The organism is Pseudodesulfovibrio halophilus DSM 5663 (assembly GCF_059568665.1).
Genome location: NZ_JCANTV010000010.1, coordinates 348,057 through 438,642, shown reverse-complemented (window position 1 = coordinate 438,642; position 90,586 = coordinate 348,057). Strand labels below are relative to the sequence as shown.

The following is a 90,586-nucleotide window of genomic DNA, read 5'->3' as shown; positions in this document are numbered from 1 at the left end:
AGGGCAGGGGGGACCCCCTGCCCTCTGGGCAACCTCAAAAAACCGGTCGGAAATCTCTACACTTAACTGGCCCTAAGATGGGGGGACTTTACAAACACGACACATGTGGAAAACGCTGCGGACTGGTACCTGCAAATCTACACCAAGCCTTTCGAAAACAGTCCCGGCAGCAGTTGGTACGGCTACCGCGTCACTTCCGAGCCCTACTTCTCCATGAACCTCACAGAAACCGCCGGCACTTGGACGCAATGGATAACAGGAGACGCTGGCACGACCAACTCCCTGCGCTTCTTCGATTCCGCGTCCGGATACTTCGGTGGCTACACCGACCCTCTCTGGGCGGATTTTCTCGCCCTCGCAGCCGAGGACGGGGATGGACTCGCCCGCGACAGCCAACTTTTGGCAGATCAGGAGATCCTCTACGTCACGGTTGCCACCGGAAGCCTCTGGGCAGACGGTTTCGAGGGCCTGCTCGACGGCCTGAGTTTCAACATGACCAATCAGGAAACCTTCGGCATCAACTTTGAGGCCGCGCCGGTTCCGGAGCCTTCCAGCATCCTGCTGCTCCTCGCGGGCGGAGGCGCCATGGCGCTTTTCTTCAGAAGACGAATCAACTAACACAATCATGCACAAAGGGGATGCCGAGAGCGGCATCCCCTTTGCTTTTATGCAGGCAGAAAAAAGGGGCGCATCCAAACAATTGGATGCGCCTGAAAAATTGGCGGCGGGGGTAGGATTCGAACCCACGGGCCTCGTGAAAGGCCAACGGTTTTCAAGACCGCCTCCATAAGCCGGACTCGGACACCCCGCCGCTGCAAGGCTCGATATCTTATGCACTTCCATAATTCTGTCAAGCACCCACAAGATGCATTGACATGAAAGTGATTCTTCCCGTATTGAGAAGCATATTCAGCAATTATCAAACCTGCAGAATCGAATGAAAACGCCGCAAGAAGCCTTCACGCAGTACCTCAGTGACGAGAACCTCAAGATGACCCCACAGCGCGGGCTCATCCTCGAGTGCATTCTGGAGCAGACGCAGCACCTTTCCCCCGAGGAAATCTACGACATGGTGCGCAAGCGAGACGGCTCCGTCGGACAAGCGACCGTCTATCGTACGCTCAAACTGCTCGCCGAGGCTGGCATCATCGAGTCTCTGGACTTTGCTGACGGCGTGGCCCGGTATGAAGTGGCCTGGGGCAAAGAGCATCACGACCACCTCATCTGCGAATCCTGCGGCAAGAACATCGAGATCATGGACCCGGTCATCGAAAAACGGCAGGAAGCCATTGCCGAAGAGTACGGGTTCAAGCTCTCTCACCACAAGATGTATCTCTACGGCCTCTGCTCCGACTGCCGGAGAAACCGCTAACCCCTATTTTCCTCGTATTTCCGAAAGCAGGCGCGACAGCGGTGCCACCTCTTCCTTGATGGTGCGCCACGAATAGCCGGACCCCTCTCCGGGGTTCTTCTCAGCCATGGCGGTGAACTGGACTCCCAGCCCGACACTGCCACCCTTTCCCCTGAAACGACTCCGAATCGTGCCAAGCACCGTGAAATAGACAAACTTCTTCGTCTTGGGCTGACGGATGCTGATACGCAGCACCAACGTATAGCCTTCCTTGAGAGGGGGCAGTTCGCCCTGTTTGGGGTTCTCCACAAAGAGCCGTATGCCGCCCGGGGAAATATTGCCTACGCGCAACTGCATCTTGTGCGGGTTGCGCGCACTCTGCGTCAGCGTCTGAATGTCGGGACGGTGCTGCCAGAAGTTCGAGCGCTTCCTGCCGTCCCACGCCTTGATGCGGAACATTTCCTGCCGCGTCACCCGTTGTCGCGTATGCCGCCTGCGGATGGTGAACCGATAACGCACCGGCGACAGCAGCACCAGCTTTCGCAATGTTCCGGCCTTGCGCCCGGCGTAGGCTATATGGCTGACGAATGAGTTGTACTTCTCACCCTTGTAGGAGAACGGCTTGCAAAAACAGATGACCTGATGCCCTTTCAGGTTGCGGGCCGAAGGACGCACCTGAACCAGATCCATCTTCATTCTGCCGGAAAAGACCGTGGCGATACGCGCATGGCACAGCAGACCGCCAACGCCGTTGGAGTCGAGAAAATGCACCTCCAGCATGACGCCCTTTCCGGTGAGGTACTTTTCAATCTCGTTGTGCCGCGGCCCGTGAGCGAGGCGGGAAACGAACGCCATGAGCAGGTAATGCAGATAGTTGCGGTATCGCCACGCAGCAGCGACCAGCACCACCGGCACCACGTATTTGAGGATGGTGAAGAAGACCTCGAACAGGTCATACCGTCCCGAACCGTGCGCAAACGTCTGCTGAACGTCTCGCAGGTAGTCGAGCTGCATCACGGGATCAAACATGGCACTCCTCGCGATGAAAGTCCTGAGGTCTTTTCACGTTACGCTATCTGCACCACTTCGTCACTGCGGACGGGACAGGCCCTCCATGGCGAACTCAACGGGAGCCGCGGGCCTTTTCCACGGCTTGCGCCAGTTCCTCTGCGGCCTTCTGCGGTGAAGGGGCCGAACACAGGGCGGATACGACCGCCACCCCGTCAGCACCGGCGCGAACCGCGTCTCCGGCATTGTGAGCACCGAGAGCACCAATCCCCACAAGAGGATGCCGAGAGCTGGAGCGAACCTTTTTCAGGCCACCCAGCCCCCAGGGCCTGCCGGTGTCGGTTTTCGTGCCCGTGGCGAACACCGGACTCACGCCGAGGTAGTCCACGTCCAGCTTCTCAGCCTCCCACACCTGATCCATAGTCTCCACGGAGAGGCCGATGATCGCATCCGGACCGAGGATTCTCCGCGCCAGCTCATACGGCATGTCGCTCTGCCCTATGTGCACGCCGTCTGCACCGCAGGCCAACGCCACATCTATACGATCATTGATCAGGAGCGGTACTTCACGGGCTGCCAACTCGGTCTTCAGGGCGCATGCCAGCTCGACGAATTCACGAGTACCCGCGTCCTTCTCCCGAAGCTGCACCACACCGGCGCCGCCGGAAACAGCCTGAAGCACGACATCCATCAATTCTCTGCCGTGACACAGGCTGCGGTCGGTGACCAGATAAACACCGTAATCGACCCGGCGCATCAATCCTCGCTCACTTCCATTTCCGCTTCCAGAGTGGAGATGCCGAGGTTGTAGAGTTCATCATAAATGTGCAGCTGCAGGGTTCCGGGGCCATCAGCGCAGTTTGCGGCGCGATTGCCGCAGACGGCCATGACGGTCATTGCGGAAACAGCCGCGTCGAAAGGAGAGTCGGCCACGGCGCAGAAAGCTCCGCAGAGAGCGGTACAGGTACATCCAAGGCCCGTGACGCGAGGCATGAGCGGAGAGCCGCCGCCAATGCGCACCAGACGTTCGCCGTCCGTGACGATGTCTGTCTCGCCGCTGACCACAACAGTGCAACCGTGCGCTCTGGCGAGGTCCCGAGCCGCCTCCTCGGCGGATTCTGCGCCCTGAGTGCTGTCCACGCCCTTTGCCGATCCGGACTGTCCGGCAAGGGTCATGATCTCTGATGCATTACCGCGTATAATCGCAGGGCGGTATTCTTCCAGCATGCCGACGGGAAGCTCGGTCCGAAGTTTGGTGGCTCCGGCGCCGACGGGGTCAAGAACAACAGGGACCCCGTTTGCGTTGGCTGCAGCCCATGCCACGGGCATGGCCTCGGCATAGGTCCGGGCGACGGTGCCCAGATTGATGACCAGCGCGCCGCTGAAAGCCATGAGTTCCTCAACTTCCTCAACCGCGTGGGTCATGATCGGCGAGGCGCCGATGGCCAGCAGTGCGTTGGCCGTGGAATTGGTTACGACATAGTTGGTGATGCTCGTGACCAACGGTGCGGATTCACGAAGTTTTTCCAGATTCTCGCAGATTGTGCTCTTGTTCATTTTGATTTGACCCGTAGTACTTTTGCAATTGAATTCAGAATGATCGTTTACCCCGATTGCCTCCGCAAGGCAACTGGTGCCCGGCTATCACCCGGAGTTCACTACAAGCTACATAGATTTTTACAGCATCCCCGACAGATATCATTGATAAGCGACAAAAAATCACCTAAAGGACAGTCGTTTTTTCGAACCATATAAAGGAAACAGCATGCCCCGCGCACGAAAAACGATCTTTCTCCTCGCACTATTGCTGTCGGCGATGGCGACTGTCAACCACACGGCTCGTGCGCAGAACCACTACCACGCCATTCTTCCTACCTTTGAGGACGGCCGTCACATACTCATGCACGACATCGTGCAGCAGGCATTCGACGCTGCCGGAGAGAGTATCGTCATCACTGCTGCGCCTGAGACACCGCCCAAACGCATGGAGTTGATGCTGGAACAGGGAAAGCTGACAGGCGCATTCCTCCTTCGCACCGCTGAACGGGACCGCAGATTCATTCCGATTCCCGTTGGCGTGGTGGACGGCATGATGGGCCGAAGGCTCCTGCTCGTGCCCAAGAGCCGTCCCGACATGTTTTCAGGTGTGAAGAGCCTGAAGGATTTCAGAAAACTCGGCGCTGTGGCAGGGCTTGGCAAGGGATGGTTCGACTGCGACATATGGTCCCACAATCGGCTCGCAGCATACGAAGTGGCGGACACACGCCTGCTGTATCGGCTTGTGGACGACACATCGCGAAACGTGGATTACTATCCGCGCGGATTGCCGGAAATTCGAAAGGAACTGGAGACACACCGGCAACATGTGACACTCGACCCACACCTCATTCTGGAATACGACCGGGAATTGATACTTTACCTGAGTCCGAGCCATGCCGACAAGCGAGAGGTATTTCACCGCTGCCTTTCCCGCGCGAAGAAAACCGGACAACTCAGGGCTGTCCTTCAGGATCATCTTGGTGAGACCTTTGATCTGATCAAACCGGAAAAGAGGACAGTCATCCGGCTTGAAACGCCTTCTTGAACGCTGCCCCTTCCTCTATCTTCGAGGTACGGCTCCAGCCATGACCACAGAACAGTACCTCAAAAGGATCCGGCCCAGCACGCGGACAGGCGAAAAAAATGAACGCTATCCGAGCCGTCGGAATTGCACCCTGAGTCGCATCACAGACCTGGAAAGACCAAAAAAGGGACCACGCTTTCACGTAGTCCCTTGAAATATGTGGCGGAGAAGGGGGGATTTGAACCCCCGAACGAGTTACCCCGTTACACGCTTAGCAGGCGTGCGCCTTCAGCCAACTCGGCCACTTCTCCGCGTATGGACGCCTCAATGCGTCGAGGCACAAGCATCTACACTTTCCTCCCTTGAGGTGTCAAGGAAAGTGAAGATTTTTATACTACTTTCTTTCCTTTTTTTCCTTGTGGCGGCGACGCAGGGTGGTCTCGGTATCCTTTTCCTGCTTGCGGGTCTTGGCTCCGTAGCGCAGGCCCTTGCCCGGTCCCCGCTTGCCTATGGACGTCATGCCGCGGCGCTTGTCGCCGTCCTTCTTCTCGTGACTGGACCGACAGTACACGCGAACCGGCGCGTGCTTGATGCCGAACAGCTTGCGAAGCTGATTTTCAAGGTACCGCATGTACGATTCCTTGACGATGGTGTGATCGTTGACGAAGAAGACAAAGGTGGGAATCTCTTCGTCCGCCTGCGTGATGTAGTAGAATTTGGGGCGCCGGCGCTTGACCACGGGCGGCTGATGCTGCTGAATGACCGACTCAAGCGCCCTGTTCAGGGCACCGGTGCCGACGCGAACGGCGCACTCGGCCTTCATGCTCTCGGCGAGCGGAAGAATCTTGCCCACGCCAACCTTCTTGAGCGTGGAGGTCATGAACACCGGAACGTGCGGCACGATGCGCAGCTCCTTGCGGAAAAGGTCCATGACATACGTACTCTGCGAACGCTCGATGAGGTCAACCTTGTTCACGGCGACCATGAACGGCACCTTCTCGCGCACGAGAAATTCGATCAGCCGCTTGTCCTGCCGCGAGACGCGGTCGGTACCGTCAATGACCAGCACCGTCACATCGGAACGGCGGGAGTTCTTGAGGGCCCGCAGCACGCTCACATGCTCCAGCTGCTCCGTGATGTTGGTGCGGCGCCGTACTCCGGCCGTGTCGACAAAGGTATACCGCTTGCCCCCCTGCTCGAATGTCACGTCGATGCTGTCGCGCGTCGTCCCGGCCACGTCGCTGACTATGAGCCGCTTTTCGCCGATGATGGCGTTCACCATGGAGGACTTGCCGGCGTTTGGCCTGCCGAGCATGGTGATGCGCACGCCGCGCTCGACGTCGTCTTCCTCCTCATCGGGCAGGCCGAGGTCGAGCACCATTTCCGCAACGCGCTCGCGGGCTTCATTGAGTTTGTACCCGTGGGCGGCCGAAACCGGCAGCATATCCAGACCGAGAGAATAGAAGTCGGCGCACATGGCAGCTTCGACCTCCGATCCGTCGACCTTGTTGATCAGCAGCAGAACAGGCTTGCCGCTCTTGCGGACAAACTCGGCGGCCTGCTCGTCAAGCGGCGTCATGCCCTCCTTGCCGTCCACCACCAGCACGATGGCGTTGGCTTCGAGGATGGCTTCGCGCGCCTGCTCGAAGATCTCGTCCTCGAAATCCTTGGACAGCTCGGGAGTAGCCTCGGATTCCAGCACCATGCCGCCAGTGTCCACGAGACCGAAGCGGACGCCTTTGATCTGGCATTCCTCGAATATGCGGTCGCGCGTAACGCCGGGGAGGTCGTGCGTGATGGCCACCGACCTGCGCAGCAGGCGGTTGAAAAGCGTGCTTTTTCCTACATTAGGCCGTCCGACCAGTGCAACTGTTGCTAGCATGAGAATCCTCGCTTCCCCTGACAGGCGGATGAATACGGCCGTCGGGCCGTTGGGGAGCCTGTGAAATATTGTCTGACGAGGCCGCCGGCCCCGAAATTCGCACCATGTGCGGCGCGCTGTGTAGCTTACTTGCTTTGTCTTGTCGAGTCCAATACATCCGCTCACCCTGTTTCGAACCGATGCAAATGGGCAAACCGCCTTGACTTGCCCGCTGAAACAGGCAGTCTTAAAAGAAAACCCAGCAAGCCGAGGCGATCATGCAATACACCAACGCCCTGATTCACGAAAAGAGCCCCTACCTTCTTCAGCACGCGCACAACCCGGTCGATTGGCTCCCGTGGGGTGATGACGCCTTCGAACGCGCAAGGCGCGAGGACAAGCCGGTTCTGGTCTCCATCGGCTACTCCACCTGCCACTGGTGCCACGTCATGGAGCGGGAGAGCTTCGAGGACGAGGACATCGCCAAACTGCTCAATGACGCCTTCATCTGCGTGAAGGTGGACCGTGAGGAACGCCCGGATGTGGATTCGGTCTACATGACCGTCTGCAACCTTTTGACCGGCTCCGGCGGCTGGCCGCTGAACGTGGTGCTCACTCCGGACAGAAAACCTTTCTTCGCCGCCACGTATATCCCCCCTACCGCACGGGGCGGCAGGCTCGGACTGGACGGACTCGTTCCACGCATAACCGACGCATGGAAAAACGACCGCGAGAAGGTCATGGACGTCTCGGAGAACATCACAGAGAACCTCGTTTCCATCAGCACTCCGGCGCCGTCCTCCGACGGACTCCCTGACGGCCGCCGCCTTGCCCGGTTGGTGCACGGTTCTCTGAGAAACGGGTTCGACAATCAGTACGGCGGGTTCGGGTCAGCGCCCAAGTTCCCTTCTCCGCACAACCTTCTCTTTCTCATGCGCCACGGCCGCATGACAGGCTCGGAGGACCCCTCGTCCATGGCGTTCGAGACACTCGCGGCCATGCGTCGCGGCGGCGTCTGGGACCATGTGGGGTTCGGCTTCCACCGCTACTCCACGGACCGCATGTGGCTGCTCCCACATTTCGAGAAGATGCTCTATGATCAGGCCATGCTCTCACTGGCGTATCTGGAGGCCTATCAGATCAGCGGCAACGAGGAGTTTGCGGAAACGGCAAGGCAAATATTCACCTATGTCATGCGGGACCTGCGCGACCCTTCCGGCGGATTCCACACGGCAGAGGACGCGGACAGCGAAGGCGAGGAAGGCCTCTTTCATACGTGGACGTTCAAGGAAATCGAGGGGATTCTCTCCGACGAGGAAACCGATGCGTTCTGCAAGCACTACAACATCCTGCCGGAAGGAAACTTCCGCGACGAGGCCACCGGAGAGCTGACCGGCAGAAACATTCCCCACGAGAGCGATTCCTCGCCTGTGCCAAGCGAGCTGTTGGAGACTGCGCGCAAGAAGCTCTTCACCGAACGGGAGAAACGCATCAGACCGCACCTTGACGACAAGATCCTCACGGACATGAACGGACTCATGATCGCGGCTCTTGCTCGCGGTGGCAGGGTTCTGGGACAGCCGGAATATACGGCTGCGGCAAAGGAAGCCGCCGATTTCGTGCTCAAAACGCTTTCCGACGGCAACGGCGCACTTCGGCACGGCTATCGCGAGGGCGTCATGAATGCGCCCGGCACCCTCGATGACCACGCCTACATGCTGTGGGGGCTTCTGGAACTTCATGATGCCACGTTCGACAATCGCATGCTCGAACAGGCACTGCTGGTGGCCCGAACGATGATCGACTCCTTCGAGGACGAGGAGCGCGGCGGATTCCATCTGAGTTCCAAGGACTCGGAAACCGTCCTCGTGCGACAGAAGGACAGCTATGACGGTGCGCTCCCCTGCGGCAACTCCGTGGCCGTACACACGCTTTACCGCCTGAGCAGGATGCTGCGGATGCAGGCGCTCAGGGACGCCGCCACACGCTGCGCCACCGCTTTCTCTGGCGTTCTGGAGCAACAGCCTCAGGCTCTCGTCCATATGGTCGGCGCACTGGAGATGATGCAACATGCCGAGACCGACGTCGTCGTGGCTGGCAGGACCGGTTCCGAGGCTACGCGGGAACTTCTGGAGTCCCTCGCCCCGGTGCGTCCCATGTCCACCACAGTGATCTTCGTGCCGGTCGATACGCCGGACCGTCCAACCGCACTCCCTGACCCGATTCCCTACAAGCTGGAACTGGAGGGAATGGGCGCAGACGCCGCAGCATGGGTCTGCATCGACAAATCCTGCCGACGCCCGGTCACATCGCCTGAAGAGCTGCGGGGGCAACTTTCTAAATCGGTGGATTGACGATGAATGAATGAGAAAAAGCGGCATTCTGTAGGAAATTCACAATTTACATTTTACGTTTAGCCTTCTCAGTCTTGGGGGCCTTTTTTGTTCAGTTTTGTTAGGCACAAACTTACTTCTGCGCATTGTACGTTATAGACTTTACTAAAAAGGAGAGGTTGTGAGTGATCAATTAACCAAGAAAGATCGAGCCCTTTTAAATAGCTACGCTAGGGAGTGTTTCAGAGATACAGCGGACGGCGATTACATCGCAGCCCGAACTCTTTATCGCACTAAATGTATTGAACAATTCTTTTGGTATGCCCAACAGTCGTTGGAAAAATATATGAAAGGGATACTTCTATTCAATAAAATTGAATACAAAGATGGGCATGACCTTAGTAAGTTGTATAAGAACATACTTGCCATAAGAATCCAGAGGAAATGTTTTGAATTTCCGGATTGGATCAAAGATTTGATAGACTACTTCAACAGCAATGGAGAAATTGCGGTTCGATACCGGCAAAAGCCACTAAATTGTGGGTTTAAAGGTTCTGACCTCGAAGCACTCGATGCAACAGTTTTCTGGATTAGGCGTTACTGTAAAGCCATAAACGAGGAAAGGTCCAATAAATTGGGCATAGAAAGTAAAAAATCATAAAGGCTGAATTGAAACAATTAAGCCTCAAAAGTATTGATAAGGATTGGACCCAAGGTTTGATCGTGGGAGGGTACCTTGAGAAGGTAATGCGATTGAAAGGAGATAGAAAAAGCCCGCAACGAGAAAACCTTATTTGGAAGAATCTACATTTTGGAAATGGCAAAGTTCGGTCAACTCAAGCAACCTTGCCACATTATGGCATGTCCACTATCCCCCCATTATACAGAAGACCAGAGTCCATAAAGCTGTTAAAAAAGTATATAATGATCCCTAAAGACGTTTGCAGAATTTGTGGTCTCCTTGAAGCAGAAGAAAACCAAAAAAAGAAAAGATAAACTCTTCAACGTGACTTAAAGAAGTTACATTAACACCTTGCCACATTGACTTTTTTCTTAAATCGTGTCATACAATAGTCACCGAATTCTCTCGGTGACAATCTGCATAATCAACACTTCCTGCTCGAAGCGCAGGCACGCAAAAAATCTTCTGATAACAGTGAAAGGGATGCCGAAACGCTTCACGTCCAGTTTAAAGAGCCGTGGCAGCCAGAAAACAAGAAAGCGTGAAGGTCACCTATTTCTATTTTCATTGATGATTCCCAATCAAAGTACGTAGAAACAAGAAAGCCCCCGGAGGACCGGGGGCTTTCGTTTTAACCGAGGTCGACGATCTGCTTGTCGTCGTCTCTTGAGCTGCCTGCGTTCAGCCTTCGCTCCACATAGTCGAGGATCTTGGCGAAGGTGAAGGTGCAGGTGAGGTAGATAAAGCCTGCGCCGAACAGGAACGGCACGAAGGTGTAGTATTTCGCTCCGAGCACCTTGGAGGTGTACATGAGCTCGCCGAACCCGACCACGGACACCAGCGAGGAGTCCTTCAGCAGCACGATGAGTTCGTTGCAGAGTGGCGGAATCATGCGCCGAAACGCTTGCGGCAGGATGACGGAAATCATGGCCTGCCGGTGTGTCAGGCCGGAACAGCGCGCGGCCTCCATCTGACCGCGATCGATGGACAGGATACCTGCACGGATGATTTCTGCCGTATAAGCACCGGAGTTGATTCCCAGAGCCAGCATCCCGAGCCAGAGCGGATCCTGCGGCAGCCTGACGTCGAAAAGCACCATGAAGAGCTGGGGCAGGCCGAAGAAGAAAAAGTAGATCTGCAACAGCATGGGGGTGCCGCGAATGACCTGAATGTAGATGTCCGCGGCGTAGCGCATGAACACGTTGCGGCTGATGCGGCTGGTCCCGGCCAGGGTGCCGAGCACAAGGCCGAGCGAAAGCGCGCCCAGAGTGATCTTCAGCGTGTTCAGCGCACCTTTGAGAAAAAGATCGTAATGTTCGAATACAAGAGAAAAGTCCACGGTTCCCCCGGGCGCTTGGACGCGAAAAGGCCGGAAGGACGAATCCTTCCGGCCGGAGCGTCATGCGCTAGCTTACTTCATCCATTTTTCGACGAGCTTGGCGTGAGTGCCTTCCTCACGAATCTCGGCGAGAGCGGCGTTGAGAGCCTTGACCATCTCGGGGTTGCCCTTGGGCACGATGATGGCGTTGAGCTCTTCGGTCAGCGGCTCCGGAGCAATCACGAAGCCCTGCTTCTTGGCGTATTCTTCCGCAACCGGGATGTCGGCGACGACGGCGTCCACAGCTTCGGTCTTGAGCATCATGAAGGCGACGGACCAGGTTTCCGGCTCCACCACTTCGGCGCCGTCGACCTTGCGGGCGGCTTCCACGCAGGTGGTGCCGAGCTGAGCGGCTACGCGCTTTCCGGCGAGGTCCTTGCCGGCCTTGATGTCGGCGCCCTTGCGGGTCACGATGACCTGACCGGAGCGGTAGTACGGATCAGTGAAGTCAACGCTGCGCTTGCGGTCTTCGGTGATTCCGAAGCCGGAGCAGCCGAGGTCGACCTGGCCCATGGTAACAGCGGAAATGATGGTGTCGAAGCCCATGGTTCTCCACTCGATCTCGATGCCCATCTTGTCGCCGATGGCTTCCATGAGGTCGATGTCGAACCCGACGCGCTTGTCGCCGTCCATGTTTTCGTACGGCGGGTAGTCGGGGCTGTTGCCGACGGTGACCACACCGGCTTCCTTCACGCGCTCCAGCATGCCTTCGGCGTTGGCGGCCGCGACGCCGAGCACCATGACCATGGCCATGACGGCCACCAGCAGTTTGAACATTCTTTTCATGCCTCTCCTCCTTGGTTGAATACTAACCGTTTCCGACCAAAAGCCGAACAAAGTCCGACCCTTGCACTATTCTTCACTCAGGCCAGCCATAAGCGGCCCGATCCTTCCCGGAGTCTTTTCGTCGCCCGTGGGCAACATACCCAGAATTCGGCCTCTATATATGACCGCAACCCTGTCGGCAAGCTGTAATGCTTCGTTCAGGTCACCCGTCACAAGCAGAACCCCTGCCATTTCGCGAACTTCCAGCAACCTTTTCCAGACTTCTTCCGTGGCGGAAACATCAAGCCCCTGCGAAGGCTGCTCCGCCACGATCAATACCGGCTCGCGAAAGAGTTCGCGCGCAAGGACGGTCTTCTGGAGGTTGCCGCCGGAAAGCTGCCAGGCCAGCGCGGTGATCTTCGGCGGCCGGATGTCGAACTTCTTGATGAGGTCCTTGGCCTTGCTGGCGGCCTTCTTCTTGTCCAGCCACGGGCCGAAGGCGAAGCCTTTTCGCGTGGTCAGGAGCAGGTTGTCCACGAGGTTCTGGTTCTTCAGCGTTGCAAGGCCGAGGCGATCTTCGGGGATATAGGAAAGCGAACGCTTCCACGTGGACTCAGCAAAGAACTTGCGCCACGGCTTGCGGTTGATGAAAATGGTGTCGCGGGGAGGTTTTCGCAGGCCGCAGATCGCCTCGATGAGTGCTTTCTGGCCGTTGCCCGCCACACCCACGATGGCCAGCACCTCGCCCTGACGAATGTTGAAATTCACGTCCTCCAGCCCCATGCCGGTGAGGTTGCGCACGTCGAGCACCTCTTCCCCGGGTTCCATGGGTTCACGGTCAATCTCCAGAAGCACTTCCTTACCCACCATGCGGCGGGCCAGATCGGCCTTGGACTCGATGGAGGCAGGGTCGACCACGCCTTCGATGCGGCCGCGACGCAGAATGGCGATCTCGTCCGCCAGCGCGATGACCTCTTCGAGCTTGTGACTGATGAAGACGATGGACTTGCCCTGATCCGCCATCTTCCAGAGCGCCTCGAAAAGGCGGACGGTCTCCTCCGGGGTGAGGACGGCGGTGGGTTCGTCGAAAATGAGAATGCGCGACTCTCGGTACAGGAGCTTGAGAATCTCGACCCGCTGCTTCTCGCCCATGGAGAGATCGCAGATGCGCGCTGCGGGGTTGATGTCCAGCCCGTACTGCTCCGCTATGTCGCGGACGCGCTCCACCATCTCCCTTGGATTCACGAAGAATTTTCCTTCCTGCCCGAGCAGGACGTTCTCCGCAACGGTCATGGATTCAACGAGCATGAAGTGCTGATAGACCATGCCGATCCCGGCATCCAGCGCGTCCTTGGACGAGGAGAAGGAAACGGGCTCTCCGTCGATCTCGATGTATCCCTCGTCAGGCTTGTAGCGGCCCGCGAGCATGCTCATCATGGTGGATTTGCCGGCGCCGTTCTCGCCCAGAAGGGCCTTGATGCGTCCGGCGTGAATGTCGAGATTGATGCTGTCGTTGGCGACCACCTTGCCGAAACGCTTGGTGAGGTTCACCAGCCGCACGGCGGGAGTTTCGCCGAGTTCGGAAAACGGCTTGCGGTCGCGGGACGGATACTTGCTTTCCACGGCCTAGCCCTCGGGTTCGATGTTGGTTCCCAGCGCTGCGGGCGCCTCTGCTCCCCTGCCCCGGAAAGCGGAAAGCACAAGCACGATAATGGTCAGCGCGTAGGGAAGCATGAGCAGAAGCGACGACGGCAGGTTGGTGCCGGATGCCTGAAGCCGGAGCTGAAACGCCATGACACCGCCGAAGAGGTAGGCGCCGATGACGGCGCGACCCGGACGCCAGAACGCAAAGATGACGAGCGCAACCGCGATCCAGCCGCGTCCGCCGGAGAGACCGTTGGTCCAAAGATGCGTGTACGCCAGCGAGAGGTAGCCACCGCCAAGCCCGACGAGGAAGCCGCCGGTGCAGACTGCGAAGTAGCGAAGCAGCATGGGCTTGAGTCCGGCGGCCGCCGCGGCCTGCGGATACTCGCCAGTGGCGGTCACGGCCATGCCGAGGCTCGTGCGCCTGAAGAAGAACCAGAAAATGAACGGAACGATGAACGACACGTAGACCAGCGCGTCCTGCTTGAAGAAGATGTCCCCGATATAGGGGATGGAAGACAGCACAGGGAACGCGAACTTGGAGAACCCGGGCGCGGACTGCCCGATGTAGGGCGTGCCGAGGAATTTGGTCAGCCCAAGGCCGAAGATGGTCAGGGCGAGGCCGGAAACGACCTGATTGCCCAAAAAGCTGATGCACACCACGGCGTGCAACAGAGCCATGAAAGCTCCTGCAGCGCCGCCCGCGAAAAAACCGAGCCAAGGGGATCCGGTCATGTAGGTGGTCAGGAACGCGGCGAGCGCGGCTACGCTCAGCATGCCTTCCACGCCCAGATTGAGGATGCCGCCCTTCTCGGTAAACATCTCGCCAAGCGTGGCGTAGAGCACGGGCGTTCCGGACTGCACGGTGGCGGCCAACAGGGGAATGATCAGTTCGGTCATATCTGTCTATGCCTCCTGTGCGGAGTCGGACACCCGCTCCAGACTGTAGCTCAGGAAAAACTGTCCGGCGAGAACGGAGAGCAGGATGACGCCCTCCATGATTTCACCAAAGGCCGCGGGAATCTGCATCTGAAGCTGCATGTTCTCGACCCCGACGCGAAGCGCGGCCAGAAGCAGCGAAGCGAAAGCGATGTTGCGCGGCTCAAGACGCGCGAGCCAGGCAACGACGATGGCGGTGTACCCGTAGCCGACCATGAGGCTCGGCTGAAGCCTGCCGAGGATGGCGGAAGTCTCGATGCACCCGGCCCACCCGGCCAGTCCGCCGGAGACGCACATGACAAAGATGACGAGAAAGCCGTAGGGCATCCCGGCATAGCGGGCAACGCGCGGGCCTTCTCCGCTCGCCTTGAGCTCGAAGCCCATGCGGGTGAAACGCATGAAGGCCCACAGCAGAACGCCGACAATGGCGCAGAAAACGATGCCCCAGTGGTAACGGGTCCCGGCGATTCCGGCGATCACGCCGCCTGCTGAAAATTCCGCTGTCATGGGGAAGCCGAAGCTCGACGGGTCGCGCCACACGCCGAACACGAGATACTCGAGCAGCAGGATGGCGATGTAGTTGAGCATCAGGGTGGAGATAATTTCGTTGACGTGCAGCTTGAGGCGCAGAAAGGCCGGGATGAAGGCCCAGAACGCCCCGAACAGAAAGGCCATGAAGAACATGAGCGGCAGCTGGCCGTACCACGGCATGTCGGGAAAGCTCAGGGCCATCCACGTCGCGCCGATGGCGCCGAGGGCGAACTGCCCTTCGGCCCCGATGTTCCATATCTGCATGCGGAACGCCACGGCTACGCCGAGCGAACACATGAAAATCGGCACCGCCTTCAGGAAGGTCCCCTGAAAGGCGTAGGCGCTTCCGAAAGCGCCGCTCCATAGAATACTGAGGCCTTCCAAAGCGTTCTGACCCTGTCCCTCCAGCAGCAGTGCACTGATAAGGAAGGAAAAGAGCAGGGCGCCCACGAGGATTACCGGGGCGCCCCACTTCCAGGGTTCATCGCGCTTTTTCAGCTTGAGTCCAAGCGTCATAAGCGTACTTGATGGTCGTTATTCGGTGTTGCCGATAACGCCTTCGACGAAGTAGTTCATGCCCAGGAGCTGGCCGTCATCGGCCTTTTCACCCTCGGGGATGACCACTTCGCCCTTCTGGTTTTTGATGGGGCCGGTGAAGACGATGTCCTTGCCGCCTTCGAGTTCGGCTTTCTTTTCTTCAACAAGTTTCTTGACGTCGGCGGGGACCATTTCGCCCATGGGAGCGATGTCCACGACGCCCTTTTCCATGCCCCACCACAGGGACTGGTTGCCTTCCCAGGTGCCTTCCTGAACCTTCTTGACGGTCTCCTTGTAGACGGGAGCCCAGTTCCAGACGGCCGCGGTCAGGTGCGCCTTGGGAGCGAAGGCGGACATGTCGGAGTTGTATCCCACGGAGTACTTGCCGCGTTCCTGTGCGGCTTCCTGCGGGCCGGGCGAGTCCTGATGCTGGGCGATGACGTCGCAACCCACGTCCAGCAGGGAGATGGCGGCGTCCTTTTCGAGCGCCGGGTCGTACCAGGTCTTGGTCCAGACCACCCGGACCTGCGCCTCGGGGTTGGCCTCGCGTACGCCGAGGGTGAAGGCGTTGATGCCGCGGATGACTTCCGGAATGGGGAATGCGGCAACGTAACCGATCTTGTTTCCTTCGGTCATGGAACCGGCGACGAGGCCGGTGAGGTAGCGGGCCTGATACATGCGGCCGAAGTAGTTGCTCATGTTCTCGGCCTTCTTGAAGCCGGAGCAGTGCATGAAGGCGACGTCGGGGAATTCCTTGGCAACGCGCTTGGTCGGGTCCATGTAGCCGAAGCTGGTGGTGAAGACCAGGTCGAAACCGTTGTTGGCCATGTTGCGGATGACGCGCTCGGAGTCGGCGCCTTCCATGACGGACTCGACGAAGGATGTCTTCACGCCCGGCATCTCGGCCACGGCCTTGCGGCCCAGGTCGTGAGCGTAGGAGTAGCCTGCGTCACCCACGGGGGAGACGTAGACGAAACCGACCTTGAGCTGGTCTTCCTTCTCTGCCGAAGCGGCCTTTTCAGCCTTCTCGGCGGGCTTTTCCTCGGCCTTCTGCTCACCGCCGGAGCAGGCGGCAAGAGCCAGCAGCATCACCGCACAGGCGGCAACGGCAAAGAACCTCGCGAAACGTTTCATGGAACCCCTCCATTTGAAATTGTATACTGGCAATAGCCCAGCAACCGGATTTGCGCAATGCATCAACCCGCGCCGCCGGGACTTTCATCCCGCAACTGATTAGTCGAGCGTCACGATGGGCTGTATGAACTGAGGCTGGGAATCCCACGGAAACAGAATCCATGTATCCTGGCTGACTTCCGTGATAAAAGTCTCGACCAGCGGACGCCCTTCGGGCTTTGCGTAGACGGTGGCGAAGTGCGCGTTGGGCACCATGTCCCGGGCGATCTTCGCGGTCTTTCCGGTATCCACCAGATCGTCGATCAGCAGCCACCCTTCCCCGTCGTTCTCGACATTCTTTATGATACTGGCCTCGCCCTGGCTCTGCCAGTCGTAGCTGGCGAGACAGATGGTGTCCACGAGCCTGATATCCAACTCGCGAGCGATGATGGCGGCTGGCACGAGGCCCCCGCGCGTGATGGCGATGATGCCCTTCCAGGGGCCGTGTTCCACGAGACGCCACGACAAGGCTCGGCAATCCCGGTGCAACTGCTCCCATGAAACCGGGAACATCTTCTTGTATCTCTCGCTGTTGGGCACGCTCGTTCTCCCCCGTATGATTATCGGAAAGGGGGGTTATTATTCTTTTTTGCTCCGATTATCAAGAGCGCAGGCGCGCCCCTTGTAGTCAAATATGAAATGCAGGGTTTTGCGCACGGTTTCGGAAAAAAGTTTCTCCGAAAGAACACTGCCGCCGACCCGCTTGGTGATCTCGGTCAGCGTGGGATACGGGTGCACCGCTCCGGCCAGATCGGTCAGTCCCACCTTGCCGTTGAGCGCGGCCACCCACTCCCCGGAAAGCTCCCCTGCATGCGCGCCGCAGATCTGCACGCCGATCGGTCTGTCCTTCCTGTCCAGCAGGAGCTTGAGGCACCCCTCCTCCTCTCCTTCGGCAAGAGCGCGGTCATTGCCCGAGAACCACTCGCGTCGCACCGAGTATTCCACCCCGGCGGCCTTGGCCTGCGCCTCGTTCATGCCGACGGAGGCAAGCTCCGGGTCGGTGTAGGTGCAGTGCGGCAGCCATGTGTAATCCGCCTTGCGCGGCAGCCTGAAGACAGCGTTGGAGATGACGATGCCCCCTTCATATCCGGCAGCGTGGGTGAACTGGTGCCTGCCGGTAACGTCCCCCGCCGCATAGATGTGCTTCACGCCGGTACGCATGCGGTCATCCACCAGAATGCCTTTGCGGTCGACTTCGACCCCGAGCTGCTCCAACCCCATCCCGTCAATGTTCGGCTTGCGTCCGAGGGCTACAAGCAGCCGCTCCGAGCGCACGGAAAATTCGTTTTCTCCCTGAGCATACTCAACCTCGAAGCCATCGTCGCCATGCCGAACTTCTTTCAGGGAAGTCCCAAGCTCGAAGCGCACCCCGTCGCGCTCCATGGATTCCCGAACAAAGGTCGCCATGTCCGGGTCCTCGTTGGTAAGGATTCTGTCACTGCGCTGAATGACGGTGACATGCGACCCGAGCCGGGCAAAGGCCTGGGCCATCTCGCAGGCGATGGGGCCGCCACCGAGCACGGTCAGCGATGCGGGGAGTTCCCGAAGTGAAAAAATATCCTTGTTTGTCCAGTACGGCACTCCGTCCAGCCCCGGGACGGGAGGAGCCGAGGGCGAAGAGCCGGTGGCGATCACCCACTTGTCAGCCGTAACGGGGCCTTTCCCGTATTCGACGGTGTGCTCGTCCCGAAAGCGTGCTTCGCCGTATTCTATCCTTGCACCGAGCGAGCAGAACCGTTCCTCTGAATCATGCTCCTGAATACGGTCTATGACGGAACGGATGCGTTCCGAGACCGAGCGCATGTCCACAGCTTGCGGCGTCACCTCGGGCAGGCCCCAGCGTCGGGCGTTTTTCATTTGATGATAGACCTTGGCTGTCTTGATGAGTGTCTTGCTGGGTACACAGCCGTAGTGAAGACAGTCTCCACCGAGCTTTTCCTCGCGTTCTACAAGCAGGACCTTCACCCCGAGCTGCGCCGCTCCGGAGGCTACGGTGAGACCGGCTGCCCCGCCGCCGATGATGCCGATATCGTAATCGCGTTTCGCCATGTCTAGTCTCCGTTTTGCAGATAATGAAACGCAGCCTGAGCCGCGCCGTGCAGACCTGCGTATGAATCCACGTTCAGACGCACCCGAACGGCCCGCATGTATCCGGTGTAATCATCCCGGCCGAAGAAACTCTCCTGAAATGGAACGGAACGCACCAGCTCAGGGCTATGCGCCGCCACTCCCCCGCACACGACCAGCCCGGCCGTGGCGTTGCATGAAAGCACCCAGTTGCGGCAGGCGCGTCCATAAAACTTGGAAAACGTCTCGGCCACAGGACCGTTCGGGTCCAACCGCTCCCCGGCCTGCTGCGGCGTGACGCTCTCTCCCGTCAAAAATTCGTGCAGCAACGCCAGCCCGCTCCCGCTCACCATGTCGTCCCCGACGCTGGGGCACCGCCCGCCGCGCCGTCTGACAAACTCGGAAAACCAGAGCTCCTCTTCGTCCAACAACGGAAACACCGCATGTCCCGCTTCGGAAAGCATGGGGACCCACTCTTCGCAACACCGCACGACGGCGGCGTGCCCCAGCCCGGTGCCCGCGCCGATGACCGCGAGCGTCCCCTCGGGGTCCGGATCCCCCGCGTGGATACATTCAGCTCCTTCTACCGACGGCGTCATGCAGGCCCTCGCCTGCGCCTCAAAGTCGTTTATCAGGCGGCAGCGCCCCGACCACGCTCCGGCATCTTCTTCGTCGGCATCCCACGGAAGGTTCGGTAGCGCTGCCCTGCCGCCTCGCACGGGACCAGGGACGGCGAACACGGCTGCATCCACCGCATCCGGCCCTGTTGGAAAACCCATGTCCGCGGCCCTGCTCAACAGGTCGGGAAAGGAAGCCGCCTCTTCCACCGGCATCCGCTCCGCCCGGACCAGTTCGAATCTGTCCGAGTCACCGCTGAAGAGGCCGAAGCGGGCGGACGTCCCCCCGACATCGGCAACGAAAACCTTTACGGAAGTAGTATTCTGCATGAAAAACCCGACTAGCATATCCGGGCAAAAAGCGAAACTTCCGATCAATACTGATATGATGCCCCTTCAAGGCAAAAGAAAACGGCCCGCCGGTAAAACGGCGGGCCGCAATGTTCGCTTTATTGCATTGAGCCTGCCCCCGGAAGCTAGACAGCCTCGGCCAGCGGCTCGGCGTTATCCGCTCCCTTGCGGGAGGTGGACTCTTCCGTCTCCGTCTTCTCTGCCTCTGCCGCTTCTTTCTTGCGGCGCTGGATGTACTTTCGAGTGATGCCGCGCAGGACCTCCACGTTGCCGCTGCGCTCTTCGGGCGGCAGGAACGATGCGAGCTTGCGTTCGAGCTTGTAGGGGTTCTGTTCCTTGGCGATGGCCACCACGCCTTCGAGGATGAGCTTCTGGTTGAGCAGTTCATTGCGCGTTGCGTCATTGATCCTGTCAGCCACCGGAGCGAAAAGCAGGTTGCCGATGACCAGCCCGTACAGGGTGGAGATCAGCGCGACGGGGATGTGCGTCAAAATGGCGGCGGTATCATTGAGGCCCATGAGCATTCCCACAAGGCCGATGACGCTCCCCGCGACGCCGAAGGCAGGAGCGAGCCGCGCCATGGTCCGGAACACCCGCTCGCAGCGCTCCTGACGCAGCTTGAAGAAGTGCATCTCCGCACTCAGGCAGTCGCGCATTTCCTCTTCGGAATAGTTGTCCACGAGAAGGATCAGGCCGCTCTTGAGAAACGAGCTTGTGGCCTCGTGCTCCTTCTTTTCCAGCGAGAGCAGGCCGTCAATCTTGCTCTTGACGGAGAGGTCCAGCAGCGTCCTGACGATTTCACCGTGCGTGGCCGAATCTGCGGAATAGGACCGCGCCGCGGCGGAGAACGCCTCCCGCAGACGTGAAAGCGGGTTGCCGAGCAACATCGCCGCCGCCACTCCGGAGCTCACCACCATGAAGGCGGCAAGATTCAGATAGACTGTCGCACTGCCCGAAAGCAGAAAACTTCCGAGGAAGACGAGCAGGCACACGCCGGTAATCAATGCGCTTTTCATGTTCATGATCTCATTCTCCCTATCTCGTCATCATTATGATTTCCACGCGGCGATTCAGGTCCGCGCTCTCTTCAAGATATGTTGGCACGTCCGGAGAGTATGCTCCGCGCCCGGTCACGGCGATTCGTTCGGGGCGCATGCCGTAACGTCCGACCAGCCGATTCGCAACGGACTCCGCCCTTCCGGCGGAGAGGCTGAATCCGCTCGCCCCTTCCAGCTCCGTGGCATCGGCGTAGCCCACGACCATGGCGTTGCCCTGCGTTGTGCGCAAAATGCCGCCGATCTCGTCGAGGTACTCATCCGCCCCGCTCAGAAGCGACTCCCCGCCGGGAGCGAAGAAAATGTCCCCGCGCATGATCACGCGCAGGGAATCCCCTTCGCGCAGCACCGTCACCGCATTGTCGCGGGCCTTGTAAACGATCTCGCCCTGATAGCCTGCGGGACCGTTCACCGAGTTGGACGAATCGGCGAGCCCGCTCAGGTTGCCGATGAGGCCGAGCAGCGGGTCGATGGAGGTGGTATCACGCGCTCGCTCCGCCGTATCGGGGCTGAAGAGGACCTTGAGGTCCGCCTTGTTGCCCGCATAGACGAAGAGCACGGTGAAAAGGACGAACATGACCATCATCAAATCCGCCCAGGACGTGGCCCAGTCCCCGTTTTGCTCCTGCACGGCGGAAGCCTCGAGGGGATCGGCTTTCATGTCGGAGAAATATTCCTGCATCTGTCCTCCGCTGGTTTTCATCTGCTTGCTAGCAATTACTCTGCCAACGACTCAATACTCTGAAATATTGATAAATATTAAGAAACGAAAAAGGACTATCATTTTTCGCGGCGGAATTCCGACGGCCTCGCATTGACTCCGGGACCGTTTCCGGTCATGAAGCGCGCATGGAAAACAATCAGCAGCACCCCGGCCCGTTCAAGGCGAAAAAGACGATCACGCTCGGCTCCGCATCTCCCAGACGACGCGAACTGCTCGAAAATCTGGGCATCGAATTCTCGGTTGCCCCCAGCGAAGCAGACGAACCCCGCCCCGAGACCGGAGAATCCCCTGCCGCCTATGCGGTTCGCATGGCTGAGACCAAGGCGCGAGAGGTGGCCGGACGACATTTGGATTCCATCGTGGTCGGCTCGGACACGGTGGTGGCTCTGGAAGACCAGATAATGGGCAAACCGGCTGACGACGCCGACGCCCTGCGCATGCTCACGGCGCTGTCCGGGCAGACACATCAGGTGGTAACCGGCGTCGCCGTCCTTTTTCCTGACCGGGAGCCGGTGACATTCGCTGCGGAGACGGAAGTCTGCATGCGCGAGTCCTCCCGTGAGGAGCTTCTCTCCTACATCGCCACGGGCGAACCCGCGGACAAGGCCGGAGCATACGCCATTCAGGGCATCGGGACCTTTCTGGTGACCGAGATTTCCGGTTCGTACACCAACGTCGTGGGCTTGCCTTTGGCAGAACTGCTGGAGACGTTGCTGGAGTATGATATCATTCAGTCCGGATAGGCCGACCCCATATTCATCATTGCGCGTGAACCGCTCGCTTCAGCCCGCTCAAGATAGCACAGGGAGAAATGCAGAATGCCAAAAGAGCCCGCCTGTCACTCTCCGGACACCGGGAGTGATTCCCGCACTCGTGATGCTTCCATGAAAAAACCCGGCAATAAGAATAACGATTGGAAATATGAACTTTCAGCCCTCACGGGATTTAGTCTTTCCGGTGTGTTCTTCATCATTTCCAGCCTAAAAAACGGCGACAGCCTCTCCCTGATTGGCAGTGTCGTCTGGGTCGTAGCCTGTCTGTTCTGGATGCTCCCTTACAGAAAACATTTTTCGAAAGAGTCATGCGACCATACAACACTCCAGACGCACCCACTTGAAAGAGGCTCTCCTCCGAAACCACACGTGAGCCGGATGACCATTCGTACAGTTCGCCCCGATGATCTTAATGCCTGCCTTGCCGTCGAACAGGCCTGCTTTCCTCCGGACGAGGCCGCCGACGCAGAAGGGATTCGCACCCGCATCGAACGCTTCCCCCAAGGGTTTCTCGTTGCGGAATGGGACGGAATGATAGTCGGGCAGGTCAACAGCGGCGCCACCCACAAGGAAGACATCACCGATGAAGCATTCAAAAAACTTGTGGGCCACAACGACGATGGAAAAAACGTTGTCATCTTCAGCCTGAGCGTACTGCCGGAATATCAAGGCAGGGGCATCGCCGCCTCTCTCATGCGCGAATTCATCGCCGCGGCAGCCAGACAGTCACGGCAGGCCATCCTGCTGCTGTGCAAGCACGACCTCGTTTCCTTTTATGAGCGGCTCGGCTTTCACAACAGGGGCCTGTCCTCCAGCACGCACGGCGGAGCCCGCTGGCACGAAATGGCGCTGCCGGTCCGGTCAGGTTCCACCGCTTCCGATGCAAGGAACACTTGACGCCGGGCAGACAAATTGTGTTAATCCTCAGGACAATGCGAATTCGGAGCGACCGGTTCAACGAAATACGCCGGTCCCTTCATCGAACCCAAAGGCTGGCAGGACGTTCTCCCGCACAGGAAAGCGGAACACGTCCAGGTTCATATAAACCTCGACAAGGAGCATGACGTGGCAGATCCCAAGGAATATACCCTGTTCAGCGGCGGTGCCAACGGCGCGGAAGCCTTTTTCGGCGAAATGGCGGAACAGTACGGCCTGAACGAGGTCAACTTCACTTTCGACGGGCACTCCCCTGCCCGTACGCGCGGACTGCGCCCGCTCACCCCGGAAGAGCTCGCACGCAAGGACGTCAGCCTGCACTACGTCTCCAATCTGCTGCATCGCAAATTCACCAACGCAAAGCTGATGCGCTCTGTGCTTCAGACCATCATGTATCAGGTGGACAGCAGCCACGAAGTCTTCGTCGTCGGCACCCTGCGCGAGGATGGCACCATCAAGGGCGGCACCGGCTGGGGCGCCGAGTTCGCCAAGATCTGCAACAAACCCCTCTACGCCTTCGGCCAGATTCGCGACGGCTGGTTCAGCTGGAACCATGACAAGGGGGAATGGGATGAATGCGCCGAGCCAGTCATCGGCCACCGCCACTTCTGCGGCACCGGAACCCGCTTCCTCGAAGAAAACGGCCGCAAAGCCATCGAAAATCTCTTCAAACGCACCTTCGGCTAGACAGCCCGAACAGAATCTTCACGCCCCGGTCACGATTCGTCGCGACCGGGGCGTTCTCGTTGGTTGCATCACCAGAAAATTGCGCTATACTTCCCGCGTTCTCTGAACCTAATGAAAAGGAGCTAACAAATGGCCAAGAAAATTCTCATGCTCGTCGGCGATTTCGTCGAAGATTACGAAGTAATGGTCCCCTTTCAAATGCTGACGATGGTCGGCCACGAAGTTCACGCCGTATGCCCCGACAAAAAGTCCGGGGATACCGTGAAGACCTCCATCCACGACTTTGAAGGCGACCAGACCTACACTGAAAAACGCGGCCACAATTTCATGCTCACCTTCGACTTCGACAAAGTGAACCCCGCCGACTACGACGCCCTCGTCATCCCCGGCGGGCGGGCCCCCGAATACCTGCGCCTCAACGAAAAAGTGCTCGAATTCACCCGCCACTTCTTCGAGACCGACAAGCCCGTCGCCTCAGTCTGCCACGGCCAGCAGATTCTCGTGGCAGCAGGCGTCATGAAAGACCGCTCGGGCATGGCATACCCCGCCGTCAAACCGGAAATAGAAGTCGCCGGCGGCTGCTGGATCAGCCAGAACGAGACCTTCAGCGACGCCTACGTTGACGGCAACCTCGTCACCGCCGCCGCATGGCCCGCGCACCCCGAGTGGATTCGCAAATTCCTCGAACTGCTCGGCACCAAGATCGAAGCCTAGACCAATCAGGGGCACCCCGCGGTGCCCCTTTTCATTTCCATGCTTGCCCAACCGTCACCCAACAAGTAAACCCGACCCCATGAAAAACGAACAGATCAAAAACCGTCTCGCACTCTTCATATCCAGCGTCGGCTACAGCGGCTACCTCAAGCCCGCCCCCGGAACCTGGGGATCCCTCGCGGCCATGCTGCTCGCCCCGGTACTCTTCATGCCCCTGAACATCCCCGGAAGGCTGGCCGTGCTGCTTATCATCCTCGGCGTCGGCACATGGGCCGCCACCAGAACAGAACGCATTACCGCCAGCAAAGACCCCGGCAGCATCGTCGTAGACGAATTGCTTGGCCTCTGGGCCACCTATTGCCTGTTCCCCGAACTCACCCCGCTCCTCTACCTTCTGGGCTTCGGATTGTTTCGACTCTTCGACATCCTCAAGCCATGGCCCGTAAAAAACCTCGAAACCGCCTTCGAAGACGGACTTGGCGTCATGATCGACGACGTCGCTGCAGGTTTCTACGCCGCAATCTGTCTGGGATTGTTTTATTACATCTTGCTGTAGAAGGAGTCTTCGGCGTGCCCTTCGGGCGGACCAAAGGGGCGGGCCCCCTTTGGAATCCCTGCGTTGTCAGCGGGGTTGCAGCTACCGGTTCCATGCGGCAGCATAACCTGCGTCCAAGCTGCAACCCCGCTGACGGAATTTATGTTCTGTGCGTCTTGGCTGACGAACTCCGTTAGCAGAGTTTCATCAAACGGAACTCCTCCATAGCACACACTCCCCTTCCAGAACTCCCAATAAAGCACCCTCTCCCGTCAACCAAGCACTGCAGCAATGACCGAGAGAGACATGAAGGCTCATTTGACCGCATAGTTTTTAAAAACAGTTTGTTATCTTTTATGAAATGGTATCATTGCTGTTCAGTTCATCATTAAGACACACTGGATAGACACTTAACGAGCTGGGCGGCAGCTTTGCCTCCGAGTAATACTTAACCCCCGGTAGCTTGAAAGATGTCGGGAATCCGGCGATACTGGACAATAAGCCGTTGCGTATAACTGGGATTCAAATCCTGCCGGGCCCTTGCCCGTGGGGCTGTGAGTAAGCCGGAATCAGAACCGCTTAAAAGTGTTTTTTGAAATGACCAACACATGCACCCGGAGGACTTCTGTTGAGTATGTCCCGGTCATTTTTGGTGAATCCTGACGTCAGGATGTCGTTCACTGGAGGTCATGTTGATAAAAAAAGTGTTGTTCCGGATCGCCCTCCTTGCCATCTGCATTCTGGCGTTGGACGTTTTTCTAGTAGGCCAGCTTTCCAGACGCCATTTGAATGATCAAAGGGTGGAGACCTCGCTACAACTTGCCGCCTTCAGAGCCCAACTGGAAAAAGAAGTCACCAAGAATCTGCTTCTGGTTCAGGGGACGGCAAATTACATCGCCATTGCTCCCGACCTGACGCAGCAGGAGTTCGCCAGATACGCTAAGGGCGTGCTGAGCGGAGACAACCTCTTGATGAATCTCGCAGCTGCGCCCGACTTCGTGATGCGCTTCGTGTATCCGCTTGAAGGCAACCGAAAGATTCTAGGTGTTGACTATCGAAATTTGCCCAACCAATGGGCACAGGCCAGAAAGGCCAAGAGGACCAAGGAAATAGTCATAGCAGGCCCCCTTAAACTGATTCAGGGAGGAACCGGACTCATTGGTCGCGCTCCGGTTTATGTCGAGACTGAAGGAAAAGCAGAGTTTTGGGGTATTGTTTCTGCGGTTATCGATGTTGACAAACTTTTTAAGACTGTGAGCGTCGACACCTCAGGTCTGAATTTCGCGATTCGCGGCGTTGACGGCTTGGGAATGGAAGGTGATATCTTTTTCGGCGACTCACAACTCTTCACACGCAAAGATGCCGTGCGCATGTCCGTCACGTTTCCGTCTGGGAACTGGGTCCTCGCGGCTATTCCGCAAGGTGGCTGGACAAGCACTCCTCCTCTGGCATTTTATGTACACACCCTTATGGGCCTGATGTTGGTCGTCTTCAGTTTTGGCGTGTACCGTTCTGTAAAGCGGGATCACACAATCCAGACTGTTCAGCAGAACCTTAATCAGGCCCAGTACATCGCACACCTCGGCAGCTGGCGACTGGACTTTTTAGAGGAAAAAATATGGTGGTCGGACGAAACCTACCGCATTTTCGGAGTGGACAGGAACTCTCTTGTGCCCACCCTTGATAGCTTCATGGAAATGGTTCATCCGGACGACAGGGAAATGGTGCTCGAAGCGTTTCAATCGTCGACGGACAGGTGCGCCAACTATACCTTGGATCACCGGATTATCCGCCCAGACGGTGAGATTCGCCACGTTCAGGAGCGCGGCGAAACCATTTGCCTTGACGGTGGTGATACGCCGACGCACGCGGTGGGAACTGTTCTTGACGTGACCGAACGCGTACGAGCCGAGGAGGCGCTACGTGCCAGTGAAGAAAAGATGAGAGCGATATCCGAGGCTTCCTACGATGCCATTATTGTTGTGGACGTCAACGATACCATCACATTTTGGAATCCCGCAGCTGAAGAAATGTTCGGCTGGAAAGCAGAGGAGGTCGTCGGCACCCCCCTCCATCCCCTCATTGCTCCGGAGAAATATCATCATCAGATACGTAAAGGCATGGAGGCGTTCGCAAAAACCGGTGAAGGACCAATTGTAGGATCAGTCATGGAAATGCCTGCAATCCGTAAAAACGGAGAGATCTTTCAAGTGGAGCGGTCCGTCACCTCTTTCAAACTGGGAGATTCCTACCTGGCTGTGGGAAGTTTGCGCGACATTACAGAGCGCAAGCGCCTTGAGCAGGAGCTTCGGCATTACGCGGATCGCCTGACGCTGGCTTCAAAGGCTGGGGAAATCGGTGTTTGGGAGTGGAATCTACAAACCAACGCGCTGACCTGGGACGACCAGATGTTCCGGATTTACAGTGTGGAACCCGACGAATTCGACGCTATCTATGAAGCGTGGCAGAGCCGGGTCCACCCCGAAGATATTCAAGATGCAGAGCAGTCCCTGCAACAGGCGACCGAAGACACCGGTTTTTGGGAATCGGAATTTCGCGTGGTCTGGCCCGATGACGAGATTCGATACATCAAGGCGGCGGCGCTGGTACAAAAAGATGCGGACGGCACCCCCAAATTCCTGATTGGGGTCAACTGGGACGTCACCGAGTCCAGAGTGCAGGAAGAGCTATTGCGTCGCATGGCTACCACTGATGACATGACGAAGCTTCATAACCGTCGCTTCTTCATCGAACTGATCGAACGTGAGATGGAACGGAGCATTCGCTATCCCAGGCCTTTCTCACTGATCATGTTCGACGTGGACAAGTTCAAGTCGGTCAACGACACATATGGCCACGACGTGGGGGACATGGTGCTCAAGGTCATCGCTGCAACTGCAAAGGGTGTTTTGCGTGATGTAGACATCATAGGGCGCTTCGGTGGAGAGGAGTTCGCAGTCGGGCTTCCCGAGACCGACCAGGAAGGGGGCATGCTAGCAGCGGAGCGGCTTCGCGCGGATTTGGAGCAAGCATTTGTTGATCTCCCCGACGGCAAGAGAGTGGATTTCACGGTCAGCCTTGGTCTCGCTGTGCTGGATGACAGCTGCACGGATGTGGATGTCCTGCTCAAACGTGCGGATATGGCGCTCTACACAGCGAAAAATAACGGGCGGAACCGCGTGGAGATGTACAGCAAAACCATGGAGTAGTTTTTGCTCGTCAAGGGGCCTGATTTCCCAAAAACTTGTCCTGTTGCGACCATTGAGCGCCAATTATTGCCCTCGAAGCAATGCACCGTAGCCCTCTTTTCCTTCCTTCAAAGCTGTATGATATTCATTCAGCCAAAGGGAAAACGACCTCTGTATAACATCTGCTGTCCAGCAGTAGTGGCCTCGGAACAAGGTACGGACCAAAAGCAGAAAAGCTCGTTCACGGGGCGTTTACTTTCAGGAGCGCATGTCCGGAAAATGACTGCGAAGATTCGCCGTTGACACAAAAAAGCCTCGTGCAGACTGCACGAGGCTTTTCACTTCGGGATGTCGGATCAGCTAATAGGAGATCTTGAATTCGTCGCGGCGGTTTTTGGCCCATGCGGTTTCGTTATGACCGGGGTCGATGGGCCGCTCTTCGCCAAAGCTGACGATGCTGAGTCGTTCGGGTTCCACGCCGAGGATGACGAGGTGTTCGAAGGCTGCGCGTGCACGTTTCTCTCCAAGGGCAAGGTTGTATTCTTCGGTGCCTCGCTCGTCGCAGTAGCCTTCGATGACCATGGTCATGCCCGGGTACTCCTTCATGAGTCTGGCCTTGATGGCGAGCAGGTCACGGGCCTGCTCGGAGAGCTCATAGGAGTCGAAGGCGAAATGAATCATGAACTCCAGTTCCTCGACTGCCTCCTGCTTTTTAGCTTCGCGGATGGCTGCCTGATCATACTGATCCTCTTCAACCATGGGCGGTTCGGGTTCTGGCTGAACGTCGGGGGTATCATCCTCGACTTTTACTTCGGTGGCCCCGGGAGGCACGCTGGAACCGCTTTTGGTGGAGCAACCGGCTCCCACGGTAATTGCGAAACAAAGGATCATCGCCATGATGAGGGTCAGTCTGGTATTCATCTCCACTCCTTGAGCCGGGCCGTATAGACGGCGTGAAACATCCTGATTGGGTATTACTTGAATCATTTACCCTTTACTGAACAAAAATCAACCCCCGGGATAATCCGTTACACTATTGCAACGCGGTATCCCAGGCCGGGGCGAAGGCCGCTCCGGAGCCGGTTTTGATCATTTTCGCCGCATCACCGTGCCTTGTGGTCAGATACAACCGATATTGACCGCTTCTGTTCGAGGCAAAGGCGATGAAGTATCCATCCGGGCCGAAAGCGGGATATTCGTCGCTTCCCGGGCCGAAGCTGACCTGCCGTTCGCGCGACGTTTTCAGATCGTGCACGAAGATGCGGTGTCCGCTTCCCGTGCGTCGGTTGTAGGCGATATAGCGTCCGTCGGGGCTGATGCAGGGGTGTGTGTTGTAGCTGCCGTCAAGCGTGATGCGGCGAATCTTTCCACTTTGCAGGTCCATCATGTAGATGTGCGGATTCCCCGCGCGGCCTGAGGTGAACACCATGTGCCGCCCGGTGCGGTCAAAGCTGGGAGATACGTCGATGAACGAACTCTTGACGAGCGCACGCTGGGGCTTGAAGGCGGAATCGAGCTTGTAGATATCGGCGTGTCCGTGACGGTTGAGGGTCACCGCGAGGCCGCCACCGGGCATGAACTCCGGGCTGATGACGGACTGCCCGAGCTTGTCGGTATACAGCTCGGTCTTGCCGGTTTTTTTCTCATAAACACCGAGATAGTGGCTCTTTTCGCCGATGTGCGTAAAGGCCAGTCTGGAGCCGTCCGGGGACCATGCCGGGCCGAGGTTGAATCCGCCCATGGTGGTGATGCGGGTCAATTCGCGCCCCTGTGGCAGAACGGTGTAAATCTCCTTGCTCTTGCCGAGCTGACGCACGAAGGCCAGCGGAGAGTCGAAAAAGGCCTTCTTGCCGGTGAGGGCGTCCACGAAGGCAGAGCAGAAACGGTCCGCGATGTCCACGATGTTGTCCTGCGTCACCCTCCCGTAGGCCTTGCCCACGATCATGCGGCGGCCAAAGGTGTCGTAGACGCGAACTTCGAGACCGTTGCTTTTCCAGCCGGAAGTCATGACGAGGTCAATCTTGGCAAGCTGCAAGGGGCGGAAATCGATTTCAGTGGATTTCACCCCGGTGCTGGGGTCGCCGCCGAGGAGCTCGTCCATGGCGGTCTCCTCCAGAAACGGGAGGTAGGAAAGGTTGTTTTCGACGGTCTTTTCAAAGGTCCGCGCCATGGGGGGCAGCTCGCCCTGCAGCGGTCTGGGCGGCAGAATGACCATGTTTACCTTGCGCTGTCCGGGACCGAAGATGTCCACGGTAAGCGTTTCCTGAGCTGCTGCCGCGGCGGCAAGGATCAGCGTCAAGGCCAGCGCGGCGCATATGGTGATGAGTCGTTTCATGTCGTCCCTACTGGTTGAGGTCCTGGCTGTTGAAATTGATGACAATGACCTTGTCCTGCTCCCTGCTCGGCGGCTCGACCCGTTCGGTCTCGCGAATGGCCCGCAGGGTGGAGTTGTCGAATTCGATGTTTCCCGAATCCTCAAGGATTTCGGAGGAAACTATGGTTCCGTCATCGCCGATGGTCAGCTCGACGCTGGCGACAAGGTTGGCGTCCCCGGCAAAAGACGGATAGCGCCAGTTTTCCTTGATGGCCGAGGCCACGATCATGGCGTAGACTTCGGCCAGTCCGGACCCGACGCCGCCGGGTGTGCCTTTGTGAGAGTATATCTCACCGCCCTGCTCCTGCCGGAGTGCGGCAAGTTCGTCGTCGAGCTGAGCCGCAACCTGATCATCCTCTGCCTGAACGCCCTGTTTCACATCACTGAGCGCATCGGCAAGAAGTTCGTCGGAAGTCTTTTTTGGCTTCGGCTTCGGCTTGGGCTTGGGCTCCGGTTTTTTCTCCGGTTTGGGTTCCGGCTTGGGCTCGGCCTTCTTTTCAGGTTTCTTGAGCGGTTCGGTTTTCTTTTCCGGCTCAGGCTTTTCCTTCTTCTTGACGACGACCTTCTTTTCCTTGGTCTTCTCGCTGATGGGCTTGGCCTCGGGCTTCGGTTTCGGCTTGGGCGCTGGCTTCACAGGCTCGACCGAGGACTGCATGGGCTGTTTTTCGGCCTGCATAATGGGCTGGGCCGGGGTCGCATCGCTCTTGCTCGGAGATTTTTCGCCGGGCGGCGGCGGAGGTGCGGGCGCTAGCTGCACCAGATCCACCGTGTAGGCAGGACGGTCCAGTTCGAGCTTCTGGTCGGGAACGTCGGCCCAGAAGACTACGACCGCCAGAAGCCCCGCGTGCAGCAGGAAAGAAAGAAGAAAGCCGAAATATCTCATGATATGATCACGCAACCCGGAGGGCTAGCGCTTCGTTCCGTCCTTCTTTTCCTCGGCCACGATGCCGAGCTTGTCGATGCCCGCGGCCTTGATTTCGCCCATCACGTCCACCACCACGCCGTAAGCCACGCTCTTGTCCGCGCGCAGAAAAAGCTGCTTGTTCTGCGAGGCCACGAGGCGCTGAAGGAAATCACCCAGTTCGCCTTCGGGCACTTCGTACTTGTCTAGCATGATGGTCCCGTCGGCCTTGACGCTCAAGACGAGGTGATCCTTGTCCTGCGGCAGATTTCGCACGGAGCGCGTCTGCGGCAGGTCCACCTCCACGCCCTGCGTCATGAGCGGCGCGGTAACCATGAATATGATGAGCAGAACCAGCATCACGTCCACGAAGGGCGTGACGTTGATCTCCGCGAGGTAGCCGTTTCCGGTCTTGAGAGCCATGACGGCCTCCTATTTGCCGGTCCAGGCGATCTCGCGCTCGGCGCGGTTAAGGAAGGCGCCCGCAAAGTCGATCATGCCGGTTTCCACTTCGGAGAGCTTTCCGAGGAAGAAGTTGTAGCCGATGGTGGCGGGGATCGCCACGCCCAGACCGATGGCGGTGGCGATGAGCGCCTCGGAGATGCCGGGGGCCACGGTGGCGAGCGCCGCGGACTGCTGCAACCCGATGGAGTGGAAGGAATGCATGATGCCCCAGACCGTGCCGAACAGCCCGATGAAGGGGGCGGCGTTGGCGCAGGTCGCCAGAAACGGCAGGTTGCGGGTCAGGCGGCGCATCTCGGCGCTGATGCCCTGACGCAACACGCGGCGCAGAGTGTCCTTGACCAACATGCGCTTGCGGTCACGGTCCAGCTCGGCCTTCTCCAGCTTGCGGAATTCCTTGACCGCCATGGAGCTGACCTTTGCCAGCGGCGAGTTCTTGCCGCCGAGGGTCTTGATCCCTGTGGCGAGGTCTTCGGCGACGATGAAGGACTCGTACCCTGCCAGCACTCTGCGGCGGGCCGAGAGAATGCTGAAGGCCTTGTAGAAGATGATGGTCCAGCTCCAAAGGGACATGACGGCGAGCAAGAGCATGACGCCCTTGACCGCCAGCGTTGCGCCCATGACCATTTGCAGCATGTTGTTTTCGCCAAGAATATCCATTCCGTTACCCCGTAGGCGTTTGCGGGCCGAGCCCGCGTCCAGTAAGCGGCGGCTACTTCATCAGCCGCTGCACGATTTCCCAGGAATTGCTTTCCGCCGCTTCGATTTCCTGCGGCGTGAGTCCGGCACCGAGCGCGATCGCACGGCGCATCTCCGGCCCCACGAGGTCGCGCGGGGCATGTGCGTCGTTGTCGATCACCAGCTTGGCCCCGTGACGGCGGGCCAGTTCGGCAACCCGTCCGTTGGTGTAGCTGTGGCCGCCGCGGGTGGTGATTTCGAGATGCACGCCCTTTTCGGCGGCAAGGGCCACTTCCTCCTCGGTGATGAGGCCCGGATGCGCGAGGATGTCCACCCCGGCTTCGATGGCGGCGAGGTTTGTCCCCGGCGCCACGGGTTCCACGATGGTCTCGCCGTGCACCACCACGAGCGAAGCCCCTTCCTCGCGCGCCTTGAGCGTCATGTCGGGGATGAGACTCGGCGGAACGTGGGTGATCTCCACCCCGGCTATGACCGTCATGTCGAAGAAGTGTCCATGCTCCTTGGCGAAACGGCTCACGTTTTCGATGATGGTCTTGTAGTTGCTGAGGTCCGCGTGATCGGTGATGCCCACGGCCTTGTATCCGGCCACCGAAGCCCGGCGAACCAGTTCGGAAGGAATGAGCTCCCCGTCGCTGAACACCGTGTGCATGTGTAGATCGATCATTCCGGCACCTTCCTACATCTTGTATTTGACGTCGTTCTCGTCGAGATTTTCCAGCAGATCCTGCCAGCTGCTCGCCTCGGTGCTCGGCACCACCTTGTCCCGCAGGCCTTCCATGGGAATGCCCGCTTCGTCGAGGACCTCGGGAGCCGCGCTGATGTCGGCCTCGGCGCGGACGGCCAGCGCGACGGCGTCCGACGGGCGACAGTCGATGCGAATGACCTCTTCGCCGCGCCTGACGATCAGCTCGGCGAAAAAGGTTCCTTCGACCATCTTGGTCACCTCGATGCTCTTCAGCTTGCCGCCGAGGGCATCGAGAGAATTGATCAACAGGTCGTGCGTCATGGGACGCGGGAACGGTACCTTGTTCAGCGCCATGGAAATGGACATGGCCTCCATGGCGCCGATCCATATGGGAAGGCCGCGCTCGGATGCCTCGTCCTCGAGGATGATGATGGGCGCCTGTCCCTTTTCATCCAGTGCCAGTCCGAAAATCTTCATTGCTACCATGGCTCACCGGTCCTTTCCCCCGTCAGGGAGTGTTTCTTGGCCTCGACGATCCGCACGGGTACGATCTTACCCGTTAGGCTCTCGCGCCGACTGGTGAAATTGACAACCCGTCCGGCGGCGTCGCGACCGCGCCACGACACCCCGTTACCGTCCTGCTTGCGGCTTTGGCCCTCCACGAGGACCTCGGCAGGCAGGCCTACGAGTTTCTTTAGACTTTGTTTAGTAATAGCATTCTGCAATTCCTGCAACCGTTCCAGCCGGGACTGCGCTTCCGCAGGGTCCACCTTTGGCTCCATGTTCACGGATGCGGTGCCCGGACGGTCGGAATACTTGAAGGAAAAACTGGATTCGAACCCTACACGCTCCACCATTTCAAGGGTACGCTCAAAGTCCTGCGCCGTCTCCCCCGGAAATCCGACGATGAGGTCGGTGGTCAGGCAGATGTCGGGCCGCGCCTGACGCAGGCGATCCACGATGTCCAGATAGCGCTTCATATCGTACTTTCGGCGCATGGCCTTGAGCACCGAATCCGACCCGGCCTGCATGGGCAGATGCAGGGACGGACAGAGGTTGTCCAGTTCGCCGAACGCCTCGATCACCTCGTCCGCGATATCCTTGGGATGCGAGGTGGTGAACCGCAGCCGGTCAACGCCTTCGATTGCCGCCACGCGCCGCAGCAACTCCGCAAAACTGACGCCCGCCCCGCCGGAATCCATGCCGAAGCTGTTTACGTTCTGGCCAAGCAGCGTCAGCTCGCGCACACCGTTGGCGGCAAGGGCGCGACACTCCTCCACCACCGCGTCGGGATGCCGGGACTTCTGCCTGCCACGGGTGTAGGGCACGATACAATAGGCGCAGAAGTTGTCGCAGCCCTGCATGATGTTCACGAAGGCCTGCCGCGTTTCAGGCAGCGTGGCGCTCTCGTCCACCGCCGCATCGCGCTCGGGGTAGATATCCATGAAATCGAGCAGCTTCACCCGCTCTTCCGCGCCCTCGGCAAGCCTCTCCAGCGCGTTGGGCGTATTGGCAATGCCGTCCGTGCCGAAAACGAGCCGCACGAACGGAAACCGATTGAAAAACTCCTGCCCAACCTGCTGGGCAACACATCCCCCCACGGCGGCGAACATGCGCGGATCCCGCTTGGCGTGCCGAGCGATGCGCCCGAGCTCGCTGTAGACCTTCTGCTCGGGTTTATCGCGAACGCTGCACGTATTGAGAATGTATACGGTGGCCTCGTCCTCGGCGGCTTCTTCCCAGCCCCGGGCCTCAAGCGCCCTGGCAAGCCACTGGGAATCATGGACGTTCATCTGGCAACCAAAAGTAATTATATGAAATTTCATGGCGGTGGTCTGATCCTATGCGAACCTTGATAGCGTGGAAAGCGCTCCGGTGGAAACTGGTGTTACTTTACGGTGACGATCACCGGTCACCCGTCCCCTAATCCCTGTCGAGCCATCTGTCCAGAAAGTGCATGACCTTGCGCAAAGCTTCCTCACGACTCAGGGCCGTGTTGTCGAAGGACAGTTCGGCCTCCGGGTCTTCCTCAAAGGGGACATCCACTCCGACGACCTCGCCCAGCCCTTCGAACTCCCTGCCGGTTCGCTGCCTTTCCAGAGCCTTGCGGTACAGGTCGGCCTTGACCTTGCCCTGCGGACGCTCGGATTCCCGCCGCATGGCCTCTTCCACGGAGCAACCCACATGAATTTCGGCGAAACGTGCGATACGTTCACGGGCCCGCCGCCGGAATGAGATGCGATGTGCGGCCGCGTCCATGATGACGTTGCGGCCCCGGACGCACAGGTCGGCAGCTTCGTCGGCGAACATGGCGTAGGCTTGCCGACGCTCCCGCTCGGTATACTCCGGCTCCGGAAAATATTCCTTGCGGCGGGCGTCCATCTCCAGATGCACCACGTCAAGACCGCGTTCGCGCAGCGTTTCAGTCGCGCCGCGTGCCAACGTGCTCTTTCCGCTTCCCGGCAGCCCCGTGAACCATACGGCCCAGCCAGCCATGCATCACTCCATGTAGCGGTTCACATCCGCCCAGTCGAAGGTTTCCTCGTCCAGCACATTCTCCATGAGGCTGAACAGGCCGCGCCGGACCTCGGGGGCATGATCGGGGTACCACTCCGGAGACGCAATGACGAGGGCGCGGAAGACGATGAACGGAGCCATGACGTCGAACACTTCGGTATCGCCCGTTTCAGAGATGTAGGTCTCAAAATAGGTATCGTACAGTTTCCTGAAATCACCTTCCAGCCTGCCATGGCTGCGAAGACTCCAGAGCAGATAGTTGATGGCCATGGTACACAGATCGCCGCCCGGCTCGCCCCACTCGCCTCGGCTGCGGTCCAGCACCCGGAAATCGTTGCCGTTGACGAGCACGTTCCAGGGATGAAAATCCCCGTGCACGGCGCTCAGTCGGTGGTGGTACTCCTTGAGCTTCCAGCGCCAGCGCACGAGCTTTGTTTCCAGTTCTTCGAATCTGCGCCGGGGGAAGGCCGCGTAATCCTCGGGGTATGCCTCGTCGATGAGGCCGAGGATACACTCGTCCGACCCGATGAGGTTCCTGATGCGCCGCCAGTACAGGTCGCGGTCCTGCTTCTTTTCGGAGTGGATTCGGGCCTGCCAGCGGGCAAACTCCGCGGCGAGGTCGAGGTCGCCGTCGGACAGCCCTTCTCTCGCGATGCGGTCGAGGTCGAGGAAGTAGTCATGCCCCTCCAGCTTCTCGTTGACGATGAAGAATTCCTTCAGTCCGCGCACAGGGACAAGCTCTCCGGATTCGTCGATGTAGCCGAGTCCGAGCGGACGGACGTGCCGTTCGAGGCGCTCCGAGGTAAAATACTGGAACATGAGAACCGAGGCACGGTCCCAGAGATACTGGTGGCCGTACTTGTCGCCCTTCATGACGGAGAAGACCGCCTCGCGCTCCTCGCCGTTCAGAGAAAAGCGAACGAGCAGAGGTTTTCCGTAGCCGAAGCCCTTCATCCCCTGCTCGTCCAGATTGCCGAGGTCACCGGCAGCCAGCAGTCTGGCTCCCTGACCGAAGGCCTTTTCGAGATATTGTTCGATCCGGTCCCTGTCGAGTCCGTTCATGTCGTCCTCCTCCAGTTTCGAGGAGAACGCGACGGGCTACATGGGGCCGAAGTTCTCCTCGTATCGTGCGGCGAATTCGTCCGGGGTGAACCGGTGCTCCTGAGTGCCGCTTTGCTCGACGCAGTAGGTGGCTGCAACCGCTCCCATCCTGCAAGCGTCCGCGAGACTGAGATTGTCGGCGATGCCCTTGAGCATGCCAGCGCGGAACGCGTCGCCTGCGCCGGTGGGATCCACCACCGTGCCCGCCTTTGCCGCGGGAACCTGAGTTTCCTTTCCATCCTCTACCACAATGCAGCCGTTCTCGCCCAGTGTGGTGACCAGATTGTTCACGCGGGAAAGAACGTCGTCGCGTTCAAGGCCGGTGGAATTCATGATGAGCTGCAGCTCGTAGTCATTGGTGATCAGGATGTCCGCGCCGGTCAGTGCCTCGGTGAGCTCTTCACCGGTCATGGCCGTGATCTGCTGACCCGGATCGAAGATATAGGGGATGCCGCTGTCGCGGTAGTGTTTGGGATGAGACTTCATGTCCTCCACACAGCCCGGGGAGATGATGCCCACGGCGTCCGCCGGGTTGATGCGCGAAAGATCGTAGGAGCAGGAGTGCTTCATGGCACCGGGGTTGAATCCGGTGATCTGGTTGTCGCTCATGTCCGTGGTTATGTAGGCACCGGCGGTGAACTCGTGGTCGATGGTGCGGATGCCTTCAACGGAAAGCCCCAGCTCGTTCAGACGCTCGTCGTACTGGGAAAAGTCCTTGCCGACCTGACTGAGAATGATGGGCTTTTCACCCAGCAGCGCCAGCGAGTAGGCGATGTTGCCGGCCGTTCCGCCGAATTTCTCCTGCAGCCCGTCCACGAGAAAGCAGACGTTGAGGATGTGAATCTTGTCCGGCAGAATGTGGTCGGAAAACTTGCCGGGGAAGGTCATGATCCGGTCATAGGCCAACGAGCCCGTCAGGTATAAATCCATTGTTCCTCCGTAGATTTTTTGGATGACGGGACACTACCCCCCGATCCGGAGAAGGTCAACGCACCCCGATTTTCAGGCTAGGCGGTCTCTTCCCCGATCCAGCGCAGGAATGCCTGATTGCCCCCGGCCACGGGCACGGCCACCACGCAGGGGACCTCGTCGGGGTGCAGGTCCACCACCTTCTGGCTGAGGCGATGCACCAGTTCGGAGGTAGTCTTGGCGATGACCACGATCTCGTCGTCGGTCTCGACTTTTCCCTTCCAGTGATACATGGACTTCATGCCCGGTATGACGTTGACGCAGGCAGCGAGACGTTCTTCAATGAGCTTTTCGCCGATGCGCTTGGCATCCTCCATGGTCGGAGCGGTGATGTATACGAGAGATTGGGACATTTCGGATACTCCTTGCGTGCTTCGTGTCGATTTATGACGGGGATAATACACGATCCGCCCGCGCATGCAACGGATGCGCACACTTGTCTCACGCGCCCGGCGGTGCTACTTGGAGCTTCCGCACAAGGAGATACCCGTCGTGAAAAAGAAGGAAAAAGCCCTCGAAATCCATACCCGCCTCAAGCGCCGCTACCCCGCCCCGGAGCCGGCGCTCGACTGGACGGACGCCTGGCAGCTTCTCGTTGCCACGGTTCTGGCAGCCCAGTGTACGGACGAACGCGTCAACAAGGTCACTCCGCACCTGTTTGAGCGCTGGCCGGACATCCCGGCCGTGGCGCAGGCCGATGTGGCCGAGCTCGAAGAAGCTGTGCGCTCCACCGGCTTTTTCCGCAACAAGGCCAAGAACCTCAAGGCCGCGGCAACCAGAATCGTCGAGGAATACGGCGGCGAGGTGCCCCGGACCATGGCGGAGCTGACAACGCTGCCAGGCGTTGCGCGCAAGACCGCGAACATCGTGCTCTCCAACGCCTTCGACATTCACGAGGGCGTTGCCGTGGATACACACGTCAAGCGCCTCAGCTACCGGCTCGGCCTCACTACGCACACCGACCCCGTGCGCATCGAAAAAGACCTGATGCAGCTCTACCCCAGCGACCTTTGGGGAGAGATAAACCATTTTCTCGTTTATTTCGGTCGCGAGGTCTGCAACGCCCGCAAGCCGAAATGCCCCATCTGCGAACTCAGCGACATCTGCCCGAAAAAGGGCGTCGAACAGGGAGCCCGATAAATGAACAAGCCCGGTACGTTCACCGTTCACAAAACGGACGGTTCAGCAAGAAGAGGAACGCTCGTCACCGCCCACGGCGAAATTCCCACCCCCATATTCATGCCCGTGGGCACGCAGGGAACGGTCAAGAGCCTGAGCCCCGGCGATCTGGAAGAGATGGACGCCAAGATCATCCTCGGCAACACCTACCACCTCTACCTCAGGCCCGGCGATGACCTGCTTGCCCGCCACGGCGGCCTGCACGGGTTCTCCAGCTGGGACCGCCCCATCCTCACGGACTCCGGCGGCTTTCAGGTCTTCAGCCTCGAAGGCATCCGCAAGCTTTCGGAAAAAGGCGTGGAGTTCCGCTCATACCTTGACGGCTCCAAACACTTTTTCAGCCCGGAGAAGGTCATCGACATCCAGAAGAATATCGGCTCCGACATCATGATGGTGCTGGACGAATGTGTCGGCTTCAAGCACGACCGCGCCTATACCGAGAAGTCGCTGGAGATGACCACCCGCTGGGCCAAGCGCTGCCGCGACCATTACCCCGTCGGCAGCGGCGACCAGCTCATGTTCGGTATCATTCAGGGCGGGTTTCACAAGGACCTGCGCGAACGGAGCCTTGAACAGCTGCGCGACATCCCGTTCGAAGGTTTCGCCATCGGCGGGCTGTCCGTGGGAGAACCCGTTCCCATGATGTACGAGCTGGTGCATCATCTGGCACCGATCATGCCGCAGGACAAACCGCGCTACCTCATGGGCGTGGGCACCCCGCTGGACCTCCTCGAGGGCGTGAGCGCGGGCGTGGACATGTTCGACTGCGTGCTGCCCACCCGCAACGCCAGAAATGGAACTCTCTTCACCTCGCAGGGGAAGATCAATATCAAAAAGGCCACTCACCGCGAAGACGACTCTCCGGTTGATCCGCAGTGCACCTGCTACACATGCCGCAATTTCTCGCGTGCATACCTGCGTCATCTCTACCACGCGCGGGAACTGCTCTCCTACCGCCTGAACACGTACCACAACGTGCACTTCTACCTGAACCTCATGCGCGAGGTGCGCGAGAGCATCGAAGACGGCACCTTCAAACAGCTCAAGGCCCGCTACGAAGCGGCATACGGCAAGTAGGCGGACATGCGGCGCATGGTTGACTGGCTGCTCAGGGCTCTCGGCATCCTCACCCTCGCGTCCGTGGCCGCGGGCGCGGCGGGCTTCCTGCTCATGGGCCACTGGCTCCAGCTCGACGAAAAGCCGCGCCGGGCCGATTACATCGTGCCTCTGGCGGGGGACTATATCCGGCTGATGCAGGCAGCCGAGCTGTACAAGAAAGGATACGCACCGACCATTCTTCTGAGCGATGTGGCGGAATGGCCCAGCACGCGCCTGGACGAGCTCAAGTTCTCCATGGGCTGGCCACGCATGGGGCACCTTGAATTCTGCAGAGTGATCCTGAAAGAAATGGGAATCTCGCCGCAAAACACGGACGTCTTCGGTGACGGCCATATCAGCACGGTGGAAGAAGCCGAGGCCCTTGGCGATTACCTCAACGGAGAGGAAGCCACGCTCCTCGTAGTGACCTCGCCGTATCACGCAAGGCGGGCGCAGATCATCCTGGAAGACGTGCTGCCGAACTGCGAGATCGTCATGACGGTCACGCCGGAAGGGTCATTTCCGGAAAGATGGTGGACGGACCAGCGCTCGGCCCAGAACATCGTCATGGAAGCGACGAAGCTGGTACATTACTGGCTCGGCGGGGCTTTCCGCTCCGAAGAATCCCCTGCTCACTGAGACGCCCGCTGCCCGGCGGGCGCTTCCGGCTCCGTCCCCTCGGCCCGCGACGGACGACGCTCGAAGGCCGGGGCCATCTTTTCCGCGCACTCGGCAAGCGTGACGTTGTGCTCACTCTCGCGCACGACGTTTCCCAGCGAGGCAAAAACCTCCCCCACGAATCCGAAATGCCCAGAGAATCCGCTGCCGGTACGTTGGCCGGCATCGGTGTTCACGATGCGCAGCACCTCGTCCACGCGGATGCCGTCCAGACGTCTGGCCGGACCATAGACTTCACAGTCGCCGCTCTGGACGGGCACGAGCAACCCTGCCTCGATGAACAGCTCACCAAGCTCCTCGACCAGCGGCAGCGGGGCCAGCAGGCTGTCCGAGACATCCTCGGCGCAGGGAAGCGGCTCCCCGCATTCAAAACGCTTCACGATCATGGACAGCATCACCAGCGCGATCTTCTGGCGCTCGATGGGGCTGGCCTTGCCGAAATAGCGCTGTTTCACGAAAGTCCCGACGTTCTGCCACGCGTAACTCACCTCGGCACCGAGCAGCACGATCACCCAGCTGATGTAGAGCCACATGAGCAGCAGCGGGAACTGGGCGAAGCTGCCGTAAATGGCGTTGTACTTGGCCGCGCCGATCTGCCAGTTGATATAGACCCATTGCGCGCCCTGCCAGAGCAGAGCGCCGACAAGACCGCCAAGCAGCGCGCTCGACATCCTGACTTTGGTGAACGGCACGAAGGCGTACATGAAGGCGAAGGCAACGAGGATGAACAGGATCGGGGCCACCTTGAGCAAACCGGCCTCGAGGTAGCTGATGGCCGAAATGGAGAGCAGTCCCTGTATCACGTCCTGCTTCTGCAGGCTGACGTTGAAGCTGGAAGCCACCAGCAGGAAGATCGGGCAAATGAGGATCACCGGAAAGAAGTCCGCCACCTTACGCCACGCCGTGCGACCTTTGTCCACTCGCCAGATGGTGTTGAAGGCCTTCTCGATGGTGCCGATGAGCGAAAATACCGTGAACAGCAGCGTGGCCACGCCGACCCAGCCCAGCGTCTGGACGTTGGTGTTGTTGATGTAGCCGATGATCTTGTCCACCACCTCGACCTTGCCGGTGGTCACGCGCATGAGCATCTCGCGGATGAACCCTGCGTTCTGGAGTCCAAAGCCTTTTGAAATGGAAAACGCCACCGCCAGAAAGGGAACGAAGGACAGGATGGTCGTAAAAGTCAGGGCCGCGGCGCGGATGATGCACTGATCTTTGAAGAAGCTATGGAAAACCAGATAGGTACAGCGCATCACGAGACGAATCTTGCGCAAAAGCCATGGCTCGTCCCCGCTCTCCCTTTCCCAGAGGCCGGTGGTGAGGTGCTTGCGCAGCCCTTTCGTCTTTCGGACTATTTCCACATTCATCGATGTCTCCGGTGAGTTTGCGGCAATGATATACGCCCTGCGCCGAGGCGGCAAGATCAGAAAAACAGGTCGCGCAGGAAGTTGAAGGACTTCTTTGGCAGGCCGAGGATGTTGCGCACCGTGTCGGTGAGCATTTTTTCGGGCGGCATGGACACTCTGGGGTCGGAGAGCTTTCCGTCCAGTTTTACGGTTATCCCGGGCACCGCGACAAAGGTGGCCTTGATGTCGAGTTCAATTCGGTCGTCGGCCAGATCGAACCAGCCGTCCCCTTCCGCGTTCATCATACGCGAGTTGACGGAGAAGGTGCGGAAATCGAAAATGCCCTGCTTCACGTCCAGCAGAATCTTGCCGTTCCGAAAGCTGGTCCGGGCGTCCTTCGTCGTCTCCCTGTCCCAGCCGGAGAACTTGTATGACCCGTCCCGGACGTTCGTGGACAGGACCCCCTTGAGGCTTCGCAGGATATCCTCGTCCGTCAGGCCGTGGCCGGACAAATCCGCCTCAAGCCAGCTTCGGCCGGCGACATAACTCCTGCCGGCGATGTCGCGCATGAAAGCCGCCCCGTCGAAGTTCTTGAGTACCACATTCACATGCGTGGACAGTTCCCCGTCACCCACCTTCGCGGTCCAGGAACCGTTCAGCCGACCGCCGTAAAACCCGCCGCGGGCTTTCTTGATGCGTATATCCCCGTCCCATGAATCGATATCCACTTCGGCCGGAGCGATCAGCGCGTCGCAGAACTTCACGGAGTTTGCTGCGACACGGCCCCGAACGTTTATGTATCCCAGTGATTTTAGCGGCATGGTGGTGGGCTTTTCCTCAGGAAGCTCCCGCCCCCGGTAGTCTCTGGGGTCGATCTCCTCCTCGTGGGCGAAATACTGGTCCACGTCCACATCGCCGCCCTTGAGCGCCACCTCGAAACCGTTCCTCAGGATGGAAGGCACCACTATGGTTCCGGCCACAGTAGCGCCATCAAAAACGCCGTCGAGCTTCGTGAGCCGCGCACGCAGGCCGTCAAGAGAGAACTCTCCCGCAAGCCGCGCCGAACTCAGCGCATCGGGTTTCTGAAACCGAATCAGTTCAATACCGTACAGCTCCAGTGTCCGTTTCAGATTGAAATCCCGAATATCAAACGTGCCTTTCGCCGTTCGCTTTTCGGAAAACGGTCGCTGCACCGAACCGCCCAGCTTCAGGCTCGCCCCGAGGGCCTTCGCTTGCAGCGAACGCACTTCGACCCGGTCCTTTCGCGAATCCCAGTCAAAACGTCCCGTCACGGTAGCGCGCCTGTTTCCCGGCATGAGAAAGCCGCCCAGCCGTGTGGACGCGGAGATATTCCGGAGTTTGAGGTAATCCAGCTCGGGTCCGAAGACGATCGGCCCGCTGAGCCTCATGTCACCTTCCAGCTTCGGGGAAGCAAGCCCGCCGCGCAGCCTGACGGAGATGTCGAAAGGATACTCGGCCTCTGCATCTTTCCTCGGCCTGACGGAACAGTTGATGCTGACGGGACCTGAGCTGTATGTGTTCCCGTCCTCGGCCTGCATGGTCATCGCGTCCCAGGAGGCCGAGACCTTCGCCTGCGTGCCTCTCAGTGCCGAAATGGAGCGCTCCTCCGGCGGACAATCTTTGTGAGAGAGCGTTACGTGCGCCTTGGCGGTCAACGTGCCGTTTGGCTTGACCTCCTGAAAGCGGTGCAAGTCTTGGACGCGCAACTCGTCTCCATGGGCGTCCAGCTGGAGCGATACCGTCGGGTTGCCGGTGGCTTCGTTGAGGCCGATCACGGCATCAAGCGATGCATCCAGCCGGCCGGACGCGAAGGTCCCGGCTGCCACAGCCTGTACGCGGCCGTCCGAGGCCTTGAGCGTCCCCCGCAGCGATGAAAAATCTCTCTCACTGATGCGCAGCGAGTCGGCCTTCAAGGTCCCCGACGCATTCAGCTCCCTGAAGAACGCAAGCCCGTAGTCGCCCCATCGCCATGGCTCACCGGTGAGAAACAGCGGCAGATAAACATCCAGGTCCAGGTCGCCCGCCTCAAGAGTGAAGGTGGTCGAGGCTTCCGCGAAGCGATGTTCGGCCCTGCCGGTCAGCTTCATACCGTCGAGCTCGGCATCGAGCCCTTGAAAAGAAACGCTTTCCGGGCCGCCTTCAAGATCAGCCTTCAGACTCATGCGCCGGAGGCCGTCGGTTCTGGAAAGATCGAAATCCGGGGCGAGTTTCGTCAGGAGTTTCGACGGGCTGAACGTGTGCAGGGAAATACTGCCCGCGTACGAAGGCGAATCAAGCGGCGTCTTCACCTTGAGGCTGCCGGATGCCCGCATTCCGAGCGCAGACAGCTCCATGCGGCTTATGTTGATGCTCTTCGCGCCCGGCTCCAAGCCGAGCACAAAGGTCATCCGCGCCGACTCGCCCTGCGGGATCACCCCTCCGCTGGCAACGAGGTCCACCACCGAGTCCTTGAGCAGGCCGGACCGGGCCCTGCCCACCAGTGAGGTGTCCAGCTTTCCTTTGAGCGTGCTCTCCACATCCATGCCGTCGAAGCCGAACGAACCGGCTACGTCGTAAGCGAGCATAGCCCCGGGAACATACTTGCCCGTCTTGATGCGCAGGTCGTTGACCTGAAACTGCCTGCCGCTCACCCGGTCATCGATAACCACATCCGCGTCCCGGACCGTCACACCGCGAATACTGACCAGACGCAAATCGAAAAATCGCTCATCGGCGACGTCTCCCACATCCTGCCCCTGTTCGGGGGCGATGTGCAGCCAGTTGCCGCCATACTTCGCGCTGCGGACCATTAGTATGTCCACATGGTCCGCCTCAACGGTGTCCACTTCCACTTCGCCGTTGAACAGCGGCAACAGCCGCACCCTGAACATGAGCCGCCCGAACGTCGCAAGGTCACCGTCGAATTCAGGAAGATTCTTTACCCGCACATCCTCCGCGGCCACACCGAGCCACGGGTAGAACATGAGATCCACCTTCCCTTCGATGGCGGTCTCCCGCCGCACGAGATTGTCGAGGACTTCCTCCATCTCGGTACGGAAGGCTTCGCTGTTGAGCCAGCCGCTCACGCGCCAGATCGCTGCCCCAAGAAGAAGCAGGACCAGCAGAAAGATCATGGACGTTATGCGCAGGAATCGTTTCATATCCGTTCCGGTGAATTCCCTCAGCGCCTGATGAATACGGAACAGCCGAGCGGCCGCCCCGTCTCTTCGGCCACGCGCTCGCACTTGGCCTTGAAGGCGAAAAACACATCCTCCCAGCGATCAAACAGCGCCTCGAAGTTCCCCTGTCCCTTGCTGAGAATAACATCGGCCTCGCGCATCCTGCGCAGGAAGTCGGCGCTGCAGCGCTCAAGGACCGTACCGGGAGTGTCCACGCCGCTTTCCACCACCTCACAGCGCTCGGTCATGCCGACCATGCGCGCATCAGCAAGGAGAGCGTCGTTGAGTACCGGCCTGGAACGCACGGCGTAGGTCACGCGGCACCCGGCCTCGGCGAGGCGATCCACCAGTACGGTATCAAGCGCAATCTCACCGGCGTTGTCGCCGAGGATGAGCACGCAGGCACCATCGGCGCAACGACTGGCAAAATCACGCACCTGCGTATCGTCGATGCTGCTTTCGAGACAGGCCAGTTCCTCGCGCCAATCAAAGGCATGATCCAGCCCCCGGTCAATGTAATTGCCGATGATGGCGGCCTCGAGCGCCGTCGCCAGCGGATTATCGGACGCATCCACAAGACGCTTCACATCCGGAAGCGCCTCCATCACGCGGCGGTTGGAATCCACTTTATCCTGCGCGAAGACATCGCCGCACCCGGTTTCCGTCAGGACCAGCTCATTGAGCATTCTGGCAACGGACGGTGGACACAACTCGAAATCAAGCTCGGGAAGCATGGCCGACCACTTGCGCACGATCCGCTCATGAATGTCCGGACGGTCCGGAGCCGCAATGCGCGCGCCCGCCACCGCCATGCGCATGAAGCACGGCATGCAGTCTATCGATGTCAGCAAATGTCTTTCTCCTGTCTCAGCAGGATGTTGCATATTCCGGAGCCCTTGGCAACTTTCCGAGACGCGGCAGCTTTCGCCCTCACGTCGGAAATCTTGGCGAAAACTGCGCCCCGAACCTCTCCACCCTGACAAACAAGTCGTTATATTCCAAGTAAATGCAAAATGGCACGGCCCATGCTCACAAGAGCATGAAACAGGAGGTAAAGAAATGCAAAGAATGAATAACAGACAAGGAAACGAAACCGGTCGCGGTTGCGGCCGGGGCGACGGCTCCTGCGGTGGTCGCGGCAAGGGTCGCGGACGGCGTGACGGCTCCTACGGCGGACAGGGGTCCGGTCAGGGACGTCGCGACGGCAGCGGAAAAGGTCAGGGACGCGGGGGCGGCTCCGCATCCGCATCGGAAGGTATGCGCCGCAGACGCCGCGACGGTTCCTGCATGAACGACAACTCCCAGAGGAACAATGCGAATCGCCGTCGCCAGTGGTAAGGGCGGAACAGGAAAAACCACGGTGGCCACCAATCTGGCTCTGCACCACATGCGGCAGGGCCGAAAGGTGGCCTTCGTGGACTGCGACGTGGAAGAGCCCAACGCCCACCTCTTTCTGAAGCCTGAAATGGACGAGGGGACCGCCGTGCATATGCCGGTCCCCTTCTTTGACGATGACGCCTGTCTTGGCGAGACGTGCCGCAAATGCGTTGATCTGTGCCGCTTCAAGGCGTTGATCTGGATGGCGGGCAGCGTGATGCCGTTTACCGAGATGTGCCATGGTTGCGGCCTCTGCTCGCTGGCCTGCCCGGTCGATGCCATCTCCGAAGGCAGTCGGGAGGTTGGGCACGCCTATCGCGGAGAACTGCCTGGGCTTGCCTTCCATAAAGGTCTGATGCGCATCGGCGAGGCCATGGCGCCCCCCCTGATTCGCGAGCTCAAGGAACGCGGTCGTCAGGACGCCACAAGCGCGGACATAGTCCTGCTCGACTGCCCTCCCGGCGCTTCCTGCCCGGTGGTCCAGTCGTTGGAAAATGTGGATTTCGCCGTACTCGTCACCGAGCCGACCCCGTTCGGTCTTCATGACCTCGGCATCGCCGTAAAGCTGCTTCGCAAGCTCGGAATTCCCTTCGGCGCCGTGATCAACCGTGACGGCATGGGCATCGACGCTCACGCCTACCTTCGCGAGAACGGCATCGAGCTGCTCGGCACCGTGCCCCACTCCATCGAAGCCGCCGGAACATACTCTCGCGGGGAGATGTTGTACGACGCCAGCCCCGAGCTTCGTCAGGCCTTCACGGCGATTGCCGAGAACATAGCGTCCAGAGCGGGAGGTACCACATGAAACAGCTCGTCGTCATAAGCGGTAAGGGCGGAACCGGCAAGACCAGCATAACGGCAGCTCTTGCAGCGGTTGCCGAGAACGCGGTTCTTGCAGACTGCGATGTTGATGCCGCAGATTTGCACCTCGTGCTCTCCCCGGAAGTCGTTAAGGAAGAAGCCTTCTACAGCGGTGAAACCCCAGCCTTCGACCCCGACGCCTGCACGGAATGCGGGCTGTGCTTCGAGAACTGCCGATTCAACGCGGTATCCTCGGACTTTCAGCCCATCAAGGAAAACTGCGAAGGGTGCGGCGTGTGCGAGTTCGTTTGCCCGTCCGGAGCCGTATCCATGCATCCGCGTTGGTGCGGGGTGAAACGAATCTCCGATACACGCTTCGGAGCCATGGTTCATGCCGAACTGGGCATAGGGGAAGAGAATTCCGGCAAGCTGGTAACGGACGTCCGGCGCACTTCGGCCGAGATCGCCGAACGGAACGGCGCGGACTATGTGATCGTGGATGGCTCGCCCGGAGTCGGTTGCCCCGTCATCGCCTCGCTCACTGGGGCGGACGCCTGCCTGCTCGTGGCTGAACCCACAGTGTCAGCTATTCACGATCTGGAACGCGTCGCGGAACTCCTGAAGCACTTCAAGCTCCCGTCGGCCTGCGTCATCAACAAGCGCGGGGTCAATCCCGAGCTGGAGGACCGCATCATTCGCTTTTGCGAAGACTCGGAAATCCCTGTCACCGGTTCGTATCCGTACGACGCAGCGTTCAACCACGCCCAGTCGCGAGGCTTGACTGTCGTTGAGCACGATCCGGAAGGATTCGGGGCCGTCACGCAAGAAATCTGGGACAGAATTCGTCAATTCATGGTCTGAAGACCGAAAACGCCACAGGAGGAGACATGGAGAAAGTATTGATCATCGGGTGCCGGAACACCATGGACGATGTCTGCATCGGTTGCTCGCGCTGCATGGTCGGCTTCAACCGCGGTGAAGGCGAGTTCGAAGCCTACGTGGATGAGGAAGCCGAGCTCATGGGTCTTCTCAGCTGCGGCGGCTGTCCCGGTTCCGGCATCGTCACCCGCATGGCGCAGGTCAAGCTGTGGAACGCCCCCATGGGTGACATGCCCACCAAAATCCACATCGCGCCCTGCATTACGGATCACTGTCCTCATGCCGAAGAGATCGTCGGCAAAATCCGGTCAAAGGCCGGAATCGACGTGATCGAAGGAACACACCCGTACATGCCGAACAACATTTTCGGCTAACGGAGACCACCATGCCTCTTTTCGAATATCAATGCCCGGAGTGCCGGACCAACTTCGAAGAGCTGTCCCGTGCAGAAGCCGCGATGCCGGAATGTCCGCGTTGCGGGGCACAAGCCCGGCGCAGAATCTCGCTGCCCGCGAAAACCGGTGCGACATCCACGCCTGACACATCTGGTCATGGCTGCTGCGGGGATCGCCCTGCACACAAGGGCTGCACACCGGGGTCCTGCTGCGGACGGAGCTGATCGCAACGTCACGGAAAAAGGCCTTCCCCGTATCGGGGAAGGCCCTTTGAATTCGTTTTGTCTGGGACAACTCAGGATTCGTCCATTTCATCGGCGCTCAGGCCTACGATGCAAATGCCGTTTTCATCGGCTATGCGAACGGCCTCATCCTGGTCGAAGAAAAGACTTCGACCGGCCTCGAGGCCAATACATGCCCCCTTGCCCGAGGCAAGGCGCATGACCGTATCGGTTCCGGCACTTGGGAGATCTATGCGCTCCTGCTGGCCGGGCTTGAACACCTTGACCGCAACGCAGCCTTCCCCTCCGAGGGAACAGCCGCGTTCAATGGCATTGTCGGTGCCTTCAAGCGCTTCCACAGCAGCCACAATGCCTTCCCTAAGGACAAGGCACTGTCCGATGTCCATACGCCCAAGCTGCTTGGCGAGCTTCCATCCCATGCGCAGGTCATCCCATTCGCGCTCGGTGGGAGTTCTGGAGGTCAAAACTCCCTTGGGGGTCAATAATTCAGGGACAAGCTCATGGGCTGGCGAGACAGGCATGCCCTCCCGTTCGAACTCCCCTGCAAGCGCACCGAGGATGGAGGAGTCCCCTTTACCGCCGAGACTGAAGACGAGCTTCATGGCGCGCATATCCAGAAGTCCCACATCCATGGCCCGAGGCTTGTTGATGGTTCCGGCCATCACGATGCGTTCAACACCCTGATCCTTGAAAAAACGGATCAGTTTGCCGAGCTTGCCCAGCTTGAGTTCACGCCATTCATCCGCAAACTGCGCCACTTCCATATTGGAGTGCCCCGTGAACCCCACGGCCACGAGCCGGTGACCGTGCTCCTTGACGCCGCGGGCCACAAGCAGTGGAAACTGCTTGCCTCCGGCTATCAATCCTATGGTTGCGGGTTTGCTGGGCATACGCGTGTGGTATCAGCGGCGTGAACGAAGACCGGCTAGCTGTCGTCGCCGTTTCCGTTGCGGGTGGAGGCGGAAGTCACGCCGTTCTTGCTTTCGCGAATGAACGTCACGAGCCGGCGCACCATTTCATTGTCTTCCACATCACGCTCGACAGCTTCAAACGCCTTGTCCTTGGTCATTCCAGAACGGAAAATGATCTTGTAGGCCTTCTTCAGCGCCTTGCAGGAGGTGGAGTCGAAACCGTTGCGACGCAAGCCGATGAGGTTCGGACCGTAAAGCCTGCCGCGGGAACCGTGCGCCAGCATGAAGGGAGGCACGTCCAGTTTGTAGCCGCTGGCTCCACCGAGGAAGGCGTAGTCGCCGATGCGGACGAACTGCTGCACGGCGGACATGCCGCTGATGATGACGTTGCGCCCCACTTCAACATGACCGGCAAGCAGCACGGCGTTGGCCATGATGACATTGTCGGATACGCGACAGTCGTGCGCCACGTGTGCGTAGGCCATGATCAGACATTCGGAACCGATGACCGTCTCGCCGCCGCCCTGCGTGGTGCCGCGGTGAATGGTCACGCCTTCGCGGAAGATGTTGTTGTCGCCGATGCGCAGGTAGGTTTCCTCACCCTTGTAACCGAGATGCTGGGGGTCGCCCCCGATCACGGCATTGGAGTGCACATGGTTGCCCGCACCCATGGAGACGTTCGTCCTGATGAGCGCATAGGGTTCAAGCCTGCAGCCGTCCCCGACGGTGGCGTTGGCTTCGACGACGCAATAGGGGCCAACCGTCACGTCTTCGCCGATGCGGGCGGTGGGATCGATGACGGCGGTCGGGTGTATCTGAGTTGCCACTTACATATCCTTTTTATCTGCCACGGCGGCGGAGAACTCGCCCTCTGCGGCCACTTCGCCGTCGACAAGGGCGGTGCCGCGCATGCGCCAGATGTTCAGTTTGTGCTTGGTGTATTCGACATGCAGGTCAAGGCGGTCTCCGGGAACGACCGGACGGCGGAACTTGACCTTGTTCATGCCCGTAAAAAGAAAGACCTTGTCGTCAACGGGCTCTTTCATGGTGTGCATGACGAAAACGCCGCCCGCCTGAGCCATGGCTTCGAGAATCAGCACGCCGGGCATGACGGGCAGCCCCGGAAAATGACCCTGAAAGAACGGCTCGTTCATGGTGACGTTCTTGTAGGCCTTGAGGCTTACGCCGTCCTCGACTTCAACCACTCTGTCCACCAGAAGGAAGGGGTACCGGTGCGGGAGCATCTCCATGATGCGACCGATATCCGCAAAAGCCGATGCTTTAGTCATCGCTGCTGTCTCCATTCTTTTCCAAGTCCGCCAGTTGTTTTTCAAGCTTCTTCACACGCTTGAACAGTTCGGGCAGCTTGGGGGCGCACACGCCCATGGATTTGAGAAAAACGTTGTAAGGCATGGCGGGCGAACCGCTCATCTTGGCTCCATCGGGCACGGAGGAGCCGACACCGGCCTGAGCGCCGATGACAACATCCTTCCCAATGCTCACGTTGTCGGCCACGCCGACCTGTCCGGCAAGGATGGTGTTATCGCCGACCTTGGAGCTGCCGCCGATGCCAACCTGTCCCACGAGAAGACAGTTTTCACCGACCTCAACGTTGTGGCCGATCTGCACAAGATTGTCGATCTTGCTGCCGCGCCCAAGTGTGGTGACATCCAGAGCGGCCCGATCCACGGCACTGTTGGCGCCGATTTCCACCATATCACCCACCTGAACGGTTCCGATCTGCGGAATCTTCATGTGTCCGGCAGGGGTCTGGGCGTAGCCGTAGCCATCGGAGCCGACGACCGCTCCGGGTTGCAGAATGACACCGTCGCCAAGGGAAATGCCGCCCATCACCACGGCGTTGGGGTACAGGATGCAGTCATCGCCGATGACAGTGTTTTCCCCGATATACACACCCGGAAAAACTTTGGCTCCGGCCCCGATCTTGGCCCCTTCACCCACGAAGGCGAACGGGTAAACCGTTGCGGAATCGCTGATCTCGGCGTCCGGATGAACGTAGGCCAGTTCACTTTGTCCTTGGAGGCACCCCTGCGGCTTGTCGAAGAGGTGAACCACCTTGGCCAGATCCATGTAGACATTCTCGCTGATGATGGCGCACGAGAGGTCACGGGCATGTTTCTCCCGCGTCAGGATGCAGGTGGCCTGCGTGGTCTCCAACAGGTGCGAATACTTCGGGTTCACCAGAAACGAGAGCTGACCCGGAGTCGCCTTTTCCAATGTATTGACGCCGGAAAGCTCGGCTTCCCCGCCTTTGCAGGGCAAGCCGAGCTTTTCGGCGAGTTCGGCAACCGTTATACGCATCGTTTTACTTTTTCCAGCGATTGTCCATTTCTTTGATGATAATGTCGGTGATGTCGATGGACTTGCTACCGAAGGCGACCCCGCCGCGGGCGACGTCAAAGACTGCGTCATAACCCTTTTCACGGGCGTATTCGGCCAGCACGTCGGAGAAGAGCTTGTAGATGGGAGCCTGGAGCTTCTTAATATCCTTCTTGAAGTTGACGGAGCTCATCTCTCCAAGAACGTTCAGCTGGGCACCGGCAGAGGCCAGCTCCTGCTGAGTCTTACGGAACTGTTCTTCCTTGATCATGCCGCTCTGGTACTGAGTACGCATCTGCTTCAGGCGATTCTGAAGAGACTGCACTTTCTGCTGCTGGCTCTTGACTTCGGATTCGTAGGCAGCCTGTTTCTTCTTGATCTCGTCGTTGATCTGCTGTCCGGCCTTGCTCTCGCTGATAGCGCGCATGGAGTGGACAATGGCGATCTCTGCAGCCTGCACGGAAGCTGCAGTGGTAAGCAGCATCAGCAGTGCAATGGCGATCATCTTTTTCATGGTGGTATACTCCTTGAATCCTTGGTTTTGTTTTAGAAATTCTGACCCATCATAAATTCGACCTTGTTGTTGCCACTATCGTGCAACTCATCAAGGCCGTGACCGAATTCAACCCGAATCGGTCCCATGGGAGACAGCCAGCGGAATCCGACACCGACACTCTTGTACAGCCCGAGAGACGGAGCCTCTTCGATCCGTTCGACTTGCTCAAAGAACATCTCGCCCTCTTTCCAGACGTTACCGGCGTCGAGAAAACTTACGAGTTGAATGCCGTATTCCTCGCTCAACAGATACAGCAGCTCGAGGTTGGTAAACAGTTCCTTGTTACCGCCAATGGTGTCGCCATTATCCTCAAGCGCAGTGATCTTGTAGTTGGAATACCCGCGCACGCTGCCCATGCCTCCAAGCTTGAAGCGCTGGTTGGTCGGCAGGTCGTCATCATTCAGGATGTTGTCATGCAGAAAGCCGATCTTTCCCTTTCCGTGAAACACCAGGTCTTCATAAAGCTCGGTGTAATACTCGTACGTTCCCTGTTCCTTGATGAAGTGGTCCGTTCCGGCGAGCGGACCGCCACCGACAGTAACGGAAGCGGTTAGCTTGGAACCGTCGGAAGGGAAACGGCGGGAGTTGACCGTGGATCTGTTGAACGTCCCGGTAAAAGAGCTGACAAGGTGCGAACCTTCATCGTCTTTCGTGTCATCGGACGCGTCGTCAGAAAGATCGTAAATGTCGTAATACGCGGCATTATACTTCCAGTTGAGGTTGGTATACTCGCCTATCGGGTAGAAGAAGGCCAGCCCGGCACCCGTGGAATCGATCTTGTACTCATCCTTGTCGGTCGTGTTCCGGTGAGCGTTTATCGACATCCCCACATCCGTATCATACAGATAGGGATTGACGAACTTCAGGTTATACGCGGTGTTCCTTGCGCCAAAGGAGCCGGAGAAACTCAGCTGGTAGCCCTTTCCGAAGAGGTTTCTCTCGGAAATCTTGCCTGCGAGGAAGACACCGTCATACGAAGAGTAGCCGATACCGCCACCGATATTCCCGGTGGGAGCATCCTTGACCTTTACGAGCAGGTCCATCTCATCGGGGTTCCCGGTTGGCACGGGGGAAACATCAACAGTCTCGAAATATCCGAGGTTGTTCAGCCGCTGCGTGGAACGGTTGATCTTCTTTCCGCTGTACATGTCTCCGTCGGCGAGACGCATCTCACGCAGGATGACGTTGTCACGGGTGGTGGTGTTTCCTTCGATCAGGACGCGGCGCACATGCACCCTCTGGTGCTTGACCACGGTGTACTCAACGTTGACCAGTCCAGCGTCGGGGAAGTCTTCGAGGTGAACTTCCACGTCCGCGTGGGCGTAGCCATAGTTATTGTAATAGTCGGTGAGCTTCTGGATGTCTTCGCGGATCAGCGAACGGTTGAACCATTCCTCCTCAGCGGCAAGGTCGTCCACCCCCACGATGGTCTTGAGTTTCTCGGGCGTGTCAATGAGATCGCCCTTGAAGCGGGTCTCGCCCATCTTGAACCTCGGACCTTCCCATACGCGGTAGACGATGCGCAGTCCGTCATCCATCACCTCGATGTCCGGCTTGCCGACCTTGGCCTGCAGGAACCCGTGGTTGCTGTAAAAAGCCATTATGGCGGCGGCATCGCGCTCCAGCATGTCTTCGCGAAGAACGCCGGAATTGGTAAACAGGGAAAGAAGGCCGCGCTCCTGAAGAACGAGCACATCCTTCACGTCATCCGGGTCAACCTGCTTGGCGCCGTCGATGACGATTTCCTCGACATACAGCTCCGGACCGGGATCAATTACGAAAGTCAGCCGGGCAAGACCCTCGTCGCCGCCCTGCAGCTCATGAGTGATCTTGGCCTTGTAATAGCCTTCCTTGCGATACATGTCGCGGATGGTCTTCATGTCCTGAGCCAGAACCTTGGGGTTGACCACCGCGCCCTTCTTGGTGACCACGGCTTCGAGGATCTCCTCGGTCATGTCGTCGTCTCCGCGCACCGCAATACTGTCGACGCGGGGCTTCTCACGCACCTGGAAGATGACTTTCTTTCCCTCCGGCAGGTCGTCGAGGATTACCTTGACGTCATCAAAATAACCGAGATCGTAAATGCTCTTGAGGGACTTGTTGACCACGGATGCGGTCAGGATGTCCCCTTCGCGGATGGGAAGGCGCATGAGCACGACTTCCTTGTCCAGAATCTTGTTTCCGCGCACCTCGATTTCCGCAACCACGTCCTGCCGCAGCAGGCTGGAGCGCATGCGGTTCACGAGCTCGTCGACGGCAGGCAGAAGATTGAGCACCCCGCTTTTCTGAACCTGAATGGAGACCGGCTTCTTGTCGCCGAACGCGTCGATCACCTTGGCGTCTATGACGAAAGTTTCGCCGAACTGGGAAAAGTCGCCGTAGACGGCGAATCCTGTACCGGCAAGAAGAGCCAGTTCACGAGCGCCATCCACACCTTCCAGGCCTGGATTCTCGGCGAGAAGGTTGCGGACGCGGTCCTGCTCGGGAACCTGAAAACCGGCTTCCCGCAGACGTTCTCCCAGCAGCTCGGGAAAGCTCTCCTCAAGATATTGCAGATCTTCACTGGCGTTGATGCTGAAGGGCATGACGGCAACCGAAATGTCCTCCTGAACGCCCTGAGGTTCCTGCGCAAAAGCGGAAACCGCAGAAAGCAGCAGCAAGAGAATTCCAAGAATACAAATAAAATAAGAACGCGCAGGCTTAGCAGGCATAGAGTTCTCCGGAACGCAGTTCATGACGCTTTTGCATCAGTCCGGCCAGATCGCGATTGTGTGTCACCACGACGAGCGTGGTTCCATGGTCCCTGGCCAACGAGACCAACAACTCCCCTACCATTGTACCGGACTCTTCGTCCAGACTTCCGGTAGGCTCATCCGCGAGCACGACCTTGGGGCGCATCAATATGGCACGGGCGATTGCGGCCCTCTGCCGCTCTCCCCCGGAAAGAGTCGTCACCCTGTGACCCTTGCGGTGCTCGAGGCCGACATCACTGAGGGCGGCATCCGCAAGTTCGAGACATTTGGCCCGCGGCTCCCCGGCGATGATGCCGGGCATGGCCACGTTTTCCAGCGTGGAAAACTCGGGCAGCAGGTGATGAAACTGAAAAATGAAACCGATCTCGAAATTTCTGAATCTGGCACGGCGTCTGTCATCCATGCCCGTGATATCTTCGCCGTTGAAACGAACCACGCCGCCGGTGGCGTCATCGAGCGTGCCCATGATGTGCAGCAACGAAGTCTTGCCGGAGCCGGAAGCGCCGACAACGGCCACGCACTCGCCGGCTTCCACGGTCAAATCTATGTTCTTCAGGACATGCACGTTCCCCGCCGGCCCCTCGAACTCCTTGCTTACGCCCTCGAGGCGGTAAACCTGTGCGCTACTCATAGCGAAGCGCCTCGCTGGGATTCAGGGATGCGGCGCGTCGGGCCGGATAAATGGTGGACAGAAAACAGAGAAGCATGGCGGAAACGCCGATGACGGTCAGGTCCAGCGCCTCCAGTCGGACCGGGAGGTAGTCCACCGGGTAAACGTTGCTGGGCAGCTTGATGAACTGGTACTTTTTGAGCAGCAGACTCACCGGGACTCCGAGCGCAAAACCCAGCGCAGTGCCGATGAAGCCGATGAGCGTTCCCTGCATCATGAATATCCTTCGTATCCCGGCAGCTTCCGCCCCCATGGACATGAGCACGGCGATGTCCCGCGTCTTCTGCATGACCAGCATGACCAGCGTGTTGACGATGCTGAAGGAGCCCACCAGAACGATCATCACAAGGATGATGAACATTGCGGTTTTCTCCAGCTTCAGTGCAGCGAAAAGATTGGCATTCATTTCCTGCCAGTTGCGCACGAGCAGGCCGAACGAGCCGATGGACTGATCGATCTTCTCGGCAATCCGGGGAGCCTTATCCACGTTGTCCACGCTGATTTCAAGGCCGGAAACTATGTCGCTCTTGTATCCCAGCAGATCGCGGGCCGCGTCGATGGTCATGTAGCCGAGGGAGGAATCGTATTCGAACATCCCTGTCTTGAAGATCCCCGCAACCCGAAACCGTTTGACCTTGGGCTGAAAGCCCGCGGCACCGGAACGCCCCGAAGGGGAAAGCATGTTGACGGCGCCGCCCACGTCGAGGCCGAGTCGACGGGCCATCTGGTAGCCGACGATGATGCCCGGCAGCTCGTTCTCCATTTCGAGATTGTCCATGGACCCTGCAACAAGATCCGTGTCGAGGCTGATAACTCCACCTGAAGACTCTGGGTCGATGCCGCGCAGAACAACTCCCTTCACTCCGTTGCGGTTGGAGAGCATCACTTCGGAGTAGACGAACGGGCTGACCCCGGTGACACCTTCCACTTCGGAAGCCCGGTCCGCAAGGGTCTGATAATCCTGAATACCGCCGCGAGCGGAAGAAACAAGGATATGGGCGTTCACGCCGAGGATCTTGTCCTGCAAGTCAGAGGAGAATCCGTTCATCACCCCGATGACGACTATGAGCGAGCCCACGCCGAGCGCGACGCCGAACACGGCGAACAGAGAGATCAGCGTAATGAACGACTGCCTCCTGAGCGCCGAGAGGTAGCGCAGGGCGATGAAGGTTTCGAATCTCATGCAGCTCCGGCTTCCTGACTATGCGTGCTCGGGTTTGAGCAGAGGGAACAGGATGACCTCGCGGATGGATGCGCTGTCGGTCAGCAGCATGACCAGCCGGTCGATGCCCACGCCCTGCCCGGCTGCGGGGGGCATGCCGTATTCCAGAGCCCGCACATAATCCTCATCCATGTGATGCGCTTCCTCGTCTCCGGCGTCCTTTTCCTTGACCTGTTCCTCGAAGCGGCAGCGCTGGTCGACCGGATCATTCAGCTCGGAGAAGGCGTTTGCCATCTCCCGGCCCACCATGAACAGCTCGAAGCGGTCCGTGATCTCCGGGTTCTCGTCGTTGCGCCGGGAGAGCGGGGAAATATCCGTGGGGTAATGGTAGATGAAGTGCGGCTGAACGAGCTTGGGCTCGACGCGCAGGTCGAACAGCTTGGCCTGCAGCTTGCCCAGCTTCTCACCTTCAACGACCTTTTCGCCGCCCTTTTTGACCAGCTCCTTGCATTTCTCGTAATCGGTGTAGACTTCCGGAGCCACGCCGCCGACTTTTTCGAGAGACTCGTGGAACGTCATGCGAATCCACTTGCCCGGAGTGAGGTCGACCTCCTGCCCCTGATAAGAAATGACCGTATTCCCGCAGACACGCTCGGCGATGCGGGAGATCATTTCCTCGGTGAGGTCCATGAGGTCGTAGACGTTGGCATAGGCCCAGTAGAACTCGAGCATGGTGAACTCGGGATTGTGCTGGGTGGAGATGCCCTCGTTGCGGAAGTTCCGGTTGATCTCGTAGACCCGCTCGAATCCGCCCACAAGCAGACGCTTGAGATACAGCTCGGGCGCAATGCGCATGTAGAGTTTCATATCCAGTGCGTTGTGGTGCGTTTCGAACGGCTTTGCGGTGGCACCGCCCGGGATAGGCTGCATCATGGGCGTCTCCACTTCCATGAAGCCGCGATCGTCGAGGAAGTTGCGCATCTCGCGCACGATGGCGGTGCGCGCCCGGAAGATTTCCTTAGTGCGCGGGGTGACGATGAGGTCCACGTACCGGCGGCGGTAGCGCAGCTCAACATCCTTGAGGCCGTGATATTTCTCCGGGAGCGGGCGCAGGGATTTGGTCAGCAGTTCAAATGAGTCCACCTGAATGGTCAGCTCGTCCGTCTTGGTGCGAAAGAGCTTGCCCTTGATTCCGACGATGTCCCCCACATCCGTTTTCTTGAACAGCTTGTAGGGTTCGACGCCGAGCACTTCCCTGGACCCGAAGGCCTGAATGCGGCCCATGCCGTCCTGAACCTGAAAAAAAGTCGCCTTGCCGAAGGAACGCCATGCCACGACGCGTCCCGCGACAGAAAACTCCTCATCAAGTTTCTCCAGATCCTCGCCGCCGGTTTCGCCGTATTTCTCAAGGAGAGTCGCTATTCCGGTGTCGCGGCGAAAATCATTGGGATAGACGTCCACCCCTTCGTCGAGCAGCGCGCAGGCCTTCTCAACCCGGTTCTTCACGACGGAGTTGAGCTCATCCTTCGCGTCGAGAGCCTCAAGCATGGGCATGAAGCGCTGGACGTGTTCGGATTTGGTAGCCAGCTTGATGGGCTTTTTCTTTTTATTCGTGGCGTTTGACAAAGCTGAGTTCCTTGCGGTCCAAAAGTCTAGAAAAAAACAAGAGCCGTTGAATCCCTAAGCCATATTCCCTTAACAGTCAAGAAAATGCGCCCTTTCGGCTCTGTCGGACAGTGCGGACGCCGGGGCTTTCCCGGAAATCGTCGAGGGCTGGCCCTAATACATTAGATATTTTCCCCCTGCAAGGTTTTATAGACATGCTCGGAATCCGGAAAAAGTTCCAGAAGAAAGTTTTTTGAAAAAAAGTCTTGACGAGTACGCCGGATTCTCATAAATCCCTTTCTCGCGCTGACGGCGCACCGATTGTTCCCCAGTAGCTCAATCGGCAGAGCAAGTGGCTGTTAACCACTGCGTTCGCGGTTCAAGTCCGTGCTGGGGAGCCAGAAAGCATCAAGGCTCCGATCCTCAAGGATCGGAGCCTTTTTCGTACCCTCCAACAACATCAATGCCATGCAAGCCATAACCACCACTCACCTTGTCATCGGCGCCGCGGCCTTCGCGGTCATCGTCGCCGCCATCTTCATGGGGCGCGACAATTCGGGGAACTCCTCTTCGCGCATAGATATCGACTTCGACGCCATGAAGGACGAGGAGACCAAGCGCCATCATTAGCCTAGTCTGGCGCCGATCTTGATTTATCGCGTGATTTGGATAGGGTACCCCATCAGGAGGATCACGCAGTATCATGATCGAAATTCTCTCCGGCCTACTGGGCGGCCTGGGTCTCTTTCTCATCGGCATGTCGATGATGACGAAGGGGCTGCGAAGCGCGGCAGGAACCGCCCTCAGAAACATCCTCGGACAATGGACAAGGACCCCGTTGCGCGGCCTTGGTTCCGGCGTCATTATCACCGCCATAGTTCAGTCTTCCAGTGCCGTGACCGTCGCCGTCATTGGATTCGTCAACGCCGGACTCATCTCCATGCGGCAGTCCATGGGGGTCATCTACGGCAGCAATGTCGGCACCACCATGACCGGCTGGATCGTGGCCGCGGTCGGCGTCAACGTAAAGGTCAAGGCGCTCGCCCTGCCCCTGATCGGCCTCGGCGCCCTGATGATGCTCTCGGGCGGCAACTCCAAGCGTGCCTCCATCGGGCGAGCCTGCGCGGGGTTCGGGCTGTTTTTTCTCGGCATTCAGGTGTTGCAGGAAGGATTCACCGTACTGGCTCCCAACATCGACTTTTCCTCCTTCGACACCGGCCCGCTGGCACTGCCGGTCTTTCTGGGCATCGGGTTCATCCTGACGCTTCTCATGCAGAGCTCCAGCGCGGCCATGGCCGTGGTCCTCACGGCGACCATTTCAGGCATCGTCCCCCTTGCAGACGCCGCAGCGGCTGTCATCGGCACCAATATCGGCACGACCTCAACGGCCGCGCTCTCTGTCATCGGAGCTACCAACAACGCCAAGAAAGTAGCCTTCGGTCATATTCTCTTCAACGCCATGACCGGGCTCATCGCTCTCCTGCTCCTGGCTCCGCTGCTGGCCATGGCGAGGGCCGCCGGCGGAGGGAGCGATCCGGCCGTGACCCTCGCCCTGTTCCACACAATATTCAATATTCTTGGAGCGCTGCTGTTCCTGCCCCTCACGGACCGGCTCGTTTCCCTGCTGGACAAACGCATCGCCACGAAACTTCCCGAACTGGCCAAGCCGCGATACCTCGACCGCAACGTCCTGCGCGCCCCGTCTCTGGCGGTTGACGCCCTCTTCATGGAAGTGGGGAGGCTCGGCGAAAACATCCGCCTCATGGCCCAGAAAGCCATGGCCTCCAACTTTCGCCACGGCGACATGCAGCGCGACAAGGCGTCCCTCGAGAACCTCATCAGTTCCTGCAGGCGCTTCTGCTCGGACCTGCAGGGAATGGCGCTTCCGGAACAGATATCCGAGAACTTGCCTAAAGCGCTCCGAGTGTTGCAGTATTACACCGTTGTTTTAGAAGTCATGGAGATGAACGCCAGAGAGCACCCCACGCTGGACCACTCGCTGCCCGAATCGGTAACCGAATGGGACGCGAAGTATCGGGACACGGTCAAATGCGTGCTCAATACGGCCCATACACCGTGCGCACCGGAGTTCGACCATATCCACCTGATGCTGGACGATCTGCTCAACGTTTATCACGAACTGAAGCAGTCGCTGCTCAAGGCCGGAGCCGCCGGCGAAATCGAACTGGACGACATGGTGAACCTGCTGGAGTTCTATTCTCGCTCCAGGCGCATGACGGAGCAGGCCGTCAAGGGGACCATCTACTGGTCCGAAATGCGCGAGAGCGGCGAAATCTGCCGGTCGGCAACGGCGGAAAACGAGTTCACCTGGAAAGCCAACCCGGACCTCAAGGAGTCTAAGGCATGAAAGGACGCATCACCGGAATAGCACTCGCCTGCGGGGCCCTCATCCTCGTGGCCGCCGCCGTTTTTCTTCTCCGCCCGGGAGATCAGGGCAAGGACGAAACCCGCGGCAATGTCGGTGAACCGCCAGAAGCCCCGGCATGGACCGCAGAAGGCCAGAAGCAACCGCTTCCCGACTACGGCAGCGCCAATGCCACGGTGAAGACCGTCACCGAAGATGCGGCGCAGGAGCAACCCGCCGAGGCTGAAGCCGGGGTCGCGCAATCCTCGGAAAAGGTCCAGCCGCCGCGCGTGGTTCAGGAAGACGACATGGTGACCGTGCTCTTCCTCGACGCCATGGCGGAAACCCTTGTAGAAGGGTTCGTCCCCGCGCGCTTGAGTGAATCCGGCAAACCCGAGACCACTCTCGGATTCCGAAAGCTGAACATGCGCTTCGGCCGCTCGCTCAAAGGCTTCGATACCGACACGAGCAATATCAACATGGCCCGTGACGCGGTCCTGAGCTATCTGCTCGCCCCAGGGGTCACCGAGAGCATCTTCGAAGACTACCAGCCGGTTTTCGTGGACAAGGTTGAAGAGACGGCGAACAGCGCAACTCTCAAAAAAGCGGACGGAACGCCGTACATGCTCTCGGATGCAGAGACGTCCGATCTGTTCCTCGTCTACGCCGACGCTTTCGGGATGACCGGACGCGCCGTACGCGCGGCAGCCGAACCCTCTGTAGCCCAAAGCGTGGAGCGTTACATCCGCGCTGCCCGCGCCGCGGAGCGCGCCAACGCCGCGTTCCGCACGGCCATGGCGGATTACGACACGGACTCCGGCGAAGTGTCCGCAGCCGGGAGCCGCCTCAAGGGAGCCATCAAGGAGCGGCAACGCATCCGCAAGATAGCCCTTGAAGAACTTCGCGACGAGTGCCCAGAGTGCGACTCGGAAGAACTTTTCTACATCGCCATGTGGAGCTACAGACGTACGCTGGAAAGCGACAACACGCAGGAATTCATGAACACCGCCGCCGACTGTCTGCAACGGCTCTCCGGGAGCTTCAAGGACAGAGCCGCGCGAATACTGGAAAACTGAGCAATTCAAAGCCCGCCTCTTCGGAGGCGGGCTTTTTTTCGCCCCCGGGTTGATTCACCTACGAACGAAAGGTATTATGAGAAGAATTCTCGTTTCAACCTTCCAACCCGGAGAACGGAATATGTACTTCAAGCAAATCGTCACGCCCGGTCTGGGCTGTTTTTCCTACGTCATCGGGTGCCCTGCCGCCAAACAGATGGTCGTCGTCGACCCCAAGCGTGACGTGCAGGACTATCTGGACATCTCGCGTGAGGAAGGCATGCGCATTACCCACGTCATTGACACGCATGTCCATGCGGACCACGTCAGCGGCAATCAGGAGCTTCGCGCCCTGACCGGCTGTGAACTGATGATGTTCGAGACCTCGCCGGTCAACTTCCCGTTCAACAAAGTTACCGAAGGTGACGAAATGAGCGTCGGAAGCGCGCACCTCAGGTTCCTGCACACGCCGGGGCATACGCCCGACGCCCTGTCCATCCTGCTGGCCGATACGACGCGGAGTCGGGAGCCGTGGATGGTGCTCACCGGGGACCTCCTGTTCGTGGGCGACATCGGTCGTCCGGACCTCGTGGGCGAAGCCAAGCTCGACGAGCAGGTCGCCAACCTCTGGGACAGCCTCAGGGTGAAGCTCGGCGAATATCCGGATTACGTGGAGGTCTTCCCGGCGCACGGCTCAGGTTCGCTCTGCGGGCGAGGAATGAGCTCCAAGCAGTCTTCCACGCTGGGGTACGAGCGACGTCACAACCCCATGTTGCAGTTCGACAGCTATCCGGCGTTCCGCACCGAGATGACCAAGGAGTTCCCGGCCCGCCCCAAGAGCTTCACGCACATAATCTCCACCAACGCCGAAGGGGCTCCGCTGCTGGAGAGTTGTCCCATGGACAAAGCCATGGAACCCGACCAGTTCGAAGCGGCTGTGGACGATGACACGGTCATCATCGACGTACGCGACTCGGCTGCCTTCAGCGGGTTTCACATTCCCGGCTCGGTGAACATCGGCTTCGAGCCGCAGCTCGCCAACTGGGTGGGCATGGTGGTGTCCCCTGAAAAGGACCTGCTGCTTGTGGTGAACAGCAAGGACGAATATGACCGCATGGTCACAGAACTGCACCGCATCGGCTATGACAGGATATTCGGCTGGCTTCACGGCGGCCTGAACGCGTGGGTATATTCCGGACGCCCCGTGGAACGACTCTCGCAACTCTCGGTGGACGACCTGAAAGACCTTCTCGGTAAAGGCGTCAAGATCGTGGACGTCCGCACCGATGCTGAATTGGAGGCAGGCAAGATTCCGGGAGCGGTGCATATCCCGCTCGTCGAGATGCTCGACGGCAACCTTGAGGTTGCAAACGACTCGCCGGTGGTTGTCTATTGCGGCTCCGGCTACCGCTCGAACATCGCAGCCTCCTACATGCAGAACAACGGATTCAAGGATGTCCGGGGCCTTGCGGGCGGCATGATCGCATGGAACCGCGCGGGATACCCCACCAACTAACCGCCTGATAAAAAAGCCCCTCCCGGCAACTCCGGGAGGGGCTTTTTCTTCATCTGGCAGGGACGGATCAGCCGAGTTTTTTCTGCAACAACTCGGTGACCACTCCGGGGTTGGCCTGCCCCTTTGTCTTACGCATGATCTGACCCATGAAGAAGCTCATGAGCTTTTTCTTGCCGCCGCGATACGCCTCGGCCTCATCCGGGTTCTCCTGAATGACCTCGTCCACAACGCCTTCCAGCGCGCTCGTGTCCGAGACCTGAACCAGCCCCTTGTCCTTGACGAGCTTTTCGGGGTCGGCCCCGGTCTCGCAGAGTTCGGGGAATATCTTGCGGCCGATCTTCTGGGAAATATCGCCCTTGTCGAGTAGCTCCACAAGCCCGGCCAGCGATTCGGGCGTCAGCTTGCAGTCGCTCAAAGACATGGCGTTGTCGTTGAGATACGGCAGCAGATCGCCGATGATCCAGTTTGCGACCTTGCGGGGCGTATCGCCCTTGTAGGCTTCCACCGATGCCTCGAAGAACTCGGCGACCGCAAGTTCGCCGCTAAGCAGTTCGGCCTCGTCCACGGGCAGCTTGAAATCCTCAAGGAAGCGCTCCAGCTTTTCGGAGGGAAGCTCAGGCAGCTCGGACTGCCACGCGGCGATGGTCTCGTCCTCGATGAGCACCGGCACGAGGTCCGGGTCCGGGAAGTAGCGATAATCGTGCGCCTCTTCCTTGCCGCGCATGGTGAACGTGGCGTTCTTTTCGGGATTGTAGAGCCGCGTCTCCTGATCCACTTCCTCGCCGTCCTCGATGAGGTCGATCTGGCGGTCGATCTCGTACTCGATGGCTTTCTGCACGAAGCGGAAGGAGTTCAGGTTCTTGAGCTCACAGCGGGTACCGTACTCCTCCGAGCCCTCCTCGCGGATGGACACGTTGGCGTCGCAGCGGAAACTGCCCTCTTCCATGTTGCCGTCCGAGATGCCCAGATACAGCAGAATGGAGCGCAGCGCCTTGAGGTAGGCCACGGCCTCTTCCGCGCTGCGCAGATCCGGCTCGGAAACGATTTCGAGAAGCGGAACCGAAGTGCGGTTCAGGTCCACGAAGCTGGCGTTCTCGGCCGCGGAGTGAATGTTCTTGCCCGCGTCTTCCTCGATCTGGATGCGGTTGATGCGCACGTCGCGCTTCCTGCCGTCCACTTCGACGCTCAGCTTGCCCGCCGTGCAGATGGACTGCTGAAGCTGGGAAATCTGGTAGCCCTTTGGCAGATCGGGATAAAAGTAGTTCTTGCGCTCGAACACGGACTTGTTCTGCACGGTGCAGCCGGTGGCGAGACCGAGCTTTGCCGCATATTCAACGGCTTTGGCGTTGAGCACGGGCAGCACGCCGGGCATGCCGGAGCAGACCGGACAGACGTTGTCGTTGGGTTCGTTGCCGAACTTGGTTGAACAGGCGCAGAACAGCTTGGATTCGGTGTTGAGCTGCGCGTGGACTTCGAGACCGATAACGGATTCGTATGCGGGCATTTGGCCGCTCCCCTACCCTTTGTTTTCGTAGAGTTCTGGATTCAGGTTCGGGTCGTTGTACATCTTGAACTGGAAATAGACCTTGGGGCGCTTGAGGCCGTTGGCGTAGTCGTCCACCAGCTCCATCATGGACCGGCTCAGGTCCTTGTGCTGCAAGCGAATCACGGCGCATTTGCCGGTGCAGCTGTCCACATGGTCCGAGTCAACGTCCTTGCGCTGCGTCTGCTCTTCCATGTGGAAATGCTTGAGCGCGAGGATGGAGAGGCGGTCGAGAGCCATGCCGAGGGTTTCGGTGTTGTACCGCTCCTCGCCGCCCTCGGGCAGGATGGGCATGATCATCTGCACGAGGCAGTTGTCCACCCGCTCGATGAGATCGTTACGGAGCTGGTTCAGTTTGTCGATGGCGTACTTGCAGTCGGCGATGACCGTCGCGTCCACATCCTTGCGACGGGCGCGGTCCTCCACATGCCAGAGCTGGAAGTTCGCCCAGTGCTGGCGCGCCGCGAGTTCGCGAAGTCCTTCAAGTCCAAGCAGTTCCGGCGCGGCCTTGGGGTCGTCATAGACCGGCTCGCCGAAATGCCAATCGGTAACGGAGCGCATCTGATGATCGATACAGTCCTGAATGCAGTTCTTTATCTGGTCGAAAGTCACTTCAGCCATTGTTCAATGCTTCCTTGCTCACAAGAAGATAAATGTTGGCCCGCGTCTTGATCCGGTTTGCGACGGCTTCGACGCGGTTCCCTTCTCCGATGTAGTAGTCGACACGCGAGCCGCGGATGGCGCTGCCCGTGTCCTGCGCAAGGCCTATGCCGTAGACCTTGCGGCGACCTTCCGGACGAAGTTTTCCGGGTTTGAGGTCCGGAATCTCGGTCTCGAAGGCCAATACGCTGCCAAGCGGCAGCAGGTTCCGGTCTGTAGCGAGCGAAACCATCGGCGTCAACGGCTTGCCCATGGCCCCTTCGGGCGGAGCGTCGGCAAGCCGGAAAAACACATAGCTGGGATTCTTGGCCATGAACCGGTACATGTTCTTGGGATGCTTCCGGAAAAAAGCCTTGACGTGTCCCTTGGACAACTTGTGACGCGGCAGCCGGCCGTGATCATACAGGATACGGCCAAGGCTCTTGAAGCGCAGCCCGTTCTTGGCCCCGTACAACACATTCCTGACCGAACCGTCAGGCAGGCGCAGCCGCCCGCACCCTTCCACCTGAAGATAGAAGATATCCACGGGATTTCTGGCCCAGGCTATCTCAAGCCCCCGGCCGGAGAGGGCGCCCTCCATGTCGATGTCCCGGCGCGTATAGTAGCGTACCGCCCTGCCGTTCTTCAAGCGGTAGTATACAGGCCGCCCATCCTTGTTCAGTCCCCAGTGCAAATCCTCGGGTACGCCGTAGATGGGATACTGGTACGGGCCGTGCCGTTTGAGGCTGGCCTCGATCTCCGGCGTAAAATATCCGGTCATGGTGGGATCGGGGCGCACGCCGTACCAGACGAAACGCTCGCCCAACAGCTCGGGCTCCCTGTCCAGACGCGGCAGGATAGCGAGAAGCTCCTCGATGCTGTGCCGCACCTGCCCCCACGTCAGGCTCATGCCGTGCTTGCGAAGCGCCACGTCGCTCTGCGGCATGTTGCGCACATATTCAAGGCTCATGCGAAGCGGATTCTCCAGCCGCGCCCAGGAGTCGAGGCCCTGACTACGCAAGTCAAGGCGCGCGCTCTTGAGGATCGGCTCCCTGCCGTCAAGCGGCACGAAATCCTGACTGGCCGGGCTTTCCACTTCGCACTTGGGCGGCGGAAATCCCGTGGAGCGTCTTGGATAATTCTGCTCGTCGGGCAGGGGCAACGGTTCCCTGAAGGCAAAACAGCCGCCGAGCGCCAGAATCAGCACGAAGAGGACCACCCTGAGCGGCCACAATCTTCCGCCGGATGAAATCGCGGACTTTTTCGCCGTGTTCATTTTCCGATCATTCACAGGTGTCTATGGCAACGTCGCAGAACTTGCCCACGCCGTATTCCCTGCGCCGGAAGAACTTCTCCGGGCTGGGGCCGATTATCTGCAGCTCGCGGTGCAGCTTCTGCATGTCGAGGGCGATGTGCATTTCCTTGGTGCAGCCGGTGGAGTATGTACTGTCCTTGCCGGTCCACACGGGCGGAACCTTTTCGCCCATCAGCTCGAAGCTCTTCTCTATATCCGAATGAGTCTGGAAACGCCAGACGTCGATATAGCCGCTTCGCTGGACGCGCTCCCACATGTACATGAGGTCATCCGCATCCATGCCTTCCTCGAAATGCTCGGCCGGGTTGATGATGTAGACCTTGTCCAACTGCTCGCGCAGGTATTCCACGAAGGTGGTCATGACCTTGATGGCCGTGGCCACCTGCCCCGGAACGCTTCCGATGACCCCGGAATAGAACATTACCGTGCGGCCTTCAGCCTTGGCCTGTCGCATTTCCGCAATGATCTCGTTGGCCTTGCCGGTGATGTAGGCCTCGCTGAACTTGTGCGCGCCTTCGGCCTTGGGCTTGAAGTACAGGTGAAACTTGCCCTTGTCGTCCCGAAAGTAGGAGACGATGTCGCGTGTGAACTCGTGGCTGGTCTGAATCATGCGGCGATACTTGCCCTCGCCCTTGGCGAAGATCAGGTCGCACTCCTTCCACGCGCGGGCAAAGGAGACGTTGCAGCGATAGGGGTTGAAACGCTCGCGGTTGCCGTCGGATATGACGATGAAATTGTGTCTGCGCATGAGGTCCAGCAGTTCGTTCTTGGTCAGCTTGTCGTTGCTCACGAAGAACGCATCGGACAGATGCTTGGCGAGTACGGGGTCACTCTCTGCGTCCCAGTAGGTCGGGCTGTCGAAGAAGAATCCCTCCTTGAGCGCCAGCACCACCTTGTGGCCCATCCTGAGCAAGGCGCGAATGAGCTGAATGTCCAGAATCAGGCCGCCGCTGCGCTTGGGCATGAACAGGATGCGAAGCGGGTCGGCGCTACGCGAGGCGACCGCCGAAGCGACCTTGCGAAAGCCTTCCTCGACGCCGTTCTCCTGCTCAAGATCACACTCCTCGAGCATTTGGGAGGTAAACTCTTCGGGCTTCCAGAAGTCCGTGGAGGAGGAAAGGCGCATGAGCCGCTCGATCTCGAGCATGTCGATGCGGTAGCGAATTTCGTCGATGCGCCGACAGCCCGAATCCATCTCCGCGCATACGTTGATGAGTCTGTCGAACGATTCCCCTTCCACGATATCCGAAGCTCTGGCGTTAAGCTCGCGGCGCATGTCGGCATAGGGATCGTCCACGCCGCTCTGGCTCATGAAAATAGTGTTGAACCGCTTCATCAGGCGTGAAGGAATCATGATGGGCGACGCCATGGCCATGCGGAACTTGTGTCGGGCCAGAGCGATGAGGCGTTTCCTGATGTACCGGTCCGTGCAATAGGTGCGGGCAAGCCGGATGAACCCTCGCCACTGCTGGAGGTACTCGTGCTTCAGCTCCGGAGGCAGTCCCGGCTTCAGCAGCTGCAGGAACATCCAGTCGGAGCACGGGGCATAGAGTTCGTGGTCGCCAAGCGCCACCATGAAGCGAACCTGCTCGCGCGTGGCGTTCTTGGCCGGGTCGATGGTATACTCGAGGTTGTTCTCGGTCATGAAATGCAGCAGCAGGCCGTCGAGCATGGCGTCCATGCCGTAGGTGATGTCAAGAACCGAGTCGAATGAATTCAGCCGCATGTCATCCCTCCGTCATGAAGCCTTTGCGCGAGAGCCGGTCGAGATAGCACCCGCCGACGTCCACCATGACAAGATCGTTTTCCGAACGCGAGACGCGCACCATGTCACCATCCGCGAGATGAAAAAGCCGCTGGCCGTCCTCGGTGATGTTCACCGGACCGTTGCAGTCCTCCACCACAATCTCGGTGACGGTTTCTTTAGGCAAAATCGTCGGCCGGAACGATCCGAGGAACGGACAGACAGGGATGATGCCGTAGGCCGGGACGCCGGGGTGAATCAGAGGCCCGCCGGCGGAGACGCCGTAAGCCGACGACCCGTTGGGCGTGGTCACGATGAGTCCGTCAGCGCGAAGCCCGGTGCGCCCTCCCTCGAAGGAGACCTTCAGGCGAACCAGCCGGGCCAGTTCGCCACGACTCACAACGAGATCATTCGAGGCCAGTCCCTTGTGGACAGACTCGCCATTGCGAATTATCTCATATTGAAGCGCGAGCGTTTTCAGCGTGGGCAGTTCGTCGCTGATGAGGGTGTCGAGCACCTCCATCCAGCAGTCGGGATCCACGCCCACGAGGAAGCCGACCTTTCCGAGGTTGACCCCGAGCACAGGAACGCCGTGCTCGACAGCCTTTCGAGCGGCCGAGATGAAGGTCCCGTCGCCGCCGAGGGAGAGCACGAGGTCATACCCGGAAAGATCCACGGGCATGTCGGAGTTGGCGGAATCCACCGCACAACCGCGCTTTTCGAGATGGTTGGCGATCTCTTTCCGCAGCCGATCGGCGCGAACATCGCCGCGCTTGAGAATACACATTGTTTTGGACAGTGCCGTCATGTCCCATGTGGTAGACAAATTACGGTCAACATTCAACCTTTGCCTTGCTCTGAGGCGGTTTTGTCCAGTGTCCCGGCGAACATTTTTCGCCCTGCGACCCTAAAGTTTTTTTTCCGCGCTCCGATACAATCATTGTACAGGAGGAAGCATAAGTGACCAGTCCGGCAAAAGTTCAACGGATGCTGCGCACATACGGCAGGCAGCTCACCAGCGCAAAGCGGCTCGCGCGTTTTCGGCGGGCGCTTCAGGCATCCGGCGCCGAGGACGAGGTGGAGATTTCCCGCCAAGCCAGGCGCAGGGAACTGGTCGAAAAGATTGCAAGGGAGATAATCGAAAACCTGATCGTCAGCAACACGGACAACCCGGTCGTTACGGACATCGTCAACGAGCTTGAACGCGAGACCGGAACAAGGTACCTCTTTGAATACCCGCTCGACGGGGCTGACGTTCGGATTTTGAAGGAAACGAAAAACGTGCCGCAGGAAGTGACCGGCAACGAGAGACTCTCGGTCATGAGGCGGCTTTGGGAACTGACGCTGCAGCGGGTCGACAGGACCATGCTCTAGCCAACTTCCCGGGAGGTAAAGGCCATGCAGATCAAGAACCTTGTGGGAGACATGAATCCCTACAACAAGAACAAGGTAAACGGATCGGACGCACGGGCCGAGGGGACGAACAACGCCGCACGCGCTTCCAAGGAGGCGGCAAGCGGCTCGGACCGCATTCAGCTGTCTTCGGAGGCGAAGCTGAGAGGGGCGGCGTACAAGGAAGCGCTGAACTCCCCCGACACGCGCCAGAAGAAGATAGACGACCTGAAGGAGCGCGTCCGCAACGGCACCTACAAGCCCGACATCAAAAAGGCCGCCGAGAATCTCATTCGCGACGACCTTGACCTTATCAAGTAGTACCGCCGGGGCGGCTTTCGAAAGTTAGCCGTTCAGGCGATACTGCGTGGGATACCCCGCCTCGAGCTGAGGCACCTGCATTCCCCTCTTGGCCTCGGAGTTGATGATGATCGGCCCCGAGAGGTTGAGAGTGGTTTCTTCCGGCCTGTCGTGCGGAATGGTGACCGTGACCATCACCGCAACCTGTCTGGCGTTTTCTATCTGAAGAATCTTCTTTTCCGCCGTCTCCAACTTCACGTTGTAGTCGGTCAGGAAGGAATACGGATCCACCACCAGCAGTCCAAGGGACGTGTCCTCAAGGTTCTGCAGGAGAATGAACGGGCTGTCGTCCTCGATCCGCAGCAGGACGTATTCCCGCTTGTCCTCAAGGCCGATGAGTCCGCGGGGGAAGTAGATCACGGAATCGAGATCTATCACCCGCTTGCCCAACCGGGTCATTATTTCTTTCTTTCTTTCCCGTGCCATATCGTAGCCGCCGCGAGCAGATCGTCATGGCTCGTTTCAAGGGCCATGCGGTTCTGCTCTTTGATCTTAAGGTATACCTCTTCCCGATAGACCGTCATGTCATCAGGGACCTCCAGGCCGAGTTTGACCTGTTTGCCCTGCACGCTCAGAACCTTGAGCTTTATGTGGTCTCCAAGGTGGAGGCTTTCTCCCGGTTTCCGGGTCAGTATCAGCATCGGTACATGAATTCCGTTTCGGTTCGTGATGGCGACGTTTCGCCGCCGGAATTACCGAACTACCCCACAGAAGTGGCTTTGTCCAGCGCCTTCCACAGCTTAGATGAACTTGGTCAGGTTCGTGTTCATTACCGTGGCCGCCGTGCGCAGCACGCTCTCGTAGAGCATCTGCTTCTGCTTGAGTTCCGTCATCAGGTCGCCCACATCGGCGTCTTCGATGCTGCTCAGGAGATCGCGCTCGTTCACGTTCAGGTTGCTGAGGATGCTCTCGGCCACCTGAAGCCTGTTCTCGCGGCCGCCAACGCTGGCGAGCGAATTCATGATGTGCTCGTGCGTCTTCTCAAGGTTCGCAAGGGACTGCTGAACGCCCGACTGGTTGTTTGTCTCACAGAAGGCGATCAGGTTGCCCATGGTCTCGAAAAGATTCGAGGTGGTCTCCTTGCTTTCCGGGTCCAGAAGCGTCCCGGCCATGTTCACCGGTCTGCCGCTGGAGTCCAGCAGAGTCAACGCGGGCGACGCGTTGGAGCTGCCGACCCTGACGATGGTCCCGCCGTTGGAATTCTGCACGTCCGGGTCCTGATAGATGCCGCCGAAGACGTCCTTGCCCACTTCGTTGAGCCGCACCTGTTCGGTGGAGGAAATATCGAGGGCGATGTCCGCGGTGCGGGGCTTGATCATGAACTGGGTGCCGGGATCGACGAGACCGCCGCCACCGGCGGAGTTCAGGGTCAGGGTTCCCACGGGTTCGATGCTCAGGACCGCGTTGCTCGCGGTGGTGTCCGGCGCAACGGTATTCCCGGTGTTCCAGGTGATGCCGCCGTTGAGGGAGTATGAGTACTCAATCTCTTCATCGAGCCCCACTGCGGAATCGTTGTCGATCCGCACCATGACGTTTTCCCGGTCGAACCGCCCAGCCGCAACGGGGTCGACGTTCACCGCGCCGGGGGACATGGTGTCCACTTCGATACGGCTGGTGCCGTCGGGCGCCACGCGGTCGTTGTCGTCGCCGAGATAACGGGCCGACTGACGCAGCCAGAGCCATGTTCCGTCGGAGTCGTTGTAATCGTTTTCGTCAGTAAGATTGACGGTCGGGTCGCCGTCCAACTCAACGGACGTACCACTCTGCGGGAGCTGAAGCGTCTGGGGGTTGCCCGCTCCGCCAGTGATCGTGCCGTCGTTGAGCCACGTGTCCCCGCCGTCAATGCTGTAGCGAACCTGCGAACCGCTCATGCTCGCCGTGCCGCCCGAGGCGCCGTTCTGATAAAACTGCACCAGCACGGTACTGTCCGACTTACCGTTGATGGTGAAGTTGGTGGTTTCGTTGAAGCTGCGATCATTGGTGGTCATCCACATGATTTCCTCGAAGGCCTTTCCCTCGGTCTTCTGACCGGAGAACAGGCTCTGCCCTTCGAAGGTGGAGTTGGCGAGGCCGAGGAACTGGTCAAACAGGCTGCGGAGCTCATAGCTGACCTGTTCGCGGTTATCGGCGCTCATATGACCGCTTGCTGCCTGCTGCGCGAGTTCCTTGGCGCGGGTAAGCAGCGTGCTGACCTGCTGAAGCGTCCCGTCCGATGACGTGAGCCAGCCCTTGGCGGTGGAAATGTTCTCGCTGTACTGGTCGAGTGAACGCAGCGTGTCCCGGTGATCCAGAATGCGGATCATGCCGGTGGGATCGTCAGAGGGACGGACGACCTTCTTCATGTTCTGGGCACGGATGTTAACGTCCACGAGCTGCTCGAGCGAGGAGCCCATATTCCCGGTGTACCGGGAGAAAAGCATTTGCTGCGATATTCTCATGTTCTCCTCCTAGGGCTTGAGCGAAAGCACCGTCTGGAGCATCTGGTCCGCCGCGCTGATGAGCTTGGCGGCCGCCGTGTAGGAGTGCTGGTACTTGATGAGGTTGGACATCTCTTCATCGAGGTTGACGCCCGCCACGGACTGCTGCCGGTCGTCGAGGTCCTGCCTCAGCGTTTCCGTGTAACTGTAGTTGAATTCCGCGGTCTTGGTGTCTGCGCCGACGTTGCCCACCAGACCGTTGTAGTAGTCCAGCACGGTCTGCTCGGTGGTCCCCTCCATGGGAGTGAAGACCTGCACGTTTTCTTCCCTGAGCTTGTAGAGGGAAAGCGCCGTGGTGTTATCGCCGGGGTTCATCTCCCCAGCCCCGTTCACATGGCCCGATGCAAGAAAATCAAGATCACTCGTGACGTTGTCGTTGAGCTCGATATCCGTGGCCTCGGAGCCCTGGAAAAAGGTATTCAAGCCCAGTGCGGCATTGAGTCCCGCAGAGTCGGCCCCGAAGGCCGCCTCGTATCCTTCCTTCATGTCCACATGCAACTTGTCGTTGACCACGGACGCGGTCAGGAAGTTTCCGTAGCTGTTGTTGTACGCGTCCACAACGTCCGAGAGCGAGTGCTGTTCGGGATTGAATCCCTGAACGCCCTGCGTGCCGGGGTCGAAATCCAGCGCGGCGTTGGAGATCATGTTGCCGGTGGACGTGTCGTAGAAATACATTCTGGACGTCCCGGACTGAAGGCGGGTGGCGAAAGCCAGTCCCGAAGAGTCCGAGCCGAGCGCCTTGTTGGTGTCGCTGACGCTGTAGGTGCCGTCGAAGGTCTTGAACTTTTCCAGCCCAGCGCCCTGACTGTGGCGACGGTTCACCTCCCAGATGAGCGTTTCGGAGAGCGCGTCCAGCTTCTTGAGGTACTTGCCCACATGCTGGTCGCGGAAGCTGAAGAGAGCTCCGAGCTTGCCGCCGGTGGCGCGTTCGTTGTTCATCTCCCCGTTGAACCCGCTCTGGGGCGTGATGTTGACCTTGGATGAGGTGTTCTGCACCCAGTACAGACTGCGCTGCGGGCTGACCACGATCTGGTCGCCGGCCCGGAATTCACCGGTGGCCGCGCCTGTGGGGTTGTTCTCGGCGCCGAACCAGATGTCGATGCCTTCGACCGTTACGCGCGAATCGTAATCGCGGGCAAAGAATTCCTTCTGTACGCCGTTCTCGTCCTTGAGCCAGGTGTTTCCGCCGTCGAGGGACACGCGGAACCGCGCCGCTCCACCGCCGTCGCTCACGGGGCCGGAAATATCGCCGCCGTTGGACAGAAACTCAAGAGTGTACTCGTAGTTGTCGTTTCCCTCGAAAAACACTTCGCCCTCGAAGGTCGTCTCCGGCGAAAGCATGTACTCCGAACCCGGAGGATTGAATTCCAGCGAAAACGCGCTCACACCGTCCACGAGGGTATGGCCGGCCTTTGTGGTCACGGTCATGTTGCCGCCGCCGGAGTCGATGACGTTGATGTCGATGATCTCCCCGAGGTCGCGCAGCAGGCGGTTGCGCTCGTCATACATGGAGTTGGTGTTGTTGACGCCGGGGTTGTCGTAAATATTGATGTTTTTGTTCAGCTGGGCGATCTGGTTGATCAGGCTGTTGGCGTCCGTCACCTGTTCGTCGATCATGGTGTCCACCTGCTGCTGCATGGTGGTGAGCGACTTGTCCACTTCGCGAAGCGTGCTGGCCAGCGTCATGCCGTTGTTGACCACGGTCTGCCGCGCGCCGTAGTTGTCGGCGTGCTGGCTCAGGTCGTTCCAGGAGTTCAGGTAGTTGGAAAGCGTGTCGCTGACGCCGGTGCCGTTGGACTCGTTGAACAGCGCCTCGACGCCCTTGAGCTGCTCGTAGAGCTGCCCCCAACGCTCGGAAACCGCGGTCTGGTCGTAATACAGGCGCTCAACCATGTCGTTGAAATGCCTGAAGACCTCCTTGGCCTTGACACCGGTGCCGAGCTGTCCCGGCGAATAGTTGATGGAAGGCCCTTCTTCGAGCCGGACCTCGCGGCGGGCATACCCTTCGGTCTCCACGTTGGCGATGTTCTCGCCGGTAACCTGAAGCTGAACCTGGGAGGCGAAGAGGGCCCAACGGCCCATGTCCAGAACCTGATTGGCGCCGTACATCTAGAGCCTCCCGCGAAGAATGTTGCCGTTCTGGGAAGGAGGAACGAACCGTCCTCTGGCGGTGTATGCGTTCTTGGTCTTGGGCTGGATCTCGTCGTGCATGAACTCCAGCAGCTTGCGGCTCTGGTCGTGCAGCGCAACGGCCATGGTGTAATTCTGGTTGGCCTGAGCCGCGCACCCCTGCTCGACCTCGTCCATCTTGTCCACGAGCGCCCTGAGCGTCTCGAACTGCTCCGTGTCGAGGTGCCCCTCAAGCTCGGCAATGCGCTGTGCACCGGGAACCAGAGTCCCCACCTGCGCGCGACAGGACTGCCGCTCGGCGGCCAGCTGGCGAAGCAGTTCCTGGACGGATATCTCTATCTGGGAAACCCCCTGCGAATTGCGGGCGGTAAGCCGGGAAAATTCTTCCTGAAGCAGAGCCGAAAGCAACAGCATGGCCTTGTTCTGCCTGACAAGATTTTCCTCGATTATGCGGATATCCATCGCAACCTCCAAACTCAAGTATATGTAATGTAAGAATTTTCATTCCTGCAGAAAATTCCGGGCTACTTGAGATAAGCAAGTTTCCTGCCAATCTACCCCTGCGCTTCACGCTCCAGCCTGCGGGCGAGCTGCTCCACCTGTGCTTTCACGTCCATTTCGGTAACGGGAGCCTGCGGAGCCACTGCCGCCTGTTCGGGAGCCTGCGTCGCATAGGCCGCAGTGTCGCCATCACGGAAGTTTCCCGAACCGGAGGTTTCGGCATCGTCGCCGATCCAGTCGTCCAGCGTCAGTTCTTCAGTCTGCTCTTCCACGGAGGTATTGCGTTCGCGGCGCAGGGGAATACCTTCGTTCTCTTCATGCAAAGGCCGAATGTCCGCCTTGCCGGTCAGGGCATCGCGGCTGGCCTCCTTGAGCTTGGTAGAGAGCTGGTCGTAAAGCATGTCGGCAAGACCGATGCCCCCGTCCTCGGCCATCTTCTCCGAGAAATCCTTGTCGAACATGGAGAGATACTTCTCTTCCTGCTTGGAGTGCAGATAGCCTTCCTTGGGGACCGAGTTACGCATCTCCTTCCATATCTTGCTGATAAATATGGCCTCGAAGTCCTTGCACGCCTCCTTGAGCTGTGCGTCGCGCCCCTTGGAATCGCCGAGGCGCTCCTTGAGACCGTCCATCTTCATCTTGAAGCGTGTCAGTTCCTGCCTGTCGAGGGCCGCTGCTGCCTTTGCGTCGTTACCGATGCTGTTCATGCTAGATGACCTCCACTTCCGCGTGCAGGGAGCCGGCGACCTTGAGCGCGCGGATGATCGAGATCAGGTCGCGCGGGGCGGCTCCTATGGCGTTCAGACCGTCCACCAGCTCCTGCAGGGTCGCGCCCTCCATGAGCATCAGGCTGTTGTTCTGCTCCTCGATGCCCACGTCGGTCTGCGGCGTGACCACGGTCTCCCCGTCGGAGAACGGTCCGGGCTGACTGACTTCCTGAGATTCTGCAATGACCACCTGAAGGTTTCCGTGGGCCACGGCGACCTTGGAAAGCCGCACGTCCTGCCCCAGAACCACGGTGCCGGTCTTTTCGTCCACCACGACCTTGGCCTTGCCGCCCGGCGTGATGTTCATGTTTTCCAGCGACGCCATGAGCGGCACCATGTTGCCCCGGAACTTCGGGGGAACCTGGAGTTCCACGGTGGAAATGTCGCGCGCGCTGGCATACCTGTCACCAAGGACGCCGTTGATGCGGTTGACCACGTCCATGGTTGTGCTGAAGTCCTGCACCGTGAGGTTGATGGTCATGGTCTCCTGATTATTGAAGGAGAACGGCACCTCGCGCTCCACCACCGCTCCGTTGGGGATGCGGCCGACGGTCGGGATGTTCTTCTGAGCGGTGGCGGCTTCGCCTCCGACGCTGAAACCGCCGATGGTCAGCGATCCCTGCGCCACGGCGTAAATCTTGCCGTCGAGCCCTTTCAGCGGAGTAATGAGCAGCACACCGCCGAGAAGACTGTCGGCGTCGCCGAGCGAGGAAACCGTCACGTCGAGCGGGGACCCCGGCTTGGCAGAGACCGGCATCTTCGCCGAGACCATGACCGCCGCAACGTTCTGAGGCTTCAGGTCGCCGGGAGCGGCCTCGACGCCCATCTTGTCGAGCATGTTGGACATGGACTGCATGGTGAAACTGGACGTGGTGCCGTCGCCGGTTCCGGCAAGGCCGACCACGAGTCCGTAGCCGACCAGCTCGTTGTTGCGCACGCCGCTGAAGCTGGCGATGTCCTTGAGCCTCGCGGCGTCCGCGGGAGCCGCGGCGGCGAGAAGGAGGGCCAGCATGACGGCGAACGTCAGACAGGCTGCGGTTTCCTTTCTCGTGATCTTCATTTGTTGCCTCCGTATCATGCGCTCGTCACCCGTCTAGAACGGGTAGATGTTGTCAAGGATTCTGGACAGCCAGCCGGGACGCTGCTTGTCGGTCAGAACACCCTGGCCGTACATTTCGATCTGTGCTTCGGCGAGGTTGTTGGATGAAATGCTGTTGTCGGAAGTGATGTCACGCTGCCGGATCAGGCCGCGCACCACGAGAATCTGTGTCTCGAAGTTGACCCTGATGCGACGCGCGCCCTCCACCTGCAGGATGTTGCCGGGCAGGCGGCGCACGATGCGCGTCGCCACGGTGGCGGTGACGCTGGATTCGTGGTTGGTCTCCCCTTCGCCTTCAAAGTCGTTCTGAGATCTGGCCCCGACACTCACGTCACCCGGCGAGGCCAGGGACTGCGAACCGGGGACGGCACCGAGGATACCGGTTCCCGGGAACGCGGTTACACCCATGTCGGTGGTGGTTTCACGCTTGGCGGTGGTGTCGTTCTTCAGCTTGGACTTGGAGGACTCCGCCACTTCCACCAGCACGATGTCGCCCACGCGCTTGGCGCGATTGTCGTCATAAAGAAATTCAGCCTGATTCGGGTCGAACAGCGAACCGGGGTTCTGCGCCGGGTCCTGTTCGACGATTACCGGGGGAGTCAGCACGGGCATCGGCTCCGGCTCGGTGCGGGAAGCACAACCGCCCGCGACGACCGTAAAGGCTACAAGTGCGAGGATGTAGGGTTTCATCTCTTTTTCTCCTTGCAAACGTGCTGAACGCACCGGTTATCGGACCATGACCTTGCCGGGCGAGACCACTGTCGCCACGATGGTTCTGTTACTTTGCATATTCCGGACCTCAACCTGCTGACCGACCTTGGCGTCGTCGAGGACTTCCACCTCGACGCTCAACTTCACGCGGCCGCTGTCGTACACCAGATTCACGTGCTCGCCCCTCGACACCGCCGGGAGCGCCTCGATGCGATCACGGGTGATGGCCTGTCCGCGTCCGACGGGCCTACGGATGCGCCACGGGCCGCCCTTTCCGTCCCACACGTTGGTGGCGTAGGCCAGATTCTTGCGGACAAAAGTCAGCTTGTCGGGCGTGATGCGCTCTCCCCGGTTCATGATCTGCGCCGCGGCCGGAACCGCCTTCCAGACATCCATGAACACGCTGCCAGCCAGTCGGCGCACGGTCTTGCCGTCGGAAGTGACCACTTCCATCTGCACGGAGTTGCGCCCCGGCCTGATCTCGCGGGAAGAATCCAGCTTCAGCTTGTCGAACCGGTTGGGAAAGAAAATGTAGTCTGGCACCGCAAAGTCGCGGAAGGAAATCTCGGCGTCGAAGCGCTCGGCGCGAGGCGTCAAATAATCGACCACCCTGCGGCGAATCTCATTTACCAGAATCACCTTGCCGCCGGTCTGCACCAGCATGCGCGAAGGGACCTCGCACCGGCGCACATAGTCGCCGATGTAGTGGCGCAGGATGGAGCGCAGTTTGTCGCGGGAGATGGCCACGGGTCTTCCCCGTCTGGACGAGGGCTTCCAGAGCTTGGTCCCGGAAAGCCGCTTCCACACCGGCGCGTCCACGTCACCCACGGCAACGGCTATGTCGCCAAGGGTAACCGGCCCGCCGTCGAGCACCGCGGCAGGCTTGATCCTGATGCGCCAGTCACCGGCATGGGCCGCGGAAGCCATGGCCAACGCCGCAAGGCATATGGCGGCCATGACGGCAACGCCGAGGCCCCAGGGTCTTCGAGCATCCCGTGCGGTGTTTCCGTATAACATGTCCCCTCCCGAACTCTTCATGGATTAACGCTTCACGTTGATTGCGGTCTGGAGCATCGCGTCGGAGGTGGTAATGGCCTTGGAGTTGATTTCGTAGGCACGCTGTCCAACGATCAGGCCGACCATCTCGTCCACCATTTCCACGTTGGAGCCTTCCAGAAAACCCTGCGCCAACGTGCCGAAGTTATCTTCTCCGGGTGTTCCCTGAACCGCCGCGCCGGACGCTTCGGTCTCGACGTAGACGTTCTTGCCCACGGCGTTCAGACCGGCCGGGTTGGTGAAGGTGAAAACCGGAATGTCCGCGGCGGCGATCTCCGCTCCGCTCTTGTCGAGGGCGGCAATGTGACCGTCCTCGCTCACAACCAGATCGGCGGTCTCTGCCGGGACGAGAAACTCGGGCTGGAGCGGGTACCCCTGCGCGGTGACGACCCGGCCTTCATTGTCCAGCTTGAAGGATCCGGCGCGGGTGTAGACGTCCTCGTCGTTCTGCGTGACGCGGAAGAAGCCGTCGCCTTCGATGGCGATGTCAAGCGGGTTGCCGGTGTTCTTGAAGTCGCCCTGACTGAAGAACTTGTGCACCGTCGTGGGTTTGACGCCCATGCCCACCTGCATGCCCGTGGGGGTCCTTCCCCCGTCCTGATTGAGCGTGCCCGCCATCTTGATGTTCTGATACATCAGGTCCTCGAACTCCGCGCGACTCTTCTTGAAGCCCGTGGTGTTGACGTTGGCGAGGTTGTTCGAAAGCACGTCGATGTGCGTCTGCATCGCCACCATGCCGGTGGCAGCCGTCCATAATGAACGCATCATGGTCCATATCCTCCTAGTAGCTCCTGCCCAGAGTCATGATCATGCGCCGGTCGATCTGATCGGTACTGGTCATAACCTTCTGATATGACTGGAAAGCACGCTGAGTTTCTATCATCTTGACCATCTCGGTCACGACTTCCACGTTGGATTTCTCGAGGTATCCCTGCTCCACCGTCATGTTTTCGGCGGGGATCTCGTTTGCACCGCTGTCCTCTCGGATGCGCATGAAGTTCTGGCCCACTTTTTCCAAGGCCCGCTTGTCATCCACGTCCACGATGTCCAGCTGTCCGAGAACCGCGCCGTCGGCGCTGATCTGTCCGCCGGAATCAATGGAGACGTTCGTCGCGTCGGGCGGAATGGCGAGAGAGCCGCCGCCGACCATCACGGGATACCCCTGCTTGGTTACGAGAACACCGTTCTGGTCCACGGAAAAGTTGCCTGCCCGCGTGAGCTGCTGCTCGTCGCCGACCTGCGCCTTGAAGAATCCGTCGCCGGAAATGGCCAAATCGAGCGGGTTGCCGGTTTCCTGCAGGCTCCCCTGCGCCAGATCGGTGTACTGATCCGAAAGGCGCACCCTCGACATCAGGTCCGCTTCCGGAAACAGCGGCTTGTCGCGCATGTAGGGCTTTGCGTCGACCACGTAATCGTGGGCGAAGCGTATGAAGGTGTCGTGAAACGCGCACTCATCCTTCTTGTAGCCTGTGGTGTTGACGTTCGCCAAATTGTTGGCGGTCGTCGACATCCTCATTTCATTGGATAAAGCGCCAAATACCGCGCTAAATATGCTGTCTCTCATGGGGCGGACCTCCTGTTGTCGACCTGACTTTGCAACATGTGGGCCAACGACTGAAACGCCACATTTTTACGGTACGGACAGGCAGTATTGTTGACATGTGCGTTCAATATGTATAAATGAAGCCGGTTCGAGAGCGGACGTAGCTCAGCTGGGAGAGTAGATGCTCCCCGGCTCGGCGTTGCGGGTTGCACCCCCGCCGACTGCTCCAAGGCCTGGAAAGGACTATCGTTTTTTTCACGCAGGTGGGCCTAGGTCCGCCTTTTTTATTTTCAGAAACCGGGACCTTTAGCACAATGACGCGCAAGAGATTTGAAGATATTCTGGACGAGCTGGTCCGCCCCGAGGTCGAAGGACTGGGATACTCCCTGTGGGGCATCTCCTGCCCCGGCGGTGGCGGCAAGCGCAGGATACTGATCTACATCGACGGGCCGGACGGGGTCACGGTGGATGCCTGCGCCGAGGTCAGCCGTCAGGTGGGACTCGTGCTGGAGATGGAAGACGCCGTTCCCGGCGCATTCACCCTCGAAGTTTCGTCTCCGGGCCTTGAGAGAGAGTTTTTCAGCATCGACCAGATGGCCGCGTACACCGGTAAGCCCGTTCGGGTCACCCTGTGGGAGCCGCGGCAGGAGCAACGCAAGTTCAGCGGGACACTGGCCGGCATCGAGAACAATGCCTTCGTCCTCGAAACAGAGAACGGTAACGAATCCTTCTCCTGGGACGAAGTCAAGAAAGCCAGACTGGTGCACGTTTTTTAGCACGGAGCACGCTTTTTGCGGCCGCTCCGCGGCCCGCGACACGGAGGACAAACAATGTCGGAACTCAAGAAAGCCATCGACCAGATCAGCAAGGACCGGGGCATCGACCGCGACCTTCTGGTGGACACCCTCGAAGAGGCGGTGCGCTCTGCCGTACACCGCAAGTACGGCGACACCATGGACATCGAAGTCACCTTCAACGAGGAACTCGGTGAAATCGAGGTCTACCAGTTCAAGGTGGTTGCCGACGAAGTCCATGACGAGGTGAGCGAAATCAACCTCGAGGAAGCGCGGGAACACGACCCGAACGTCCAGATCGACGATGAAATGGGCTTCAAGCTCGCCATCGAGGACCTCGGGCGCATTGCGGCGCAGAGCGCCAAGCAGGTGATCATCCAGCGCATGCGCGACGCGGAGCAGGAGATCATCTTCGAAGAGTTCAAGGACCGCAAGGGCGAGATCGTCAGCGGCATCATTCAGCGCCGCGACCGCACCGGCTGGATCATCAACCTCGGCCGCACCGAAGCGCTGCTGGGCAAGGACGAACAGATTCCACGCGAGCGCTACAAGCGCGGCGACAGGGTGCAGGCATATATCATTGACGTACTCAAGGAGTCCCGCGGACCGCAGGTTCTGGTCTCCCGCTCCCACCCCGATTACATGGTGGAACTTTTCAAGCGCGAAGTACCCGAGGTGGCCGACGGCACCGTCAAGATCATGGGCGTTTCCCGTGATCCGGGCCTGCGTGCCAAGGTGGCTGTCTACTCCCGCGAACGCGACGTGGACCCCGTTGGCGCCTGCGTCGGCATTCGCGGGTCCCGCATCCAGAACGTGGTACAGGAGCTTCGCGGCGAACGCATCGACATCGTGGTCTGGAGTCCGGACATCGCCCGGTACGCCCAGCACGCCCTCTCACCCGCCGTCATTTCCCGTATCGCGGTGTATGACGAGGACGAGGCTCTCGAAGTCATCGTTCCGGACGACCAGCTCACTCTGGCCATCGGCCGCAAGGGGCAGAACGTCAAGCTCGCCAGCCGCCTTCTCGGTTGGAAGATAGACATCTTCACCGAAAGCCGTTACGCCGAGCTCAACGCTTCCCGCAAGGGACTGGACCAGATCGCCAGCGTGGCCGAAGTGAACGTGGAAGCGTTTGTCGCGGCCGGTCTGGATACGACCGAAGCGGTGGTCAACGCCACCGACGAGGAACTGCTTGAAGTGGACGGCATCACCGAAGGGCGCATCGCGGAAATCCGCGCGGGCATCAACATGCTCGGCCTCAACGGTTCCGAAGAAGACGGAGACGATGTCGAAAGCGATGAAGAAGTGTAACAAACCGACTGACGACGCGCTCCGAGGAGCCGAAGGCCCGGTACGCATGTGCGTCATCTGTCGGAAGAGGGCTCCCAAGGGAGACCTTGCGAGATATGTTTGTCCGAGGGACCTGGCGGCGGACAGCCTTGTTCCCGATCCCGGACGGAATAAACCTGGCCGGGGATTTTATGTCTGCGGCGAGCCCGAGTGCCGCGAAAGATTCGGCAAAGCGGAAAGAGGGCTCATGAAGAAATGCAAGGGGGTTAGTATATGACGGCAACCATGAAGGTTAAGGATTTGGCAGCCGAACTCGGCCTGTCGAATAAAGAAGTCATGCAGCATCTGCGGGAGATCGGGGTTCAGGCAAAGAGCCACATGACCGCCGTGGATGCGGAAGACGTTGATAAGCTCAGAGCCGAGCTCTCCACAGAGGGTGGAGACTCCGAGGTGCTGCGCCGTGAAGTGCAGCCGGGCGTCATAGTGCGCCGCAGGAAGGCTCGCAAGGGCAAGGCCGACAGTGGTGCCGAGAAGGAAGACTCCAAGGCCGCACAGGAAGCTCCCGAAGCTCCTGCCGAAGTCGAAGAGACTCCCGCTGCCCCCGAGGAACCCGCAGAAACCGCTGAAGACAAGGAAGCCGGCGCAGAGCCCGTTGCCGAGGAAAAGCCCAAGAAGGCTGCCAAGGCCGACTCGCAGAAGGCCCGCATCATCAAGCCGGCCGAGGTCGTGAAACCCGCCGAGGCCGAAAAGGCGCCTGTCGAAGAGAAGGCTCCCGAGCCGGAAGCCAAGGAAGAACCCTCCCCTGCCGTCGAAAAGACCGAAGCAGCCGAAGCCGAAGCCCGGGAAGCCGAAACCGGGGAGGCCGCCGAGGAAAAGCCCGCAGACAAGCCAGAAATGCCTGCCGAGCCCGAGGTCGCAGCCGAAGGCGCGAAGTCCGAAGCCGAGCCTGTTGCCCCCGGGGACAAGGCCGAGGACGGCAAGCCTGCCAAGAAGGCCGAGAAGCAGCCCAAGGCTGAATCCAAGGCCAAGGCGGAGGGCGACGAAGACAAAAAGGCCAAGAAGCCCAAGAAAAAGGGCGAATCCAAGGTCAGAATCATTTCCATGCCCGACCCGGCGGAAGTCGCCAAGCGCGAAGCCGAAAAGGCTGCAGGACTGGAAGATCGCCCCGCACGCGGCCGCGGTCCCAGACCCGGCCCCGGTGGCAAGCCCGGTCCCGGCGGCAAGCCCGGCCCGAAGCCCGGCGGCAGGCCCGCAGGCGCTCGTCCTGGTGGACGCCCCGGTGGAGGCCCCGGTGGCGGTCCCGCTGCTCCGGGAACTCCCCCGCCGCCGCAGCCGGACGGTCGCAGCCGCAAGAAGCGCAAGAAAGACCGCCGCGTCGTGGAATTCAGCAACTTCGAGGACGGCGACAAGGCAAAGAAGGTTCTCGGCGACAACAGGCCCGGCAAAGGCAAGCGTCGCAAGAGACCCGACCAGCACCAGTCGCAGGAGCACAGGGCGCAGCCCAGAAAGGCCGCCAAGCGCAAGATCAGGATTGATGACACCATCCGTCTGGCCGACATGGCTCACCAGATGGGCCACAAGGCTCAGGATCTCATCAAGGTCCTGTTCGGTCTGGGCATCATGGCGACCATCAACCAGGCGCTCGATTTCGACACCGCTACCGTAGTCGCCAACGAATTCGACTATGAAGTGGAGAACGTCTCCTTCGACGAACAGGAATTCCTTGTCCCCTCCGAGGCGGACAAGCCTGAAGACCTTCAGGGTCGCCCCCCGGTAGTGACCATCATGGGTCACGTCGACCACGGCAAGACCTCTCTGCTCGACGCCATCCGCTCCACCAACGTGACGGACGGCGAGGCCGGCGGCATCACGCAGCATATCGGTGCGTACCATGTCACCACCCCGCGCGGCGAAGTGGTCTTCCTCGACACCCCGGGGCACGAAGCGTTCACCACCATGCGTATGCGCGGTGCTCAGGTCACCGACATTGTTGTCCTCGTGGTCGCCGCAGACGACGGCGTCATGGACCAGACCCGTGAAGCCATCGCCCACTCGCAGGCGGCGGGCGTTCCCATGGTCGTGGCCGTGAACAAGATCGACAAGGAAGGCGCCAACCCGGACACCGTCAAGCGCGAGCTGGCCGAAATGGACCTGATTCCCGAAGACTGGGGCGGCGATACCATCTTCGCCCACGTCTCCGCCAAGCAGCGCACCGGCATGGACGAACTGCTCGAACTGATTCTGCTGCAGGCCGAAGTGCTTGAACTCAAGGCCAACCCCGACAAGCCCGCTCGCGGCCACATTGTGGAAGCGAAGCTGGACAAGGGTCGCGGCCCGGTCGGCACCATGCTCATCGCAGAGGGCACCATCAACCAGGGCGACAGCTTCGTCTGCGGGGTGCATCACGGCAAGGTCCGCGCCATGTTCAACGACTCGGCAAAGAAGATCGACACCGCAGGCCCGGCCATGCCCGTCGAGATTCAGGGCTTTGACGGCGTCCCCGAAGCGGGTGACGAGTTCACCGTGGTCTCCGACGAAAAGGTTGCCCGCCGCATCGCCCAGCAGCGTCTGCAGAAGCAGCGTGAAAAGGAACTGGCAGGCAAGTCCAAGGTGACCCTGGAAAGCTTCCTCGCATCCCGCCCGGATCAGGAGGCCCAGAACCTCAACCTCATCGTCAAGGCCGACGTGCAGGGTTCTCTGGAGGCCGTCACCGAGGCGCTCACCAAGCTCAGCACCGACGAGATCAAGGTGCAGGTTGTTCACGGCGGCGCAGGTGCCATCACCGAATCCGACATCCTTCTGGCCAGCGCGTCCGAAGCCGTCATCATCGGCTTCAACGTCCGCCCGAACCTGAAGGTCAAGGAGATCGCCGAGCAGGAGAACGTGGAAATCCGTTTCTACGACATCATCTACAAGCTCGTGAACGAGGTGAAGGACGCCATGAGCGGCATGCTCGCTCCGGATATCGAGGAAGTCTACCTCGGTCAGGCCGAGGTGCGCGACACCTTCAGCGTTCCCAAGGTCGGCACCGTCGCGGGTAGCTACATCACCGACGGCAAGATCACCAGACACGCCCAGATCCGCCTGCTGCGCGGCGGCGTGGTGGTACACACCGGCGAGCTCTCCTCCCTCAAGCGCTTCAAGGACGACGTCAAGGAAGTGGCCAAGGGTTACGAGTGCGGCATGGGCATCAAGGGCTTCAACGACATCAAGGTCGGCGACGCCATCGAAGCCTTCGAGGAACGGGAAGTGGCCCGTACCATCGACTAGCCGAAGGTCCGAAAACATCATCACGGGCGGTCCGGCAAGACTGGACCGCCCGTGTTTTGGTACTTATATATGATAATCGGCGTACTCAGTCTGGAGTTCCGGCTTGAGGGCAACAGCTCCCTCAAGGGCAAGCGAAAGATCGTCAGCAGCCTCAAGACTCGGGCCCGGAACAAGTTCAATGTGTCCATCAGCGAAGTGGACGCACAGGACTCGCACGAAAGAATCGTCCTTGCAGTGGTGACGGTGGCCAATCTCACCAACAAGGTCGAATCCAGACTGGCAAAGGCGCTCGGCATGCTGGAAGACACGGTTCCCGCCGAGCTGGTAAGCGTCGAAACAGAAGTATTCAGCAACACGGATTGATATCATGAAAATTTCCGATTCCAGAAGGGCCAGCCGCATGGGCGACCAGATCCTGCGAGAGCTCTCTTCCATTCTCATGGAGGAAGTGAGCGATCCCCGGCTGGAACGCGTGACCCTCTCCGGCGTGCGCATGAACGCCAACCTGCGTATCGCCGAAGTGCTTTTCACCACCAGCGGCGACGAGGAAAAGATTGAGGAAGCAAGGCAGGGACTGGACAAGGCCTCCGGCTTCCTGCGCTCTCAGCTCGGTAAGAAGATGCGCATCCAGTTCGTTCCCGAACTCCGTTTCACTCACGACACCTTTCTTGAGGACATGGTCTATGCCAAGCCCGATGAAGACGATAGCTGACGCCATCCGCGGCGGCACCTCTTTCCTGGTGGCCGCCCACTACAACCCGGACGGCGACGCCATCGGTTCCACCGCTGCGCTCGGCCACGTGCTCACCGCCTTGGGCAAGGAAGTCACCCTGTACAACCACTCCGGCATGAACTGCCGTTACGACTGGGTGCAGGCTCCCTCTCCCATCACTTCAGAACTTCCTGAAAAAATGCCCGAGTGGACGATTATCCTCGACTGCGGCAACGCCGAGCGCATGGGGGACAACCTGCGTGAACGCCTTGACGAAACCCGCGTCATCAACATCGACCACCACCTCGGCAACCCCGAGTTCGGTGAACTGAACTGGGTCGACAAGGGACACCCCGCCGTCGGCACCATGATCGGCGATCTGGCCGAGGAACTGGACGTGGAGCTGTCCGGGGCGCTGGCCGAGGCCGTCTACCTCGCCGTCTCCACCGACACCGGCTTCTTCTCGTACGGCAACACTACTCCCGAGTCGCTGGAACTTGCCGCCAAGATGCTGCGCAACGGGCTGGACCTGCAGACCGTGAACATGCACATCAACAAGCAGTGGACGGAAAACCGGCTGCGCCTGTTCAACGAAGTCGTCGGCTGCGTGGAACTTTTCGAGAACGGTCAGGTTGCCGTGGCTCCCGTGACTCGCGAAATGTTTGAAAAGACCGGCACCGCCCCCTCGGACACCGAGGAGATCATCAATTTCGTACGCAAGTTGAAGAGTGTTCGCGTCGCCGCCCTGCTCCGCGAGGAAGGGGACGAGCAGTGGAAGTTCAGCCTGCGTGCCTACGGCGATGACAACGTGCAGGAGGTTGCGGCCAGCTTCGGCGGCGGCGGGCACAAGAACGCTGCCGGCGGCATGGTAACCGGCACCCTTGAAGAAGCCCGGGCCACCCTCGTGAAATCCATCGTCGACATGGTAGGACTGTAGGCATGGGCAGAAAGCCGAAACGCAGCAAGGAACAGCTCGACGGGGTGCTCATCCTGCGCAAACCGTCCGGCCCGACCTCCACGGACTGCCTCAACGCCATCAAGCGCAAGTTCAGGCAGTTCAAGATAGGCCACGCCGGAACGCTCGATCCCCTCGCCGAAGGCGTGTTGCCCGTGATGCTCGGCAAGGCCACGAAGACAGCCACGTACCTCACCGGCGAGGACAAGACGTATTCCGGAACCCTACGCCTCGGAATCACTACGGATACCTACGATATTCAGGGCGAGGTGCTGACCGAAAGGCCGGTTCCGAAAGATTCGCAGGTGGTTCGTGACGAAATTTCTTACTGGAATCAGTTGACAGAGCAGGAAGTTCCGGCCTATTCGGCAGCCAAACACAAGGGAAAGCCCTTGTATGAATTGGCCAGAGCGGGCGAAGAAGTACCCGTGAAACGAAAGGCCATCACGATCATTGAATCACAACCTTTAGAGGTAACTCTTCCCGATGCGGACTTCAGGGTGAGGTGCTCTGCTGGCACCTACATACGCTCCCTGGTCCACAGCTTGGGGACGCGGCTTGAATGCGGCGCGACGCTGACACGGCTTCTGCGCGAATCGAGCGGTCCCTTCGGGTTGGAACAGGCGCACGACCTTGAGGAAGTGCTCGAAGACGAACTCGAACAGTTCGCCGAGCGCGTCATCCCCATGGCCGACGCTCTTCCCCACTGGCCCTCCTTCCGCCTCTCCGAGGCACTGGCCGGGCTGGTGAGAAACGGTACCAGACTCCCCGTCAATCCAGACGGAGAACTGTCCGGAAAGGAAGGCGACCGCGCCCTGCTTCTCACCCCCGAAGGCGACGCGCTCGCACTCGTGGAAGCCGCCGAAAGCAACGGAAAGCTCCTTTGGGGCATTCTGCGCGGGCTCTGGTAGCCCGCATGCGCCATTTCGCGCGGGAAGAATCGTATAACACCCACTAAAACGGAGGATATCGCTGTGGTCATGGACGCACAGGCCAAACAGGCCGTCATTGACGAGTACAAGACTCACGAAGGCGACACCGGCTCTCCCGAAGTGCAGGTCGCGCTGCTTACCGAGCGCATCAAGTACCTGACCGATCACTTCAAGAGCCACAAAAAGGACTACCATTCCCGCACCGGCCTGCTGAAGCTGGTCGGACAGCGCCGGAAGCTGCTCAACTACCTCATGAAGAAGGACATTGAGCGCTACCGTAGCCTGATCGCCCGTCTGGGTCTGCGCAAGTAGCCGACATAGCGACGCCGGGGGGAGCCGCAAGGCTTCCCCCTTTGTCGTTTTCCTCCGGGATAGACAGGCAGCCTCGCGGTACGGCGAAAATTCTCGCCGGACACTCCGGAAGTAGCTTAGTTGGCTCGGGAAGGTGCGGGTGAAGCGACTTCACACACCCCTTCCCAAGCCGGCTAACCATCCGGTGGGCCACCGCGGGGCATGAAACAACACCAACTCATTGGAGAGTACATGCTCAAACCGTTTGACAAGATTAGCCTTACCCGCAAGGTCGGCGACATTGAAATCACCATGGAAACCGGCCGCATGGCGAATCAGGCCGGCGGCGCCGTCTGGATTCAGTCCGGCGGAACCGTGGTCCTCGTCACCGCCACCAACCAGCCCCTGGAATACGATCGCGGATTTTTCCCGCTGACCTGCAACTATCAGGAAATGCTGTACGCTGCAGGTAAAGTTCCGGGCAACTACTTCCGCCGTGAAGTGGGCCGCCCGTCCGAGCGCGAGACCCTTATCTCCCGCCTCATCGACCGCCCCATTCGCCCGCTCTTCGCCAAGGGCTTCAAGGACGAAGTGCAGGTCATCGCCACGGTTCTTTCCGCGGATCAGAACGTCAACCCCGATGTTCTGGCCCTTACCGGCGCATCCGCCGCGCTGACCCTTTCCGAAATGCCCTTCGAAGGCCCTATCGCCGGTACCCGCGTGGCACTGGTGAACGGCAAGTTCGAACTCTTCCCGACCTACAAGGGCTGCGACGAAGAAAGCTCCCTGAACCTGCTGCTTGCCGGTTCTCGCGACGCCGTGGTCATGGTCGAGGGCG

90 protein-coding genes and 3 tRNA genes (1 of these 93 running past the window's edge) are annotated in these 90,586 nt (G+C 59.3%); 36 read left to right on the top strand and 57 right to left on the bottom strand.

Annotated features, from left to right (window positions below; genetic code table 11):
* The first annotated feature begins 105 nt into the window (after positions 1 to 105).
* The gene (locus tag BR24_RS08900) at positions 106 to 618 is read left to right on the top strand and encodes a PEP-CTERM sorting domain-containing protein (protein WP_496541145.1); all 513 of its coding nucleotides are present in this window, start codon (positions 106 to 108) and stop codon (positions 616 to 618) included.
* 101 nt (positions 619 to 719) lie between these two features.
* Here BR24_RS08900 and BR24_RS08895 read toward each other — a convergent pair.
* Positions 720 to 811: transfer RNA gene (locus BR24_RS08895), tRNA-Ser, on the bottom strand.
* A 126-nt stretch (positions 812 to 937) separates the two neighbouring features.
* Here BR24_RS08895 and BR24_RS08890 point away from each other — a divergent pair.
* Complete coding sequence (locus BR24_RS08890) at positions 938 to 1,372, top strand: Fur family transcriptional regulator (protein WP_496541144.1); 435 nt, start codon at positions 938 to 940, stop codon at positions 1,370 to 1,372.
* A gap of 3 nt (positions 1,373 to 1,375) precedes the next feature.
* Here BR24_RS08890 and BR24_RS08885 read toward each other — a convergent pair whose 3' ends face one another.
* From BR24_RS08885 to thiM, 3 genes are all read right to left on the bottom strand, one after another.
* Complete coding sequence (locus BR24_RS08885; protein WP_496541143.1) at positions 1,376 to 2,380, bottom strand: hypothetical protein; 1,005 nt, start codon at positions 2,378 to 2,380, stop codon at positions 1,376 to 1,378.
* A gap of 94 nt (positions 2,381 to 2,474) precedes the next feature.
* Positions 2,475 to 3,116 (bottom strand): thiamine phosphate synthase, encoded by a 642-nt coding sequence (gene thiE, locus BR24_RS08880; RefSeq protein ID WP_496541142.1) that lies wholly within the window; start codon positions 3,114 to 3,116, stop codon positions 2,475 to 2,477.
* A complete protein-coding gene (thiM, locus tag BR24_RS08875) occupies positions 3,116 to 3,916 on the bottom strand; it encodes a hydroxyethylthiazole kinase (protein ID WP_496541141.1) in 801 nt (266 codons plus the stop codon). Before thiM ends, thiE begins: the two co-directional genes overlap by 1 nt.
* Before the next feature lie 259 nt (positions 3,917 to 4,175).
* Between thiM and BR24_RS08870 the strand changes: the two genes are divergently transcribed.
* A complete protein-coding gene (locus tag BR24_RS08870) occupies positions 4,176 to 4,943 on the top strand; it encodes a hypothetical protein (protein ID WP_496541140.1) in 768 nt (255 codons plus the stop codon).
* A gap of 199 nt (positions 4,944 to 5,142) precedes the next feature.
* On the opposite strand, the gene BR24_RS08865 is transcribed toward BR24_RS08870, so the two are convergent.
* Together BR24_RS08865 and der are read right to left on the bottom strand one after the other, a co-directional pair.
* Positions 5,143 to 5,233 (bottom strand) — tRNA-Ser (locus tag BR24_RS08865).
* An 83-nt stretch (positions 5,234 to 5,316) separates the two neighbouring features.
* A complete protein-coding gene (gene der, locus BR24_RS08860; protein ID WP_496541139.1) occupies positions 5,317 to 6,804 on the bottom strand; it encodes a ribosome biogenesis GTPase Der in 1,488 nt (495 codons plus the stop codon).
* A 257-nt stretch (positions 6,805 to 7,061) separates the two neighbouring features.
* Here der and BR24_RS08855 point away from each other — a divergent pair, with 257 nt between their 5' ends.
* The gene (locus tag BR24_RS08855; RefSeq protein ID WP_496541138.1) at positions 7,062 to 9,137 is read left to right on the top strand and encodes a thioredoxin domain-containing protein; all 2,076 of its coding nucleotides are present in this window, start codon (positions 7,062 to 7,064) and stop codon (positions 9,135 to 9,137) included.
* 160 nt (positions 9,138 to 9,297) lie between these two features.
* Positions 9,298 to 9,777 carry a HEPN domain-containing protein gene (locus BR24_RS08850; RefSeq protein ID WP_496541137.1) on the top strand — a complete coding sequence of 160 codons (480 nt, stop codon included), beginning with the start codon at positions 9,298 to 9,300 and terminating at the stop codon, positions 9,775 to 9,777.
* 652 nt (positions 9,778 to 10,429) lie between these two features.
* Here the strand turns inward: BR24_RS08850 and BR24_RS08845 are convergent.
* From BR24_RS08845 to BR24_RS08795, 11 genes are all read right to left on the bottom strand, one after another.
* Entirely contained in the window at positions 10,430 to 11,137 is a 708-nt protein-coding gene (locus tag BR24_RS08845) for an amino acid ABC transporter permease (RefSeq protein ID WP_496541136.1), read from the bottom strand.
* Positions 11,138 to 11,209: 72 nt separating this feature from the next.
* Positions 11,210 to 11,962: a basic amino acid ABC transporter substrate-binding protein gene (locus tag BR24_RS08840; RefSeq protein ID WP_496541135.1), complete on the bottom strand. Its 753-nt coding sequence runs from the start codon at positions 11,960 to 11,962 to the stop codon at positions 11,210 to 11,212.
* A 66-nt stretch (positions 11,963 to 12,028) separates the two neighbouring features.
* Entirely contained in the window at positions 12,029 to 13,564 is a 1,536-nt protein-coding gene (locus BR24_RS08835) for an ABC transporter ATP-binding protein (protein WP_496541134.1), read from the bottom strand.
* Between the two features lie 3 nt (positions 13,565 to 13,567).
* Positions 13,568 to 14,485, bottom strand: a complete 918-nt coding sequence (locus tag BR24_RS08830; protein WP_496541133.1) for an ABC transporter permease — start codon at positions 14,483 to 14,485, stop codon at positions 13,568 to 13,570.
* Positions 14,486 to 14,491: 6 nt separating this feature from the next.
* Complete coding sequence (locus BR24_RS08825) at positions 14,492 to 15,571, bottom strand: ABC transporter permease (protein ID WP_496541132.1); 1,080 nt, start codon at positions 15,569 to 15,571, stop codon at positions 14,492 to 14,494.
* 18 nt (positions 15,572 to 15,589) lie between these two features.
* Complete coding sequence (locus tag BR24_RS08820; protein ID WP_496541131.1) at positions 15,590 to 16,726, bottom strand: BMP family ABC transporter substrate-binding protein; 1,137 nt, start codon at positions 16,724 to 16,726, stop codon at positions 15,590 to 15,592.
* Between the two features lie 99 nt (positions 16,727 to 16,825).
* Positions 16,826 to 17,305, bottom strand: coding sequence for a xanthine phosphoribosyltransferase (gpt, locus tag BR24_RS08815; protein ID WP_496541130.1), 480 nt, complete (start codon positions 17,303 to 17,305; stop codon positions 16,826 to 16,828).
* A gap of 39 nt (positions 17,306 to 17,344) precedes the next feature.
* Entirely contained in the window at positions 17,345 to 18,814 is a 1,470-nt protein-coding gene (locus BR24_RS08810; RefSeq protein ID WP_496541129.1) for a dihydrolipoyl dehydrogenase family protein, read from the bottom strand.
* Between the two features lie 2 nt (positions 18,815 to 18,816).
* Positions 18,817 to 19,779, bottom strand: coding sequence for a glucokinase (locus BR24_RS08805; RefSeq protein WP_496541128.1), 963 nt, complete (start codon positions 19,777 to 19,779; stop codon positions 18,817 to 18,819).
* A gap of 146 nt (positions 19,780 to 19,925) precedes the next feature.
* Complete coding sequence (locus tag BR24_RS08800; RefSeq protein WP_496541127.1) at positions 19,926 to 20,822, bottom strand: motility protein A; 897 nt, start codon at positions 20,820 to 20,822, stop codon at positions 19,926 to 19,928.
* A 13-nt stretch (positions 20,823 to 20,835) separates the two neighbouring features.
* A complete protein-coding gene (locus BR24_RS08795; protein ID WP_496541126.1) occupies positions 20,836 to 21,537 on the bottom strand; it encodes an OmpA/MotB family protein in 702 nt (233 codons plus the stop codon).
* A gap of 167 nt (positions 21,538 to 21,704) precedes the next feature.
* Between BR24_RS08795 and BR24_RS08790 the strand changes: the two genes are divergently transcribed.
* From BR24_RS08790 to BR24_RS08765, 6 genes are all read left to right on the top strand, one after another.
* Entirely contained in the window at positions 21,705 to 22,322 is a 618-nt protein-coding gene (locus BR24_RS08790) for a Maf family protein (protein ID WP_496541125.1), read from the top strand.
* Positions 22,323 to 22,730: 408 nt separating this feature from the next.
* On the top strand, positions 22,731 to 23,249 hold the full coding sequence (locus tag BR24_RS08785) for a GNAT family N-acetyltransferase (RefSeq protein WP_496541124.1): 519 nt from the start codon (positions 22,731 to 22,733) through the stop codon (positions 23,247 to 23,249).
* Between the two features lie 168 nt (positions 23,250 to 23,417).
* Positions 23,418 to 23,975, top strand: a complete 558-nt coding sequence (locus tag BR24_RS08780) for a hypothetical protein (protein ID WP_496541123.1) — start codon at positions 23,418 to 23,420, stop codon at positions 23,973 to 23,975.
* A 129-nt stretch (positions 23,976 to 24,104) separates the two neighbouring features.
* Complete coding sequence (locus BR24_RS08775; RefSeq protein WP_018123911.1) at positions 24,105 to 24,689, top strand: DJ-1/PfpI family protein; 585 nt, start codon at positions 24,105 to 24,107, stop codon at positions 24,687 to 24,689.
* Positions 24,690 to 24,768: 79 nt separating this feature from the next.
* Complete coding sequence (locus BR24_RS08770) at positions 24,769 to 25,245, top strand: phosphatidylglycerophosphatase A family protein (protein ID WP_496541122.1); 477 nt, start codon at positions 24,769 to 24,771, stop codon at positions 25,243 to 25,245.
* 668 nt (positions 25,246 to 25,913) lie between these two features.
* Complete coding sequence (locus BR24_RS08765) at positions 25,914 to 28,433, top strand: diguanylate cyclase (protein WP_496541121.1); 2,520 nt, start codon at positions 25,914 to 25,916, stop codon at positions 28,431 to 28,433.
* Positions 28,434 to 28,772: 339 nt separating this feature from the next.
* Here the strand turns inward: BR24_RS08765 and pal are convergent, their stop codons facing one another.
* From pal to cutA, 12 genes are all read right to left on the bottom strand, one after another.
* On the bottom strand, positions 28,773 to 29,333 hold the full coding sequence (pal, locus tag BR24_RS08760) for a peptidoglycan-associated lipoprotein Pal (RefSeq protein WP_496541120.1): 561 nt from the start codon (positions 29,331 to 29,333) through the stop codon (positions 28,773 to 28,775).
* 112 nt (positions 29,334 to 29,445) lie between these two features.
* On the bottom strand, positions 29,446 to 30,747 hold the full coding sequence (locus tag BR24_RS08755; protein WP_496541119.1) for a protein tolB: 1,302 nt from the start codon (positions 30,745 to 30,747) through the stop codon (positions 29,446 to 29,448).
* A 7-nt stretch (positions 30,748 to 30,754) separates the two neighbouring features.
* Positions 30,755 to 31,669: an energy transducer TonB gene (locus BR24_RS08750; RefSeq protein WP_496541118.1), complete on the bottom strand. Its 915-nt coding sequence runs from the start codon at positions 31,667 to 31,669 to the stop codon at positions 30,755 to 30,757.
* Between the two features lie 24 nt (positions 31,670 to 31,693).
* Complete coding sequence (gene tolR, locus BR24_RS08745) at positions 31,694 to 32,110, bottom strand: protein TolR (protein ID WP_496541117.1); 417 nt, start codon at positions 32,108 to 32,110, stop codon at positions 31,694 to 31,696.
* Between the two features lie 9 nt (positions 32,111 to 32,119).
* Positions 32,120 to 32,809 carry a MotA/TolQ/ExbB proton channel family protein gene (locus BR24_RS08740; protein ID WP_496541116.1) on the bottom strand — a complete coding sequence of 230 codons (690 nt, stop codon included), beginning with the start codon at positions 32,807 to 32,809 and terminating at the stop codon, positions 32,120 to 32,122.
* Positions 32,810 to 32,861: 52 nt separating this feature from the next.
* Positions 32,862 to 33,512 (bottom strand): histidinol phosphate phosphatase domain-containing protein, encoded by a 651-nt coding sequence (locus BR24_RS08735; protein ID WP_496541115.1) that lies wholly within the window; start codon positions 33,510 to 33,512, stop codon positions 32,862 to 32,864.
* 12 nt (positions 33,513 to 33,524) lie between these two features.
* Positions 33,525 to 34,019: a bifunctional nuclease family protein gene (locus tag BR24_RS08730; RefSeq protein WP_496541114.1), complete on the bottom strand. Its 495-nt coding sequence runs from the start codon at positions 34,017 to 34,019 to the stop codon at positions 33,525 to 33,527.
* Positions 34,013 to 35,359 (bottom strand): tRNA (N6-isopentenyl adenosine(37)-C2)-methylthiotransferase MiaB, encoded by a 1,347-nt coding sequence (gene miaB / locus BR24_RS08725; RefSeq protein ID WP_496541113.1) that lies wholly within the window; start codon positions 35,357 to 35,359, stop codon positions 34,013 to 34,015. Before miaB ends, BR24_RS08730 begins: the two co-directional genes overlap by 7 nt.
* Positions 35,360 to 35,456: 97 nt before the next feature.
* A complete protein-coding gene (locus tag BR24_RS08720) occupies positions 35,457 to 36,029 on the bottom strand; it encodes an adenylyl-sulfate kinase (RefSeq protein ID WP_496541112.1) in 573 nt (190 codons plus the stop codon).
* A 3-nt stretch (positions 36,030 to 36,032) separates the two neighbouring features.
* A complete protein-coding gene (locus BR24_RS08715) occupies positions 36,033 to 37,112 on the bottom strand; it encodes a phosphotransferase family protein (protein ID WP_496541111.1) in 1,080 nt (359 codons plus the stop codon).
* A 36-nt stretch (positions 37,113 to 37,148) separates the two neighbouring features.
* Positions 37,149 to 38,081 carry a carbohydrate kinase family protein gene (locus BR24_RS08710; protein ID WP_496541110.1) on the bottom strand — a complete coding sequence of 311 codons (933 nt, stop codon included), beginning with the start codon at positions 38,079 to 38,081 and terminating at the stop codon, positions 37,149 to 37,151.
* 77 nt (positions 38,082 to 38,158) lie between these two features.
* On the bottom strand, positions 38,159 to 38,473 hold the full coding sequence (cutA, locus tag BR24_RS08705; protein WP_496541109.1) for a divalent-cation tolerance protein CutA: 315 nt from the start codon (positions 38,471 to 38,473) through the stop codon (positions 38,159 to 38,161).
* A 139-nt stretch (positions 38,474 to 38,612) separates the two neighbouring features.
* Here cutA and nth point away from each other — a divergent pair, with 139 nt between their 5' ends.
* From nth to BR24_RS08690, 3 genes are read left to right on the top strand one after another with little or no spacing between them, the layout of a single operon-like run.
* The gene (gene nth / locus BR24_RS08700; RefSeq protein WP_496541108.1) at positions 38,613 to 39,260 is read left to right on the top strand and encodes an endonuclease III; all 648 of its coding nucleotides are present in this window, start codon (positions 38,613 to 38,615) and stop codon (positions 39,258 to 39,260) included.
* Entirely contained in the window at positions 39,261 to 40,376 is a 1,116-nt protein-coding gene (tgt, locus tag BR24_RS08695; RefSeq protein WP_496541107.1) for a tRNA guanosine(34) transglycosylase Tgt, read from the top strand.
* Positions 40,377 to 40,382: 6 nt separating this feature from the next.
* The gene (locus BR24_RS08690; protein WP_496541106.1) at positions 40,383 to 41,036 is read left to right on the top strand and encodes a YdcF family protein; all 654 of its coding nucleotides are present in this window, start codon (positions 40,383 to 40,385) and stop codon (positions 41,034 to 41,036) included.
* Here BR24_RS08690 and BR24_RS08685 read toward each other — a convergent pair.
* From BR24_RS08685 to BR24_RS08675, 3 genes are read right to left on the bottom strand one after another with little or no spacing between them, the layout of a single operon-like run.
* Positions 41,030 to 42,442 carry a YihY/virulence factor BrkB family protein gene (locus tag BR24_RS08685; protein WP_496541105.1) on the bottom strand — a complete coding sequence of 471 codons (1,413 nt, stop codon included), beginning with the start codon at positions 42,440 to 42,442 and terminating at the stop codon, positions 41,030 to 41,032. The genes BR24_RS08690 and BR24_RS08685 overlap by 7 nt on opposite strands.
* A gap of 56 nt (positions 42,443 to 42,498) precedes the next feature.
* Positions 42,499 to 45,582, bottom strand: a complete 3,084-nt coding sequence (locus BR24_RS08680) for an AsmA family protein (RefSeq protein ID WP_496541104.1) — start codon at positions 45,580 to 45,582, stop codon at positions 42,499 to 42,501.
* A gap of 20 nt (positions 45,583 to 45,602) precedes the next feature.
* The gene (locus tag BR24_RS08675; RefSeq protein WP_496541103.1) at positions 45,603 to 46,451 is read right to left on the bottom strand and encodes a damage-control phosphatase ARMT1 family protein; all 849 of its coding nucleotides are present in this window, start codon (positions 46,449 to 46,451) and stop codon (positions 45,603 to 45,605) included.
* Positions 46,452 to 46,659: 208 nt separating this feature from the next.
* On the opposite strand from BR24_RS08675, the gene BR24_RS08670 reads away from it, so the two are divergent.
* Genes BR24_RS08670 through BR24_RS08650 form a run of 5 tightly spaced genes read left to right on the top strand, consistent with a single transcriptional unit; the run spans position 46,660 to position 49,276 of the window.
* Positions 46,660 to 46,938, top strand: coding sequence for a hypothetical protein (locus BR24_RS08670; RefSeq protein ID WP_496541102.1), 279 nt, complete (start codon positions 46,660 to 46,662; stop codon positions 46,936 to 46,938).
* Positions 46,913 to 47,782 (top strand): ATP-binding protein, encoded by an 870-nt coding sequence (locus tag BR24_RS08665; protein ID WP_496541101.1) that lies wholly within the window; start codon positions 46,913 to 46,915, stop codon positions 47,780 to 47,782. The genes BR24_RS08670 and BR24_RS08665 overlap by 26 nt, the downstream gene beginning before the upstream one ends.
* On the top strand, positions 47,779 to 48,639 hold the full coding sequence (locus BR24_RS08660) for an ATP-binding protein (RefSeq protein WP_496541100.1): 861 nt from the start codon (positions 47,779 to 47,781) through the stop codon (positions 48,637 to 48,639). Before BR24_RS08665 ends, BR24_RS08660 begins: the two co-directional genes overlap by 4 nt.
* Positions 48,640 to 48,665: 26 nt before the next feature.
* Positions 48,666 to 49,031, top strand: coding sequence for a CGGC domain-containing protein (locus BR24_RS08655; protein WP_496541099.1), 366 nt, complete (start codon positions 48,666 to 48,668; stop codon positions 49,029 to 49,031).
* Positions 49,032 to 49,042: 11 nt separating this feature from the next.
* Positions 49,043 to 49,276: an FmdB family zinc ribbon protein gene (locus BR24_RS08650; protein ID WP_496541098.1), complete on the top strand. Its 234-nt coding sequence runs from the start codon at positions 49,043 to 49,045 to the stop codon at positions 49,274 to 49,276.
* 71 nt (positions 49,277 to 49,347) lie between these two features.
* Here BR24_RS08650 and BR24_RS08645 read toward each other — a convergent pair whose 3' ends face one another.
* Genes BR24_RS08645 through lysS form a run of 9 tightly spaced genes read right to left on the bottom strand, consistent with a single transcriptional unit; the run spans position 49,348 to position 59,234 of the window.
* Positions 49,348 to 50,184 (bottom strand): LpxI family protein, encoded by an 837-nt coding sequence (locus tag BR24_RS08645; RefSeq protein WP_496541097.1) that lies wholly within the window; start codon positions 50,182 to 50,184, stop codon positions 49,348 to 49,350.
* 35 nt (positions 50,185 to 50,219) lie between these two features.
* The gene (gene lpxA, locus BR24_RS08640) at positions 50,220 to 51,032 is read right to left on the bottom strand and encodes an acyl-ACP--UDP-N-acetylglucosamine O-acyltransferase (protein ID WP_496541096.1); all 813 of its coding nucleotides are present in this window, start codon (positions 51,030 to 51,032) and stop codon (positions 50,220 to 50,222) included.
* The gene (gene fabZ / locus BR24_RS08635) at positions 51,033 to 51,494 is read right to left on the bottom strand and encodes a 3-hydroxyacyl-ACP dehydratase FabZ (protein WP_018123938.1); all 462 of its coding nucleotides are present in this window, start codon (positions 51,492 to 51,494) and stop codon (positions 51,033 to 51,035) included.
* Complete coding sequence (lpxD, locus tag BR24_RS08630) at positions 51,487 to 52,527, bottom strand: UDP-3-O-(3-hydroxymyristoyl)glucosamine N-acyltransferase (protein ID WP_496541095.1); 1,041 nt, start codon at positions 52,525 to 52,527, stop codon at positions 51,487 to 51,489. Before lpxD ends, fabZ begins: the two co-directional genes overlap by 8 nt.
* 4 nt (positions 52,528 to 52,531) lie before the next feature.
* A complete protein-coding gene (locus BR24_RS08625; protein ID WP_496541094.1) occupies positions 52,532 to 53,059 on the bottom strand; it encodes an OmpH/Skp family outer membrane protein in 528 nt (175 codons plus the stop codon).
* 32 nt (positions 53,060 to 53,091) lie between these two features.
* Positions 53,092 to 55,761 carry an outer membrane protein assembly factor BamA gene (gene bamA, locus BR24_RS08620; protein ID WP_496541093.1) on the bottom strand — a complete coding sequence of 890 codons (2,670 nt, stop codon included), beginning with the start codon at positions 55,759 to 55,761 and terminating at the stop codon, positions 53,092 to 53,094.
* A 40-nt stretch (positions 55,762 to 55,801) separates the two neighbouring features.
* Positions 55,802 to 56,485, bottom strand: coding sequence for an ABC transporter ATP-binding protein (locus BR24_RS08615; RefSeq protein WP_496541092.1), 684 nt, complete (start codon positions 56,483 to 56,485; stop codon positions 55,802 to 55,804).
* Positions 56,478 to 57,707 (bottom strand): lipoprotein-releasing ABC transporter permease subunit, encoded by a 1,230-nt coding sequence (locus BR24_RS08610; RefSeq protein ID WP_496541091.1) that lies wholly within the window; start codon positions 57,705 to 57,707, stop codon positions 56,478 to 56,480. Before BR24_RS08610 ends, BR24_RS08615 begins: the two co-directional genes overlap by 8 nt.
* An 18-nt stretch (positions 57,708 to 57,725) precedes the next feature.
* Positions 57,726 to 59,234, bottom strand: a complete 1,509-nt coding sequence (lysS, locus tag BR24_RS08605) for a lysine--tRNA ligase (protein ID WP_496541148.1) — start codon at positions 59,232 to 59,234, stop codon at positions 57,726 to 57,728.
* A 382-nt stretch (positions 59,235 to 59,616) separates the two neighbouring features.
* Here lysS and BR24_RS08600 point away from each other — a divergent pair.
* From BR24_RS08600 to BR24_RS08580, 5 genes are all read left to right on the top strand, one after another.
* A tRNA-Asn gene (locus BR24_RS08600) sits at positions 59,617 to 59,692 on the top strand.
* 67 nt (positions 59,693 to 59,759) lie between these two features.
* Complete coding sequence (locus BR24_RS08595) at positions 59,760 to 59,921, top strand: hypothetical protein (protein ID WP_496541090.1); 162 nt, start codon at positions 59,760 to 59,762, stop codon at positions 59,919 to 59,921.
* 73 nt (positions 59,922 to 59,994) lie between these two features.
* Complete coding sequence (locus tag BR24_RS08590; protein WP_496541089.1) at positions 59,995 to 61,659, top strand: Na/Pi cotransporter family protein; 1,665 nt, start codon at positions 59,995 to 59,997, stop codon at positions 61,657 to 61,659.
* Positions 61,656 to 62,732, top strand: a complete 1,077-nt coding sequence (locus BR24_RS08585) for a hypothetical protein (RefSeq protein WP_496541088.1) — start codon at positions 61,656 to 61,658, stop codon at positions 62,730 to 62,732. Before BR24_RS08590 ends, BR24_RS08585 begins: the two co-directional genes overlap by 4 nt.
* A 121-nt stretch (positions 62,733 to 62,853) precedes the next feature.
* Entirely contained in the window at positions 62,854 to 64,227 is a 1,374-nt protein-coding gene (locus BR24_RS08580) for an MBL fold metallo-hydrolase (RefSeq protein ID WP_496541087.1), read from the top strand.
* Between the two features lie 67 nt (positions 64,228 to 64,294).
* On the opposite strand, the gene gatB is transcribed toward BR24_RS08580, so the two are convergent.
* The 5 genes from gatB to BR24_RS08555 are packed head-to-tail and all read right to left on the bottom strand — an operon-like array spanning position 64,295 to position 70,255.
* Positions 64,295 to 65,731 (bottom strand): Asp-tRNA(Asn)/Glu-tRNA(Gln) amidotransferase subunit GatB, encoded by a 1,437-nt coding sequence (gene gatB, locus BR24_RS08575; RefSeq protein ID WP_496541086.1) that lies wholly within the window; start codon positions 65,729 to 65,731, stop codon positions 64,295 to 64,297.
* Positions 65,732 to 65,743: 12 nt separating this feature from the next.
* Positions 65,744 to 66,391, bottom strand: a complete 648-nt coding sequence (locus BR24_RS08570; protein ID WP_496541085.1) for a DUF4254 domain-containing protein — start codon at positions 66,389 to 66,391, stop codon at positions 65,744 to 65,746.
* Entirely contained in the window at positions 66,384 to 67,685 is a 1,302-nt protein-coding gene (locus tag BR24_RS08565) for an MltA domain-containing protein (RefSeq protein WP_496541084.1), read from the bottom strand. The genes BR24_RS08570 and BR24_RS08565 overlap by 8 nt, the downstream gene beginning before the upstream one ends.
* 7 nt (positions 67,686 to 67,692) lie before the next feature.
* Entirely contained in the window at positions 67,693 to 69,450 is a 1,758-nt protein-coding gene (locus tag BR24_RS08560; protein WP_496541083.1) for an ARMT1-like domain-containing protein, read from the bottom strand.
* A gap of 1 nt (position 69,451) precedes the next feature.
* Positions 69,452 to 70,255, bottom strand: coding sequence for an NAD(+)/NADH kinase (locus BR24_RS08555; protein ID WP_496541082.1), 804 nt, complete (start codon positions 70,253 to 70,255; stop codon positions 69,452 to 69,454).
* 173 nt (positions 70,256 to 70,428) lie between these two features.
* On the opposite strand from BR24_RS08555, the gene BR24_RS08550 reads away from it, so the two are divergent.
* Together BR24_RS08550 and flgM are read left to right on the top strand one after the other, a co-directional pair.
* On the top strand, positions 70,429 to 70,842 hold the full coding sequence (locus BR24_RS08550; RefSeq protein ID WP_496541081.1) for a DVU0524 family FlgM-associated protein: 414 nt from the start codon (positions 70,429 to 70,431) through the stop codon (positions 70,840 to 70,842).
* Positions 70,843 to 70,866: 24 nt separating this feature from the next.
* Positions 70,867 to 71,181: a flagellar biosynthesis anti-sigma factor FlgM gene (gene flgM / locus BR24_RS08545; RefSeq protein WP_496541080.1), complete on the top strand. Its 315-nt coding sequence runs from the start codon at positions 70,867 to 70,869 to the stop codon at positions 71,179 to 71,181.
* Between the two features lie 24 nt (positions 71,182 to 71,205).
* On the opposite strand, the gene fliW is transcribed toward flgM, so the two are convergent.
* From fliW to flgF, 11 genes are all read right to left on the bottom strand, one after another.
* A complete protein-coding gene (gene fliW, locus BR24_RS08540) occupies positions 71,206 to 71,646 on the bottom strand; it encodes a flagellar assembly protein FliW (protein ID WP_026167449.1) in 441 nt (146 codons plus the stop codon).
* Positions 71,619 to 71,861 carry a carbon storage regulator CsrA gene (csrA, locus tag BR24_RS08535; protein ID WP_018123956.1) on the bottom strand — a complete coding sequence of 81 codons (243 nt, stop codon included), beginning with the start codon at positions 71,859 to 71,861 and terminating at the stop codon, positions 71,619 to 71,621. Before csrA ends, fliW begins: the two co-directional genes overlap by 28 nt.
* 99 nt (positions 71,862 to 71,960) lie before the next feature.
* Positions 71,961 to 73,658, bottom strand: coding sequence for a flagellin N-terminal helical domain-containing protein (locus BR24_RS08530; RefSeq protein WP_496541079.1), 1,698 nt, complete (start codon positions 73,656 to 73,658; stop codon positions 71,961 to 71,963).
* 9 nt (positions 73,659 to 73,667) lie between these two features.
* Positions 73,668 to 75,806 (bottom strand): flagellar hook-associated protein FlgK, encoded by a 2,139-nt coding sequence (gene flgK, locus BR24_RS08525; RefSeq protein WP_496541078.1) that lies wholly within the window; start codon positions 75,804 to 75,806, stop codon positions 73,668 to 73,670.
* A complete protein-coding gene (locus BR24_RS08520; protein ID WP_496541077.1) occupies positions 75,807 to 76,289 on the bottom strand; it encodes a flagellar protein FlgN in 483 nt (160 codons plus the stop codon).
* A 92-nt stretch (positions 76,290 to 76,381) separates the two neighbouring features.
* The gene (locus BR24_RS08515) at positions 76,382 to 77,035 is read right to left on the bottom strand and encodes a rod-binding protein (protein ID WP_496541076.1); all 654 of its coding nucleotides are present in this window, start codon (positions 77,033 to 77,035) and stop codon (positions 76,382 to 76,384) included.
* A gap of 1 nt (position 77,036) precedes the next feature.
* Entirely contained in the window at positions 77,037 to 78,155 is a 1,119-nt protein-coding gene (locus BR24_RS08510) for a flagellar basal body P-ring protein FlgI (RefSeq protein WP_496541075.1), read from the bottom strand.
* Positions 78,156 to 78,188: 33 nt separating this feature from the next.
* Complete coding sequence (locus BR24_RS08505; RefSeq protein WP_496541074.1) at positions 78,189 to 78,884, bottom strand: flagellar basal body L-ring protein FlgH; 696 nt, start codon at positions 78,882 to 78,884, stop codon at positions 78,189 to 78,191.
* A 36-nt stretch (positions 78,885 to 78,920) separates the two neighbouring features.
* A complete protein-coding gene (gene flgA, locus BR24_RS08500) occupies positions 78,921 to 79,922 on the bottom strand; it encodes a flagellar basal body P-ring formation chaperone FlgA (RefSeq protein WP_496541073.1) in 1,002 nt (333 codons plus the stop codon).
* Between the two features lie 24 nt (positions 79,923 to 79,946).
* On the bottom strand, positions 79,947 to 80,729 hold the full coding sequence (flgG, locus tag BR24_RS08495) for a flagellar basal-body rod protein FlgG (RefSeq protein WP_496541072.1): 783 nt from the start codon (positions 80,727 to 80,729) through the stop codon (positions 79,947 to 79,949).
* Between the two features lie 13 nt (positions 80,730 to 80,742).
* Positions 80,743 to 81,525, bottom strand: a complete 783-nt coding sequence (gene flgF / locus BR24_RS08490) for a flagellar basal-body rod protein FlgF (RefSeq protein WP_496541071.1) — start codon at positions 81,523 to 81,525, stop codon at positions 80,743 to 80,745.
* Positions 81,526 to 81,818: 293 nt separating this feature from the next.
* Here flgF and rimP point away from each other — a divergent pair, with 293 nt between their 5' ends.
* The 10 genes from rimP to pnp all read left to right on the top strand — a co-directional run.
* On the top strand, positions 81,819 to 82,280 hold the full coding sequence (gene rimP, locus BR24_RS08485; RefSeq protein ID WP_496541070.1) for a ribosome maturation factor RimP: 462 nt from the start codon (positions 81,819 to 81,821) through the stop codon (positions 82,278 to 82,280).
* A gap of 54 nt (positions 82,281 to 82,334) precedes the next feature.
* A complete protein-coding gene (gene nusA / locus BR24_RS08480; RefSeq protein WP_496541069.1) occupies positions 82,335 to 83,609 on the top strand; it encodes a transcription termination factor NusA in 1,275 nt (424 codons plus the stop codon).
* Positions 83,584 to 83,865: a YlxR family protein gene (locus BR24_RS08475; protein WP_496541068.1), complete on the top strand. Its 282-nt coding sequence runs from the start codon at positions 83,584 to 83,586 to the stop codon at positions 83,863 to 83,865. Before nusA ends, BR24_RS08475 begins: the two co-directional genes overlap by 26 nt.
* Positions 83,862 to 86,858 carry a translation initiation factor IF-2 gene (gene infB / locus BR24_RS08470; protein WP_496541067.1) on the top strand — a complete coding sequence of 999 codons (2,997 nt, stop codon included), beginning with the start codon at positions 83,862 to 83,864 and terminating at the stop codon, positions 86,856 to 86,858. The genes BR24_RS08475 and infB overlap by 4 nt, the downstream gene beginning before the upstream one ends.
* Before the next feature lie 69 nt (positions 86,859 to 86,927).
* The gene (locus BR24_RS08465) at positions 86,928 to 87,221 is read left to right on the top strand and encodes a DUF503 domain-containing protein (protein ID WP_496541066.1); all 294 of its coding nucleotides are present in this window, start codon (positions 86,928 to 86,930) and stop codon (positions 87,219 to 87,221) included.
* A 4-nt stretch (positions 87,222 to 87,225) separates the two neighbouring features.
* Entirely contained in the window at positions 87,226 to 87,570 is a 345-nt protein-coding gene (gene rbfA, locus BR24_RS08460) for a 30S ribosome-binding factor RbfA (protein ID WP_496541065.1), read from the top strand.
* A complete protein-coding gene (locus tag BR24_RS08455) occupies positions 87,554 to 88,507 on the top strand; it encodes a DHH family phosphoesterase (protein ID WP_496541064.1) in 954 nt (317 codons plus the stop codon). Before rbfA ends, BR24_RS08455 begins: the two co-directional genes overlap by 17 nt.
* 2 nt (positions 88,508 to 88,509) lie before the next feature.
* A complete protein-coding gene (truB, locus tag BR24_RS08450; protein ID WP_496541063.1) occupies positions 88,510 to 89,436 on the top strand; it encodes a tRNA pseudouridine(55) synthase TruB in 927 nt (308 codons plus the stop codon).
* Positions 89,437 to 89,499: 63 nt separating this feature from the next.
* Entirely contained in the window at positions 89,500 to 89,769 is a 270-nt protein-coding gene (gene rpsO, locus BR24_RS08445) for a 30S ribosomal protein S15 (protein ID WP_496541062.1), read from the top strand.
* Between the two features lie 231 nt (positions 89,770 to 90,000).
* Positions 90,001 to 90,586: the start of a polyribonucleotide nucleotidyltransferase gene (gene pnp, locus BR24_RS08440; protein WP_496541061.1), read on the top strand. It continues 1,649 nt past the right edge of the window; the window shows 586 of its 2,235 coding nt (coding positions 1-586); its start codon is at positions 90,001 to 90,003; the stop codon falls past the right edge of the window.

Coding starts and splice junctions, on each gene's coding strand:
- BR24_RS08890 (WP_496541144.1), top strand. CDS start 938: ATGAAAACGCCGCAAGAAGCCTTCACGCAGTACCTCAGTGACGAGAAC.
- BR24_RS08885 (WP_496541143.1), bottom strand. CDS start 2,380: ATGTTTGATCCCGTGATGCAGCTCGACTACCTGCGAGACGTTCAGCAG.
- thiE (WP_496541142.1), bottom strand. CDS start 3,116: ATGCGCCGGGTCGATTACGGTGTTTATCTGGTCACCGACCGCAGCCTG.
- thiM (WP_496541141.1), bottom strand. CDS start 3,916: ATGAACAAGAGCACAATCTGCGAGAATCTGGAAAAACTTCGTGAATCC.
- BR24_RS08870 (WP_496541140.1), top strand. CDS start 4,176: ATGGCGACTGTCAACCACACGGCTCGTGCGCAGAACCACTACCACGCC.
- der (WP_496541139.1), bottom strand. CDS start 6,804: ATGCTAGCAACAGTTGCACTGGTCGGACGGCCTAATGTAGGAAAAAGC.
- BR24_RS08855 (WP_496541138.1), top strand. CDS start 7,062: ATGCAATACACCAACGCCCTGATTCACGAAAAGAGCCCCTACCTTCTT.
- BR24_RS08840 (WP_496541135.1), bottom strand. CDS start 11,962: ATGAAAAGAATGTTCAAACTGCTGGTGGCCGTCATGGCCATGGTCATG.
- BR24_RS08830 (WP_496541133.1), bottom strand. CDS start 14,485: ATGACCGAACTGATCATTCCCCTGTTGGCCGCCACCGTGCAGTCCGGA.
- BR24_RS08825 (WP_496541132.1), bottom strand. CDS start 15,571: ATGACGCTTGGACTCAAGCTGAAAAAGCGCGATGAACCCTGGAAGTGG.
- BR24_RS08820 (WP_496541131.1), bottom strand. CDS start 16,726: ATGAAACGTTTCGCGAGGTTCTTTGCCGTTGCCGCCTGTGCGGTGATG.
- BR24_RS08810 (WP_496541129.1), bottom strand. CDS start 18,814: ATGGCGAAACGCGATTACGATATCGGCATCATCGGCGGCGGGGCAGCC.
- BR24_RS08805 (WP_496541128.1), bottom strand. CDS start 19,779: ATGCAGAATACTACTTCCGTAAAGGTTTTCGTTGCCGATGTCGGGGGG.
- BR24_RS08800 (WP_496541127.1), bottom strand. CDS start 20,822: ATGAACATGAAAAGCGCATTGATTACCGGCGTGTGCCTGCTCGTCTTC.
- BR24_RS08795 (WP_496541126.1), bottom strand. CDS start 21,537: ATGCAGGAATATTTCTCCGACATGAAAGCCGATCCCCTCGAGGCTTCC.
- BR24_RS08790 (WP_496541125.1), top strand. CDS start 21,705: ATGGAAAACAATCAGCAGCACCCCGGCCCGTTCAAGGCGAAAAAGACG.
- BR24_RS08785 (WP_496541124.1), top strand. CDS start 22,731: ATGACCATTCGTACAGTTCGCCCCGATGATCTTAATGCCTGCCTTGCC.
- BR24_RS08775 (WP_018123911.1), top strand. CDS start 24,105: ATGGCCAAGAAAATTCTCATGCTCGTCGGCGATTTCGTCGAAGATTAC.
- BR24_RS08770 (WP_496541122.1), top strand. CDS start 24,769: ATGAAAAACGAACAGATCAAAAACCGTCTCGCACTCTTCATATCCAGC.
- BR24_RS08765 (WP_496541121.1), top strand. CDS start 25,914: ATGTTGATAAAAAAAGTGTTGTTCCGGATCGCCCTCCTTGCCATCTGC.
- pal (WP_496541120.1), bottom strand. CDS start 29,333: ATGAATACCAGACTGACCCTCATCATGGCGATGATCCTTTGTTTCGCA.
- BR24_RS08755 (WP_496541119.1), bottom strand. CDS start 30,747: ATGAAACGACTCATCACCATATGCGCCGCGCTGGCCTTGACGCTGATC.
- BR24_RS08750 (WP_496541118.1), bottom strand. CDS start 31,669: ATGAGATATTTCGGCTTTCTTCTTTCTTTCCTGCTGCACGCGGGGCTT.
- tolR (WP_496541117.1), bottom strand. CDS start 32,110: ATGGCTCTCAAGACCGGAAACGGCTACCTCGCGGAGATCAACGTCACG.
- BR24_RS08740 (WP_496541116.1), bottom strand. CDS start 32,809: ATGGATATTCTTGGCGAAAACAACATGCTGCAAATGGTCATGGGCGCA.
- BR24_RS08735 (WP_496541115.1), bottom strand. CDS start 33,512: ATGATCGATCTACACATGCACACGGTGTTCAGCGACGGGGAGCTCATT.
- BR24_RS08730 (WP_496541114.1), bottom strand. CDS start 34,019: ATGGTAGCAATGAAGATTTTCGGACTGGCACTGGATGAAAAGGGACAG.
- miaB (WP_496541113.1), bottom strand. CDS start 35,359: ATGAAATTTCATATAATTACTTTTGGTTGCCAGATGAACGTCCATGAT.
- BR24_RS08720 (WP_496541112.1), bottom strand. CDS start 36,029: ATGGCTGGCTGGGCCGTATGGTTCACGGGGCTGCCGGGAAGCGGAAAG.
- BR24_RS08715 (WP_496541111.1), bottom strand. CDS start 37,112: ATGAACGGACTCGACAGGGACCGGATCGAACAATATCTCGAAAAGGCC.
- BR24_RS08710 (WP_496541110.1), bottom strand. CDS start 38,081: ATGGATTTATACCTGACGGGCTCGTTGGCCTATGACCGGATCATGACC.
- cutA (WP_496541109.1), bottom strand. CDS start 38,473: ATGTCCCAATCTCTCGTATACATCACCGCTCCGACCATGGAGGATGCC.
- tgt (WP_496541107.1), top strand. CDS start 39,261: ATGAACAAGCCCGGTACGTTCACCGTTCACAAAACGGACGGTTCAGCA.
- BR24_RS08690 (WP_496541106.1), top strand. CDS start 40,383: ATGCGGCGCATGGTTGACTGGCTGCTCAGGGCTCTCGGCATCCTCACC.
- BR24_RS08685 (WP_496541105.1), bottom strand. CDS start 42,442: ATGAATGTGGAAATAGTCCGAAAGACGAAAGGGCTGCGCAAGCACCTC.
- BR24_RS08680 (WP_496541104.1), bottom strand. CDS start 45,582: ATGAAACGATTCCTGCGCATAACGTCCATGATCTTTCTGCTGGTCCTG.
- BR24_RS08670 (WP_496541102.1), top strand. CDS start 46,660: ATGCAAAGAATGAATAACAGACAAGGAAACGAAACCGGTCGCGGTTGC.
- BR24_RS08665 (WP_496541101.1), top strand. CDS start 46,913: ATGCGAATCGCCGTCGCCAGTGGTAAGGGCGGAACAGGAAAAACCACG.
- BR24_RS08660 (WP_496541100.1), top strand. CDS start 47,779: ATGAAACAGCTCGTCGTCATAAGCGGTAAGGGCGGAACCGGCAAGACC.
- BR24_RS08655 (WP_496541099.1), top strand. CDS start 48,666: ATGGAGAAAGTATTGATCATCGGGTGCCGGAACACCATGGACGATGTC.
- BR24_RS08650 (WP_496541098.1), top strand. CDS start 49,043: ATGCCTCTTTTCGAATATCAATGCCCGGAGTGCCGGACCAACTTCGAA.
- BR24_RS08645 (WP_496541097.1), bottom strand. CDS start 50,184: ATGCCCAGCAAACCCGCAACCATAGGATTGATAGCCGGAGGCAAGCAG.
- fabZ (WP_018123938.1), bottom strand. CDS start 51,494: ATGACTAAAGCATCGGCTTTTGCGGATATCGGTCGCATCATGGAGATG.
- lpxD (WP_496541095.1), bottom strand. CDS start 52,527: ATGCGTATAACGGTTGCCGAACTCGCCGAAAAGCTCGGCTTGCCCTGC.
- BR24_RS08625 (WP_496541094.1), bottom strand. CDS start 53,059: ATGAAAAAGATGATCGCCATTGCACTGCTGATGCTGCTTACCACTGCA.
- BR24_RS08615 (WP_496541092.1), bottom strand. CDS start 56,485: ATGAGTAGCGCACAGGTTTACCGCCTCGAGGGCGTAAGCAAGGAGTTC.
- BR24_RS08610 (WP_496541091.1), bottom strand. CDS start 57,707: ATGAGATTCGAAACCTTCATCGCCCTGCGCTACCTCTCGGCGCTCAGG.
- lysS (WP_496541148.1), bottom strand. CDS start 59,234: ATGCTTGAGGCTCTCGACGCGAAGGATGAGCTCAACTCCGTCGTGAAG.
- BR24_RS08595 (WP_496541090.1), top strand. CDS start 59,760: ATGCAAGCCATAACCACCACTCACCTTGTCATCGGCGCCGCGGCCTTC.
- BR24_RS08590 (WP_496541089.1), top strand. CDS start 59,995: ATGATCGAAATTCTCTCCGGCCTACTGGGCGGCCTGGGTCTCTTTCTC.
- BR24_RS08585 (WP_496541088.1), top strand. CDS start 61,656: ATGAAAGGACGCATCACCGGAATAGCACTCGCCTGCGGGGCCCTCATC.
- BR24_RS08580 (WP_496541087.1), top strand. CDS start 62,854: ATGTACTTCAAGCAAATCGTCACGCCCGGTCTGGGCTGTTTTTCCTAC.
- gatB (WP_496541086.1), bottom strand. CDS start 65,731: ATGCCCGCATACGAATCCGTTATCGGTCTCGAAGTCCACGCGCAGCTC.
- BR24_RS08570 (WP_496541085.1), bottom strand. CDS start 66,391: ATGGCTGAAGTGACTTTCGACCAGATAAAGAACTGCATTCAGGACTGT.
- BR24_RS08565 (WP_496541084.1), bottom strand. CDS start 67,685: ATGAACACGGCGAAAAAGTCCGCGATTTCATCCGGCGGAAGATTGTGG.
- BR24_RS08560 (WP_496541083.1), bottom strand. CDS start 69,450: ATGCGGCTGAATTCATTCGACTCGGTTCTTGACATCACCTACGGCATG.
- BR24_RS08555 (WP_496541082.1), bottom strand. CDS start 70,255: ATGTGTATTCTCAAGCGCGGCGATGTTCGCGCCGATCGGCTGCGGAAA.
- flgM (WP_496541080.1), top strand. CDS start 70,867: ATGCAGATCAAGAACCTTGTGGGAGACATGAATCCCTACAACAAGAAC.
- fliW (WP_026167449.1), bottom strand. CDS start 71,646: ATGGCACGGGAAAGAAAGAAAGAAATAATGACCCGGTTGGGCAAGCGG.
- csrA (WP_018123956.1), bottom strand. CDS start 71,861: ATGCTGATACTGACCCGGAAACCGGGAGAAAGCCTCCACCTTGGAGAC.
- BR24_RS08530 (WP_496541079.1), bottom strand. CDS start 73,658: ATGAGAATATCGCAGCAAATGCTTTTCTCCCGGTACACCGGGAATATG.
- flgK (WP_496541078.1), bottom strand. CDS start 75,806: ATGTACGGCGCCAATCAGGTTCTGGACATGGGCCGTTGGGCCCTCTTC.
- BR24_RS08520 (WP_496541077.1), bottom strand. CDS start 76,289: ATGGATATCCGCATAATCGAGGAAAATCTTGTCAGGCAGAACAAGGCC.
- BR24_RS08515 (WP_496541076.1), bottom strand. CDS start 77,035: ATGAACAGCATCGGTAACGACGCAAAGGCAGCAGCGGCCCTCGACAGG.
- BR24_RS08510 (WP_496541075.1), bottom strand. CDS start 78,155: ATGAAGATCACGAGAAAGGAAACCGCAGCCTGTCTGACGTTCGCCGTC.
- BR24_RS08505 (WP_496541074.1), bottom strand. CDS start 78,884: ATGAAACCCTACATCCTCGCACTTGTAGCCTTTACGGTCGTCGCGGGC.
- flgA (WP_496541073.1), bottom strand. CDS start 79,922: ATGTTATACGGAAACACCGCACGGGATGCTCGAAGACCCTGGGGCCTC.
- flgG (WP_496541072.1), bottom strand. CDS start 80,729: ATGATGCGTTCATTATGGACGGCTGCCACCGGCATGGTGGCGATGCAG.
- flgF (WP_496541071.1), bottom strand. CDS start 81,525: ATGAGAGACAGCATATTTAGCGCGGTATTTGGCGCTTTATCCAATGAA.
- rimP (WP_496541070.1), top strand. CDS start 81,819: ATGACGCGCAAGAGATTTGAAGATATTCTGGACGAGCTGGTCCGCCCC.
- nusA (WP_496541069.1), top strand. CDS start 82,335: ATGTCGGAACTCAAGAAAGCCATCGACCAGATCAGCAAGGACCGGGGC.
- BR24_RS08475 (WP_496541068.1), top strand. CDS start 83,584: ATGTCGAAAGCGATGAAGAAGTGTAACAAACCGACTGACGACGCGCTC.
- infB (WP_496541067.1), top strand. CDS start 83,862: ATGACGGCAACCATGAAGGTTAAGGATTTGGCAGCCGAACTCGGCCTG.
- BR24_RS08465 (WP_496541066.1), top strand. CDS start 86,928: ATGATAATCGGCGTACTCAGTCTGGAGTTCCGGCTTGAGGGCAACAGC.
- rbfA (WP_496541065.1), top strand. CDS start 87,226: ATGAAAATTTCCGATTCCAGAAGGGCCAGCCGCATGGGCGACCAGATC.
- BR24_RS08455 (WP_496541064.1), top strand. CDS start 87,554: ATGAAGACGATAGCTGACGCCATCCGCGGCGGCACCTCTTTCCTGGTG.
- truB (WP_496541063.1), top strand. CDS start 88,510: ATGGGCAGAAAGCCGAAACGCAGCAAGGAACAGCTCGACGGGGTGCTC.